This is a genomic window from Streptomyces sp. NPDC088261 (genome assembly GCF_044740805.1).
In the GTDB taxonomy this organism is placed as follows: domain Bacteria; phylum Actinomycetota; class Actinomycetes; order Streptomycetales; family Streptomycetaceae; genus Streptomyces.
Window position 1 is genome coordinate 115,344 of record NZ_JBIURL010000016.1, and the last position, 81,163, is coordinate 196,506.

Here is an 81,163-nt window from a genome sequence, read left to right on the forward strand (position 1 = left end):
GAACAGCGCTTCCGTGAGATCGATCTCCACATTTCCGAAGAGCGCGAACGCGCGCGTGCTCCGGCCGATGCGCCAGCGCCCCTTCCGGGTCGAGCTGCTGAACACCGCGACGAGGCTGTCGGCGGGCGCTGTCGGGTCGTCGGGACCGTAGCCGTACGCCCGCCCGCCGGCGACCGCCGAGCCGGCGGCGTCCCCCGTGCCGGCCCCCGCCACCGGCAAGTCCCGTACCAGCGGTTGCAGTTCCCCCAGGGTCTTCGCGCGGTAGACGGCGTCGATCCGGTCGGAATGTTCCTCTGCGTCCAGCCGGCCCTCAGCCAGCGCCTCCCGGAGGATGTCCGCGATCCGGTCTCGGTCGGCGTCGGAGGCCCGGATACCCGCGGGCTCCACCGGTGCGTCCGGCTTCTGGGAGTGCTTTTCGAGGTCCACACCCTCAGGGTAGCGAAACGCGATAGATCGCGACCAGAGGCAGTCCGCGGGACGGACCACGAGTCGGTCAGGGAGCCGCACCGCGCGCCGACCCGTGAGCCGCACCGCGAGACGCCCGGGACCCGCACCCGTGGGACGCACCCGTGAGGCGCACCTCACCGGCACAGCGCCCGCCCCGCCGCCTACGCTGGGGAACGCGCGGCCAATGGAGGCCGCGCCGCCGCCTGTCGAGTGAGGAATGGCCGTAATGCCAGAGTTTGTGTACTCCGATCTGCTCCCCCTGGGAGAGGACACCACGCCGTACCGCCTGGTGACCGCCGAAGGTGTCTCCACCTTCGAGGCCGACGGGCGTACGTTCCTCACGGTCGAGCCGGAGGCGCTGCGTACGCTCGCCGCCGAGGCCATGCACGACATCTCGCACTACCTGCGCCCGGCCCATCTCGCCCAACTGCGCCGGATCGTGGACGACCCCGAGGCCTCCTCGAACGACAAGTTCGTGGCGCTCGACCTCCTCAAGAACGCGAACATCGCGGCCGCCGGCGTCCTCCCCATGTGCCAGGACACCGGCACGGCGATCGTGATGGGCAAGCGCGGCCAGCACGTCCTCACCCGGGGCGGTGACGAGGAGGCGCTGTCGCACGGCATCTACGACGCGTACACCAAGCTCAACCTCCGCTACTCGCAGATGGCTCCGCTCACCATGTGGGAGGAGAAGAACACCGGCTCGAACCTCCCCGCGCAGATCGAGCTGTACGCGACCGACGGCGGCGCGTACAAGTTCCTCTTCATGGCGAAGGGCGGCGGCTCCGCCAACAAGTCGTTCCTCTACCAGGAGACGAAGGCGGTCCTCAACGAGACCGCCATGATGAAGTTCCTTGAGGAGAAGATCCGTTCGCTGGGGACGGCCGCGTGCCCGCCGTACCACCTGGCGATCGTCGTCGGCGGTACGTCGGCGGAGTTCGCGCTCAAGACCGCCAAGTACGCCTCCGCGCACTACCTGGACGAGCTGCCGGCCGAGGGGTCGCCCACGGGCCACGGCTTCCGGGACAAGGACCTGGAGCAGAAGGTCTTCGAGCTGACGCAGCGGATCGGGATCGGCGCGCAGTTCGGCGGGAAGTACTTCTGCCACGACGTCCGGGTGGTACGGCTCCCCCGCCACGGCGCCTCCCTGCCGGTCGCGATCGCCGTCTCCTGCTCCGCGGACCGCCAGGCCCTCGCGAAGATCACCGCCGAGGGCGTGTTCCTGGAGCAGCTGGAGACCGACCCGGCGCGCTTCCTCCCCGACACGACCGACGAGCACCTGGACGAGGCGGGGGACGTCGTACGGATCGACCTCAACCGGCCGATGGACGACATCCTCGCCGAGCTGACCAAGTACCCGGTCAAGACGCGGCTCTCGCTCACCGGACCGCTGGTCGTGGCGCGGGACATCGCGCACGCGAAGATCAAGGAGCGGCTGGACGCGGGCGAGGAGATGCCGCAGTACCTCAAGGACCACCCCGTCTACTACGCGGGCCCGGCGAAGACCCCCGAGGGGTACGCGTCCGGTTCCTTCGGCCCGACGACGGCCGGGCGGATGGACAGTTACGTGGAGCGGTTCCAGGCGGCCGGCGGCTCGAAGGTCATGCTCGCGAAGGGCAACCGCTCGAAGCAGGTCACGGACGCGTGCGGCGCGCACGGCGGCTTCTACCTCGGCTCGATCGGCGGCCCGGCGGCGCGCCTCGCGCAGGACTGCATCAAGAAGGTCGAGGTGGTCGAGTACGAGGAGCTGGGCATGGAGGCCGTCTGGCGGATCGAGGTGGAGGACTTCCCGGCGTTCATCGTCGTGGACGACAAGGGGAACGACTTCTTCACCGAACCGGCCCCCGCGCCGACCTTCACCAACATCCCGGTCCGCGGCCCCGGCCTGGCCTGAGCCGTACGCCTGACCCGTACACCCGAACCAGCCGTACGGGTCCAACCCCACCGGCGGCGCGCGGACGCGGCGCCGGTGGGAATACACCTGTCGGGCAGCCGCTTCGCCCTGACAGGAGGTCGTCACACATGAACGCACAGAACGCGCAGGACACCCCCGGCGCCGGGGCCGCACAGGAGTACCGCGTCGAGCACGACTCGATGGGTGAGGTACGGGTCCCCGCCCACGCCAAATGGCGGGCCCAGACGCAGCGCGCCGTGGAGAACTTCCCCATCTCGGGCCAGCGCCTGGAGCCCGCCCACATCGCCGCCCTGGCCCGAATCAAGGCCGCCGCCGCCAAGGTGAACGCCGACCTCGGCGTGATCGGTGAGGACGTGGCGGAGGCCATCCAGGACGCGGCGGCCGAGGTGGTCGCGGGCCGCTGGGACGAGCACTTCCCGGTGGACGTCTTCCAGACCGGCTCCGGCACCTCCTCGAACATGAACGTCAACGAAGTGCTCGCCACGCTCGCCACCGAGCGCCTGGGCCGGCCCGTGCACCCCAACGACCACGTCAACGCCTCGCAGTCGTCCAACGACGTCTTCCCCTCCAGCATCCACATCGCCGCGACCGCCGCCGTCACCGGCGAGCTGATCCCGGCCCTGGAGCACCTCGCCGCGTCCCTGGAACGCAAGTCCGCCGAGTTCGCGACGGTCGTGAAGTCCGGCCGTACGCACCTGATGGACGCCACCCCCGTCACCCTCGGCCAGGAGTTCGGCGGCTACGCGGCCCAGATCCGCTACGCCGTGGAGCGCCTGGCCGCCTCCCTGCCGCGCCTGGCCGAGCTGCCGCTGGGCGGTACGGCGGTGGGCACCGGCATCAACACCCCGCCCGGCTTCTCCGCCGCCGTCATCGCCGAGGTCGCCCGCGCGACCGGGCTGCCGCTCACCGAGGCCCGCAACCACTTCGAGGCGCAGGGCGCGCGCGACGGACTGGTGGAGACCTCGGGCCAGCTCCGTACCCTCGCCGTCTCCCTCACCAAGATCGCCAACGATCTGCGCTGGATGGCCTCGGGCCCCCGTACCGGACTCGGCGAGATCTCCCTCCCCGACCTCCAGCCCGGCTCCTCGATCATGCCCGGCAAGGTCAACCCGGTGATCCCCGAGGCCGTGCTGATGGTCGCGGCCCAGGTGACCGGGAACGACGCGACGGTCGCCGCGGCCGGCGCCGCCGGGAACTTCGAGCTGAACGTGATGCTCCCGGTCATCGGCAAGAACCTCCTGGAGTCCGTACGGCTGCTCGCCCACGTCTCCGTCCTCCTGGCGGACCGTACGGTCGACGGCATCACGGCCCACGTCGAGCGGGCCCGCGCGTACGCCGAGTCGTCCCCGTCCGTCGTCACCCCGCTGAACAAGTACATCGGGTACGAGGAGGCCGCGAAGGTCGTCAAGCGCTCCCTGGCCGAGCGCCGGACGATCCGTGAGGTCGTCCTGGACGGGGGGTACGTGGAGCGCGGGGACCTCACCCTGGAACAGCTGGACGAGGCCCTGGACGTCCTGCGAATGACCCGGCCGTGATCCGACCAGTACCCGGGCGCCCTGGGCGCGCTCCCACTAAGATCTGCGCATGACAGACACGGCAGCGGCCGGGCCCTGGGCGCCCGGCACCCAGATCCTGTGGCGGTACCGGCAGAACGCCGGGGACCACGTCCACATCTGCCGCCCTGTCACGGTCGTCCAGGACACCGACGACCTGCTCGCCGCCTGGCTCGCGCCCGGTACGCCGTGCGTGAAGCCGGTCCTCGCGGACGGCACCCCCCTGCACCACGAGCCGCTGCCCACCCGCTACACCAAGCCGCGCACGGTGGTGCGCGACCAGTGGTACGGCATGGGCGTGCTCAAGCTGGCCCGCCCCGGGGACCCGTGGTCGGTGTGGCTGTGGTGGGAGCGGGGCTGGCGGTTCCAGAGCTGGTACGTGAACCTGGAGGAACCCCACACCCGCTGGGCCGGCGGCGTCGACTCCCAGGACCACTTTCTGGACATCGACGTCTATCCGGACCGTACGTGGCGCTGGCGCGACGAGGACGAGTTCGCCCAGGCGCAGCAGGACGGCCTGATGGACGCCCGCCAGGCGCTCCGGGTCCAGGAGGCCGGGCGGGCGGCGCTGGAGGTGATCGGCGCGTGGGGCGCGCCGTTCAAGGACGGCTGGGAGAACTGGCGGCCCGATCCGGCGTGGCAGGTTCCCGAACTGCCCGCGGACTGGGACCGGGCGCCCTCGGGAACGCGACGGGTCAACTCCAGGACCACGGCGTGACCCTCGTGAGCACGGAATCCACGACCACGGCGTACGTCCCGTGAGGGCGAATTCCGGCCCGATTCCGGTACTGGATCCCGCTCTTCCGGATCCGGGCTCATGAGACTCTTGCTACGACCACAGGCTTCAAACGTAGGATCGTCCTCCGCAAGGCCGCACCCGCTCAACGGTTCCGCGGAGCGCGCGACCTGACCGCACATCATCACGACCGCACATCACTGACGAGCACGACCGCACATCACTACGAGGGGGTGGAGCCATGTGTGTCGGGCATCGCTCCGTCCGGTCGTACGCGCACGAACCGCCAGCCGATCCACGAAGATCGACCGGACAGGACCCAGTCGAAGCGATCGCATCGCACCACCGGCCCGGACGGACGGAATCCCACGCGTGACGGAGCATCCCACCTCCCACGAAGGCCGGCAGCCCCTGGTTGCCCGGCCGCAGGAACGCGCGCGGCCGCGGCAGGAGGCGGCGGGAACCGCCGCCGTGCCCGCCCCCGCGCTGCCCACCACGGCGTCGCTCGACCCCACGGGGACGGCGCGGCGCGAGGGCGACCGGCTGCGCTTCGTGGGAGCGGCCACCCGCAGGATCGCCCGCGGCATAGACCTGGACGAGATCGTCCTCGGCCTGTGCCGGGCGACGGTGCCCACGTTCTCCGACGCGATACTCGTCTATCTGCGTGATCCGCTGCCCGTCGGCGACGAGCGGCCGATCGCGCCCTTCGTCCTGCGGCTGCGCCGCACGGACCGGCTGCGGCTCACGGACGGCCGGATCGACTCCGAGGGGACGTTCCTCGGCGGGATGCCGGTCCAGATCGCCGAGGGCGACCTGCTGCCGGTCCTGGACCCGCAGTCCGACGTCATGCCGGCGGCGGAGCTGTGCGAGGTGCTCTCCGGCGGCGCGCTCTCCGAGGTGCTGCGCGGGGTGCGCCCGGTCTTCGGCGACTCCGCGGCGGCCAGGGCCGCGCTGCCCGAGCTGCTGGGCGCCGACCGCACCGTACCGACCGGGCACCGCGCGATCCTGGCGCCGCTGCGCGGGCGGCGGCGGGTCATCGGCGCCGCCGTGTTCCTGCGCAGACCGGACAGGGCGGCCTTTGAGCCGAACGATCTGCTGGTCGCCGCGCAGCTGGCCACGCACACGGCGCTGGGCATCGACAAGGCGGTGCTGTACGGGCGCGAGGCGTACATCGCGGACGAGCTCCAGCGCACGATGCTCCCGGAGAACCTGCCGCAGCCGACCGGGGTGCGGCTCGCCTCCCGTTATCTGCCGGCCGCCGAGACGGCCAGGGTCGGCGGTGACTGGTACGACGCCATCCCGCTGCCCGGCAGCCGGGTGGCGCTCGTCGTCGGTGACGTCATGGGCCACTCGATGACCTCTGCCGCGATCATGGGCCAGCTCCGCACGACGGCGCAGACCCTCGCGGGGCTCGACCTGCCGCCCCAGGAGGTGCTGCACCATCTGGACGAGCAGGCGCAGCGGCTCGGCACGGACCGGATGGCGACCTGCCTGTACGCGGTGTACGACCCCGTCTCGCACCGGATCACGATCGCCAACGCCGGCCACCCGCCGCCCATACTGCTGCACCTGGGCGGCCGGGCGGAGGTCCTGCGGGTGCCGCCGGGAGCGCCGATCGGGGTCGGCGGCGTCGACTTCGAGGCCGTCGAGCTGGACGCGCCGGCCGGGGCGACCCTCCTCCTCTACACGGACGGACTCGTGGAGTCCCGGCTGCGGGACGTCTGGACCGGTATCGAGCAGCTGCGGGAGCGGCTGGCCGCGACCGCCCAGCTCACCGGACCCGACCACGCGCCGCCGCTGGAGGCGCTCTGCGACGACGTGCTGGACGTGCTGGGCCCGGGCGACCGGGACGACGACATCGCGCTGCTCGCGGCCCGTTTCGACGGGATCGCGCCGAGCGACGTCGCGTACTGGTTCCTGGAGCCGGAGGACGCGGCCCCGGGCCGGGCGCGGCGGCTCGCCCGGCGGGCGCTGGCGCGCTGGGACCTGGAGGAGCTGAGCGACTCGGTCGAGCTGCTGATCAGCGAGGTCGTGACCAACGCGGTGCGGTACGCGGAGAGACCGGTGACGCTGCGGCTGCTCCGTACGGACGTACTGCGGTGCGAGGTCGGGGACGACTCGCCGCAGCTGCCCCGGCAGCGGCGGGCCCGGGACACCGACGAGGGCGGCCGGGGCCTGTTCCTGGTCAACCGGCTGGCCCGGCGCTGGGGCGCGACCCGGCTGTCGACCGGCAAGGTCGTGTGGTTCGAGATCGCCACGGGTCCCGGCGATTCCGGCGGGTCGTGAGGCCGGGGCGCCGTAAAGGCGATCTGTCGATAGAGGCGATCTATCCGGTGAAAGCGGAGGAAGAGAAGTCCGGCGGGCAATAGGGGACAAATGTTGCCGACGGGGTGTCGCGGAGGTTCACTGGGGCAGGCGGCCGATGTGACCGCTGCCACGTCCCAGGGAGTGTCGGCGAAGTGGGGTCGTCCGCCCGCGAGCGCGCGTGCCAGGCGTCGCGAGCCGGACACCACGTCGCGGACACTCCCTGGGTCACCCCGGCCCCCGGGGTTTCTATCGACGGGAGGACGTTCGTGTCCGAGTCATCCCCTCAGACTCCTTTCACGACCAACAACGTCGGCATCCCGGTGGAGAGCGACGAGCACTCGCTGACCATCGGCTCCGACGGCCCGATCCTGATGCAGGACCACTACCTGATCGAGAAAATGGCCCAGTTCAACCGTGAACGGGTCCCCGAGCGGGTGGTCCACGCCAAGGGTGCGGGCGCGTACGGCTTCTTCGAAGTGACGAACGACGTCAGCCAGTTCACCAAGGCGGACCTGTTCCAGCCGGGGAAGCGGACGGAGATGCTCGCCCGCTTCTCGACGGTCGCCGGTGAACTGGGTTCGCCCGACACCTGGCGCGACCCGCGCGGCTTCGCACTGAAGTTCTACACGGAGCACGGCAACTACGACATGGTCGGCAACAACACGCCGGTCTTCTTCGTCCGTGACCCCATCAAGTTCCAGGACTTCATCCACTCGCAGAAGCGCCACCCGGCCACCGGGCTGCGCAACAACGACATGCAGTGGGACTTCTGGACCCTGTCCCCCGAGTCGGCCCACATGGTGACCTGGCTGATGGGCGACCGGGGCATCCCCAAGTCGTTCCGCCACATGAACGGGTACAGCTCGCACACGTACATGTGGATCAACGGCGCGGGCGAGCGCTTCTGGGTGAAGTACCACTTCAAGACCGACCAGGGCATCGACTACCTGTCCCAGGCCGACGCGGACCAGATGGCCGGCTCGGACGCCGACCACCACCGCCGCGACCTGTACGAGTCGATCGAGTCGGGCGACGCGCCGACCTGGACCCTCAAGGTCCAGATCATGCCGTTCGACGACGCGGCGGACTACCGGTTCAACCCGTTCGACCTGACCAAGGTGTGGCCGCACGGCGACTACCCGCTGATCGACGTCGGCCGGATGACGCTCGACAGGAACCCGGACAATTTCTTCGTCCACATCGAGCAGGCCGCGTTTGAACCGTCGAACCTGGTGCCGGGCATCGGCCCGTCCCCGGACAAGATGCTGCTCGGCCGGCTCTTCTCGTACCCGGACACGCACCGGTACCGGATCGGCCCGAACTACACGCAGCTGCCGCCCAACCGGTCGCACGCGCCGGTGCACTCGTACTCCAAGGACGGCCCGATGCGGTACGAGGCGTCGGACGCGGCCATGCCGTACGCGCCGAACTCGTACGGCGGCCCCGCGGCCGACCCGGCACAGTTCGGCGGCCCGGCGGGCTGGGCTGCGGCGGGTGACATGGTGCGCGAGGCGTACAAGCTGCACAGCGAGGACGACGACTGGGGCCAGGCGGGCACCCAGGTCCGTCAGGTGCTGGACGACGCGCAGCGCGACCGGCTGGTGGCGAACGTGTCCGGGCACCTGGCGCAGGGCGTGTCCCGGCCGGTCCTGGACCGGGCGCTCCAGTACTGGCGCAACATCGACAAGAACGTGGGCGACCGGATCGCCCACCAGGTCAACGGCGGCTGACGGGTCGCGCGATTCGACGGGTGCGGGGCGGGCCTTCACGGCCCGCCCCGCACCCGTGCGTCAGGGCGTGCGGCCCTGGCCGCCGCGCGAGGTGCCCGGCGGACCGAACGGCTCGAACGGTTCGAGCGTCTCGTCCGGCGGGGTGACGGGCGCCGTGACCGGCGGGGACTGGGTGGCCGACTCCGACGGGCTCTCGCTCGGGGTGGGCGGAGCGCTCGGGGTGTCCGTCGGCGGTTCCGGCGTCTCGGTGGACCGGCTGGGCGACGGGCTGGTCGTGCTCGGGCTGGGGGTGGACCGGGTGGGTGTCGGGGTCGGCGTCGGCTTCTCCCGTACCGGCTTCCGGTAGTCCAGGTCGAACGTCGCGTCCGAGCCGCCGTTCAGCGCGGCCAGCGTGTAGTCCGCCCAGATGCGGGCGGGGAACCCACCGCCGTTGGCGCGGCCCGAGTTGGCCGTACCGGTCAGGCTGACCTGGGTGCCGCCCTTGGGCGCCTCGCCGAACAGCGCCACCGCGGTGGTGAGCTGCGGGGTGTACGCGACGAACCACGCGGACTTGTTGTTCTCCGAGGTGCCGGTCTTGCCCGCCGCCTGGTACGCGTCGGTCCTGGCCGCGCTGCCCGAGCCGTTGGCGACCACGCCCTGGAGGACGTGGGTCACGGTGTCCGCGGTCTCCCGGTCGATCACCTGCTTGCCGATCGGGTCCGGGAGGTCGACCAGCTTGTTCTTGTGCTCGGCCGACTCCAGGATCGTCGGCGTGACCTTCCTGCCGTGGTTGTCGAGGGTCGCGTACACCCCCGCCATGTCCCAGGTGGAGGCGTCCATCGTGCCCAGTGAGATGGCGGGGCGCTCGGGGAAGCTGTCCGCGACGTCCGTCATCCCGAGGTCGAGCGCGGTCTGCTTGACCTTGGCGGGGCCGACGTCCACGACCATCTGCGCGAAGACGGAGTTGATGGAGTCGCTCATCGCCTTCTGGACGTCGACGGGCCCGTAACTGTGGTCGTCCTCGTTCTCCGGGGCGAATGGCGTGTCGCTGCCCTTGACCGGGCGCTTGCTGGTGCCGTCGTACACCGTCCCGATGTCGATCTTCTTGCCGTCCTGCGTCCGCGCGCCGTTCTCCAGCGCGGAGGCGAGCACGACCGGCTTGAACGTCGAGGCCGGCTGGTAGTCCTGGCGGGTGGCGTTGGACAGCCAGTGCTCGGTGGCGCCCACCCCGCCGTAGAGCGCGAGCACCTTGCCGGTCTTCGGGTCGACGGAGGTGGCGCCCGCCTGGACGGTGGCGTCGGTCTTGTTCTTCTTGCGGTCGATCTTGTCCTCCAGCTGCTCGTCGACCGACTTGACCAGCTCCCGCTGCTTCTTCCGGTCGATGTTGAGCGTGATCGTCCAGCCGCCCGCGTCGATCTGCTCCTTGTCGACGCCCTGGCGGACCAGTTCCTCGTCGGCGGCCTTGACCAGATAACCCGTCTGGCCCTCCATGCCGGGCGCGACCTTGGGCTCGTGCGGTACGGGGAACTTCAGGCCCGCGCGCACGGAGGCGTCCAGCCAGTGCTGCTCGACCATGTTGTCGAGGACGTAGTTCCAGCGGGCCGTCACCAGCTTCTTGCCGAGGGGCGTGGCCTCGGCCCAGTCGTACTGGCTGGGGGCCTGGAGCAGCGCCGCGAGGTACGCGCCCTGTGCGACGTTCAGCTTGGCGGCGTCGACGCCGTAGTACGCCTGCGCGGCAGCCTGGATCCCGTACGCCGTACGCCCGTAGTAGCTGGTGTTGATGTAGCCGGCGAGGATCTCGTTCTTGCTCAGCTTCCGGTCCACCTTCAGGGAGATGACCAGTTCCTTGAGCTTCCGCGAGACCGTCTGGTCCTGGGTCAGGTAGTAGTTCTTGACGTACTGCTGGGTGATGGTCGAACCACCCTGTTTGCCCTTCCCCGACAGCGTGTTGAGGACGCCGCGGGCGGTGCCTTTGATGTCGACGCCCGCGTCCTGGTAGAAGGACTTGTTCTCGGCGGCGACGAAGGTCCGCTGGACGGGCTGCGGGATCTCCTCCAGGCCGACGATCTCCCGGTTGACCTCGCCGGTACGGGCCAGGACCGTGCCGTCGCTGTACTTGTAGACGTTGCTCTGCATCTTGGCCTGCGCGTTGGCGTCCGGCACGGACACGGTCAGGTACAGCACGACGAACGCGCCCATGACGAGCAGGCACAGGCCGAAGAACGTGCCGAGCATCTTCTTCCATGTGAAGAGCCGGCGTATGCCGCTCCTCCTGGGCTTGGGTGCCCGGCGGGTTCCCCGGTGCCGGGCCCGTCTCTCGTCAGCACGGCCCATCGCTGTGTCGCTCCGCTCCCAGATCCGTCGTCGACCTTGTTGTTGTTCTTGTCGTTGATCTTGTCGTTTCACCGGCTTTTACCGGAATCAGCTCAGAAAGCTAACATCCGACCCTGTGACAAAGGACGGGTGATCCGTTCTTTTGGGACGTGAGAATCAGCACCCGTCCCACTGAAACCGACTCATGAGGGTTACGGAAGGTTGTGGAGCGTTTCCGTCCTTGTGTCCGCTGTGCCACCATCAGTGACGCGTCGCGACCCCGCCGAATGCGCCGCAAGCCCCCGAAAGGGGACTTCCACCCCCCACAAGGAGTGCGTGTGCTCACTGTTGGTGACACGTTCCCGTCGTTCGAACTGACCGCCTGTGTCTCCCTGGAGAAGGGCGCGGAGTTCGAGGAGATCAACCACAAGACGTACGAGGGCAAGTGGAAGATCTTCTTCGCCTGGCCCAAGGACTTCACCTTCGTGTGCCCGACCGAGATCGCCGCCTTCGGCCGGCTGGCCGGCGAGTTCGCCGACCGGGACGCGCGGGTGCTCGGCTTCTCGGGCGACTCCGAGTACGTCCACCACGCCTGGCGCAAGGACCACCCGGACCTGCGGGACCTGCCGTTCCCCATGCTGGCCGACTCCCGGCACGAGCTGATGCGCGACCTGGGCATCGAGGACGAGGACGGCTTCGCGCGGCGCGCGGTGTTCGTCGTGGACCCGTCCGACGAGATCCAGTTCAGCATGGTGACGGCCGGCTCCGTGGGCCGTAACCCCAAGGAGGTGCTGCGGGTGCTCGACGCCCTCCAGACCGACGAACTGTGCCCGTGCAACTGGAACAAGGGCGACCGGACCCTCGACGCCACCGCGCTCCTCTCGGGAGAGTGATCCACCGTGTCACTCGACGAACTGAAGTCCGCCCTGCCGGACTACGCCAGGGACCTGCGGCTGAACCTCGGTTCGGTCATCGGCAACAGCGAGCTGCCCGAACAGCGGCTCTGGGGCACGGTACTGGCCTGCGCCATCGCCTCCCGCTCGCCCCGCGTCCTGCGCGCGCTGGCGCCCGAGGCGAGGGCCAGGCTCTCCCCGGAGGCGTACACCGCCGCGAAGTCGGCCGCCGCGATCATGTCGATGAACAACGTCTTCTACCGGACCCGGCACCTGATGTCGGACCCCGGGTACGGCGTGCTCCGGGCCGGCCTGCGGATGAACGTCCTCGGCAACCACGGCGTGGACGGCGCCGACTACGAGTTCTGGTCGCTGGCGGTCTCCGCCGTCAACGGCTGCGGCCAGTGCCTCGACTCGCACGAGGAGGCGCTCCGCAAGGCGGGCGTGGACCGCGAGACGGTCCAGGAGGCGTTCCGGATCGCCTCGGTGCTCCAGGCGGTGGGCACGACGCTGGACGCGGAGGCGGTGCTGACCGAGGGGGAGTGACGCGTAGCGCGGAGGAGCCCGACGCGTGGATCCGCGTCGGGCTCCTCCGCGCCCGGAGGGACCGGCGGCCCGTCGAGAGCCGCATCTCCCTTCAATCTTCAATCGTGATCTAACTCACTGTCGACCAACCGAATACACCACGTGACGCATCCGGCTGGGAAAGATGTGCCTTTGGCCGTTAATGTCGCACACCCCCGCCGACCGCCCCGTCACCCTCAGCTTCGTCGGTGTATCCAGTTTCACTAATTCGCTTTAGGCGTCCCGAAAACCGGGTGACGGTTACGCGGAGACCCCCTAGGGTCACTCTTCGTCAGAGACTGGAACAACTGATGGAGGCCCAATGATCGCATCCGGTGCAACCTTTACGAGTTCGGCGTTCGCGACCGCGGCGGCAATTGCGGGAATCCTGGGATTAGCTTCGCCCCAGGCCGTCGCGGTGGAAAGAACACCGGCGGCCGTGACCTTCGCGGCCGGCGCGAGCGCCGAAACACGCGCCATCGTGGCAGTGAATCCCAAGGAAGCGGCTGCTGCCGCGGTCGAGTGCGGAGCGGGCTACGAGTTGAACTTCGCGGAAAGGCTTCCCGACGCCAGCCGCTCGGGAACTCTCTTCAGTTACACCAAGCTGACCGGTAGCAGGTGGGACGCCTGTGCCGTCTTCGAGAACAACACCACCAGCGCGAAATACATGAAGCTCAAGATATGTCCCAGCACCATTGGGGGCACCTGCGCCCAGGACGAGGGAACCTTCAGCAGCTACGCGGGCCCGGTGCACCTCACGAACGCCATGTGCGGCAACATCACGGCTCTGATGAAGAGCAGTTCCTCGTCCTCCTCCTACATCATCAACGCGGTGCGCGGCGCGACTCCGTGTAACTGACGCGGGACGGCTGTCCGGCTCCGCCCGGCCAGTGGCGGAGCCGGACCGCCCTCCGGGCGGGCGCCGCCCCGGTGCCGGCCGGTTCGGAGGTCACTCCGGGTGGGCCGACGCCTCGGGCTCGGCGGGGAGCGACGCCTCGGACGACGGCCCCGGCAGGACCTTCGGCTCTCCGGGCCCGGACGTGGGACGAGGCATCGGCTCCTGCTCCGACTCGGCCGCGGCGGCCTGCCGCAGCGCCTGCTCCTGGCTGTACGAGCGGAGGTAGCCGACCACCGTGTTGGTCACCGCCACCAGCGGCACCGCCACCACCGCTCCCCCGATCCCCGCGACCAGCCCGCCCGCGGCGACCGACAGGACCACGGCGAGCGGGTGCACCCGTACCGCCCGGCCCAGGATGAAGGGCTGGAGGATGTGCCCCTCGATCTGCTGCACGGCGAGGACCACGACCAGGACCATCAGCGCCGTGAACACCCCGTCGGTGACCAGCGCGACCACCACGGCCAGGGCGCCCGAGATCACCGCGCCGACCAGCGGGATGAACGCGCCGAGGAAGATGAAGACCGCCAGCGGCACGGCCAGCGGGACGTCGAGGAAGTAGAGGCCGAGTCCGATGAAGCCCGCGTCGATCAGGGCCACCAGGACCGTGCCGCGCACATAGGCGGTCAGGGTGTGCCAGGCGCGCGGCCCGGCCCCCGCGACACCTTCGCGCGCCTGCGCCGGGACCAGCTTCAGCGTCCAGCGCCAGATGCGCTTGCCGTCGTACAGCAGGAAGAGGGTCGAGAACATGGCGAGCAGCGCGCCGGTCAGGAACTCGACCATCACGGTCACGCCCTGGAGGCCGGCGGAGGTGATCTCCTCGGTGTTCGTGCCGACGGCGTCGCTCAGGTTGTTCGCTATGTCGTTGATCTGCTTCTCGGTGACATGGAACGGGCTGTTGAGCAGCCAGCGCTTGAGCTCGTCGATGCCGTCCGTGACCCGGTTGGAGAGGTCGTCGAGGTTCTCCAGGACCTGCCACACCACGAACCAGCCGATGAGTCCCATCAGGACGAACCCGGCGATCGCGGTGAGGGCGGTCGCGACGCCGCGCGGTACGCCGAAGCGCTTGAGCCAGGCGACCGTCGGCTGGAGCAGGGCCGTGATCAGCAGGGCGGCGGCGAAGGCCAGGACCACCAGCTGGACGGCGCTGATGACCCGCATGAGCACCCAGAGGGTCCCCGCCAGCACCAGCAGCCGCCAGGCGGCCTCACCGGCGACGCGGATCCCCCACGGTATGGCGGCGACGGGGTCGGGCCTGGCGGCCACGGCGGGGGCGTACGCGGGCGGCGGCGGGACGCTCTCCCGCGCGGGCGCGGGCAGCGGCGCGGACGCGGGCAGGTCGGCGGTGAGGTCGTCCTCCGCCTCCGCCCGCACCTCGGCCTTGCGCCGGTCCAGGCGCTCCCCCATCTGGGTCAGCCCCGCACCTACCCGCCCCAGCCACCCCGGCACTCTTGACATGATCTGTCCTCTTCCCCCGTCCCGCCCGCCCACGCGTTCCCTTCCGGGGCCGACTCGTTCCGACCGTACACGCTGGGGGTCGGACTCAGAGGTGCCGGTGGGGTGGCGGGTTCCCATGACAACGCCTCACAGCGCTTCGAGGACACGGAGGCCGGAGCGGACGCGGACCTTTGGAATTGTCTTCGCGGTGGAGGGTCCCGCGAATGCGGTTCAGGGATTCGTGGCCCTGCCGGACATTCACACTTCTGCCACTTCGGAGATTGTCGCCCCTGCCTTGATCGACCCCCGGGGATGAATCCGGGACAAGACCGGAAATTCCCCTCGTTGCACCATGTCCTAATCGCTGCCTCAATCGCGGGCCCCGGATCAAAAAGATCTGGCTCGCTGTCCGCGGAGCGCCTACCGTCCTGAAAGCCCGCGCACGGCCGCCATGAATAAATCGGGCACCTTCCAGCAGGCGGCACGGATCGACACGTAACCCGGAAAATCGCCGCAAGATGCGGAACCTACTTCCTCAGGGACACAGGTGCGTCAACAGAAATCTCCATTCCGTCGAATTCTCAGACCCCGGGCGTCATGGGCGGCCCTGACCGCCGCCGTGATGCTGGGCGGGGTCCTCTCCTCAACCGTCCCGTCCGCGGGCGCCGCCCCCGCCGGTACGCCGGCCCCCAAGCCGTCCGCCCACCCTTCGTCCATCCCGCCGGGTGAGCGCGCCGACCTGCTGGGTGAAAACTGGGCGTCCTCGCCGGACGTCGCCTGGACGACCAGCGGGGACGCCGACGGCTTCCACCTGCTGACCGCGACCGGCGCGTCCGGCTACGCGTGGAAGGCCGTCGCCACACTCGCCGAGCCCGGTTTCGACGCCGACTCCTGGATCGGCAACGCCTGTACGACCGGCACCGGCCGGTACGCCGTCGTCGTGTACGCCCCGCGCACCTTCACCAACAAGCCCGAGCTGATGGCCCGCGGCGGCTTCACCGCGGTGGTGAACCTGGCCTCCGGCGCGGTACGCAAACTGCCCGTGCTGACCTCGCTCTCCTACTACAACCCCGGCTGCGGCAGCGACGACACCGCCGTGCTCACCCAGTCCGGCACCGACGAGCGGCCGGGCACCCGGCTCCTGCGTCTGGACGCCCGAACCGGTCGCACCGACACACCCGTCACCGTGAAGGGGCAGGTCACCTCGGCGGTGCCCGGCCCGGACGGCACCACGCTGGCCGCCCGCGGTGCTCAGGTCGTACGCCTCGACGCCAAGGGCCGCGCCAAGACGGTCACCCGTACCGACGGAGTGCCCTTCCGGCTCACGCCGGACGCACGCGGCGGCCTGCTCTATCTCGACCACCGCGGCGCCACCGCCACCGCCAGACACCTCACCACCCCCGCCCTGACCCGCCCTGACGCGGCGAAGGCCTCGCCGGTGGCCGTTGCGTCCGGCCCGCTCACCACCCTCGGCGTGACCCGCAGCCTCTCCACCGTGTACGTCACCGGCCCGGCCCGCACGGCCCGCACCGCGACACCGGCCGGCGTCGGGTTGCTGCCCGAGGCCGGCAAGGAGAGCCGGGTGTCCACGCACGGCACCGCGCTGGTTTCCCGACAGCGATGGGCCGACGGCAAGGGCACCTTGTTGCAGCCCGCCGAAAGCGAGACCGCACGCCCCGTCGACCTCGACGTGACTCTGCGCCGCTCCGGCACCACCCGCACGCTGCGCGCCGTCACGGCGAAGGTCTCCTCGCGCCACTCCGCCGACGGACGCGCCCTCTCTCCGGGCCTGCGCGCCGGCGGCGCGATGAAGACCACGGGAGCAAAGAAGACCACGGGCGCGAAGAAGACCGCCGCGGTCTCGACGTTCGCCAGTTCGCCGAACGACCCGGTCGAGGACGAGCGGACCTGCTCGGTGCCGCGCAACGACCCCGCCAACCAGGCGATGCAGCCCAAGCCCCGCCAGGTGGAGTGGGCCGTCGACCAGGCGATCCAGGGCTACCTCAACACCCACGTATCCCGGCCCGCCAACTGGAAGAACCTCGGCATGCCGGCCTACTCGCCGCAGAGCCTCTTCCTCAACCCCGTCGTGTCCGGCGGCGGCCGGGCCATGGCCCAGGTCATGCTCGGCGTCACCACCCAGGAGTCGAACATGTGGCAGGCCGGCCGCGAGGCCGTGCCCGGCGTCACCGCCAACCCGCTGATCGGCAACTACTACGGCATCGACCTCTACGACGGCGAGAGCGCGAACGACTGGGACGTCGACTTCGCGGAGGCCGACTGCGGTTACGGCATCACCCAGGTCACCGACCACATGCGGATGGCCGGCCGGGAGGACGGCCACGGTGGAGCCGCCTGGGACTACCAGAAGCAGCGCGCCGCCGCCCTCGACTACACCGCGAACATCGCCGCGGGCCTGGAGATCCTCATCTCCAAGTGGAACGAGACCCGCGACGCCGGCATGATCGCCAACCACGGCACCAGCGGTCGCCCGGAGAACTGGTACTTCGCCCTGTGGGCGTACAACTCGGGCTTCCACCCCGACGAGGGCAACGGCGCCCCCTGGGGTCTGGGCTGGGCCAACAACCCCGCCAACCCCGAATGGGACGCCGGGCGCCTGCCGTTCATGGAGAACGCCGCCGGCGGCGAGGACGCCAGCGCCGCCGCCCACCCCCAGAACTGGCCCTACCAGGAGAAGGTGCTCGGCTTCGCGGCCCACCCACCGTCCTTCCTGGAGTCTCCCGGTGTCATGGTCCCCGCGTTCCGGCCCGCCACCTGGAACGGCACCAACGCGTCCGTCTCGACCAAGGGCAGCGCTCTCTACAACCGTGCCCAGCTCAAGGCACCCGAGGACGCGTTCTGCGAACCGACGTCCAACGACTGCTTCCCCGGCCGCATCTCCGATGCCGCCTCCAACGACAACGGCTCCACGGGCCCCTGCGGGCGCGAGGACTTCATGTGCTGGTGGCACAAGCCCGTCACCTGGAAGACCGACTGCGTCGACACCTGTGGCTACGAATTCCTGCGCTTCTCCACCAGCATGGGTGAGGAACCCGACGGCACCGCCTACCCGCCGCGGTGCACCACGGCCGGCCTGCCCTCGGGCGCGCTCATAGTCGACGACGTGCCCCAGGGCACGGCGGTCCACCGACCAGGCTGCGACAACAGCGGCTGGACCAACAACGGCGCCTTCACCTTCGACTTCGGCAACAACGGCACCGAGAGCGTCTATCCCTCCAAGGTCGACCTCCACCAGCTCGGTGCCGGCTTCGGCGGCCACTTCTGGTTCGGCCACACCCGTACCGACGACGCCAAGGGCAACCGCCTCAAGATCACCGGCACCTGGAAACTCAACAGGTCCCTCGACAAGGACGCCCGTGTCTGGGTTCATCTCCCCGACCACGGCGCCCAGACCACCAAGGCCGAGTACCGGATCAAGACCCGTAACGGCTGGTCGACCAAGACCGTGTCCCAGCCCGGCGACAGCAATCGATGGGTGAACATCGGGGCCTACCGCACCAAGGGCATCACCCCCGAGGTCCAGCTCACCACCACGACGACGGACGGCACCGGCGACCAGGACGTCGCCTTCGACGCCGTCGCCTTTGAACCGGGCAACTGGAGCACCATGCCCCAGTTCGTGATCCCGGAGGCGGACGAGAACGCCCCCGACCCGGAGTGGGAGGACACGGACCGCCAGAAGCAGCCTTCCCCGGACGGCGTCACACCCACGTCGGCCCTGAGGGCCCTGCCGGACGAGACCTGCCGGGACACCGACCGGCCCGGCACCCGCCAGTGCATCACCCTGGACCCGGACATCGACCAGTACGCGAGCCAGGAACAACAACGCTCGCTCGACCGCGCGGCAGCCGCCGACACACCGCTGGTCCCCTGGTGCGACGACCCCGACGTCTCGGGATACACCATCACGCGACGGCAGGGCTGCCACAAACTGGCCGTGCTGATCCGTTGGACCCACGACGGCAAGACCGTCGGCACCGCCGTGTTCATGGTCCGGGAGGAGATCCTGCTGGAGAACAAGGCGTCCTTCCGCGAGAAGCTCTCGGTCAGCGCGCTCTCGATCGACGCCGACCTCGGGCCGGTCACCCTGGACTACTGGGATGCCACCTGCACGCCCAACTGTGACAACACCTACGGAACGTGGTCCGGTTCGCAGGTGTGGGAGCCGGTGATCGACTCGCATTGGAGTTCGACGACCCGCACCTTCACCTGGAATGCCTCGACTCCGGGGACCACCGAGGAGTTCGACCACGGTTCGTTCCTCGGATTCACCGCGGCGGGGCCGGCCGCGGCCGGAGCGGTGAAGACCAAGGAACCCAGCTGGGTCTTCTTCGATCAGGTGCGGTGCGACAACGGGGTCAACGTGGCCAACTCCACCGGCTGCGTGTTCCCCAAGCACATCCCCGTATGGCAGACGAACACCAAGCGCTACCCGGCGGCGGCCACCTACTACTGGCTCATGCGGGAGGAACTGGCGTCCCACCCGGGAAGCGAGAGCCGGCAGACGCCCATGCACCGCCTGGCCAGCAAGGCGGCACAGGACCACAACCGGGACACCATCTGCCGCAGGACCGGGGTGGGAGGGTTCGTGCCACATCCCGAGGCGACCGGCGACGCGGGCGGAGTCCAATGCGACGAATTCCCGTTCGCCGCCACCCGCGAGAGCGGCGGCCAGTGGCTCCCCGCCACGAACGGCGGTGTCTGCGCGCAGCTCTACGCCAAGCAGCAGCCGGACAAGAGCTGGCGGCTGTTCGACGACGACCAGTACGACCCACCGACCTGGGGTGAGCCGTGCGGGCGGGCGACCATGGTCTCCAAGCAGAACGGTGACGCCGGGCGCGGGCCCGGGCTCGCCGGCTTCTACACGAAGGCGCGGGTCGCCGACAACGACGGCTTCTACATGGAGGTCCCGGACGTCGAGGGCTGCACCCTGACCGACGTCTGCACCATCCGTACGTCCTAGGCGACGCACCGGCATACGCCGGGGTCCGGCCGCCCCCGCGCCTAGGGGGTGTCCGGACCCCGGTAGCGGGGCTCCCAGCGCACGTGCGGAAGACCTTCGTTCGGCTCCTCGATGAGCGGTACCGCCGACACCCCGCTGCCGGACGTGACCGGCGAACCGTCCCGGAGCGCGGCCAGGACGGAGGTGAACATCTGCCGCGGGCTGTCCCAGCGCCGTACCGCGTTCACCCCGACCGACGGGTCCACCTCCAGGACAGCCCCGTACCCCTCCCCCGGCCGGTGGTCGACCACCAGGAGACCGCCCGTATGGTTCCTCGCCACCGGCAGCCAGTGGGTGTGCGCCTCCACCCCGACGACGAACTCCTCGTCCCCGTCCTCCACGGCCTGCTCCACGGCCTCCGCCATGTCCGCCAGGCCCAGAGTCATGCCGACCGCGCCGAGGAGCGGGAAGTCCCTGGGGATGAACGCGCCCGCCGCCAGGCGCGGATCGCGCTGCGAACCGTCGTGCCGGGACAACCACGCCAGTACGTCGTCGTGCGCGCGAACCCGCCCCGCGGCCAGTTCGGCGATCGCGTCCGGATCCGCCGGCGGCAACAGCTGGCCGTAGTCGCCCGGCGCGTGCTCCCGCAACCACCGGTCGAGTTCGTCCAAGGTGTGCGAGACCTCATCGGGACGTTCCACGGACGGTCCTTCCTGGAGGGGGAGGGCGCCACATCCGATGAGGCCTCTCCCTTCCGCGGCACCCGGAAGACGGAAGACGGCTGTGGGCCGTGCCGCCGATCCGGTGGCACGGCCCACGGCCGAACGAGATTCCCTTGGTCAGGGACTCAGTAGTAGTTGTTCGCCTGCCAGAACGACCAAGCGCCGCAGGGGCTCTGGTAGCGCTCGTTCATGTATCCCAGACCCCACTTGATCTGGGTGGCGGGGTTGGTCTGCCAGTCGGCGCCGGCCGAGGCCATCTTGGAGGCCGGCAGGGCCTGGACGAGGCCGTAGGCACCCGAGGAGGGGTTCTGGGCCCGGTAGTTCCAGGTCGACTCGTGGTTCACGATGTTGCTGAAGCACTGGTACTGGTCGGCCGGCACGATCTGCCGGGCGATCGCCTGGACCTCGGCGACGGTGTACGAGCTCTGCACGGCGGCGGAGAACGACCCGATGGAGCCGGCGGACTCCTTGGCCGCCTTCTCCTGCTTGGCCTTCTCCTCAGCGGCTTCCTTGGCCTTCTTGGCCTCGGCGATCTTGTCCTCGGCGGCCTGCTTCTTGGCCTTCGCGTCCTTGGCGGCCTGGAGACGGGCGCTTTCCTCGGCGGACTTCTGCGCGGCCGTGTCGGCGGCGGAGGCCTGTGCCTCCGCCTGCTGGGTCAGCGACGCGGTCTGGACCTGCGCCTGCTGGCCCGCGGGGATGTCTGCGAGGAGCGTCGTGTCGGCTGCGGTGGCCTCGAAGTTGTCGTCCGAAACCTGCGCGGTGGCGCCCGAGGCGACCCCCACGACTGCGCCGACGGTGGTGACCGCGGTGGCAGAAGCCACGGCGAACCCCCGGACCGAGATCCGGCTCACACGGTGTCCTTCCAGCATCGCCCGCATAGGTGACCTCGCGGACGCGATCGTGCCCCTGGCACTGGACTCCGCACTACTGGGTCACGGGAGACTCGGGCCCGACGGGCGATCCCCGCTCGGGGATCACCACTTGGTGCTCGGGCGGCATGCGGCGGCAAGTGTGGAGTTGTGTGGAACTGCACCTCTGGAGGTGCGGGTGTGCCGCATGCGGGGGCCTGACGGAAGCAAGACTCTGCCGGAAGCCGACGCCGCGAGGCAATTAATCGTTGCGTGGGATAGCTCACACCCCGTTTGCCGCAGGAGTTTCGAGGAGAAGGGCGCGCGGCACGACGCCGCCCGGCTAAGCTCTTCGGCTTCGCCGGGCGGCGCCCACGGGGATGATACGTACTCAGATCTGGCCGTCCTCCAGCATTTCGGTCACGAGCGCGGCGATCTCCGAACGCTCGGAGCGGGTGAGGGTGACGTGCGCGAAGAGCGGATGGCCCTTGAGCTTCTCGACGACCGCCACGATGCCGTCGTACCGCCCCACCCTCAGGTTGTCGCGCTGCGCGACGTCGTGCGTGAGCACCACCCGCGAGTTGGCCCCGATCCGGGAGAGGACCGTCAGCAGGACGTTCCGCTCCAGGGACTGGGCCTCGTCGACGATGACGAACGCGTCGTGCAGGGACCGGCCGCGGATGTGCGTGAGCGGCAGCACTTCGAGCATGCCGCGCCCCAGCACCTCCTCGATCACGTCACGGCCGGCGACCGCGGAGAGCGTGTCGAAGACCGCCTGTGCCCAGGGGCTCATCTTCTCGGCCTCGGAGCCCGGCAGATAGCCCAGCTCCTGGCCGCCGACCGCGTACAGCGGCCGGAAGACCATCACCTTCTGGTGCTGCCTGCGCTCCAGGACCGCCTCCAGGCCCGCGCAGAGGGCCAGCGCCGACTTGCCGGTGCCGGCCCGGCCGCCCATCGACACGATGCCGATGTCCGGGTCGAGGAGGAGGTCGAGGGCGATGCGCTGCTCGGCGCTGCGGCCGTGGATCCCGAAGGCCTCCCGGTCGCCGCGGACGAGCCGTACGTTCCCCTCCGGGGTGACCCGCCCGAGCGCCTTGCCGCGGTCGGACTGGAGGACCAGCCCGGTGTGCACCGGCAGGTCGCCCGCCTCGGGCACGAAGACCGACTCCTCCGAATAGAGGAGATCGATCTGGTCGGCGGCGAGGGTCAGCTCGCTCATCCCCGTCCAGCCCGAATCGGTGATGGCGAGCTCGGCGCGGTACTCCTCGGCGAGGAGTCCGACCGACGACGCCTTGATGCGCAACGGCAGGTCCTTGGAGACGACCGTGACGTCGTACCCCTCGGCCTGGAGATTTCGCGCGACCGCGAGAATCCGTGAGTCGTTGTCCCCCAATCGGAAGCCGGCGGGCAGAATGCCGGGATCAGAGTGGTTGAGCTCGACACGGAGGCTGCCGCCCAGATCGCCCAGCGGGATGGGGGCGTCGAGGCGGCCGAACCGGATGCGGAAGTCGTCCAGCAGGCGCAGGGCCTGCCGGGCGAAATACCCCAGCTCCGGATGGTGCCTCTTGGCCTCCAACTCCGTGATCACCACGATCGGCAGCACAACCTCGTGCTCGTCGAAGCGGGACATGGCGTTCGGATCGGCCAGCAGGACGCTGGTGTCGAGAACGTAGGTGCGCCGGTCAGGCATGCGGCGCTTCGAGCTTGTCACCACGGAAGGACGTACCCCCTCGGATGAGGTCGGGGTGCGACGGCGTCGCGGGCGGGTGGACCGGGCTGCGGACCCCGTGCGCGGGCCGAGCTCCGGCCCTCCACGTCGCCCGTACGTCTGACCGTACGGTCGTCCTGGTGCAAAGGGCCTCCCGGGCGGACGGCCCCATGCCGTCCGCTGAGATGCGACATCCGCCCGGCAGCTGCTCCCGGAAGGCTTTTCGGACGTCGACCTGGAAGCTGTATTCCCTGGAACGCGCTCAGCCATGCCATGGCATATGACGGACGGCGGGTGAACCTCGGGTGACGTGGGCACGGACCGAGGGGGGTACGGGCCCGGCCCGGCGGCGCTGTCAGGGCGCGGAGGCCTTGGGAAACAAGGGCTCGGTCAGGTTCCGGTCAGGTTCCGTAGCGGCGGTGACGGGCCGCGTAGTCGCGCAGGGCGCGGAGAAAGTCGACTTTGCGGAAGGCCGGCCAGAAGACTTCGCAGAAGTAGTACTCCGAATGGGCACTCTGCCAGAGCATGAAGCCGGAAAGCCGCTGTTCCCCGCTGGTGCGGATGACCAGATCCGGGTCGGGCTGGCCGCGGGTGTAGAGGTGCGAGGAGATGAGGTCGGTGTCGACGATCTCGGCGAGCTCCTCGAAGGAGGTGCCCTTGCTCGCGTGGTCGAGGAGGAGGGAGCGGACCGCGTCCGCGATCTCCTGGCGGCCGCCGTAGCCCACGGCGACGTTGACGAGTATCCCCTTGTTGCCGAGCGTGGCCTGCTCGGCCTCCTTGAGAATGGTCTGGGTGCGGGCGGGCAGCAGGTCGAGCGTGCCCACGTGGTGCACCTGCCACCGGCCGTCGGCGGCCAGCTGGCGGACGGTGTTCTCGATGATGCCGAGGAGGGGGCCCAGCTCGTTCTCGGGGCGGTCGAAGTTGTCCGTGGAGAGCATCCAGAGGGTGACGACCTGGACGTCGGTCTCGGAGCACCAGCCGAGCAGTTCGAGGATCTTGCTGGCGCCCGCCTGGTGTCCTTGCTCGGCCGTACCGCCGGACGCCTTGGCCCAGCGACGGTTGCCGTCCAGGATGACGCCGATGTGCTTGGGCACCTGGTCGTGGTCGAGACGGCCTTCCACCCGGCGTGCGTAGAGCCTGTACACCAGGTCGCGCAGGTTCACTGAGTCCACCTCTCGATTCCGTGGGGACCGGCGCGTCCACTAAGTCCTCTGACGGGATCCTGGGGCCGGCCCAGGGACCCCGAAGCCGTCACAGTACTGCGCGGGCACCACGGGCACCCAACCCGCTCTGTCACAAGTCCGTGATAAGGAAGTATGTGTGACTGATTTTCCTTCTTACCCCGCAGCCGACGACCGGTACGACTCCATGGAGTACCGGCGCAGCGGTCGCAGCGGCCTCAAACTGCCCGCGATCTCGCTCGGCCTCTGGCACAACTTCGGTGACGACTACGCGATCGAGTCGCAGCGCGCCATCCTGCGCCGCGCCTTCGACCTGGGCGTCACGCACTTCGACCTGGCGAACAACTACGGTCCGCCGCCCGGGTCCGCCGAGCTGAACTTCGGCAAGATCTTCGGGCAGGACTTCAGGGCCTACCGGGACGAGCTGGTCCTCTCGACCAAGGCCGGCTATCTGATGCACCCGGGTCCTTACGGCGAGTGGGGTTCCCGTAAGTACCTGCTGTCGTCGCTCGACGCGTCCCTGTCGCGGATGGGCGTCGACTACGTCGACATCTTCTACTCGCACCGCCCGGACAAGAACACTCCTCTCGAGGAGACGATGGGCGCGCTGGCGTCGGCCGTGCAGCAGGGCAAGGCGCTGTATGTGGGCGTCTCGTCGTACACGGCGGCGGACACCGCCGAGGCGGCCCGCATCCTCAAGGAGATGGGGGTTCCGGCGCTCATCCACCAGCCGTCGTACTCGATGATAAATCGCTGGATCGAGGACGACGGGCTCCTCGACACCCTGGAGCAGGCGGGGATGGGCTGCATCGCGTACGTCCCGCTGGCCCAGGGCCTGCTGACGAACAAGTACCTCAAGGGGATCCCGGAGGGGTCGCGGGCGACCCAGGGCAAGTCGCTCGACCCGCACCTGCTGTCGGACGAGGTCGTCCGGCGCCTGAACGGGCTGAACGACATCGCGGGGCGGCGCGGTCAGTCGCTGGCGCAGCTGGCGCTGAACTGGGTGCTGCGGGACCCCCGGATGACGTCGGCGCTGATCGGCGCGTCCAGCGTGAAGCAGCTGGACGAGAACGTGGCCGCGCTGTCGGCCGCGCCGCTGTCCGAGGACGAGCTGGCGGAGATCGACACCTTCGCGGTGGACACCGAGGGCACGAACATCTGGGCCGGGCGGAACTGACGGTCCTGGCTGAGGGCCCTGACCGACGGTCCCGACGGATGATCCTGAGGGTCCTGAGGGTCGGGACATGAAAAAACGGGCCGGTCCGTGGGGGGGATACGGACCGGCCCGAGGGGGGGAGTTCCACCATAACCCTTCGTAAGGGTTGGTGCGCCCCCTGATACGCCCCCAGGGGTCCGGATTGGCGGGCGGGCAGCGGTTCGACCCCGTGCGGGGCCCGGGATTCCGGGGTTTTTCGCGGTACGGCCCCGGGGAAATGGCGAGAAGTCGCCACGCTTCCCCGTCACTCTCAGGAGCGAAGGGGTGACGGCACGGACTTGACGCGGGCCGGGGCAGGACGGGGGCGGGGCGCGCCTACGCGGGCTTGACGGCCTCGATGAGGAAGCGGGTGGTCGTCGCCACGAAGGGGCCGTCGGCGGCGATACGGCGGTGCAGCTCCAGGAGCCGGTCCCGGTACCGCCCGACCGTGAAGCCGGGGACCATCCAGATCACCTTGCGCAGGAAGTAGACGACGGCGCCGATGTCGCGGAACTCGGTGCGCAGGGCGGCCGTACGCAGATCCACGACGTCGAGTCCGGCGGCCTCGGCCTCCTTCGCCGCGCGTTCGGGGTCGCGGCCGGAGCGGATCTCGGGCGGCATCGGGCCGAGGAAGTACTCGACGAGTTCGAAGACGCTGGCCGGGCCGACCTCCTGGGAGAGGTACGTGCCGCCGGGCCGCAGCACCCGGGCGATCTCGTCCCACCAGGCCCGCACGGGGTGGCGGCTGACCACCAGGTCGAAGGCGCCGTCGGCGAACGGCAGCGGGGGCTCGTCCGGGTCGGCGACCAGGGCGACGCCGAGGGGGTGGAGCAGGGCGGTGGCGCGGGCGACGTTGGGGGGCCAGGACTCGGTGGCGACGGTGAGCGAGGGCCTGGCGCGGCCGGCCGCGAGCGCCTCGGCCAGGACCTCGCCGCCGCCGGTCTGGAGGTCGAGGGCGGCGGTGGCGCCGGACAGCCGGTCGGCCAGCAGGCGGGCGTAGCCCCAGTCGGGGCGTTCCTCGGTGGCCCGGCCGTCGAGCCAGGAGAAGTCCCAGCCGTCCACGGACGCGGCTTCGGCCTCCGCGATCAGTTCTTCGAAGGTACGGGCACCGGTGTCAGACATGAGGAGATCGTGGCACCGGGGCGGCGAGTTGGCGACTGTTTTCGCGGGCCGTCCGGGCTTTCACGGAATTTCACCGGCCCGTGGGCCGCTAGCGGGTCGTCAGCCCGGCGGCGAGCAGGCCGAGGAGCGTTCCGGCGATCATGAACGGGCCGAAGGGGAGCGTGATGCCCCGGGTCGTCCGGCGGCGGAGCATCAGGGCGGAGCCGTACAGCGAGAAGATCAGGAAGCCGGCGAACGCGCCGGCGAAGAGCACGCCCCAGCCGTACCAGCCCAGGGCGGCCCCGAGGGCGAGGGCGAGTTTGACGTCGCCGAAGCCGAGGCCGTTCGGGTTGATCAGGAAGAGGGCGAAGTAGCAGGCGCCGAGGGCGAGTCCGCCGAGGACGGCGGTCGTCCACGAGCCGCCGCCCGGGCCGTCCGCGCCGGGGAGCAGCGCGACGATCCCGAGCAGCGCGGCGGTTGCGGCGGCCAGCGGGAGGGTCAGGACGTCGGGGAGGCGGCGGACGGCACCGTCCACGCGGGCGAGGAGCGCGGCGAAGGGCGCGAGCAGGAGCCAGACGGCGAGCGCGGGGCGGGGGCCGGTGGCGGCGGCGAGGGCGGCGCAGGAGAGGGCGGTGAGGGCGGGGAGGAGGAGGGAGGGGGCGTAGGGGGCGCTGCCGGTCGCGTGGCAGCGGGCGCATCGGGGTGCGCCGAGCCAGCCCCCGGCCGGACCGGTGATCGGGTGCCCGGCCGGGCAGTCGGCCCGCCAGGCGTCCTCCGGCCCGACCGAGAGCCGGTACGCGGCACGCGGCACGAGCAGCCCGGTGGCGGCGCCCCAGAGGGCGGCGGCGGCGATCAGCGTGGCGTACACGTCCCTGACTGTAGGACGCGGCCCGGGTCTACGGTCGGGGGATGGGGAACTGGCGTGATGGCAGAGGGACGTTGACGGTCGGGGCCGGGGCGGAGATCGGGGCGGAGGCCGGGGTCGAGGTCGGGGTCGAGGTCGGTCTGGAGATCGCCGCGTCGTACGGGGCGAGGCGGCGCGGGCTGCTGGGGCGGGACGGGATCGACGGCGCGCTGCTGATCACGCCGTGCGGCAGCGTGCACACCTTCCGGATGCGCTTCGCGATCGATGTGGCGTACCTGGACCGGGAGTTGACGGTCCTCGACGTCCACACGCTGAGGCCGGGCCGCCTGCCGCCGCCCCGGTGGCGGGCCCGCCACGTGCTGGAGGCGGAGGCGGGGGCGATGGCGGGGTGGGGGCTGCGGGTGGGGACGCGGGTGGGGGTGCGGACGGCGGAATAGCGGAACCCCGCCCGGGCTGGCGGCCCGGGCGGGGTTCGGTGCGGGTGCAGGTGCGGATGTCGACGCCGGTACGGCTGCCGGGACCGGCGTCGGCACCGGTCAGTCGTTGCGCGGGAAGGACACCTCCACGCGGCGGTTCTTCTTGCGGCCTTCTTCCGTGCCGTTGTCCGCGATGGGGTAGTCCTCGCCGTAGCCGCGGATCTCGTACGTGATCCCGGCGGAGGCCAACTCCGTGTCCAGGACGCCGTGTACCGCCTCGGCGCGCTGCTTGGAGAGCACGTCGCCGTGTGCGGACGAACCGAGGTTGTCCGTGAAGCCGAAGACGCGGACCTTGGTGGAGCCCTGCTGCTTGATCTCGTCGGCGATGGCGGCGATACGGGAGGTGGCGGCGGGGGACAGCCTGGCGCTGTCCTTGCCGAAGAGGACTTCCGCCTGGAGGGCGAACTTGACGTTCTCGTTGGTGTCCTCGCGGCGTTCCTCGCCGCCCTCGGTCTCGACGATGGAGATGATGTCGAGGACCTTGGCGGGCGCGAGGGTGGCCCCGTCGCGCAACCTGAGCCCGTCGGCGCCGGCGTCCACCTCGGGCGGCGGCGAGGTCGACCCGGTCCCCGGCGGAACACTCGGCCCGTCATCGGCGCGCGCACCGGCGGCGAGGGTGAACTGCATGCCGGCGAGGAGGACGACGGCGGCGAGGGTGGCGGTCAGGGGGCGGGGGGTGCGTGCGTACGGCGTGGGAGCGTGCCCGCTGCGTGCGCGGGGCAGGGGGGCACGCATCAGGAGATCGCAATCGTCGCGGTGGGCATCATCGGGAGCTGGAGGTCCATCTGCGACGTCGAATCCGGCGGGGCGGGGAACTGGGCGAAGAACGCGACCCCGTCGCCGGGCTCGACCGCCACGATCCCGGTGGTGGTCAGCGGGAATCCGTCGGTGTCACGCAGCACGTAGTAACGCTTCTTCTCCGCCTTGTCCACGAGCGTCATCCCTGCCAGGGAGCGGCCCGTCCGCTGGACCTGCGGCTCCTGGCCGTTCCACTCGACCGGGGCGACCTCGCTCTTGCCACTGCTGGTCCTGATCGTGCCGGTGACGGTCAGGAATCCGCCTTCGTCACGGTCCGCGGTATGAATCACGATCTGAAAGCCATTGGTGCCATTGATAGTGGTCAACGTCTTGCTGGTGTCGGGCACGGTCGGGCCGCTGCTCTCCGGCGTGGGCGTCTCCTCGGCGGGCGCCGAGGTCGCCGCCTTGCTCTCGGACCCCTTCTCGCCGTCGTCGCCGCTTCCGCTCCCGCTGCCACACGCCGCGAGGGACACCATCAGGGCGAGGGCCGACAGGGTTGTCCCCGCGACCCTGCTCGCCTTCGCTCCATGCCACATTCTCATGAGTGCTCGTTCCTAACGTCGCTCGCGGTCAGTCCTGGGCCAGTCGGACGGTAAACAGGTCGGCCATGTCCGGTAGGAGGTCAGGCTCCGGATCGACGTGCAGAATGGCGCCTTCGCAGTGAAGGTCACCCGGCGACGCCGGCGGGTCGTCGGCGGGGTCGTCCTCCCCGGCCTCTCCCGGCTCCCCGGGCTCTCCCGATTCTCCGGGCTCTCCCGGTTCCCCAGGCGGATTCTCCTGCTCCCCGGCGGCCTCGAAGCTGCACCGGGGCTCGACGACCGCGGTGGCCCGCGCCTCGCCGTGCTTGTTCTCGGTGCCGGGCAGGATGGTGTTTCCCACCGGCTCCTGGGTGACGACGTCGACGGTGAATCCCCATCTCCCGTCGGTGAGCGCCGCACAGCCGCTGACATCCGACCCGTTCTGGCCGGCGAAGTAACCGGCGGCCGCGCAGCCTTCGGCCGATCCAATGGGATTTCCGTTGAACACGTCGTCCAGAAAGCCCGGTGTCAGAAGATCCTTGACGAGGTCGTCCTTGAACAGATCCCTGGATTCCTGCGCCGCCGCCAATGCCGCGGCGTCGGCACCCGACTGGGCGCCGTTGCGCGTGGCACCGGCCTGCCCGACCGCGAAGAACGCGAGCGCGAGAAAGAGCAGGCTCGCCACCATCATGATGTAAAGGGGCGCCGCCTGCCCTGCCTCACGGGAACTCCGCGATATCACCCGCCGAGGATGTTGTTCACCTGCTTGGCGAGGCCGTTGGCGATGGTCCCGGCCACGCCCGACCCCACCAGCGCCGCGATGATCAGCGCCACCAGCACGATCACCCCGACGTACTCCACCGCTCCCTGGCCTTTGTCGCCGCGCCGCTTCATCGCGGTGATCGCCGTGTTCGTCCAGGTGCCGACGTAGTTTTTTGTCGCGGTGGCGGCCTTCAGCGGGATGTTCGACATGGCGTTCCCCTCCGGTGTCGGCCGGCCGAGTGCCGGCCGGCTCGTGCGCTTCGTGTGGGTCGCGCGCGCTACCGGCTTCCTCCCGGCCGGTCTCACGCGTGACATGAGAAACGTACGCCGGGGCAGCCCCTCTCGCCATGGGTCCTTGGGCCCAACGCCGGGCCCAGCAAGGGGTGACGGGGGCCTTCGTTCCGATCGGGACGCCGCCGGTCATGACTCCCCGGCCTCTCCGGGTCCTCCCGGCACGACCCCGTGCCACCGGTCGATCGCCTCACCGCGGTTGCGCGCGTCCAGCTTGGCGAAGATGCGGTTGATGTGATTCTTCACCGTCTTCTGGCTGATGAAGCACGCCGCGGCGATTTGCTGATTGGTCATTCCCGACGCGATCAACTCCATGATCTCCCCCTCCCGCCGGCTCAACTCCGCGCACAGAACAGCGGGTGACACCTGGCGTCCCCCAGAAGAATGTCCCACATTCGATTGCGTATGCAAAGAGTGTGGCGCGAATCGCCGAACATTCGCCAGCAGCGCACCCGCCGCCGAGTGGCTGAAATGTGCCCGTCCCGCCGTGATGTCCCCCACCGCCCGCACCAGTTGGTCCGCCGTGAACTCACCGTGCACGAGATACCCGCCCGCGCCGCGCCTGAGCGCCTCGTACACGATCTCGTTCTCTCGGCTGTACGTCAGCATCAGGACGGGGGCCAGCGGCACCAGGCGGGGCAGGGCGGCGAGGCCGTCCACGCCCGGCATCCGTACGTCCAGCAGGATGACGTCGGGGCGGTGGCGTACGGCCTGGTCGTAGGCCTCCCGGCCGTCCGAGGCCTCCGCGACCACCTCTATGTCGTCGCGTCCCGACAGCAGGACCGCCAGGCCCGCCCGTACCACCGGGTTGTCGTCCGCGACCACGATTCGCAGGGGGCGGGACGGCTCCGGCTCCCCCGCCGGGCCGGTCGTTCGCTGGTGCTCCGCCGGCATCCCTAGTCCCCCCTCACGGGCGGTGCGGTGTCCGTCGTCCCCAGGGCGGCGGACGGGAGTTCCAGCCGTACCTCCGTGCCGTTGGCCGCCGCGCCCCGGCCGATGCGGATACGGGCCCCGATCGACGCGGCCCGCTCCACCATGCCCACCATGCCGAAGTGGCCCGTACGGGCGAGGGAGTTGAGGGAGAGGTCCGGCGGGAGGCCCCGGCCGTCGTCGTACACGCTGATCCGCAGGACGTCACCCGTCAGCCCGGCCGAGACCGAGATCTCCGCGGGGTTCGCGTGGCGGTGGGCGTTGTCCATCGCCTCCGACGCGATCGTCAGCGCGTGCCGCGCGGCCGCCGGCGGGAGCAACGGCACGGTCGCGTCCCCCAGCCGGTGGAAGGTCGTCCGTACGCCGTGCCGTCTCGCGAAACGCGTTGTCTGTAAGCGCAGTTCGGCCAGGATGTCGACGGCCGCCGCCGGTTGGCGCGACGGCCCGGGGTCCGTTCTCAGGTCCGCCAGCAGCTCCCGTGACTCCGCCGCAGCGCGCCGGGCCGCGCGGGCGACCAGTTCGGCCTGCCGGCGGACCGTGAGCGGGTCCGTACGGTCCACCGTGCTCGCGAGGCCCTCCGCCGCCATCGCCAGACCGTGCAGGGTCTTGGCCACCGAGTCGTGCATCTCCCGGGCCAGGCGGGCGCGTTCCCCCTCGACGGCGTCGTGCGCGGCGAGCCGCGCGCGGGCCTCGGTGAGGGCCTGGCTCGCCATGCCGAAGCCCAGGACCAGGTTGCGCAGCGTGCTGCCCACCGCGCCCGCGATGACACAAAGGCCCGGCAGGAACAGGGCGTTGAAGCCCGCCTCCACCTCACCGTTGACGGCGTACGCGGCGGCGATGATCAGCGATTGCAGGACGGCGAACAGGGCCGCGCCGCGCCAGCCGTACACCAGTCCGGCGAGGAGCGGGGTGCAGATGGTGACGTACGCGAGCGTCGAGTCGGGCGACGCCGTCGCGAGGAGGAGCGCGCCGAAGAACATGTCGGCGGCGAGGAGCGCCGGGTGGCGCAGGAGGACGGGTCCGAAGCGCTCCCAGTCGCGGAGCAGGACGTACGACACCATGAAGGTGACCAGCACCGCGGAGCCGACCAGCCAGGTTCCCGGCGTGCTCAGCTCGCGGTCGAGGGCGAAGGGCGCGGCCAGCGCGATCATCGCGAGCCGGAAGCCGAAGGTCTGGCGGCACAGCGCTTGCAGGGCGTTGACCTGGATCGGGAGCGGCGGGACGTGCGGTGCCGTGGTCGCCGTCACGGGTCACCTCCCTTCGGGTTCGTGGTGGTCGCTCGTCCTGCCTGTCAACGCCGCGTCAGCCCGAGAGGACACTTCCGAAGTCGACTCCCGAGCCGTAGTAGAAGCTCAGGACGATCAGGATCATGGTGGCGGGAAGCATCACCATCGTGACGACGAGGGTGGTCTTCGGCACCGCCTGGGCGGCGCTGCGGCGCGCGTTCTGCGCGTCCGTACGGCGCATGTCGTTGGCGATCTGTATGAGCGTGTCCACGATGGGCGCGCCCAGCTCCTCGCCCTGCTGGAGGGCGGTGACGAACATCGACACCTGCTCGGAGGCGTTGCGCCGGCGCAGCTGCTCGAAGGCCTCGCGGCGGCTGACGCCCATGTCCATCTGCCGCAGGGTGATGCGCAGTTCGTCCGACCAGGGTCCGGTGTACCTGTCGGCGACCCGCTCCAGCGCCTGCCGGAAGCCGAGGCCCGCCGAGACGACGACCGCGAGGACGTCGAGGAAGTCGGGGAGGGTCCTTTCGATGTCCGCCTTCCGCCTGCGGACGTGCGCGCGGATGATGACGTCGGGCCAGACGAGGCCGAAGGTGAGGGCGACCACCGCGATGACGGTCTGGCCGCGCGCGACCATCCCGAGGGCGGCGAACGCGCCGAGGATCCCGTACACCGCCCGGCGGGCGGCGAAGCGGTCGACGGTGATGCCGCCGGGGTTGCCCGCCATGTCGAGCCGGTGGCGCAGGGCTTCGACCCGCTTGGGGCCCATCAGGCCGAGCACGGTGGGGGCCCAGCGCATGCCGAGGCGGTCGATGCCGGAGCCCACGGCCGTCGTGCGGGTGGCGCCGATCTCCAGGGCCACCGCCAGATCGCCGGGGAGCTTGGCGTCCGCGCGGTAGAGGCGGACGCCGTGGAACACGCCGTACACCGCCACGCCCATCGCGACGGCGAGCAGGAGCCCCAGTCCCGTTCCTGATCCCATGAGTTGTCCTTTCTCTCCGCTCCGGGCCGGGGTCAGACCTGGATGCGGGACATGCGGCGGATCAGGAGGTAGCCGGCGGCGTACATCGCGAAGGCGACGATCGTGCCGATCTGGCCGATCACCGAGCCGGTCATCTTGTCCAGGGCGCCCGGCGCCATGGCGTTGATCATCAGCAGGAAGCCGAGGCCGAGCAGGGGCACGGCGAGGGCGGTGACCTTGACCTGGGCGAGCATGGTCGTGACCTCCCTGCGGGTCTCCTTGCGCTCCTCCAGCGTCTCGGTGAGGTTGCGCAGGGAGCTGACGATCTGGCCGCCCGCGCGGCTGGACAGCACCACCGTGGTGACGAGGACGACCAGTTCGCGGGAGGGCAGCCGGTCGGCCAGTTCGCCCAGCGCGTCGTCGAGGGAGTGGCCGATGTTGAGCTGGTCGGCGACCCTGCGCAGTTCCTCGCCCGCGGGGTTGTCGAGTTCCTCGGCGGCCATCGCCAGCGCCGTGCGCATCGCCAGGCCGGCGTGGGTCGCGTTGGCCAGGACCCGCGTCAGCTCCGGGAGTTGGCCGATGAACGCCTCCGTACGTTTCACCCGCTGCCAGTTGAGGAACGCGTTGCCTCCCCACAGGCCGACCAGCGCCGCCAGGAAGCCGAAGAACGGGGCGAAGACCGCGCCGACGACGAAGTAGAGGGCGAGCAGGCCGGCCGCCACGTAGACGGTGTACTCGCCGGGGGTCAGGTCGAGGCCGGTGGCGGCGATCTTCCGTTCGATGCGCTTGCCCAGGGTCGTCCCGCGCAGCCGCCGGTCGACTCCGGTGAACCGCCGGCGGCGGCCGGTGTCCGCCGCGAGCTGGCCCGTCTGGGTCATGCGGTCGACGAGCGCCCGGTGTTGGGCCCTGCCCGACGCGTAGACGTGCACGCCGGCGACGGCGAGCACACCCGTGGACAGGGTGAGGCCGACCGTCAGGAGCGGGAGGTTGACCATGGCGTACGGACCTTCTCGGTGGACGGGACGGGGGCTTGGGCGGGACGCGGACCTGGACGGGACGGGGAGTGGGGCGGAGGGGGCCTGCCGGACGCGCGTCAGGCCGGTGAGCTCCGTATCGCCAACTGCGCTTCCGTACGGGCGACTCCGAAGGCCGGCGGCACCGGTTCGCTCTTGAGGTAGAGGCGCTCGGCGACCCGGCGCGGCAGCGGGTAGTACGCGAACTTCCCGTAGATCCGGCCGTCGGGTGCCATGGGCTGGGCGAGGAACTTGCACACGGAGACGATCCGGTACTCCTCCCTGCCCTGCGAGTCGACGATGGCGATCTCGGTGACGCGGCGGGAGCCGTCGGCGTGCCGGGTCAGCTGGACGATGACGTCGACGGCGCTGTTGATCTGGTCCTTGATCGCCACGAACGGGATCCCGGTCTCCGACATGGAGGCCAGGGTCTGGAGCCGCATCAGCGCGTCCTCCGCGTTGTTGGCGTGGACGGTGGCGAGCGAGCCGTCGTGACCGGTGGACATCGCCTGGAGCATGTCGAGCGTCTCGCCGCCTCGTACCTCACCGACGATGATCCGGTCGGGCCGCATGCGCAAGGAGTTGCGGACGAGGTCGCGGATGCTGACCTGGCCCTTGCCCTCCACGTTGGACGGGCGGCTCTCCAGCGTGATGACGTGGGACTGCTGGAGCTGGAGCTCGGCGGAGTCCTCGATGGTGACGATGCGCTCGCCCTCGGGGATCAGTCCGGAGAGGGAGTTGAGGAGGGTCGTCTTGCCGGTGCCGGTGGCCCCGGAGACGATGACGTTGAACTTGGCGCGTACGAGTCCGCCGAGGAGCAGCATCATCTGCTGGTCCAGCGAGCCGAGGCCGATCATCTCCTGGAGGGTGAAGGCCCGGGGGAAGCGGCGGATGGTGAGGATCGGACCGGTCAGGGACAGCGGCGGAATGATGACGTTGACGCGCTCGCCCGACGGGAGCCGGGCGTCGACCATCGGATTGGCCTCGTCCACGCGGCGGTTGACGGTCGACACGATGCGTTCGATGGTCTGCATCAGCTGCTCGTTCGACGCGAAGCGCAGGGGCAGCATCTCCAGCCGGCCCCCGCGCTCGACGAAGACCTGGTCGGCGCCGTTGACCATGATCTCGCTGATGGACGCGTCCTCCAGCAGCGGCTCCAGGATGCCGAGGCCCAGGGCCTCGTCCACGACGCGGCGGATGAGCTGGGAGCGCTCGACGGTGGAGAGGACCGGGCCCTCCCGGCTGATGATGTGGCCGAGGACGCGCTCCAGGCGGGCCCGGCGTTCCGCCGCGGCCAGCGCGGACATCTCCGCGAGGTCGATCTCTTCGAGGAGTTTCGCGCGGTAGACCCCGACGAGCAAGCTCTCCTCGCCGTGCCCGTTGGACGGCTCGGGGCTGTTGATGCGTGCCCGCAGGCTCATGTCCTCAACTCCCACGTTTCGCTCATGTGTTGCCGATGTGCCGGATGGCGCTCATTGCAGGTCGTGGCCGGGGTACGGGCACGGCGGTCAGTCCTTGGGCATCGTCGCGCTCCTGACCGCGGGGCCGAACTGGAAGAGCGGCAGGACGGACGGTACGGGGACGGTGGCGGTGGCCGTCACCGCTTCCCCGCCGTCCGCCACGCTGATGCCGGGGTCGAGCCAGCCGCTGACGGCCGCCTCCCCCGCCGCCTTGGGGTCCACGTCCGCCTGCCGGTACGAGGCCGTACGGGCCGCCGCCCGCGCCGCCGTCCCCGCCTGCTGTACGGCGTAGGCCGCCAGGCCCAGTTGGACGGCGGAGAGCCCGACGATGAGCAGCAGCGTGATCACGCCGGCGAATTCGAGGGCCGCCTGGCCCTTCTCCCGGTCCTTCCGCGCGCTCATGGCGTGGTCTCCCTCAGGGCGGACCCGTGGGCCGTGATGTTGACCGGGATGTTGAAGCCGGGGAAGAGCACGGGTGTGTTGAGGCCGATGTCGACGGTCACCAGATCGCCGTCGCCCCCGCCGCAGTCGACCGCGCCCATGCTCCAGGCGCCGGGCAGATCCTCCGCCGCGGCGGCGCCGCACGGCTCGCCCACCGCCGCCGCCCGCGCGGCCTTGTCGGCCGCGTTGCCGGCGAGCGAGAAGGTGTAGCCGATCAGTGCCGCCTGCCAGAGCAGCACCAGGGTGCCGAGGATGATCGGGATCATGCCGGTGAACTCGAAGGCCGCCTGGCCCCGGTCCTCGCGCAGCCGCGCGCCGACCCTCTCCGCGTACGACGAGCCGCCGGACGGCCGGTCTCCGTCACACGTGCGTCCGTCACACGTGTCACAGGAGCACGTGTCACCGGACCACGTGTCACCGCGCCGCGCTTCTCCGTACCGCGCTTCTCCGTACCGCGTACGTATCCCCGTAGGTGTCCCAGGACGGTTCATGGCTCGATCTGCCCTCTCACCCGTCTCGCTCCGATCGCGCTCGGTCCGGGATTCCCGACCCGGTCCCGCTCTGCCCTGTTCCTGGTCCTCGTCCTGCCCGGTTTGCCGTGCTTCCGCTCGCCCTCCTGGGCCTTCACCAGGCCCAGTTCGCCCGCCAGGCCCCAGATCGCCTGTTTCACGGTGGACTTGGCCTCCAGATCCTGCAACCGGCCCGCGTCCACGACCGCCTGGAGTTCCTTGAAGTTCGCGGGGATCGCCGACCGGGAGACCCGGGTGCCGGTGATCCGCTCGATCAGCTGCGGCTGGATCTCGGTGTTCTTCGAGTGGCGGTTGACGACCGTCACGGTCTCCTCCGCCTTGCGGATCTGGAGCCGGTCCCACAGCCGCACCATGCGCTTGGTCGCCCGCACGGACACCACGTCCGGGGTGGTCAGCAGCAGGGTGGTGTCGGCCATCTCGATCGCCGCCGCGTTCGCGCTGTTCATCTGCGTGCCGCAGTCGATGACCACGACGTCGTAGCGGTGGCGCAGCGCGCTGACGATCTGCCGTACGGACCGCTCGTTGACCTCCTCGCCCCGCTCTCCCTCCCCCGGCGCCAGCAGCAGGCCGATGCCCGTGTGGTGGATGAAGACGGCGTCCTGGAGGACCCGGGGCGATATGTCCTGGATGGTGGCGAGGTCCACGATCGAGCGGCGGAACTGCACATCGAGGTACGAGGCCACGTCGCCGGCCTGGAGGTCCAGGTCGGCGAGGGCCGTGGTCATGCCCGACGCCCGTGCCGCCAGGGCGAGTTGTACGGCGGTGAGGGTCGTCCCGACGCCGCCCTTCGCCCCGCTGACCGTGACCACGATCCCGCCGGGGCCGCTGAACACCTCGGCGCCCTGGCCGAGATGGCGCCGTACCCCCACGGACCACCCGGCGGCGGCCTGGACACGCTGCGCCAACTCCTCGTACGACAGCGGCAGTCCGACCAGGCCCCGGGCGCCGGAGTCCATGGCGGCCGAGAAGAGCATGGGGCTGGCGTCGGAAGTAACCAGGACGACGCCGACGGCCGGGAAGCGCAGGGCCACTTCCCGGATGAGTTCGAGCGCGGGCACCGGTCCGATCCGCTCGTGGACCAGGACCACTTCCGGCAGCTCGTCGATCGACTCGGCGGCCAGCCGGGCCAGGGTGTCGATCAGCGACGTCGAGTCGCCGACCGGCGCGGCCGGTTCCGCGTCGGGGAGCTGGCTGAGCAGGGTGGTGATGGACCGGGCGGCGTCGGCGTCACCGACGACCGGAAGGATTCGGGTGGTCATGCGTCCCTCACTTGTCCCCTTCGAGCGTGTAGGTGCTCTCCCCGGGGCGCAGCGTTGTCGGATTGCCGTCGGGGAGGAGGGCGAGTCGCACGTGGTCCGCGAAGGACTCGGCGTACGCGACCCGTTGGGCGTCCTTGGTCTTCAGCGCGAACGTGATGGGGACGGCCTGCTGGAGTCCGGTGCGGGTCCGGTCGCTCTCCTTGGCCTCGAGGGCGGTGAGCTTTCCGACGTCGAGGACCCTGGCGTTGGGGACGATGATCCGGGACTGCGCCGTGGCGCCGTCGTTGTCGCCGGGGAAGGTCGCGAAGATGTTGACCAGATCGCCCGGCCTGATCTTGCCCGCGACACCGGTCTCCGCGTCGATCATGATGGCGATCTCCTGCTCGTCCCCCGCGAGTTCGGGGCGTTTGACGATCATGTCGTCCTGGAGCAGGGATCCCTTTTTCAGGGTGGTGACGGCGATCTTTCCGTTGAGTACGGAGAGGTCGGTCACCGCGTTCTCGGACAGCCAGCGTTCCGGCATCTCGATCTTCTCGAACTGCCCGCTCTGGAGCGGCGTATAGGGCGCCACATCCGCTTTCAGCCGGTACGCGGCGACCTCGGGGCCGACCTTCGAATTCACGTCCCGTATCACCGAGAGCACCCCGGCAAAGGCCGCGACGGCGCAGAGGACCGAGAGGAGAAGGAGTATGACGCCGCGGCGTTGCCGTGCATTCATGGGAGGGGCAACCTCGTTCGAAGACGTGGGTCAGGGAAGCGTGACAGATCGGAGCGGGTACGGGGAGGTCGCCGGGGTCCGGCGGGCGGGCTACGCCCCTTGGCGCGTGGGGCTTCCCCTGGTCAGGACACCGCTGGCGCGGCCGCGGGTCTCGGGCGGACCGAGGCGCGCGGAGCAGAACCCGCAGCGGTCCCCTATGAGTTCGGAGCCGCACCAGCCGCACACCTCGCGGCGGACCGAGGCGACCAGTTGGTAGAGCACGGAGATGTCCGGCAGGAACGCGGCGAATTCGATCATCTTCGCCGTTCCCCACCAGGCCGGGGATTGCGCCGGCAGCGCGCACTCCTGGATGCCCTGGACGCGCCAGGCGGGTGCCAGGGTCTCCGTCACCCAGTCGGACTGCAAGGACCCCGGCGCGACCACGAGGTGGGTGGCGAAATCCGGTCCGTCCAATTCACCGGACCCGATCTTGACCAGCTGGGGCGCGGGGTTGGCGAGCACGCCGAACTGCGCCCCGGGAACCCAGGACTTGGCGTGCGTCTTGAGGCTCACCGGGACCCGGTCGAGCCGGGCGACCGAATTCAGCAGGGCGCCCGCGTGGATGTAGTGGGAGAGCAGCCGGGCGGCGGAGGCGATGATCCCCGGGTGGAAGTCGCAGAGGGACAACTGCCGCAGCTGGCGCACCAGGACGGCCACCGCGAGCGGCGGCAGGTCCACCTTGAGGAGCGCGATCCGGTCGCTCTCCAGGAGGTTGCGGACGGTGTGCAGCCGCCGTTCGTGCGGGGTGGGAATGGTCGCGGGATAGACGGCGACGACATACCCGTACTGCTCGACGAGCACCTGCATGTCGGCCAGCGCGTCGCCCAACGGCTGGGCGTCGGGCGGCTGGAGCAGGGTCGCGGTGGGCGTCTGCTGGTCGGTCGGCGGCAGCACCAGATCGGGGCTGGTGACAGCGATCGCGGTCGGCACGTTGGTTCCCCGTTCAGCCCGGGACGCCGGAGCCCCGGCGACCGCAGATCTCTCCTGCTCCGTTCTCCTGCCCCAGCACTTTATCCACGTCTTACGGTGCAGAGAACACCTTTCGGATACCCGGGCAGTGGCCGTCACATGACGGGCAGCTACAAAATCGGGCGAAGCAGCCCCGCGGGCGTCATCCGGGCCGGTCGGGAGCGCTCCCGTATACGACCTTCTGCCAGAGGTCTTGACAACTTGATTGGTCTGGACCAGTTTCTACGTCCAACGGTGGCCACCGTTCCTCTCACTCTTTACGTACCTCCATCCCCGATCCCCCAGCGGAGGCAGCAAGTGGAACGTGCACCAGGCTCCAGAGGACGCGTCAGAACATGGATCGGCGGGGCGGTGGCCGTCGCGGCCGCCGGAGCGCTGAGTGTCACCGGGCTCGCCGGGACCGCGCAGGCCGCCGACATCAACGTGGCGAAGAACGCGGGATTCGAGTCCGGGCTCGGGAGTTGGACCTGTTCCGCCGGCAGCGGCTCCACGGTCGGCTCGCCCGTCCACGGCGGTGCGGCGGCCCTGAAGGGCACGCCCGGCGGCCAGGACAACGCCAAGTGCTCGCAGGTCGTCGCCGTACAGCCCAACTCGACCTACACGCTGAGCGCCTGGGTGCAGGGCGGGCTCGCCTACCTGGGGGCCGAGGGGACCGGCACGACCGACGTGTCGACCTGGACGCCGGACAGCACCTCGTGGAAGCAGCTCACCACCAGCTTCAGGACGGGCGCCTCGACCAGGTCCGTGACCGTCTACACCCACGGCTGGTACGGCACCCCCGCCTACTTCGCCGACGACGTCTCCGTCTTCGGCCCCGACGGCGGCGGTGGCAGCGACCCCGGCCCGACGATCCCCGGCTCGCCCGCGGGCCTCTCGGCCGGCTCGGTGACCTCGTCGTCCGTGACCCTGAACTGGGGCGGGGTGTCCAACGCCACCGGCTACAACATCTACCGCAACGGTACGAAGGTCCAGTCGTCGACCTCCCCGTCCGCGACCGTGACGGGCCTGGCGGCCAGCACCTCGTACGCGTTCCAGGTGTCCGCGACCAACGCGGCCGGCGAGGGCCCCAAGTCGGCCGCGGTCAACGCGACCACCTCGGCGACCGGCGGCGGCGGGGGCGGCGGCGGCACCAACCCGACCGTGCCCAAGCACGCCCTGACCGGCTACTGGCAGAACTTCAACAACGGCGCGGCCGTCCAGAAGCTCCGTGACGTCCAGTCGCAGTACGACATCATCGCCGTGTCGTTCGCCGACGCGACCGCCACCCCCGGCCAGATCACCTTCAACCTGGACCCGGCCGTCGGCTACGGCTCGGCCGCCGAGTTCAAGTCGGACATCGCCGCGAAGAAGGCCGCCGGCAAGTCGGTCATCCTCTCGATCGGCGGCGAGAAGGGCACCATCTCCATCAACAACGCCGCCTCCGCGACGGCGTTCGCCAACAGCGCCTACGCGCTGATGCAGGAGTACGGCTTCAACGGGGTCGACATCGACCTGGAGAACGGCCTCAACTCCACGTACATGAGCAGCGCCCTGCACCAGCTGGCCGCGAAGGCCGGTCCGAACATGGTCCTCACCATGGCGCCGCAGACGATCGACATGCAGAGCACGGGCGGCGAGTACTTCAAGACCGCGCTGGCCGTGAAGGACATCCTCACCGTCGTCAACATGCAGTACTACAACAGCGGTTCGATGCTCGGCTGCGACGGCAAGGTCTACTCGCAGGGCTCGGTGGACTTCCTCACCGCGCTCGCCTGCATCCAGCTCGAAGGCGGCCTCGCCCCGGCCCAGGTCGGCATCGGCGTCCCCGCCTCCACGCGGGGCGCGGGCAGCGGTTACGTCTCCCCGACGATCGTGAACAACGCGCTGGACTGCCTCACCCGGGGCACCAACTGCGGTTCGTTCAAGCCGTCGAAGACCTACCCGGGCCTGCGTGGCGCGATGACGTGGTCCACCAACTGGGACGCGACGGCGGGCAACGCCTGGTCGAACGCCGTCGGCCCGAAGGTCCACTCCCTCCCGTAGCGGACCCGTACGACCGAAGACCCCCCACAGGGCCGGCAGCGCCGTCGAACCCCACCCGACGGCGCTGTCGCGCGTCCGGTCCCGGCCCCCCGTCCGGCCCCGGCCCCCCCGGCCCCGGCCCCCACGGCCCCGGACTCACCAGAGCAGGTCCTTCACCTGCTTCGCGCACAGCACGACGAACAGCAGCCCCGCGACCGCGAGCATCACATTGCTCAGCACCCCGTTGCGCCACTGGGCGGGCGTACGGGAGGAGTTGAGCAGCCAGATCAGGGTCAGCGCCAGGAACGGCATGAAGAACGCGCCGAGGACGCCGTACACCACGACCAGCCCGAAGGGCTCGTCCAGGAAGAGCAGCCCGATCGGCGGGAAGGTCAGCCACAGCAGGTACGCGCGGAACATGAAGGACCGCTCCCGCTGTCCGGAGGCGACCATGTCCACCATGTCCTCCGTGTCGACCCCGAAGCGCTCCCTGACGAAGCGGTCCACGAAGTCCGCGAACATCAGGCTCACCCCGTGCCACACCCCGATCAGCGCGCCGAACGACGTGGCGAAGAAGCCCACCAGGAAGAGCTTCGCGGTGACGGCCCCGAAGCGGTCCTCCAGGATCGTGCCGAGGTCGATCAGCCCGCGGTCCCCCGAGGTCAGGGCGATCTGCGAGGAGTGCAGCAGCTCGGCGCCGATGATGAGCATGGCGACGACGAAGAACCCTGTCGTGATGTACGCGACCCGGTTGTCCAGCCGCATCACCCGCATCCAGCGCGCGTCGGTCCACCCCTTGGCGTTGACCCAGTAGCCGTACGCGGCCATCGTGATCGTGCCGCCGACCCCGCCGATCAGCCCCAGCGTGTAGAGCAGCGAGCCGTCCGGCAGCACCGGTACGAGCCCCGCGAACGCGTCGCCGAGGCGGGGGGCGACCCGGATCGCTACGTACATGACAATCAGGAACTTCATGCCGATCAGCACCGTCATGACCTTCTCGAAGACGGCGTACCGGTTGAACCACACGAAGACCAGGCCCACCAGGCCGGTGATGACCGCCCAGGTCTTGAGGCCGGGGCCCTCGGGGAAGAGCGCGACGAGCGGCAGGGCGCTGGAGGACATGGCGGTCGCGCCGTACACGAAGCCCCAGACCACCACGTAGACGGCGAAGTAGACCGTCGTCCAGTGGCCGAGGCTGCGCCAGCCCTCGAAGAGGGTGGTGCCGGTGGCGAGATGCCAGCGCCCGGCGGCCTCGGCGAGCGAGATCTTGACGACGCAGCCGATGATCGCGGCCCACAGCAGGGTGTACCCGAACTGGCTGCCCGCGATCAGCGTCGCGACCAGGTCCCCCGCGCCGACGCCGGTCGCGGCGACGACGATCCCGGGGCCGATGTACCGCCAACTGGACCTGCGGGGGCCGGAGGTGGGGGCGCCCGACCGTGCTGTCCCCGGCCGGGCGGGGACGGTCCCGTCCGTACCGCTGTACTCGCCCGTGCCGCTGTCCGTGGTGCCTGCCATGCGTCTCGCGCCTCCGCTCTCGTCCCCGTACGTGACCCACGTCACGAAAGCGGGGCGGGCGGTGATCGCGCAAGAGGGCGTGCGGCGCCACGGGCAGCGGTTCGAGCGGTACGGATTCGTCTCGCACGGACTCTTCTAGATCACCAGGCTCAGCAGCGCCGCCACCACGAAGCCCGCCACCGACAGGACCGTCTCCAGGACCGTCCACGACTTCAGGGTGTCGCGCTCCGAGATGCCGAAGTACTTCGCCACCATCCAGAACCCGCCGTCGTTGACGTGCGAGGCGAAGATCGAGCCCGCGGAGATGGCCATGATGATCAGGGCGAGGTGCGCCTGCGAGAAGTCCTGGCCCTCGACCAGCGGGACCACGATGCCCGCGGTGGTGACGATCGCGACGGTCGCGGACCCCTGCGCGACACGCAGCACGACCGAGATCAGCCAGGCCAGCAGGATGACCGGCAGGCCCACGTCGTGGAAGGTGTCGGCGAGGGCGTCCGCGATGCCGCTGCCCTTGAGGACCGCGCCGAAGACCCCGCCGGCGCCGACGACGAGCAGGATGTTGCCGACCGGCTTGAGGGACGCGGTGGAGACCCGCTCCAGCGACTGGCGCGACCAGCCGCGCCGCAGGCCCAGCAGGTAGTACGCGAGCAGCAGCGCGATCGTCAGCGCCACGAACGGGTGGCCGAAGAACTCGATGACCGAGCGGCCGGTCGACGGGTCCAGCGCGATGGACGAGAACGTCGCCAGCAGGATCAGGACCAGCGGCGTGCCGATGATCGCCAGGACCGTGCCCAGGCCGACCGGCGCCTCCTGCGGGGCGACCCCGGCGGCGCGCTGTTCCTCGGCGACGGCGGCCTTGGCCTCCTCGGCGGCCTCCAGCATGTCCTGCGGGACCTCGACGAAGAGGCGCTTGCCGATCCAGGCCGCGTACACCCAGGCGGCGAGGACGGCGGGGATCCCGACGAGCGCGCCCATCAGGATCATCCAGCCCAGGTCCACGTGGAAGAGTCCGGCGGCGGCGACGGGGCCCGGGTGCGGGGGCAGGAACGCGTGGGTCATGGAGAGACCGGCGAGCAGCGGCATCGCGTACAGGACGATCGACTTGCCGGAGCGCTTGGTGGCCGCGTACACGATCGGCGCGAGGACGAAGATGCCGACGTCGAAGAAGACCGGGATGCCGAAGATGACACCGGTGACGCCCATGGCGAGCGGTGCGCGCTTCTCACCGAAGAGGTTGAGCAGCCGGGCGCTCAACACCTCGGCGCCGCCGGACACTTCGAGGATCGCGCCGAGCATCGTACCGAGGCCGATGATGATCGCGACGTGGCCGAGGATGCCGCCCATGCCCGACTCGATCATCGAGACGGAGGTGGACCGCTGGACCGTGCCGAAGAGTTCGGTGACGGAGAGCCCGGCGGCGAGGCCGACGGCTATGGAGACGCCGAGCAGGGCGACGAAGGGCTGGATCCTGACCTTGATGATCAGGAAGAGGAGGAGTGCGATACCGAGGGCGGCGACGGTGAGCAGCCCGCCGGTACCGCCGAGTATGAGGAGGAAACCCCCGGTGTGGGGCGGGGTTTCAGGGGGTGCGTCGGCAGCGAGCAGCATGGGGGACCTCGTGTTCTGGGCATTTTGGGCAGGGGGGATCGCGGTGCGGCGCCTCCTCGGACGGAGGTGAGGGCGCCGTACCGGACAGGGGAAGGTAAGGCGGAAGGGCTCAACCGAGGACGGCCAGCGCGTCGATCTCGATCAACAGCCCCTTGGGCAGGCCGACATAGACCGTCGTACGGGCGGCGGCGGCCTCCTTGAGGCCCTGCTCCTCGAAGTACTGGTTGTAGATCGCGTTCATCTCGGCGAAGTGGTCGACGTCGGTGAGGTAGACGCGCACCATCATGACGTCGTCCCAGCTCGCCCCGCCCTCCTCCAGGATCGCCTTGACGTTGGCGAAGGTCTGGATCGTCTGCTCGCGCAGGGTCGGGCCCGCCGGGACCGGCGGCTTGCCGTCCACCGCCGGGAGGAAGCCGACCTGGCCGGCGACCTGGAGGATGTTGCCCTTGCGGACGCCGTGCGAGAACTTCGCCGGCGGCGCGGTGTGTGTGGCGGGGGTCAGCGCGGTCTTCGGGAGCTGGGGCGTGTTCTCGCTCATGTGCGTGCTTCCTTGGAGTGGGTGGTGCCGGAGTACTCCCGGCTGATCGCGTCGGCGGTGCGGCGCAACAGCGGGAGCAGGGTGAGGAGTTCCTCGGCCGTGACGACGACGTTCGGCGCGGAGACCGACATGGCGGCGACCGCCCTGCCGTCCGTACCCCGGATCGGGGCGCCGATGCAGTTGATGGACTCCTCGTGGCCGCCGAGGTCGGTGGCCCAGCCCTGTTCGCGTACGGTGGCCAACTCCCGCAGGAACGCGGTGGCGTTGGGGATCGAACGGGGCGTGTACAGGGGGAAGTCGAGCCGCTCGGCGAGGGCGCGGCGCTCGGCCTCGGGGAGGTCGGCGAGGAGCAGCTTGGCGACGGCGGCGACCGTGATGGCGACCGGTTTGCCGATCCTGGAGTACATCCGGACCGGGTAGCGGCTCTCCACCTTGTCGATGTAGAGGACCTCGTTCTCCTCGTGCACCGCCAAGTGGACGGTGTGGCCGACCTGTTCGTTGAGCTGGACGAGGTGGGGGTGGGCGATCTCCCGTACGTCCAGGTTCTCCACGGCCTCCTGGGCGAGCGCGAAGAGGCGGGCGCCGAGGCGGTAGCGGTTGTCCTGCTGGCGGTAGACGAGCCCGTGCTCGTGGAGGGTACGGAGCAGCCGCAGCGCGGTGGACTTGTGCACGTCGAGGCGCTCGGCGACCTGTCCGAGGTCGGCGGGCCCCTGGGCGAGCAGGGGAAGGATGCTCAGCGCGCGGTCGACGGTCTGGCTCATCGGGTACGTACCTCCTGCTCGATGGCCGCCGTCCAGCCGGGGCCGAGACGAAGTCTCTCCCAGGCGCGTGCGTCGAGGCCCGCGAGGCGGTCGGCGTCGGCCCGGGCGGGCGGGGTGCCGAGGTCGCCGGGGACGGTGAGGGTGGCGGCGGCCATGAGGTGGCCGTGGCGGAGGCGGGTGGCGGCGGGCAGGCCGCGGAGGGTCGCGGAGAGGAAGCCGGCGGCGAAGGCGTCCCCGGCGCCGACGGGCGCGACGACGTCGACGTGGAGGGCGGGCATGTCGGTGACGGTGTCGGGGGTGGTGGGTGTGGCACGTCCCGGGTCCGGCGCGGTGCCGTCCCCCGCGTCACGTCCGGTGCCGTACCCGCCGTCCCGCGCCCCCTCCTCCCCCTCCCGCGTCAGCACCGTCGCCCCCGCGCTCCCCCGCTTGACCACCAGCGTCCGCGGCTCGGGCAGCGCCGCGCGGATCGCGTCCGCGCCCCGCAGCCCCCACGCCTCCGCCGCCTCGTCCTCGCCGACGAAGACCAGGTCGGCGCCGCGCGCCAGCTCCAGCAGGGTCTCCGCGCCCGAGCCGTCGCGCCACAGCCCCGGCCGGTGGTTGACGTCGAAGGAGACGAGCGGGCGGCCCGGCCCGCGGCGGGTCAGCTCGCGCATCAGCGCCAGGCAGCCGGCGGAGAGCGCAGCGGTGATCCCTGACAGGTGCAGGACCCGCCCCGCCCACAGCTCGCGGTACGGCACGGTCGCCGGCGACATCGCGGAGGCGGCGGATCCCGCCCGGTAGTACGCGACCTCGTGCGCGTCGGTCGCACGGTCCGTCGCCGTACGGAAGTAGATGCCGGTGGGACGCTCCGGGTCGCGCCGGACCCCCGACGTGTCGACGCCGTACGCGCCAACGGCGCCCACCAGATGGTCGCCGAAGCCGTCCGCCCCGACCCGGCTGACCCACTTCACCGCGTGCCCGGCGGCGGCCAGCGCGCACGCGACGTTCGACTCGGCGCCGCCGATGGCCCGGTCGAAGGACGGCACGTCGGCGAGGCGTCCCGGGCGGGAGGGCAGGAACGTGACCATGGACTCACCGAGACAGACGACCTCCACGCGCGCGGGCACGGGCACAGGTCCGGTCACTCCGGTCACTCTGGGGCTCCTCGCCGCTCGGCCGATGCGTGGAGGGGCCACCATTGACCCGACATCGGCTCGGATGTTAGACAGCGACAAGCGATATGCGCAATGGGTGTTGCAAATGTTGCAACGATAGCGAGCAAAACGATCCCACTTCGACTCCGGAGGCCCGCATGGCGACCGACCGACCCGCCCCGCTCGGCGACGAGCACGTGGACCGCCTCGGCAACGGACGTGTCGACCACCTCCGCGACGAGCGCGTGGACCACCGCTTCAAGGGGCTCCCGCCGGACGCTGAGGGCCTGACGGTCGGCGCGCTCGCCGCCGAGCGCCGCGACCTGTTCACCGGCGGCTTCACCACCCCCGTGCTCGCCCTGTCCGCCGAGTCGCTCGCGCACAACCTCGCCCTGCTGGAGACGTACGCCGAACGCCACGGCCTGGCCTTCGCCCCGCACGGCAAGACCTCCATGTCCCCCCAGCTCTTCGAGCGCCAACTCGCCCACGGCGCCTGGGGCATCACCGCCGCCCTGCCCCACCAGGCGCGCGTCTACCGGGCGTTCGGCATCCGGCGGATCTTCCTCGCCAACGAGGTGGTCGACGCGGCGGCGCTGCGCTGGCTGTCCGGCGAACTGGACCGCGACCCGGACTTCCGGTTCCTCTGTTACGTGGACTCCGTGCGCGGCGTCGCGTTGATGGACGAGGCCCTGCGCGCGGCCGGCGCCACCCGCCCGGTGGAGGTCGTGGTCGAACTGGGCGCGGGCGAGGGGGCCCGTACGGGAGCGCGTACGGAGGCGGAGTGCGCGGCGGTCGCCGACGCGGTGGCAGCCGTCACCACCCTCCGCCTGGCGGGAGTCGCCGGGTACGAGGGCGAGGTGCCGGACGCCGACGGTGACCGGGTACGGGCCTGGCTGCGTCGACTGGTCGCACTGGCTGCGGAGTTCGACAAGGCGGGGCGCTTCTCCGGACCGGACGGCCCGGACGAGATCGTGATCAGCGCGGGCGGCAGCGCCTGGTTCGACGCCGTCGCCGACGTCTTCGCCGAGATCCCGGAACTCTCCCTCCCCGTCCTCAAGTTGCTGCGCTCCGGCGCGTACGTCTCGCACGACGACGGCCACTACCGCCGCCTCACGCCCTTCAACCGGGTTCCCGGGGAAGGCGCGTTGGAGCCCGCGTTCCGGCTGTGGGCGCAGGTCGTCTCGCGCCCGTCCGCCGGGCAGGCGTTCCTGAACGCGGGCAAGCGGGACGCGGCGTACGACCTGGACCTCCCGGAGCCCCAGGTGGTCCGGGACGGCCGTACCGGCGAGGTCAGGCCGGCCACCGGGCTCACCGTCACCGGCCTGTCCGACCAGCACACGTGGGTGTCCACGGCCGAGGGCGCGGAACTGGAGGTCGGCGACTGGGTCGGGCTGGGGCTGTCCCACCCGTGCACGTCGTTCGACAAGTGGCAGCTGATCCCGCTGGTGGAGGCGGACGGCGCGGTCACGGACCTGATCCGTACGTTTTTTTGAGAAGCCGTCAGGACCCCCGGACCCAGTAGCCCCAGGAGCGCAGGCCATGGATCTCGTCATCCAGGACGTACAGGTCGTCGACGGCACCGGCGGCCCCTCCTACCGCGCGGACGTCGGCCTATCCGACGGCCGTATCGCCGCGATACGGCGGGAGGGCGGCGGCCCCCGCCTGAGCGCCGCGCGCTCCCTCGACGCCGCCGGGCTCGCCCTCTCCCCCGGCTTCATCGACATGCACGCGCACAGCGACCTCGCCCTCCTGCGCGACCCCGACCACTCCGCGAAAGTTGCGCAGGGGGTGACGCTGGAGGTGATCGGGCAGGACGGCCTGTCGTACGCGCCCGTGGACGACGCGACCCTCGCGCAGGTCAGGCAGTCCATCACCGGCTGGAACGGCGACGGTTCGGACATCGACTTCGACTGGCGGACGGTCGGCGAGTACCTGGACCGGCTCGACCGCGGCTTCGACGGCGCGGGCATCGCCGTCAACGCCGCGTACCTGATCCCGCAGGGCACGGTCCGTATGTACGCGGTCGGTTGGGACGACCGCCCGGCGACCGCCGCCGAACTGGCCCGTATGGAACGGCTGGTGGCCGAGGGCCTGGAACAGGGCGCGGTCGGCCTGTCCTCGGGGCTGACGTACACACCGGGCATGTACGCCGACGACGCCGAACTGACCGCGCTCTGCCGGGTGGTGGCGCGGTACGGCGGCTACTACTGCCCGCACCACCGGTCGTACGGCGCCGGCGCGCTCCGGGCGTACGAGGAGATGGTCACGCTCACCCGCCGGGCGGGCTGCGCGCTCCATCTGGCCCACGCCACCATGAACTTCGGCGTCAACGAGGGCAAGGCCCCCGACCTGCTGGCCCTGTTGGACGCCGCGCTGGACGCGGGCGCCGACATCACCCTGGACACCTATCCGTACACCCCCGGCTGCACCACCCTCGTGGCGATGCTGCCCAGTTGGGCGAGCGAGGGCGGCCCGGACAGCATCCTGGCGCGGCTGCGCGACGACACCACCGCCGAGAGAATCCGCCACCACATGGAGGTCGTCGGCGCGGACGGCTGCCACGGGGTGCCCATCGAGTGGGACACGATCGAGATCTCGGGGGTCTCGGCGCCGGGCCTGGCCCCGTACGTGGGGAAGACGGTCGCCGCGTCGGCGGCCGAGCGCGCGGAGGCCCCCTGGGTCACGGCCCGCAGGCTGCTGATCGAGGACGGTCTCGGCTCGACGATCCTCCAGCACGTGGGCCACGAGGAGAACGTCCGGGAGATCATGCGCCACCGCGTGCACACGGGCGGCAGCGACGGCATCCTCCAGGGCGCCAAGCCGCATCCGCGGGCGTACGGCACGTTCCCGCGGTATCTCGGCCGGTACGCGCGGGAGTTGGGCGTCCTGAGCCTGGAGGAGTGCGTGGCGCACCTGACCTCGCGCCCGGCCGGGCGCCTCCGCCTGCCCGATCGCGGTCTGGTACGGGAGGGCTACCGCGCGGACCTGGTCCTCTTCGACCCGGCCACGGTGGCGGCCGGGTCGACGTTCGACGTCCCCCGCACGCTGCCGGTGGGCATCCCGCACGTGCTGATCGACGGCCGCTTCGTGATCGAGGACGGCCGGCGCACGGACACGCTGGCGGGGCGGTCGGTGCGGCGGACGGCGTGACGCTTCCGGTGAGCGTGCACAGGGCTCAGGCCGAGGCGAGCCGCAGCACGAACGCGGCGACGGCCAGCACCACGAACACCCCGGCCGGGGCGATCTCGTGGTCCTTGGCGCGCAGGTGCGTGACGACGGCCCCGACGAAGTAGAGGAAGACCCCGACCGCCGCCGCCTCCCCTATGAGCGGCACCCACAGCCCCACGACGAGCCCCACCGCGCCGAGCGCCTTCAGCGTGGCCAGCCTCGGCAGCCAGGAGTCCGGCACGCCGAGTCCGAGCATCGACGCGATGACCTTCTCGTTGCGGGTGAACGTACCGACGGCGGACAGGGTCAGTCCGGCGGCGAGCAGCAGGCCGACGACGGCATAGGCGATGAACACAGGTGCCCCTCTGGAGACGGTGGAAGCGGAGGTGAGGGGGCCCGGTCCCGGGCCCGGCCTTCCGCACAACCTGTCCTGGCCGCGAGCGGCGAGGAAGCCCCGGCCGAGGCGGGTACTGGCAGGGCTACGATCCGGGCGCGGATCCGGCGTAAATTGCCGGGGTGAGCCACAACGAGCTGGGCCTTTTCCTGCGCGCCCGCCGCGAGGCCGTGACACCCGCCCAGGTGGGCCTCCCCGGCGGCAGCCGCCGCCGTACACCCGGTCTGCGCCGGTCCGAGCTGGCGATGCTGGCGGGCATCAGCGTCGAGTACCTGGCCCGCCTCGAACAGGGCCGGGGCCGCCACCCATCGGCCCAGGTGCTCGGCGCGCTCGCCGAGGCGCTGCGGCTGACGGCCGACGAGCGGTTCGCGCTGATGCGCGCCGAGAAGATCACCACCGGCGACCTGGGACTCTGCCCGGGCGCGGGCACCCCGCCGGCCCGGACCGTACGGCCCACGGTGCGGGCCCTGCTCGACCGGCTGGAGCCCACCCCGGCGGTCCTGGTCAACCGGCTGACCGAGGTGCTGGCGTACACGGAGGGGTACGAGCGGCTCGCCGCCCCGCTGGGCCTGCTGGACGCCCCCGCCCCGAACCTCGCCCGCTACGTGTTCACGGACGGGCGGGCCCGTACCGTCCTGGTGGACTGGGAGCGGGAGGCGGACGTACTGGTCTCGCGCCTCAAGACCGACTCCGTACCGGAGGACCGCTTCCTGGCGTCGTTCGTGGAGGAACTGTCCGCGGCGGCCGGGGCTCCTTTCACGGACCGCTGGGCGCGCGCCGCCCTGACGCCCGAGAGCCCGCTGTCACAGCGAGTGGCGCATCCGGCGGCGGGCGCGCTCAGTCTGGCGACCGAGACGCTGGACCTGCCGGGCCTGGACGGCCTGCACCTGGTGGTACACCTGCCGGCGGACGACGCCACGTCGGCGGCGCTGGACAACCTGACGGGGCGCAGGCCAGGGGCGCTGCACGCGGTGGCGGGGTGACCGTCCCGCACGCGCCGTACGGCCCGGAAAGGCACTGGTGAGCGAGCGGGTCCCACGAACTCATGACCATCCGGTGATGACCGGATCCTCCCGCCCCTTCCGCTCGTCTCTCTCCGAGGACGACGCGAGGCGACAGCGGGAGTGGTGGGGACGATGGCACGTACGGGCATTCGACCGGCTCGAACAGCTCGAACGGCGGGGGTACGGGGGGCACGGGCCGCGTTGCTCGCTCTGATCGCCGCGGCCCTGGTCACGGGGCTCACGGGATGCGGCGGCGAGCTGGCGGACGGGTCCCGGGGCGCCGGCGGCTCCGACGACAAGGGCGCGACGGTGCGGTCGGGGGCGACCGGGGAGACCCGTACCCCGGGCACCTCCGCAACCCCACCCACTCCCGCCACTCCCTCCCCTCCCGCCACTCCCCCCACCCCGCCCGGCCAGACCTCGTCCCCCGACCCGAGGCTCCCCCCGCCCCGCGTGAACATGGACATCGCCCACGCGGTCGAGGGCGGCAGCCGCCGGGCCGTCAACATCACCATCGACGACGGCCCCGACCCCACCTGGACCCCGAGGATCCTCAAGATCCTCCAGGACAACGGGGTCAGGGCGACCTTCTGCATGATCGGCCCGCAGGCCGCCGCCCACCCCGGCCTGGTCAGGCGGGTGGTCGCCGACGGCCACCGGCTGTGCGACCACACCGTCACGCACAACACCGCGATGGACCACCGCTCGCGGCGCTACCAGAAGCGCCAGATCCTGGCGGCGGCCGCGCAGATCACCCGGGCGTCCGGGGGTGTCGAACCGCTGTACTACCGGGCGCCGGGCGGCGCGTTCACCCCGTACAGCAGGCAGATCGCCGCGGCGGCGGGCATGCGCCCGCTGGGCTGGAACGTGGACTCGAAGGACTACGAGGAGCGCGGCGTCCGCGCGATCCTGCACGTGGTGCGGCACGAGCTGGACAACGGCCCGACCATCCTCTTCCACGACGGCGGCGGCGACCGTTCCCAGTCGGCGGCGGCGCTCAGGAAGCTGCTGCCGTGGCTGCGGCACCACGGGTACGGCTTCGGCTTCCCGGTCCGCTGACCGCGCCGGCGCGGCGACCGCGCGACCGAGCCCGCGTCATCAGTCCCCCGTCATCAGTCCCCGTCATCAGTACGGAGCAACGTGGGCAAAAACACGACGCGGCCCTCGTCACCCGGCCGTAAGGTGGCGGACATGCAGGTGATCCAGTCGACGAAGCTCGCCAACGTCTGTTACGAGATCCGGGGCCCGGTCCTGGAGGAGGCGACGCGGCTGGAGGCGGCGGGCCACCGCATCCTCAAGCTCAACACGGGGAATCCGGCGGCGTTCGGCTTCGAGTGCCCGCCCGAGATCCTGGAGGACATGCTCCGCAACCTCGGCGACGCGCACGGCTACGGCGACGCGAAGGGCCTGCTGTCCGCGCGGCGCGCGGTGATGCAGCACTACCAGACCAAGGGCATCGAGCTGGACGTCGAGGACATCTACCTCGGCAACGGCGTGTCCGAGCTGATCCAGATGTCGATGCAGGCGCTGCTGGACGACGGCGACGAGGTGCTCGTACCGGCCCCGGACTATCCGCTGTGGACGGCGAGCGTGTCGCTCGCCGGGGGCACGGCCGTGCACTACCGGTGCGACGAGCAGGCCGAATGGATGCCGGACCTCACCGACATCGAGCGCAAGATCACCGACCGCACGAAGGCGATCGTGATCATCAACCCGAACAACCCGACGGGTGCGGTGTACGGGGACGAGATGCTGGCGTCGCTGACCGAGATCGCCCGCCGGCACAACCTGATCGTGTGCTCGGACGAGATCTACGACCGGATCCTGTACGACGGCGCCACGCACACCCCGACGGCGGCGATCGCGCCCGACCTGCTCACCCTCACCTTCAACGGGCTGTCCAAGAACTACCGCGTGGCCGGTTTCCGCTCCGGCTGGATGGCGGTGTGCGGCCCCAAGGCGCACGCCACGTCGTACATCGAGGGCCTGACGATCCTGGCCAACATGCGGCTCTGCGCCAACATGCCGTCGCAGCACGCGGTCGCGACGGCGCTCGGCGGCCGCCAGTCGATCCAGGACCTGGTGCTGCCGGGCGGCCGGATCCTGGAACAGCGGGACACGGCGTACGACCTGCTGACCCAGATCCCGGGGGTGACGTGCGTGAAGCCGAAGGGCGCGCTGTACCTCTTCCCGCGGCTGGACCCGAAGGTCTACAAGATCAAGGACGACCGGGAGATGGTCCTGGACCTCCTCCGCGCCGAAAAGATCATGGTGGTCCACGGCACAGGCTTCAACTGGCCGGAACCGGACCACTTCCGCATCGTGACCCTCCCGACCACCCAAGACCTGACAGACGCGGTAACCCGAATCGGAACCTTCCTGGACGGCTACTCGCAGCCGTAGGCGTCGTCGAGGACGTGGGGCGGGCCGGTACCTGAGATAACTGCTCCTTCGCCTCAGGTACGGGACGTGCGACGGCCGCGACAAGCCGGCCAAGATCTCCCGGGGCGGGATGGAGGTCATCGTCCCGGAGCCGTCCCCCGAGGATCACCGACCGCTGGTTAGAGGCCGTGCCCGAGCACGCCGCCCGCATGATCCGCACCGCCTGGGCCCTCGGCAACCGCGAAGACCTCAAGCACCTGAACCTGCGCCAGTGGGCCCACCTGCTCGGCTTCCGCGGCCACTTCTCCACCAAGACCCGCGCCTGCTCCACCCCCCCTCGGCGCCCTCCGCGCTGCCCGAGCCGCCTGGCACCGCCGCCACACCCCGCCGCCTTCCCGACCACCCTCGTCATCGCCCACTGGGCCTACGACGGCACCGGCCTCACCCCCGACCTCGAACGCCTCGCCACCCTCATCGGCGGCGGCCCGACACGAGCAGAGGCGGTGACAGCCGATGCGTGACGACGAACTCCTCACCGTCCCCGAGGCCATGGCCCGCCTGAAGATCGGCCGCTGCGCCCTCTACGACCTCCTGCGCACCGGCCGCCTGGCCTCCCTGACCATCGGCCGCGCCCGCCGCCACCGCAGACAGCACTATCGGCGACTACCTCACCCACTCGCTGGGCAGCGTCGCTGTCCATCGGCTTCGGGAGAACACCCACACCCGCTACGCGGCCTGTGTCCGCCTCCACCTCGTCCCCGGCCTCGGCACCAAGAAGGTCGCCCGCCTCCGCACCACCTGCCAGTCCTGCACCCAGGGACTCGACGCCGTGCGGAAGGTACTGCGCAGTCGGCGGGTGCTGCCAGAAGCGGCGGTCCGCTTTGACCGTGACCGACGTGCACTCGGTCCTCAAGTCGGCGCTGGAACACGAGGTCCGCGAAGTCGAGCTGCCCCGCAACGTCGCCCGGAATGTCAAAGCCACGGCGCATCGGCCCAGACACTTCCAGCCCCTCACAGCGCCGGAGGCTCACCAGTTCCTCAACGCGGCCCGCACCGACCGACTGCACACGCTGTACAAACTCGCCCCGCGTACCGGACTCCGCAAGGGTGAACTCCTCCGCCTCCAACGCGACGCCATCGACCTCCTCGGCCGCACTCTCCACAACCCTTCCGAGGCTGCCAACCAACCTGACGCTGGCGACGCCCTGCCGCCCTGCGTACAGCCCTGTCCGCTGACGTTGCCGTCAACTACTGCCGTCAAAGACCACTTGGGCCCCTTTCGAATTCTCACGGAGGGGCCCAAACCTGTCCCACGTGCACTCTCATAGGGAATTGACCCGCACAGCCATTGTCCTGCTATTCGAACGCTGCCCCTATGGCGGGCCTGAACGAAATGCTCATACATGTTCCAGCGGGTCGTGAGTTCGTCGAGATTAACGAACCTTAGGCCACGCCGGAGGCGGCAGTGTTAGCGGTCAATTTCGTTATCCAGGAGCGCGAGTTGCGCCGCCTCAAGAAGGCTACGATTCATCGTCCACATAGTCGCCGATTGCCACATCAAAGATAATTGAACGCCAAAACCCTGGATCTTCCCGTAGGGCCGGCGGATCAATCTCCCCAAGCGACCTTCCCAGCAGATCGGCAAGTTCTTCCAGCATTTCTGGATCGTCTCCACCTGCGGATCGAGCGATTTCAAGCTCGAATACACTCAAACATTCAGACAACTTCTGCGGTGATGAGTTCACGGAAAATAGAGACGGATCACCGCTGCCACGGTAGAACACCTCGCCGGTTTTACAGTCGACGCAGTACGCATCATCACCATCCCCGCCAGATCCCAATTTTAGAAGGTCGCGATCTTCGACGTTCTCGACACGGCCACCACCAGCAGCTTCCGAAGCCGAAAAAAGGACATGCTCGACAGGCAGTCCAACTGAAGAAAGGTAATCACGCGCGGCGGAGTTCCTCACGCATGCGACATATTCGATTGAATAGCGGTGGTTAGCCATCGGCGCCCGTCTCAATTCTCACAGCCACGGTTGGCCCGCCACCCGGATGGGTGGCGGGCCAACCGCAATATTAGAGCCACCTTACCAGTTACCCGATACGGCATCCCTGAACATCGAAGTCACCGCTTTACCCTTGGCGGACCTTGCGGCAGCACCCTCGGCCGAAGTGGTCCAGCCCCAAGTCCAAGTCGTTGGTATGCCAGCCTCGGCTAGCCTACTCCGACACTTATTCGTCCCAGTGCACGGCTGGAATTCTGAATAGGCTTCACTGATCGAGTCCCCGTACTCTCTGAGCAGTTTACGCTCTGCGTGGTTGCCCAGACCCTTAGAGGAGGATGCGACCGCAATCTGCGAAACCCCATCTGCATCGGTATACCTCACCGCCGCAAAATTATTGGACTTGTTTCCCGTCTTCAGTCGTTCCTGTATGACGGCCTGGCTGAGTTCATTGCCGCCATATTCGACCTGGCCGCCACAATTATGGACCAGGACCGGCGTGGCCCCCGCCAGCACATAGTACGTGTGCAGGTCGTTGACCGTGAGGTTGTGGACCGTGGCCTTGGGGGTGGTCCAGCGGTCGATCGCGGTGATCTGGACGTGGGTGCCGGCGCTGGTGCGGAGCCATTGGCCGGGTTTGAGGTCGGTTGCGTCGAGCCACTTGCCTACCGCTTCCACCCAGAAGGGGTGGTTGTTGGTGGCGGTGAGGGTGTCGGTCTTGTGGCCCTTGTCGCCGTCGGTGTCGATGGTGATCTTGACGAGGTGTTTTGTGCCCTTGCCGGTGATCTCGGCGGTGACGGTTTCGGGGGTTGTCTCGCCGGTTTCGGGGTCGGTGGCGAGGACCTTGTCGCCGTTCTTGACCTTTTCGATCGGTTTGGTCGATCCGTTGGCCATGGCGACGAGGGTGCCGGGAACGAAGCTGTTGGGTGTGTCGCAGCTTTCTCCACCGCCGGGCGAGGATTCGTCTACGCCGTCCTTGCCGTTTTCCTTCTTCGGCTTCCTGGTGACCCTCTGTGCGGCGCTCTTGACCTTTTCGTTGGCCTTGGCTGCCGCTCGTTTGGTCTTCTGTGCGGCGTTTCCGGTCTTCTCGGCTGCTTTTTTGGCTGCTCGGGTGGCTGCTTGCTGTGCTTTCTTCTTCGCTGCTTGTGCGGCTCTCTTGGCAGCTGCCTTGGCTGCGGCCTTGGCCGCTCTGGCGGCTTCGCGGGCTGCCTTGGCGGCTGCGATGATCTTGCGGGCCTTCTCCTGGGCCTTGCGCCAGGCGCTGATCGCGCTGAAGGTCTTCTCGACGGCGCGCCAGATCTTCTTGCCCTTGCTGAAGACCGAGGTCCACGGGATGGCGTCGATGATCAGGGAACCGCAGGCCCACATGTCGCCGCGGGAGAAGCAGCTGACGACATCGTTCCAGCCGATGAACTCCTTGAAGACGGCCCAGCCGACGTTGAGGATGATCTGGGACATCGACGTGTTGAGCTGCTGATTGGCCCATGCCTCCTCGGCAGTCTCGGCGCCTCCGCTCACACTGCCGCCGGGACCGCCGCCGTCCATCATCATTCCGCTGGGGTCGGCGAAGGTGACGGGGTTGTTCTCGCAGTAGACGTAGCCGTTCGTCTGCACCGGATCGGCCAGGTCGAGCAGCGGGTCGGCCGAGATGAAACGGCCCGTCTCAGGGTCGTACTCACGGGCCCCGAGGTGGATCAGGCCGGTGGACGAGTCGTCCTCGCCGCCGATGTAGCCCTTGTGGGAGAGCCAGGTATTGGCTTTCTTACGCGTGACACCGAACGGGTCGGTCTTGTCGAACTTCACCGCGTTGCCGGCGGCGAGCCTGACGTTGATGTAGGCCGTGCCGTTCTGGTCGGTGACCTGCATCGACAGCTGGTCCGCGCCGCCGGCCTGCTTGACCCGCATCACGACAGGGCCGCCGGGCTGCTGGTAGTAGCGCTCCGAGGAGTTCGGCGTCCCGTCCACGTTCAGCGTGACCGTGGCGTCCCCGAGATAGAGGGTCCGGGTGCTCGCGGTGAGCGCCATCAGGCGTTCGCCCGACGGGCCGTAGACGTACTTCGTCTCGTTGGCCGGGGCCCACGACTGAGCGGCCCCCGCGCTGTCGCAGGTGCCGAGCGTGAGATCCGTACCGGCGGCCGGGTTGGCGCCGGGGACGACCAGGCACTTCCCGGAGGCGACGTGCTTGAGCTTGTGACCGGCCTCGACGGCTGTCCACTGCTGCGCCACCGCACCCGTACAGCCGGCGATCACCACCGCCGTGCCGTCGGCGGTGGCACCGTCCTTCGGCACCGCACACTGACCCAGGACCTTCAGTGCCCCCTTGGACGAGTCGGTGGGGGTGGCGCCGCTGATCCTGAACTGCTGGGCACGGCTGCCGTTGCACGGGAAGAGCTGGAGCGCGGTACCCGCGACCGTCGAGGCCGAGGCCAGGTCCAGGCATTTGCCGGACAGCCCCGTCCAGGCCCCCGCGCCGCTCTCGCCGAAGCCGGTGACCGAGGCGAGCTTCCCGTCCCACGTCCAGGTCAGGCCCTGCTCGTCTCCGCCGTCCGTCCGGGTCTGGGTGTTGCCGGCCTTGTCGTAGGTGCGCGTGGACGCCTTGGTGATCTTGGCGCCCGCGTCCGACAGGTAGGTCGACGACATCCCGGTCAGCGTGTGCGGCTGGGTGCCGTCCGCCTTGCCGTACGTGTAGGACGTCGACGCGTCCTTCGCGGGGTCCAGGACCGTGGTGGTGCCCGGCGCCCCGAGGTAGTGGTCGACCTCGGTCTTGCGGTTGCCCATCGCGTCGTACGTGTACGTCTTGTGGTACCCGTCACCCGCACCGATCGTCGGGGCGCTCGGCGTCCCGTCGGCCTTCACCGCGCACGCCGTGTCCGACGCCGTCCAGGCCTGCGTCATCTGACCGATGGCGTCGTAGCTGAAGCACTGCCGGTCGGTCGACGCGTCGACGGCGTCCTCGATCTTGGTGACGTTGCCGGCGGGGTCGTACGCGTAGGAGCGGCGGTTGACCCGGCTGCCGAGCACCGTCGAGGTGTCGCTGGTGGACTCACGGTCGGTGTACGCGGCGGTCAGTTCACCGGTGCCCTCGTCGTAGAGATTGCTGGTCCAGACCCGGTTCGGGTTCTCACCCGTGACCGAGCGCAGGACCTGGCCGTAGACGCTGTAGTCGGTGTCCGCGTTGTACCAGTCGATACCGGACGTGGAGACCGGCAGACCGTCCTCGTTGTACCGGGTGACGATCTTCTCCGCGGAGAGACCGCCCGCGGCCGGCAGTGAAGCGGTCCGGAGCTGACCGGACTTGCTGTACTCGTACGAGTAGGCGTACGTCTCCTGCAACCCGTACTGGGCCGCGATCGTGGCCGGCAGGGTGAGTGTGGTCCCGGTCGGCTGGTAGTCGGGCGTGTACCCGGTGACGGTGCTCGTGTAGGGCAGGCCGTCCGTGTAGCGGGTGGTGGAGTGCGGCAGCCCGAGTGCGCCGGCCGCGTCGTAGCTCGCGGACGTCAGCAGCTCGCCCGAGGACGAGTTCTTCCGCTCCTCGACCGTGCGGCCGAGTTCGTCGTACTTCGTCCAGACCTTGTTCTCGTTGCCGTCCGTGGTCGTCTCGGGTCGGTTGAGCAGGTCGTACGTCGTGCGGCTCGTCCCGGTGTCCGGGTCGGTCGCCGTGACCTGCCGGCCGAGCGCGTCGTACGTGTAGGACCAGACGTTCTTGGCGGAGTCCTCGGCCTTGACCTGGTCGCCGCGTACGTCGTACGAGTACGTCATCGACCGGAACGCCGTACGTGTCGCGTCCGTGTACGTGTCGATCCGTACGTCCCTGCCCAGGGCGTCGCTCCAGCTGCGCTGGGCGGCGGCGCCGGTGGGCGGGATGACCGTGGACCAGTCGTAGCCGTACTCGTAGCGAGTGGCCTTCTCTTCCACCGTGGCGCCCGCCAGGTACGGCGTCTCGGCGAGGACGCGGCCCTGGCCGTCGTACTTGTACAGGGTCGCGTTGGGGATCTTGAAGTCGGAGTCGACCTCGAACATCACGGGCTGCGGCAGGCCGTCGGCGTAGTAGCCGTTGTTGGTGCGCTCGACGGTGCCGTTGGCGCTGTAGATGGTGTCGGTGATCAGGCGGCCGTCGCCGACCGCCGGTTCCTGGCGCTGGCGTTCGCGGCCGAGGCCGTCGTAGAAGACGATGGAGTCGTCGTAGTCGGTGCCGTTGTCCTTGAGCGTGGAGCTGACGACGGAGACCGGCTCACTGGGCGCGGTGTTGTACGAGAACGTCACCGACGGCTTCTCGTCGGCGCTCTGCGAGGTGGCCCAGCCCTTGGTGGTACGGCCGAGCGCGTCGTACTCGTAGAGAGTCGTGCGCCCGTTGGCGTCCACGTCCTTCAGCGTGGTGCCGCGCGCGGGCTCCAGGTAGGTGGTGGAGGTCTGCTTCTTCGCGTTCTCCTCGACGATCGAGTAGACCTGGCCCGTGGTCGGCAGGTACGTGGTCTTCTCGGTCTCCTTGTTGGCGTTGGTCGTCGTCAGGACGCGCCCGTACGAGTCGTAGGTGAGCTCGGCCGTCTGCTGCCAGGCGGAGCCCGTACCGTCCAGCGACCAGGTGGTGGTCGCCGAGCCCGAGGTCGGGGTGGTGCCGAAGGCCAGGTCGTCGTAGGCGACCCGGGAGCCGGCGATGCGGGCGGAGACAGGGGCGTCGGGCGCCGCGGCGCAGGTGCCCGCGGTGGTCAGCGTCTCCTTGTCCAGGCCGATCAGGTTCTTCGCCGTGTTGTGGACGTAGCTGAGGACCGCGCACGACTCGTCACCGGTCCTCTCCGTGTCACCGAGCGATTCGACGGTGAGCGGCAGCCCGTAGGTGGTGTCGTACGTGGTGTTCGTGCGCAGCGAGCGCCACAGCCGTTTCTCGTCCACGCCGTACGTGCCCGAGGAACGGGTGGTGGTGATGGTGTGGTCGTCCAGCACCCGGTACGCCTTGAGCGGCGGGATGCCGTCGGCCCGGTCGCGGCTGGCGAGTTCCACGACCTTGGGGTAGTCGACGGACCGGGAGACCAGGGTTCCGTCGAGCCCGGTGTAGTCGAGTTCCTCGGCGACCCGGCCCTGGAGGGCGAGGTCGTCCGGGGCTATCTTCACCCCGTCGGTGTCGTTGACGGTCACCGCGCGCTTGGAGCCGTCCGGGAGCGGGTCTCCGTTCATGCCCCGGAAGTAGCGCACCTCCGACATGGACTTCGCGCTGCCCTGGTAGGCGTCCGACGAGTCGGCGCCGCTGACGGTGCGCACGCGGGAGAAGCCGCGCCACTGGTCGTAGGTGCGGGTCTTCTTCTGGGAGAACTCGGCCTGGTTCAGGGCCCAGGCGCCCTTGACGTCACCGTTGTCGCCGTAGACGTACGAGGTGGTGACGTTCTCGACGCCCTTGACTCCGGGCAGTTCCTTCACCCTGTCGACGACGTACTTGTTGAACCATTCGATCGACTCGTCGACCTTGTCCGGGTCCGGATGCCAGTACGCGGGGTAGCACAGTTCGGTGTTCGCCTCGACGTCGGGGAAACCGGAGCCGGTCCTGCACGCGCCGGTGGGCTCGCGGTAGTCGACGAAGGTCTCGCCGCCGTACTCGCTGATGATCCGCTCGATGCGCAGCCGGTCGAACGTCGGATTCGGGTCCTTCTCGCCGCGGCGCACGCGGTTCGGCATCGGCTGCGTGTTCGGGACGAACGTCACCGGCCGCAGGGCCTGGGCCTCGCCGTCGGTGCCGTACCCGGTGCGGGTGACGGAGTTCAGCCACAGTGCCGTGCCCTCGTCGGTACGCTCGGCCGGCAGCGACTGCTCCAGCGTCCAGGAGTCGACCTTGGACAGGGTGGTGGAGCCCTGGGTGCGCTGGGCCGAGGTGGTGATCTGCGCCAGACGCTTGCGGGTCCAGAACGTCGGCACCGGGACGTAGCAGTCCTTGCCGGACTTGCACAGGAGGTCGGCGGGGGTGTCGTACCAGATGTGGTTCTTCGCGAAGTCGCCGGAGGTGAAGTTCTCCTCGGAGCAGGCGATGCCGTCCTCGACGAAGCACCGCTCGTCGACCGCGAAGTCGACCCGGGCCAGCGGCGCGGCACTGAACAGGGTGCTCGCGCGCTGGCCGTAGTCGATGCGCTTGAGGTAGCCGCCTCGGTCGTAGGAGACCGCGGCGTTGAACTTCATGTTCTTGGCGTAGAGGGACTTCTCCTTGTTCCACCACAGGGACATGGCGCTGCCGGAGGTGTCGACGACGTAGTCGAGGTTCCAGCGCCAGCCGCGGTCGCAGAACGACTTGGCGAAGTCGGCGTCGTAGCAGTCCTCGCCGGACTGGTTGCCGGAGACGGGCACGGTCAGGACCGAGTTGGTCACCGGGTCGTCCGCGGCGGAGCCGTTGTCGCTCCAGCCGGGGAGCTTGTGCTTCCCGAAGTAGTAGATCGTGCCGTCGCGGGTGGTGACCTCCCAGTACTCGCCGAGGGAGTCGCCGTTGTCCAGCGAGGTGTCCTTCAGCAGCCGTACACGCGAGCCGTCACCGTTGGCGGTGATCCACTCGTTGCCCGTCTCGTCGTCGTCCTTGACCAGCTCGGTGGTGGTTCCGCCGAGGGTCAGGGTCGCGTTGTCGGAGCCGTAACAGAGGTCGCTCGTCTTGCGCTTGGTGTTGTTGCCGCCGGACGTGTCGTCCCGGCAGGTGCGGTACGTGCGGGTGATCGAACCGGGGTTGTAGTCCCAGCCGTCACCGATCCACGACGCCTGGTTGTTGGTGGCGGAGGTACGGCCGTCCACGCCCTGCGAGTTGTACCCGAAGGACAGGCTCGGTGCCGGGCCGCCGGGAACCGACGGCGGCTGGAGCTGGTACGTGTAGGAGAAGCCGCCCGAGCTGCTGCCCGCGGTCCACGAACCGGCGCTGGCCAGCGGCGTCGCGGAGAAGTCTCCCTTGGCGCCGCTGCCCGCCGACGTCGCCATGAAGACGGAGGAGCCGGAGTTGGCCGCCGCGCTCAGGGCCGCTGCCCGTGTCAGCGGGGGTGAGCCCTCGGCGGGCTCGCGGTACAGCGCGGGGGACATCTTCGCGCCGGACGGTACGGAGGCGGTTCCCGTGCCGGCATCCGTGTCCGTCAGGTCGGCGACGTCCAGGGTGGTCTCGATACGGCGCTCGCCGTCCAGGACACCGTCACCCACGGCGTCGTCGTCCTTCGGTGCCACGACGTTGGTGGTGTCCACCGGCGTCGGCTCCGCGCACCCTTCGGTGTCGGGTGTGGTCAGGAAGCACTCGGGGAATTTGACGATCTGGAGCCGGTCCGCCCAGTTCGCGCCGTACAGCTCGGCGAACTCGGTGTAGTCCACGGCGACCACGGCGTCGCCGGTGGCACCGGCCGGCGGCGTGACGGTGAACACCAGGCCCTCGACGTCGGCCGCCGAGGTCTCCGCCTGGCTGGCCAGGGCGACCTTCCAGTCACCCTCCAGCGCCTGCGTCTCCTCGGTGGTCGCCGTGGCGGGGGCGCCGATCGAGATCGGCAGGCCGCCGATCGGCTGGGTCGTCCCGGGTGTGAGCGCGTCGACCGTGCCGGTCGCCGGCGTCGTGATGCCGGTGCCCACCGGGGCGACCATTTTCGTCGGCTCGTAGTCCTCGGCGGCCCGCACCTCGGCGGTTGTCATGTCCGCCAGCTCGCCCCCGTCCTCGCCGTCTGCCCGTACCGGCTTCGGCAGGTCGACCAGGGCGACCCCGGAACGGTTGCTGGACGGTGGCAAGGCGTAGGCGCCGGGCAAGAGGCCCACCGTGACGGCGGTCGCCGCCACGACGATCACACCGATGCGCGCCCGCCGCCGACGACGGCGCTGCGCCTCGGTACCGGGAAGCCTCCCCCGGCCACTCCATGAAAGTGATCCCCACACGACGGCCGCGGCCCCCCACAGTCGATCCCGACCACCGGCCGAACCGTGCGGAAGCACAGGGCGCCGAAGGCTATCTGATTCGCCGAATGTTCAGCCACGAATTCACAACTCGTCAAATGCATTTGCCGCACAGTGATCTCAATCACATGACAATTCACCTTGAGAAATCCTTTACTGTGTTTATTTGGCCATCGAAGAGTAAAGGGATTTAAATGCATCAAGATCATTTGAGTTGTTGTCATATACACCCAGGGCGCCCAAACGCTGAGGATTCCAAGGGGTGATCTGTCGGGTATTGCGAGGTTTCACGGTCTTCGCGGCCGACGCACTGGAGGGAGCTGGTAGCTCTGCGCTGTCACGGAAGGAGGGGCGGGCGAGGGCCCGCAGGCATACACACACCCTTCACACCTGTGGATTCGACGTGTTTCATCCGGCATGCTTCTCTCTCGCCCCACCTCTGCCGGGAAGACCCTCCGACGTTTCGAAGGGACACCTGGGAGAGGCTTGGGCTCACTGAAAACGTGACGGCGTGCGCCTTTCCGGAGCGCCTTGGCGTAAACGGGTACTCCGACGCCTGGGCGCACCTTCCGGAAATGGCTCACGCCGTTTTGGGGGAGGGAATCCAGCACCGTGGAACGTCGTCGTCCCAGCCGGGCCACCGTCCGGCGCACCGCGGCGGGAGTGGCGGCGGTCGTCGCCGCCGGTCTCGGATTCGCCCTGTTGGGCCCCGCACCGGCGGAGCCGGTCACACAGTCGGCCACCCCGGTCGCGCCGGCCACCGCCCCGCTCGACGAGAGCGGGGCGCGGAAACAGGCCGTCCGCACCGGCAAGCGCGTCGAGGTGGCCGCCCTGCGCGACGCCACCTCGACGACGTTCGCGCTGCCCGACGGCACGTTCGAACTCACCGCGTACGCCGCACCGGTACGCGCGAAGGTCGACGGCGTCTGGAAGCCGCTGGACACCGACTTGGCCCGTACGGAACGGGGTTGGGAGCCGAAGGCCGCCGCCGACCCGGTGGTCTTCTCCGCCGGCAACGGCGCGCGCACGACGAAGGAGCGGAAGGGCAAGGCCGCCGCGGAGCACGCATCGTTCACGGCCGGGACCCGTACGGCCGTACCGGCACCGTTCACGGTGTCGCGAGCCTCGGCGCCCCGTACCGTCACCGCCGCCGAGGACTCCTCCGCGTACCAGGACCTGGTCACGCTCAGCACCGGCGGGCACGAGATCACCATGAGCTGGCCGGGAACGCTTCCGGAGCCGCGGATCGAGGGAGGCACCGCTCTCTATCCCGATGTGCTCGACGGAGTCGACCTGCTGCTGACCGCCCGGGACAGCGGCTTCACCCACGTGCTGATCGTGCATGACGCCCGGGCGGCGGCCGCACTTGAGGCGGCGTCCCTCTCCTACGGGCTGCGCTCTCCCGACCTCACCTTCCACCTGGACCCGGTGACGCACGCCATCACCGCGCGGAACCATGAGGGAGAGGAGATCGCGGTTTCGCCGACGCCGTTCCTGTGGGACTCGGCAGGCAGGCCGGCCGTCACGGAGGGCGCCGACCCCGAGGCGGTCGAGCCCGGTCCTGACCCTTCGCCGTCCTACTCGGAGGAGCCGGGCACCGCGCCGACCGAGGCTCCCGTGGACCCGGACGCGCCCGAGAGCGACGACTCGGCCGCGCCGGAGAACGAGTCCACCCCGGCTCCGGCCCCCTCCACGCCGGCCGGCCCGCGGGACGACCCGTCGGAGGGTGTGGTGCGCTCGGCCTACCGCACAGGGGTGTCCTCCGCCGACGCCCCCGCCGCTGCCGCTGCCGCTGCCGTCACTTCCGCCACCGACGTCACCGCCGTCACCGTCTCACCGGCGGCTTTCCGCTCCGCCGGTGACGACGTCCTGGACCTGCCGGGACTGGCCAGCCCCCAGATCGGCGCGCACACCGCCGTGGGCACGGCCACGCTCACCGGCGAAGGCAGCACCGGAGCCACGCTGGCCATCACGCCGGACAAGGAACTGCTGACCAGCCCCAAGACGCAATGGCCGGTCTTCATCGACCCCTCACTCACCGGCAAGACCAAGAACTGGACCACCACGTACAAGAAGTACCCGACGTCCAGTTTCTACGACGGAGCGAACTACAACTCCGGTACGACGGAGGCCCGCGTCGGCTACGAGTCCACCACCGGCGGCCTGTCCCGGTCCTTCTTCCGCCTCGCCTGGAAGTCCAGCATCAAGGGCGCCACCGTCACCAAGGCGGACATCCGGTTGTACGAGACGTACGCGTGGTCGTGTTCGAGCCGCGAGATGCAGGTCTGGCGCACCGACGGCATCTCCTCGTCGACCACCTGGAACAAGCAGCCGTCCTGGAAGGAGGAGATCGGCAGGAAGTCCTTCGCCAACGGCTGGAGTTCCGCCTGCCCGGACGCTTACGTCGTGTACGACGGCAAGTCCGTCGCACAGGACGCGGCGAACGGCGGCTGGACCGACTTCACCATCGGCCTCCAGGCCAGCACCGAGGACTCCTCCTACTCCTGGAAGAAGTTCAAGTCCGAGGGCGAGTCCGCGCCGAAGATCGTCATCACCTACAACCGCAAGCCCGCCGAGCCCACCTCGCTCGACATCTCGCCCGGTACCGGTTGTGACACCACCAAGCCCTACGCCTCGGTGGGACTGAGCGACCTGACGTTCTCCGCGAAGTCCAGTGACCCGGACGGGGACCTCAAGTATCTGGACTTCGAGGTGTGGCAGGAGGGCAGCGGCACCAGGCTCTACGACGGGAACAGGACGGTCGACTCCTCCGGCGCCGCCAGCGTGACGCTCGACGGCGCCGACGGTACGGCGAGCCAGTTCGTCAACGGCAAGACCTACCTCTGGGCGGTCCGTGCCCTCGACTCCTCGGGAGCCGCATCCACGTACGCTCCGCCCTCCACGGCCAACTGCGGCTTCGTGTACGACTCCTCCGCGCCGAACTCACCGAAGATCACCTCGACCGACTACCCGGAGGACGACGGCAACGGCACCAACTGGAGCACGGTGAAGTTCGGTGCCACCGCGGGCAAGTTCACCTTCAGCCCGGCAGGTTCGACCGACACCGTGAAGTACCTGTACGCGGTCAACTCGACGAACCTCAGCAAGACGACGCCGACCGTCGCCGCGGGCGGGTCCGTCACGGTGACGATCCCGCCGCTGGCCGCGGGGCCGAACGTCCTGTACGCCAAGGGCGCCGACGCGTCCGGCAACACCTCGGCGTCGGCGACCAAGTACCTCTTCTACGTCACGCCCAACGACACCAGTGACGCGGCGGGCGACGTCACCGGGGACGGGATCCCCGACCTCTACGTCCTGGACGCCACCGGCGACCTGAGGCTGTACCCGGCGACCGCCTCCGGCGACATCCACGTCTCGCTCCAGGGGGCGCACCGCGACGGGGTCAGTCTGGAGGCCGACCTCGACGAGGACGGTGTCGCCGACGGTGGCGACTACTGGCTGGACTCGGCGGGGAAGCCGTCCCTGATCACGCACAACGGTGATTTCCTGCCCGGCGACGGCATCCAGGACATCGTCGCCAGGATGAGCGACGGCAAGCTCTACATCTACCGGGGCGACGGCTACGGCAGCGTCGATGTCGAGCAGCGCACCGAGGTGTGGCTCCCCGCCGGCGCTCCCGACCCGTCGACGTTCACCCAGATCCTCGCGACCGGTGACCTCACCGCGGACAGGAGGCCGGAACTCTTCGTCACGTCCGGCGACGCCCTCTGGGTCTTCTCCGGCTACTCCGGCGGCACCTTCCGGACGGCGACCCAACTGTCCGCGACGGCCTGGGCCGACCGTGACCTGGTCAACGTCGGCGACTACAACGCCGACGGTTCCGCCGACCTCGTCTACCGGACCTTCGTGTCGGACCGACTCCTGCTGCGTCACGGCAAGCCCGACCCGGCAGGCGGCACCAGCCTGACGTCGCTCGCCAGCGCGGCGAATTCCGCGACCGGCGTCGACGCCGAGTTCGGCACCGGGTGGAGCAAGGCGAGCATCCCGCTGATGATCGGCACCCCGGACGTCACCAAGGACGGCATCCCGGACATCTGGGCGCTGGTGTCCGACGGCACGCTGCGCCTCTACAAGGCCACTGCCACGTGGGGCGGCACCCCCGTCACGGTCATCAGCGGCGGCTGGGAGAACAAGAAGGCGCTCGGCTGACGTACGGGCCGCTGGCTGGCCCTCGTCCGGGTGGCGCTCGTCCGGACACGGCCCACGACGGCCGCCCAGGGCCACCCGGCAGGCTCCGACGCCACAAGCGCCCGTACCAGACCGCACGTTCGAGGGACACCACACGATGAAGCAGCACGAGAGCGTCAGGGCCGGCGGCACGGGATCCCGCCCTGCCGCCGCCCGCAGGGGTACCGCCGGTGCGCTGGCGGCGGCGGTGGTCCTGGTCCTGGTGACGTCGTGCACGGGGGCGGACGACGGGGGGCCGGACGGATCTCGCACCGGTGTCCCGCGAGACGTGGCCGTCAGCCCTGCCGACAGTCCGTCCGCGACCGGCCCCGCGGGTCTTGCCGCGAAGGCGCTGAAGGACGGCAGTGTCCCGCGTACCAAGATCACCGTGCCGTCCGACGCGGAAGCCCCGAAGGCCGGCGACGTCACGAGCGACGACCGATGTGGCCCGCTGGCCCGTGCGGCGGCCGGAGCGGCCCTCGGCTCCCCGGAGGACACCGTCGTCCGCCGGATCACCGGCAATGGCCTGGTGACAACCGTGACGCTGGCGTCCTACGGGAACGAGCGGAAGGCCGTCGACTCCCTCACCGGACTCTCCGCAGCCGCGGACGACTGCACCGGGGGCTTCACCTTTCGGGCTGTCGGCAAGGAGCACCAGGTGACGTCGGCGGTGCGGGAGTTGGCCCCTCAGGGGGCGGACCAGGCCATGGGAATCGGCCTGACCGAGCGCGCCGGCACCGGCAAGAAGGCCCGCAAGGTGGTCGTCATGCGCCGGGGCGCCACGGTCGCCGTATTCACCACGACTGCCACCGGCAAGGCCACCCCACCCGGTGGCCTGGCGGTGCCTCCTGAGGTCGTCGGTCGCCAGGTCGTCGCCCTCTCCTGAGAAGCCTCGGGCGCGGTCGGCTCGGAAGTCGCGATTGAGGTTCGCGGATCGATCACCAGCTGCTGCCGCGCAAGCCTCCTCGATCCCGACGGGGCTCAACTTTAGACCGGTTCCAATGTAGGATGGTTTCCTGACGCTGCCAGGAGGCCATCTCATGTACGAACCGATCCGCGCCAAGTCGGTCCACACGAGGGCCGACGCCGACTTTCCCCACCGCAGCCGGGAGGAAGAGCTGGACATCCAGCTGGCCGGCCACCTCGCGGCGCTGCTCGCCGTGACCGACGAGCTGGGGCTGGACGAGGCGGGTGGGAGCATCGCGCGGCAGATAGAGCGGCTGCGGGGTGCGGCGCCCGTACGGCCGGCCCCCGCCGCGACCCGTACGGCGGACGACGCGGGCGTCGACCCGACCCCGGATCTCGCGGACGCCGACCGCGCCGAGCTGCACGCCCGCGCGCTCGCCCTCGCGGGGCGTGCGCTGGTGGTCGCGGCCTCGCGCGCCGATACCGCCGCCGCGATCCTGTCCGCCGAGCGGATGGACGCGCATACCGCCGCCCTCGCCGAGGCACCGCCCGCCCCCGGCACCCCCCGCCGGCTCGTCGGCGCCCACTGACGGCCCCGGTCCACGGGCCGCGGAGGCGCGCGGACCGGGTGCCACGCATCACGCATCACGCCTCGCATCGGCAGCCTCGTTAACTAAAGTTGTCGAGACGGGTGGCGGTAACTATAGTTGTCGCATGGCTTCGACAGAGATCACCCCTGAAGAGTCCGCCGAACTGGCGAGAGCCCTCACCGATGCCCTCAACCCGCTCGCGGCCGCCATTCGCTCGCGCGAGTCGGGGGTTCCCGAAGCGCGCATGTGGGAGGCGGATCCGGTTGAGGTGACCCTGTCCGTCCTCGCCGCCTGGAAGGTGGTGGATACGGAGGTCAAGCGACTGACCGCGATCGCGGCGGGAACGGCCGGCTCCTACGGCGCGAGTTACGAGCAGATGGGTGCGGTCTGGGGCATCACCCGGCAGGGCGCGCGCAAAAAATGGCCCGACGCGGTCCCCCGCCTCACGGCCACGGCGGCACAGGCGGGCTCGGTGCTCGCACTCTTCGGCGGCACCGCCGAACTGGTGCGCGACTCGCGGTCCGGCGGCTGGGCCTGGACGGCCGAAGGCGCGGACCAGACACGCGGCGCCGCCGAGGACCACACCTGGTACGCGACGAAAGAGGAGGCCGCCGCCCATGCCGGAGCCTTCTTGCGGGAGCATGCCGCCGATCCGTCGTAGCACCACAGCCGTAGCACCACAGTGAGGCGGACACGGAAACAGGTGACATCACCCCGAAGGCCGCGTTCCGGTTCCTTACCGGGATGGGTACTTCACCCCCCGTACATCCAACTCCGCCCGGAACGTGGGTTTCCGCGAGCACGCTCGTCCTGTGAAACGCATCCTGGGAATCGTCCTGGCGGTGCTGCTGATCGGCGGCGTGGCAGCAGCCGTCGTGGCAGGCCGAGAGAGCCAAGGAACCAGCACGGCAACGAAGACCGTGCGTGGAGTGATCGGGTCGGAGAAGGCGGAGTTCTTCGCCGATCCCAAGGTGGTGAAAGCGCTGGCTGCCCGGGGCTTCACCGTGAGGACGGAGACCTCCGGCTCCTGGGCCATGGAGGAACTGCCCCTGGACGGGTACGACTTCGCCTTCCCCTCGTCGAAGGCCCCGGCCGACGGGCTGGTGAAGAAGTACGCGGTGCAGGGCGGACCCCTGCGTCCCTTCTACTCGCCGCTCGTGGTCGTCGCCCACCGCTCGGCCGCTCGCGTCCTCGCCGACAACGGCCTCGCCACCCTGAACAAGGGCACCTCCCGCGGCACCCTGCGGATGAAGCCGTACCTCGCGGCGGCCGGTGACGGGCGGACCTGGCAGCAGCTCAAGGGGGCAGGAGCACATGCCGAGTTGAGCGGCACGGTGTTCATCACCACCACCGATCCGGAGAGTTCCAGCTCCGGCGCGCTCTACCTCGCCGCCGCCTCCTACGTCGCCGACGGCGGACGCGTGGCCACCGACAAGGCCGCCGTCACCCGGACGGCCCCGCTGCTCAAGAAGCTGATCTCGGTGCAGGGCGCCCAACAGACCAGTTCCGACGCACCGTTCAGGGACTTCATCAGCGGCGTCGGCAATCCGCTGGTGCTGGTGTACGAGTCCCAGGTGGCCTCGCTGCTGCTCCAGAAGCAGGACCCCGGCGATCTGGTGGTCCTCTACCCGGACACCACCGTCAGCAGCGACCACACCCTCGTCCCGCTCACCGAGAACGGCCGGGCGCTGGGCGAATTGCTCTCCACCGACCAGGCGTTGCGCACGCTCGCGGTACGGCACGGCTTCCGCCCGCAGGGCGACGCGGCCGGCTTCACCGCGGCGACCGCGGGCAGCGCCGCCTATCTGAACCAGACACTTTCCGGGGTCCGCCAGGCGCCCGTGCCCACCACCGAGGTGCTGCACGACATGGCCCTGCGCGCCCGGTCCTAGCTTCACGTCCCAGGGGGAGACACACCATGAGCAACGAACTGATCCTCACCCCGCCCGAGCCGGTCGCCCCGGTGCGCACCGAGCAGGCCGCGGGGCTCGTACCGGTGGACGACTCCGTACACGACGAGATGACGCGGCGCGCCGCCGAGTACGTCGGGTCGCTGTCCGGGCTCGACGCCCGCTCGCCCGAATTCACCGCGCGGGTCGGGGAGATCGCGAATCTCGGTTCCGGTGAGATCCGGGGCGCCGCCCAGCAGTCCAACCGGATGCTGGACCGTACGGTACGGACCCTCGCGTCGGGCGGCGAGGACGCGCAGTCGCGCGTCTCGTCGTCCCTGGTCGAACTACGCCGTACGGTCGAGGACTTGGACCCGCGCGACACACCGGGCAAGGGCGCGCGGCGCTTCCTCTCCAAGCTGCCCGGTGGCAACAAACTGCGGGACCACGCCGCCAAGTACGCCTCCTCGCAGTCCACCCTCAACAAGATCGTCGGCTCGCTCCGGGGCGGCCAGGACGAACTGCGGCGCGACAACGCCGCGTTGCACACCGAGCGCACCCGCCTGTGGGACACCATGGGCAAGCTCCAGGAGTACGCGGTCCTCACCGGCGCCCTCGACGCGGCGGTGAGCGAGCGCATCGCCGAGGCCGAACTCGTGGACCCCGCAAAGGCGGACGCGCTGCGGGCCGACGTCCTCTTCCCCGTCCGGCAGAAGCACCAGGACCTGCTGACCCAACTCGCCGTCTGTGCCCAGGGATACCTGGCGATGGACCTGGTGCGGCGCAACAACGACGAGCTGATCAAGGGCGTCGACCGGGCGGCCACCACCACCGTCTCCGCCCTGCGGATCGCGGTGATGCTGGCCTCGGCGCTGGAGAACCAGCGCAAGGTGACCGAGCAGGTGACCGTCCTGCGGGCGACCACGGAGGACCTGATCCGGGGCAACGCGGAGATGCTCGCCACCCAGAGCGGCGAGATCCAGCGCCTCGCGGCGGAGCCCGCGGTGGGCGCGGAGACGCTGCGCGCGGCGTTCCAGCAGATCTACACCACGCTCGACGCGATCGACACGTACAAGATCCAGGCGACGGAGTCGATGGCGGCGACGGTGGAGTCACTGACGACGGAGTTGCAGAACGCGAGCGCGCACCTGGAGCGGACCCGTTCGGCGGGCGTCCTGGAAGGCGGCTCGCGATGAGACGACTCACGGTGGGACAAAGGCTGTTGAGACGACGGCTCCTCCGCGCCACAGCCACGATCGCCGCGCTCCTGGCGACGCTCACCGCCTGCTCCTCCGACCCCACCCCCGCCCGCCCGAGCACCACGAACCAGCCGGGCGGCACAAACGGAAGCGCCGCGGACACCACGTACCAGAAGGGCACGCTCCGCGTGCTCGCCTCCAGCGAACTGTCCGACATGCAGGGCGTGTTGGATCTGGCGGAGAAGCAGACGGGCGTGAAGGTACGGCCCACCTGGACCGGCACCCTGGACGCGGCGGACCTCATCGCGTCCGGCGGCGCCGACGGGAAGTACGACGCGGTGTGGCTGTCGTCCAACGACTACCTGCGGCTGAGCCCGGGGGTCTCCCGGCGCCTCACCAACGAGACCCCGATCATGTCCTCGCCGGTCGCCCTGGGCGTCAAGGCGGCGACGGTGAAGCGGCTCGGCTGGCGTCCGGACCGGGTCACCTGGTCCCAGGTGTACGACGCGGTCGCGGCCGGCAGGCTCACGTACGGCATGACGGATCCCGTACGTTCCAACTCCGGCTTCTCCGGGCTGATTTCGGTCGCCTCCGGGCTCTCCGGCGCGCAGGCGGCGCTCACCGACGCCGATGTGCGCGCGGCGACGCCGAAGTTGGCGGAGTTCTTCGCGGGCCAGAAGCTCACGTCCGGTTCGTCGGGGTGGCTGGCCACCGCGTACACCCGCCACGACACCGTCGACGCGCTCGTCAACTACGAGTCGGTCCTGCTGTCCATGAACCGCGACAGCCACACCGGCCTCACCGTGATCCGCCCCAGGGACGGGGTGGTGACCGCCGACTATCCGTTCACCCTGCTGACGTCGGCGCCCCGCGAGGCCAAGGAGGCCGGGCAGGCCCTCACCACGTACCTGCGCGGCCCGGAAGCCCAACGGGCCCTGACGGACGAGACGTTCCGCCGCCCGGTCGTCCCCTCGGTGAAGCCCGCCGCCGGTCTGGCCACCGAGAAGCGGCGCGAACTCCCCTTCCCCGGCACACGATCGGTCGCGGACGGGCTGCTGAACGCGTACGAGAACAAGCTGCGCAGGCCCTCGCGCACGGTGTACGTCCTGGACACCTCCGGCTCGATGGAGGGCGGGCGCCTGGACCGCCTGAAGGCCGCGCTGACCACCCTGACGGGTACGGGCGACTCACCGACCGGTGACCGCTTCCGTGATCGGGAGGAGGTCACCTTCATGCCGTTCGGCGCGGAGGTGAAGGAGGTCACGACCCATACCGTCGCCCCGGGCGACCCGTCGGCGGCGCTGGACGCGATCCGCGCGGACGCCGCGTCCCTGACGGCGTCCGGCGAGACGGCGATCTACAGCAGCCTGGAAGAGGCGTACTCCCGCCTGGGGCAGGGCAGTTCGGACACCTTCACCTCGATCGTGCTGATGACGGACGGCGAGAACACCACGGGCACGAGCGCCGGGGACTTCGACGCCTTCTACGCCGGGCTCCCGGCCGAGCGGCGTACGACACCGGTCTTCCCCATCGTCTTCGGCGACTCGGACCGGGGGGAGCTGGCCCACATCGCGGAACTCACCGGCGGCCGGCTCTTCGACGCGACGCGGGGTTCCCTGGACGGAGCATTCGAGGAGATCCGTGGCTACCAGTAGAGCGCTCGCGTTCCTCGAATCCCGCAAGAACCTCACCGGCAGCGCGTCCGCGCTGGTCGGCCTGGTGGCCACCTTCACCGGAGTGGCGGGCACGTACTGGCCGTTGGTGGTGGCGGGCCTGTACGGCGCGGGCGCCCTGATAGCGCCACCGGAACGCCCACCGACACCGGCCTTCGACACGACCGAACAACTCACCACTCTCCGGGCCGACTTCACCGCCCTGACGACCTACCTCACGGAGGTGGACCTCCCCCCGGCGGCAGCCGGCCGCCTGACGGAACTGACCGAGGTCCTGGCCGCCCTCCTGGAACCCGGCTGGGTCGCGGACGCGCTGACCCAGGACCCGGAGGCGGTGCACACGCTGTCGCGGGCGATCCGCCAGGACATCCCGGAGTCGGTGGACACGTACGTACGCACCCGCTGGTGGACCCGCCTCCAACCCACCACGGACCCCCCGGAACGCCACCTGGAACGCCAACTGACCGTGCTGTACGACGAGTCCCGCACCCTGGCGACGGCGCTGCGCGAGGCGGAGTCCCGCCGCCAGGAGACCCACACGCGCTACTTGGAGGACCGCAACAAGTCCTCGTGACGCGCGGGTCGTTCACTCCTCGTCCAGCGGAACGCTCCCGCCCAACCCCAGCAACACCCGCTCCAGCAGCCGCCGATAGCCCGACTCCGGCGGATCCGCCGTGAGCGTGAAGACCAACCCCTTCCCCGTCATCGTCGTGACGACGGCCCACCCCGGCGCGAGGAGGTCCAGTAACTCCAGCCCGCGACCGTGGCTGTCCAACGCGCCGTGCGGGCGCCGCTTGGGCTCGGCCTGGCTCCGGTCGTGCACCTCGATCTGGACCGAACCCCGCACCGGGGAGTGGCAGATGAGGTCGAACCCGCCGCCGCCCGCGTGCAGCACGGCGTTGGTGGCCGTCTCGCTCACCAGCAGCTTGACCGTGTCGCGATCCACCCACGGGTACGGCGCGTAGACGCGCCCCGCGAGGGCCCGCGCCTCCCCGACCGCGAGGGCGGTACAGGGGTACCGCTCGACCGCGAGCACGTAACGACGCTGGTCCACCACTCGTACCTCCGGCAGTAGAGGTCATGACGGCCGTCGGGCACGCATGACAGAGGGATCCGCATCCCGGGCGTGTGGCACCGGTGCGCGCCACCCAGCATGAGTCGCGCGACTCGTCGCGCGCAAGTTGTACGCGGGAAGTCGCCCGGAAGAGTCATCCGCGCGAGCCCGCGCGCTACGCTGCTGCCATCGGACGTCATGCCACCCGGAGGGACACCGGTGCCCGTCAGCGTCAACACCAACGCGATCTTCGCCATGCGGAAGGTCGGCGGTGAGCTCGCACGACTGCGCGAGCACGCGCACCTCCGGCAGGACGACATCGCGGTGCGTCTGGAGTGCTCACGGCACAACATCAGCAAGATCGAGCGGGGCAAGGCGTTCCCGAACCCCGAGCAGCTCGAAGAGATGCTGGAGGCGTACGGAGCGAGCGTCGACGAACGCGCCGCGCTGAGGGCCGCGATCGACCAGGGCCGGTCGTTCGGCCGCGCGTGGTACGAACGCCCCGAGATCCAGGCCGTGTTCACGGCGGACTCGTACCGCTACCTCTACCTTGAGGACGCGGCCGAGAAGATCTTCTGCCACAGCGGCACGTATGTCCCGGGCCTTCTCCAGACCAGGGAGTACGTGGCCGCCCTGGTCGAGTTCGGGCAGCAACACGAGGCCACGGAGCACCGTGAGATCTTCATCGACGTACGGCACAGGCGTCAGGGCGTGCTCACCCGTGAACACCCTCCCGCCCTGGACGCGTTGTGCCTGGAGTCGGCCCTGAGGGCGGTGGTCGGCGGACAGGACGCCATGCGAGCCCAGCTGGACCACCTGCTGACCTCGGCCGGACGACAGCACGTCAACCTGCGTGTGATCCCGTTCGAGGCGGGCGCGGCCAGCGTCTCCAGCACTCCGTTCACCATCCTCGACTTCCCCGGCGTCGAACACCGCAGTGTGGTCTCGTCCGAAATGCAACGGGGGGACTCCGTCACCGATGAAGCGGCGACAGTCCGGCATTCGCGACGGAGGTACGCCGACCTGGCGGCCTTCGCCCTGAGCCCCGCACGCACCGTTCAGCTCATCGAAGAGATCAAGAAAGAACTGTCGTGACAGCCGAATCGAAGTCAGACCTGTACGAGCAGCCCCTCCACGGCGAGTGGGAGAAGTCCGCGTTCAGCAGCGGTTCGAGCGAGAATTGCGTGCTCGTCATGGCGATCGACGGCGGCGTCGCCCTCGGTGACTCCAAGGACCGCGGCCGCGACGGCGCACTCCGCTTCACGGACGAGGAAATGCTCGCCCACATACTCGCGGTCAAGGCGGGCCAGTACGACCACCTCATCCCGCGCGGGACCGAGCTCTAGGCCGACCGGCGTGAACACAGAAACCCGCGACCCAGCCGAGTTCGCCGCCCTCCGCGAAATACTCGGGTCCCGACCCGAGGCCGTGGCGCCGGCCGGTTGGGAGGCGGTGCGGTCCTTCGAGGCGGAGCACGGCATCGTACTCCCGGAGCCGTACCGCACGTTCGTGGCGGAGATCTGCGACGGACTGCGCGCGGGACCGCCCCACTACGGTCTGCTGCCCTTCGCGCACACGCCCCCGGACTGGGGCTCGTACCGCCCCGAGCGCCTGCTCGCCGAGCCCTTTCCGCTCACGGCGGCGTGGTCGTGGGAGGAGGACGAGGAGACGCTGTCGGACGAGGAGTTCAACGCCCGTACGGCCCCCGTGTTCGACCACGGCTCGCTGCTGCTGGGGACCGACGGCTGCGGCATGTATTGGCACTTGATCGTCACCGGCCCGCAGCGCGGCCACGTCTGGCTGATCGACGAGTACGGCGCGATGCCCTTCGGCACCCGGCCGGACACCTCGGTGATGCCGGGGACGCCCGGTTTCGCGGGGTGGGTGACCCGCTGGGCCGAGGGCCGCTCCTGGTTCGCGAGCACCTGACGCGGAGCGGGCCCCCGGCCGACGCGACCTGTCAGTCCTGACGGACGACATTCTTTCCGGCGCCGCCGGAGAGCGTGTCCTTGCCGGCGCCGCCGTACAGCTTGTCGTCGCCGGTGTTCCCGTACAACACGTCCGCACCGCTATTCCCGTACAGGATGTCGTTGCCCTTGCCGCCGTACAGCGAGTCGTTGCCGTTCCCCCCGTACAACGAGTCATTGCCGTCGTCGCCGGAGAGGGACTGCGCGCCCGCGGCACCGCGGATCACGTCGTTGCCTTTCCCGCCCTGCACGATGTTGTCGCCGCCCCTGGCGGAGAGCGTGTCGGAGCCGTCACCGCCCAGGATGGTCCCGTACTTGCCGACCGTGATGGTGTCGTTGCCGGCCTGTCCCGAGACGTGATTGCCGTCGATCCCGCTGTTGCCGGTCAGCTTGTCGTTTCCGGCGCCCAGGTCGATGCTGTTGAAGAGGAAGATCTGGCCGGTGGTGTTGTTGATGCTGACGGTGTCGTTGCCGTCACCGAGGCGCATTTCCATTGCGGCGTACGGGTCCTGGCTGTCCACACCGCTGACCGTGCAGACGACCTTGGTGCGGTCCGAACTGACGGGGTGGACGCAGCCGTTCCCCGCACTGATCGGGACGACGTCATCGATCACATAGGTGACCTCCGTACTGCCCTTGACCAGCGATTCCTTGACGGTGGGCCTGTTCGTCTGTCCGGCGGCGGCCGTATAGGTGAGCTGCCAGCCGTACGGGTTGACCTCGGCGGTGGCGGAGGGCGCCGCGGCGACGGCGGCGGGGGCCAGGGCGGCCGGAACGGCGAGTCCCGCGCCGAGAAACAGAGTCAGAGCCGAGGCGGCACGCAGGTATCGGCGACTGATGAGATACGAGTCCATATCGCGTTCTCCGTAAGGCAGTTGTGGTCTCTTGCTCTTGCACACCACACACTTGACTTCCGGCGCGAGTAATTGGTTGCCCTCAATGGCGACTCCCCAAGGGAACCAATGAGACAATCAACAAAGAACGGAGAATGAACAGCCTCACGCACCGGCCGCCAAATACCCTGGGAAAACCAGAGCATTTGGCGGCCGAGAGGCGCTAACGAACCTTCGTTCAGTTGACGTTGAGCGCGGTGTCGTCCACCACGAACGACGTCTGGAGCTTGGAGCCCTCCGTGCTGGTGAACTTCAGCGTCACCGACTGGCCGGCGTAGGCGCTGAGGTCGAGGGTGCGCTGGGTGTAGCCGGTCGCCGCGTTGACGTTGGAGTACGTCGCCGGGGTGCCGAGGACGGTGCCCGAGGAGTTCAGGACCTGCACCTTGAGCGTGTCGTACGCCGTGGTGCCGGTCTCGGCGGTGTCGATGTGGAGCCAGAAGCTCAGCGAGGCCGAGCAGTTGGCCGGGATCGTCACCGACTGGGAGAGCGTCTTCGTACCCGCCGTACCCGCGCCACCGAGCCACGCCTTGTACGAACCGGAGTGGGACGCCTTCGCGGTGCTGGAGGTGATCACGCCGGACGTGGCGCTCCACCCCGAAGTGCCCGACTCGAAGCCGGGGTTGGCGAGCAGCTGGCCCGACGTGGTGCAGGTGCCGCCGCCACCGCCACCGCCGCCACCACCGGTGCTGCCCGTACCGGACAGCCACGCCGTGGCGTTCAGGGCGAGCGCGGCGTTGGTGGCCGACGAGTCGTTCCAGCCGTCGTAGAGGGTGTCGCCCGAGGCGCCCGTACCGTCGTCGATCGGCGAGCTGTCACCCCAGATCGCCACCCGGCCGCTGCCGAAGGTACTGGTGACGAAGAAGGCTCCGGTGGTGCCGGTGGTGCTGGAGCCGGAGCGCCAGAGCAGGCCCTTGACGGCCGGGTTGTCGGCCGGCTTGAGGGTGAAGGTGGCGCCGTTGGCGATCAGGCTGCCGGTGACCTTGCCGAAGGAACCGTTCAGCACCGGGTTCGAACTGTCGCTGATCGCCTTCGGGTTGCCGGAGGCGATGTTGAGCTTGTCGACCGAGAAGCCGAACGGGTTGGTGTTGTCGACGCCGTTGCTGGTCATCAGGTCGTTGATGATCATCGGCGAGTCGTAGCCGTCGTTGTTGCGGTCACTGACGTCGTGGTCGGAGATCAGGAAGAGCCCGCCACCCGCCTGCACGAACTTCATGACCGCGGTCTTCTCGGCCGTGCTGAGCCGGATGTTGGGCTCGGGCAGGACGAAGGTGTCGAAGTTCTTGAGGTCGAGGGCGCCGGAGCCGCCGTAGGTGATGGTGTTGCCGGCCGGCAGTGTCTTGAGCGAGTAGTCGCCCGTTCTCTGGAGCGCGACACCCCACGCGGAGAGGCCACCGGTCCAGTCGGTCTCCTTGGTGGGGGTGGAGTCCTGGCCGAGCGGGTCGGGCTGGCTGGAGCCGATGACCCAGTCGGCGTTGCCGGCCTGCTCGGCCTTCGAGTTGTCGAACAGGACGCGGTGCGTGGCGGCAGCGGCGGCGGGAGCCGGGGCGGCGGCGGAGGCGGCCGGGGCGGCCGCCTGCGCGGAGTAGCCGGCGCCCGCGGTGACCAGACCGAGGGACGCCGTGGCGGCGATGAGCAAGCGGCGGGACTTCACGGATCCAAGCATCCGTCAACCTCCGTGTGGGGGTGGAGTGATGGGACAGAGGCGGTGCGAGGAACCACTCTGCGCGCGTAGACCCCGCCCCGGAAGACCTTTTTGCCAAAGCTCGATGAACGTTGTACGTCCCTCAGGCACCAGACCGTACGGAGAAGGCCGTACCGGACAATCCACCCCGCCCCTTGGCCTCGCTACGATCTCGGGGCGATCCCCACGACGCCGCCCAACGCTCAACTCACGCACCTAAGAAGGCCAATATCACCTTGCACGCGCTACTGAACTTGATTGGGTGATGTCGGTGCCGTTCGCCTGACAGTTGGGTGTCGGCACCGGTGGCCCTGGGGTGTGAGGTACGCGCAGCGCGGCGGACTGACCGACGCCGAAAGAACTACGCGCGAGCGGTTGCGGCTCCAGGCGTGGAGTGTTTCGAGAGCGGGCAGAAGAACGCGGAGGTTGCCGCTGCCCTGCGGATCAGTGTGCGGTCGGTTGAGCGGTGGCGTCGGGCCTGGCGTGAGGGCGGTGAGGCCGGGGTTCTGTCGAAGGGGTCGCCGGGAAGCCCTAGGTGTTCTGTCCCGGGAGGTTGTGGACGAGTGACGCAGGTCTCGGCTGAGGGATCTTGAATGGGTGAGGGCCTTCCGGGTTCGGTGTGGATTGCGACGTCTACACACGAACGACAGAAGGCCCTCATGCCTCACCGTAATGCACCCCTGACCGAGACCGGACGCCTTCGCCTGGCCCGTTGCGTGGTCGAGGACGGCTGGCCCCTGCGACGGGCGGCCGAACGCTTCCAGATCTCCCCGACGACCGCCCAGCGATGGGCGGCCCGCTACCGGACACTCGGCGACGCCGGCATGCGGGACCGGTCTTCCCGCCCGCACAACAGCCCGCGTCGGACCCCGACCCGGACCGAACGCTGGATCATCAAGGTCCGCGTCCTGCGCCGGTGGGGACCCGCCCGCATCGCCCACCTGCTCGGCCTCGTGCCCTCAACCGTGCACCGGGTGCTGACC

Annotated in this window: 67 protein-coding genes and 2 pseudogenes (1 of these 69 running past the window's edge); 35 read left to right on the forward strand and 34 right to left on the reverse strand. The window is 69.9% G+C overall.

Features of this window, described 5'->3' with window-relative positions:
- Window positions 1-426: the 5' portion of a DUF1707 domain-containing protein gene (locus ACIODU_RS26825; protein ID WP_356430722.1), read on the reverse strand. It extends 261 nt beyond the left edge of the window; only the first 426 of its 687 coding nucleotides appear in the window; the start codon lies at window positions 424-426; its stop codon lies beyond the left edge, outside the window.
- A gap of 247 nt (window positions 427-673) precedes the next feature.
- Here ACIODU_RS26825 and ACIODU_RS26830 point away from each other — a divergent pair, with 247 nt between their 5' ends.
- The 5 genes from ACIODU_RS26830 to ACIODU_RS26850 all read left to right on the forward strand — a co-directional run bounded on the left by ACIODU_RS26830 (window position 674) and on the right by ACIODU_RS26850 (window position 8,688).
- Window positions 674-2,341 carry a fumarate hydratase gene (locus tag ACIODU_RS26830; protein WP_401770425.1) on the forward strand — a complete coding sequence of 556 codons (1,668 nt, stop codon included), beginning with the start codon at window positions 674-676 and terminating at the stop codon, window positions 2,339-2,341.
- 128 nt (window positions 2,342-2,469) lie between these two features.
- Entirely contained in the window at window positions 2,470-3,897 is a 1,428-nt protein-coding gene (locus ACIODU_RS26835) for a class II fumarate hydratase (protein WP_401770428.1), read from the forward strand.
- A gap of 49 nt (window positions 3,898-3,946) precedes the next feature.
- Window positions 3,947-4,633 (forward strand): DUF402 domain-containing protein, encoded by a 687-nt coding sequence (locus ACIODU_RS26840; protein ID WP_401770431.1) that lies wholly within the window; start codon window positions 3,947-3,949, stop codon window positions 4,631-4,633.
- A gap of 390 nt (window positions 4,634-5,023) precedes the next feature.
- On the forward strand, window positions 5,024-6,937 hold the full coding sequence (locus tag ACIODU_RS26845; protein ID WP_356430729.1) for an ATP-binding SpoIIE family protein phosphatase: 1,914 nt from the start codon (window positions 5,024-5,026) through the stop codon (window positions 6,935-6,937).
- Window positions 6,938-7,224: 287 nt separating this feature from the next.
- Entirely contained in the window at window positions 7,225-8,688 is a 1,464-nt protein-coding gene (locus tag ACIODU_RS26850) for a catalase (RefSeq protein WP_401770432.1), read from the forward strand.
- A 60-nt stretch (window positions 8,689-8,748) separates the two neighbouring features.
- On the opposite strand, the gene ACIODU_RS26855 is transcribed toward ACIODU_RS26850, so the two are convergent.
- Window positions 8,749-11,001 (reverse strand): transglycosylase domain-containing protein, encoded by a 2,253-nt coding sequence (locus ACIODU_RS26855; RefSeq protein ID WP_401770435.1) that lies wholly within the window; start codon window positions 10,999-11,001, stop codon window positions 8,749-8,751.
- A 317-nt stretch (window positions 11,002-11,318) separates the two neighbouring features.
- Here ACIODU_RS26855 and ACIODU_RS26860 point away from each other — a divergent pair, with 317 nt between their 5' ends.
- From ACIODU_RS26860 to ACIODU_RS26870, 3 genes are all read left to right on the forward strand, one after another.
- Entirely contained in the window at window positions 11,319-11,873 is a 555-nt protein-coding gene (locus ACIODU_RS26860) for a peroxiredoxin (protein ID WP_401770438.1), read from the forward strand.
- A gap of 6 nt (window positions 11,874-11,879) precedes the next feature.
- The gene (locus ACIODU_RS26865; RefSeq protein WP_401770440.1) at window positions 11,880-12,419 is read left to right on the forward strand and encodes an alkyl hydroperoxide reductase; all 540 of its coding nucleotides are present in this window, start codon (window positions 11,880-11,882) and stop codon (window positions 12,417-12,419) included.
- Between the two features lie 340 nt (window positions 12,420-12,759).
- Complete coding sequence (locus ACIODU_RS26870; RefSeq protein ID WP_401770443.1) at window positions 12,760-13,296, forward strand: hypothetical protein; 537 nt, start codon at window positions 12,760-12,762, stop codon at window positions 13,294-13,296.
- 90 nt (window positions 13,297-13,386) lie between these two features.
- On the opposite strand, the gene ACIODU_RS26875 is transcribed toward ACIODU_RS26870, so the two are convergent.
- A complete protein-coding gene (locus tag ACIODU_RS26875; RefSeq protein ID WP_401770446.1) occupies window positions 13,387-14,790 on the reverse strand; it encodes an AI-2E family transporter in 1,404 nt (467 codons plus the stop codon).
- 601 nt (window positions 14,791-15,391) lie between these two features.
- On the opposite strand from ACIODU_RS26875, the gene ACIODU_RS26880 reads away from it, so the two are divergent.
- On the forward strand, window positions 15,392-19,753 hold the full coding sequence (locus ACIODU_RS26880) for a hypothetical protein (protein WP_401770449.1): 4,362 nt from the start codon (window positions 15,392-15,394) through the stop codon (window positions 19,751-19,753).
- A gap of 41 nt (window positions 19,754-19,794) precedes the next feature.
- Here the strand turns inward: ACIODU_RS26880 and ACIODU_RS26885 are convergent, their stop codons facing one another.
- The 4 genes from ACIODU_RS26885 to ACIODU_RS26900 form a co-directional block, all read right to left on the reverse strand.
- On the reverse strand, window positions 19,795-20,433 hold the full coding sequence (locus ACIODU_RS26885; RefSeq protein ID WP_401770452.1) for a hypothetical protein: 639 nt from the start codon (window positions 20,431-20,433) through the stop codon (window positions 19,795-19,797).
- A gap of 146 nt (window positions 20,434-20,579) precedes the next feature.
- Entirely contained in the window at window positions 20,580-21,323 is a 744-nt protein-coding gene (locus ACIODU_RS26890) for a lytic transglycosylase domain-containing protein (protein ID WP_401770455.1), read from the reverse strand.
- A 370-nt stretch (window positions 21,324-21,693) separates the two neighbouring features.
- Entirely contained in the window at window positions 21,694-23,016 is a 1,323-nt protein-coding gene (locus tag ACIODU_RS26895) for a PhoH family protein (RefSeq protein ID WP_161306634.1), read from the reverse strand.
- Window positions 23,017-23,411: 395 nt separating this feature from the next.
- Window positions 23,412-24,173 carry an isoprenyl transferase gene (locus ACIODU_RS26900; RefSeq protein WP_401770559.1) on the reverse strand — a complete coding sequence of 254 codons (762 nt, stop codon included), beginning with the start codon at window positions 24,171-24,173 and terminating at the stop codon, window positions 23,412-23,414.
- A 157-nt stretch (window positions 24,174-24,330) separates the two neighbouring features.
- Between ACIODU_RS26900 and mgrA the strand changes: the two genes are divergently transcribed.
- On the forward strand, window positions 24,331-25,368 hold the full coding sequence (gene mgrA / locus ACIODU_RS26905) for an L-glyceraldehyde 3-phosphate reductase (RefSeq protein WP_356427958.1): 1,038 nt from the start codon (window positions 24,331-24,333) through the stop codon (window positions 25,366-25,368).
- Window positions 25,369-25,722: 354 nt separating this feature from the next.
- On the opposite strand, the gene ACIODU_RS26910 is transcribed toward mgrA, so the two are convergent.
- Window positions 25,723-26,508, reverse strand: coding sequence for a class I SAM-dependent methyltransferase (locus ACIODU_RS26910; protein ID WP_401770459.1), 786 nt, complete (start codon window positions 26,506-26,508; stop codon window positions 25,723-25,725).
- A gap of 88 nt (window positions 26,509-26,596) precedes the next feature.
- The gene (locus tag ACIODU_RS26915) at window positions 26,597-27,355 is read right to left on the reverse strand and encodes a prepilin peptidase (RefSeq protein ID WP_401770462.1); all 759 of its coding nucleotides are present in this window, start codon (window positions 27,353-27,355) and stop codon (window positions 26,597-26,599) included.
- A 41-nt stretch (window positions 27,356-27,396) separates the two neighbouring features.
- Between ACIODU_RS26915 and ACIODU_RS26920 the strand changes: the two genes are divergently transcribed.
- Window positions 27,397-27,789 carry a DUF192 domain-containing protein gene (locus ACIODU_RS26920; protein ID WP_401770464.1) on the forward strand — a complete coding sequence of 131 codons (393 nt, stop codon included), beginning with the start codon at window positions 27,397-27,399 and terminating at the stop codon, window positions 27,787-27,789.
- A 99-nt stretch (window positions 27,790-27,888) separates the two neighbouring features.
- Here the strand turns inward: ACIODU_RS26920 and ACIODU_RS26925 are convergent, their stop codons facing one another.
- The 14 genes from ACIODU_RS26925 to ACIODU_RS26990 form a co-directional block, all read right to left on the reverse strand.
- Window positions 27,889-28,563: an OmpA family protein gene (locus ACIODU_RS26925; protein ID WP_401770466.1), complete on the reverse strand. Its 675-nt coding sequence runs from the start codon at window positions 28,561-28,563 to the stop codon at window positions 27,889-27,891.
- Window positions 28,563-29,168, reverse strand: a complete 606-nt coding sequence (locus tag ACIODU_RS26930; RefSeq protein ID WP_356427967.1) for a hypothetical protein — start codon at window positions 29,166-29,168, stop codon at window positions 28,563-28,565. Before ACIODU_RS26930 ends, ACIODU_RS26925 begins: the two co-directional genes overlap by 1 nt.
- 28 nt (window positions 29,169-29,196) lie before the next feature.
- Window positions 29,197-29,886, reverse strand: a complete 690-nt coding sequence (locus ACIODU_RS26935; RefSeq protein ID WP_401770470.1) for a pilus assembly protein TadG-related protein — start codon at window positions 29,884-29,886, stop codon at window positions 29,197-29,199.
- The gene (locus ACIODU_RS26940; protein WP_356427973.1) at window positions 29,883-30,116 is read right to left on the reverse strand and encodes a hypothetical protein; all 234 of its coding nucleotides are present in this window, start codon (window positions 30,114-30,116) and stop codon (window positions 29,883-29,885) included. Before ACIODU_RS26940 ends, ACIODU_RS26935 begins: the two co-directional genes overlap by 4 nt.
- Before the next feature lie 210 nt (window positions 30,117-30,326).
- On the reverse strand, window positions 30,327-31,091 hold the full coding sequence (locus ACIODU_RS26945; protein WP_401770473.1) for a response regulator: 765 nt from the start codon (window positions 31,089-31,091) through the stop codon (window positions 30,327-30,329).
- Window positions 31,092-31,093: 2 nt separating this feature from the next.
- The gene (locus tag ACIODU_RS26950) at window positions 31,094-32,374 is read right to left on the reverse strand and encodes a sensor histidine kinase (protein ID WP_401770475.1); all 1,281 of its coding nucleotides are present in this window, start codon (window positions 32,372-32,374) and stop codon (window positions 31,094-31,096) included.
- Between the two features lie 55 nt (window positions 32,375-32,429).
- Window positions 32,430-33,317, reverse strand: a complete 888-nt coding sequence (locus ACIODU_RS26955) for a DUF5936 domain-containing protein (RefSeq protein WP_356428180.1) — start codon at window positions 33,315-33,317, stop codon at window positions 32,430-32,432.
- Between the two features lie 50 nt (window positions 33,318-33,367).
- Window positions 33,368-34,309, reverse strand: a complete 942-nt coding sequence (locus ACIODU_RS26960) for a type II secretion system F family protein (protein ID WP_356427981.1) — start codon at window positions 34,307-34,309, stop codon at window positions 33,368-33,370.
- A 98-nt stretch (window positions 34,310-34,407) separates the two neighbouring features.
- The gene (locus ACIODU_RS26965; protein WP_356427984.1) at window positions 34,408-35,748 is read right to left on the reverse strand and encodes a CpaF family protein; all 1,341 of its coding nucleotides are present in this window, start codon (window positions 35,746-35,748) and stop codon (window positions 34,408-34,410) included.
- Window positions 35,749-35,835: 87 nt separating this feature from the next.
- Window positions 35,836-36,189: a TadE family protein gene (locus ACIODU_RS26970; protein WP_356427986.1), complete on the reverse strand. Its 354-nt coding sequence runs from the start codon at window positions 36,187-36,189 to the stop codon at window positions 35,836-35,838.
- Window positions 36,186-36,494 (reverse strand): pilus assembly protein, encoded by a 309-nt coding sequence (locus ACIODU_RS26975; RefSeq protein ID WP_401770479.1) that lies wholly within the window; start codon window positions 36,492-36,494, stop codon window positions 36,186-36,188. Before ACIODU_RS26975 ends, ACIODU_RS26970 begins: the two co-directional genes overlap by 4 nt.
- A 221-nt stretch (window positions 36,495-36,715) precedes the next feature.
- Window positions 36,716-38,017: an AAA family ATPase gene (locus ACIODU_RS26980; RefSeq protein ID WP_356427992.1), complete on the reverse strand. Its 1,302-nt coding sequence runs from the start codon at window positions 38,015-38,017 to the stop codon at window positions 36,716-36,718.
- 7 nt (window positions 38,018-38,024) lie between these two features.
- Entirely contained in the window at window positions 38,025-38,735 is a 711-nt protein-coding gene (gene cpaB / locus ACIODU_RS26985) for a Flp pilus assembly protein CpaB (protein WP_356427995.1), read from the reverse strand.
- Window positions 38,736-38,825: 90 nt separating this feature from the next.
- Window positions 38,826-39,704 (reverse strand): hypothetical protein, encoded by an 879-nt coding sequence (locus tag ACIODU_RS26990; RefSeq protein ID WP_401770483.1) that lies wholly within the window; start codon window positions 39,702-39,704, stop codon window positions 38,826-38,828.
- 336 nt (window positions 39,705-40,040) lie between these two features.
- On the opposite strand from ACIODU_RS26990, the gene ACIODU_RS26995 reads away from it, so the two are divergent.
- Window positions 40,041-41,765, forward strand: coding sequence for a chitinase (locus ACIODU_RS26995; protein WP_401770487.1), 1,725 nt, complete (start codon window positions 40,041-40,043; stop codon window positions 41,763-41,765).
- Between the two features lie 135 nt (window positions 41,766-41,900).
- Here ACIODU_RS26995 and ACIODU_RS27000 read toward each other — a convergent pair whose 3' ends face one another.
- Complete coding sequence (locus tag ACIODU_RS27000; RefSeq protein ID WP_401770490.1) at window positions 41,901-43,262, reverse strand: Nramp family divalent metal transporter; 1,362 nt, start codon at window positions 43,260-43,262, stop codon at window positions 41,901-41,903.
- Between ACIODU_RS27000 and ACIODU_RS27005 the strand changes: the two genes are divergently transcribed.
- Entirely contained in the window at window positions 43,261-43,401 is a 141-nt protein-coding gene (locus ACIODU_RS27005; protein ID WP_356428006.1) for a hypothetical protein, read from the forward strand. The two genes, ACIODU_RS27000 and ACIODU_RS27005, sit on opposite strands and share 2 nt — an antisense overlap.
- Here the strand turns inward: ACIODU_RS27005 and ACIODU_RS27010 are convergent.
- The 4 genes from ACIODU_RS27010 to ACIODU_RS27025 all read right to left on the reverse strand — a co-directional run bounded on the left by ACIODU_RS27010 (window position 43,398) and on the right by ACIODU_RS27025 (window position 47,236).
- Entirely contained in the window at window positions 43,398-44,870 is a 1,473-nt protein-coding gene (locus tag ACIODU_RS27010; protein WP_401770493.1) for a GntP family permease, read from the reverse strand. The two genes, ACIODU_RS27005 and ACIODU_RS27010, sit on opposite strands and share 4 nt — an antisense overlap.
- Before the next feature lie 109 nt (window positions 44,871-44,979).
- Window positions 44,980-45,408 carry a RidA family protein gene (locus tag ACIODU_RS27015; RefSeq protein ID WP_401770496.1) on the reverse strand — a complete coding sequence of 143 codons (429 nt, stop codon included), beginning with the start codon at window positions 45,406-45,408 and terminating at the stop codon, window positions 44,980-44,982.
- On the reverse strand, window positions 45,405-46,169 hold the full coding sequence (locus tag ACIODU_RS27020) for an IclR family transcriptional regulator (RefSeq protein ID WP_401770499.1): 765 nt from the start codon (window positions 46,167-46,169) through the stop codon (window positions 45,405-45,407). The genes ACIODU_RS27015 and ACIODU_RS27020 overlap by 4 nt, the downstream gene beginning before the upstream one ends.
- Complete coding sequence (locus tag ACIODU_RS27025) at window positions 46,166-47,236, reverse strand: sugar kinase (protein WP_401770563.1); 1,071 nt, start codon at window positions 47,234-47,236, stop codon at window positions 46,166-46,168. Before ACIODU_RS27025 ends, ACIODU_RS27020 begins: the two co-directional genes overlap by 4 nt.
- Window positions 47,237-47,460: 224 nt before the next feature.
- Between ACIODU_RS27025 and ACIODU_RS27030 the strand changes: the two genes are divergently transcribed.
- Window positions 47,461-48,795, forward strand: a complete 1,335-nt coding sequence (locus ACIODU_RS27030) for an amino acid deaminase (protein WP_401770501.1) — start codon at window positions 47,461-47,463, stop codon at window positions 48,793-48,795.
- A 46-nt stretch (window positions 48,796-48,841) separates the two neighbouring features.
- Window positions 48,842-50,452, forward strand: a complete 1,611-nt coding sequence (locus ACIODU_RS27035) for an amidohydrolase family protein (protein WP_401770504.1) — start codon at window positions 48,842-48,844, stop codon at window positions 50,450-50,452.
- A 25-nt stretch (window positions 50,453-50,477) separates the two neighbouring features.
- Here ACIODU_RS27035 and ACIODU_RS27040 read toward each other — a convergent pair whose 3' ends face one another.
- Entirely contained in the window at window positions 50,478-50,825 is a 348-nt protein-coding gene (locus ACIODU_RS27040) for a DoxX family protein (RefSeq protein WP_356428018.1), read from the reverse strand.
- Between the two features lie 161 nt (window positions 50,826-50,986).
- Between ACIODU_RS27040 and ACIODU_RS27045 the strand changes: the two genes are divergently transcribed.
- The 7 genes and pseudogenes from ACIODU_RS27045 to ACIODU_RS27075 all read left to right on the forward strand — a co-directional run.
- Window positions 50,987-51,847: a helix-turn-helix domain-containing protein gene (locus tag ACIODU_RS27045; RefSeq protein ID WP_401770507.1), complete on the forward strand. Its 861-nt coding sequence runs from the start codon at window positions 50,987-50,989 to the stop codon at window positions 51,845-51,847.
- A 76-nt stretch (window positions 51,848-51,923) separates the two neighbouring features.
- A complete protein-coding gene (locus ACIODU_RS27050) occupies window positions 51,924-52,082 on the forward strand; it encodes a hypothetical protein (protein WP_401770509.1) in 159 nt (52 codons plus the stop codon).
- Window positions 52,079-52,927: a polysaccharide deacetylase family protein gene (locus ACIODU_RS27055; RefSeq protein WP_401770566.1), complete on the forward strand. Its 849-nt coding sequence runs from the start codon at window positions 52,079-52,081 to the stop codon at window positions 52,925-52,927. Before ACIODU_RS27050 ends, ACIODU_RS27055 begins: the two co-directional genes overlap by 4 nt.
- A 132-nt stretch (window positions 52,928-53,059) precedes the next feature.
- Window positions 53,060-54,271 carry a pyridoxal phosphate-dependent aminotransferase gene (locus ACIODU_RS27060; protein WP_356428025.1) on the forward strand — a complete coding sequence of 404 codons (1,212 nt, stop codon included), beginning with the start codon at window positions 53,060-53,062 and terminating at the stop codon, window positions 54,269-54,271.
- A 167-nt stretch (window positions 54,272-54,438) separates the two neighbouring features.
- Window positions 54,439-54,771, forward strand: coding sequence for a replication initiator (locus tag ACIODU_RS27065; RefSeq protein WP_401770512.1), 333 nt, complete (start codon window positions 54,439-54,441; stop codon window positions 54,769-54,771).
- Window positions 54,764-54,889: pseudogene (locus ACIODU_RS27070) on the forward strand (excisionase); the annotation flags it as partial. The gene ACIODU_RS27065 and the pseudogene ACIODU_RS27070, both read left to right, overlap by 8 nt.
- Window positions 54,882-55,395 (forward strand): annotated as a pseudogene (locus tag ACIODU_RS27075) (site-specific integrase); the annotation flags it as partial. The pseudogenes ACIODU_RS27070 and ACIODU_RS27075, both read left to right, overlap by 8 nt.
- A gap of 375 nt (window positions 55,396-55,770) precedes the next feature.
- Here ACIODU_RS27075 and ACIODU_RS27080 read toward each other — a convergent pair.
- Window positions 55,771-56,259, reverse strand: a complete 489-nt coding sequence (locus tag ACIODU_RS27080; protein WP_401770514.1) for an SUKH-4 family immunity protein — start codon at window positions 56,257-56,259, stop codon at window positions 55,771-55,773.
- Between the two features lie 81 nt (window positions 56,260-56,340).
- On the reverse strand, window positions 56,341-64,005 hold the full coding sequence (locus ACIODU_RS27085) for a polymorphic toxin-type HINT domain-containing protein (protein WP_401770569.1): 7,665 nt from the start codon (window positions 64,003-64,005) through the stop codon (window positions 56,341-56,343).
- 747 nt (window positions 64,006-64,752) lie between these two features.
- Between ACIODU_RS27085 and ACIODU_RS27090 the strand changes: the two genes are divergently transcribed.
- The 8 genes from ACIODU_RS27090 (at window position 64,753) to ACIODU_RS27125 (ending at window position 75,159) form a co-directional block, all read left to right on the forward strand.
- Window positions 64,753-68,310 carry an FG-GAP-like repeat-containing protein gene (locus ACIODU_RS27090; RefSeq protein ID WP_401770517.1) on the forward strand — a complete coding sequence of 1,186 codons (3,558 nt, stop codon included), beginning with the start codon at window positions 64,753-64,755 and terminating at the stop codon, window positions 68,308-68,310.
- 136 nt (window positions 68,311-68,446) lie between these two features.
- Window positions 68,447-69,214: a hypothetical protein gene (locus ACIODU_RS27095; RefSeq protein ID WP_401770519.1), complete on the forward strand. Its 768-nt coding sequence runs from the start codon at window positions 68,447-68,449 to the stop codon at window positions 69,212-69,214.
- A gap of 154 nt (window positions 69,215-69,368) precedes the next feature.
- A complete protein-coding gene (locus tag ACIODU_RS27100; protein ID WP_401770521.1) occupies window positions 69,369-69,824 on the forward strand; it encodes a hypothetical protein in 456 nt (151 codons plus the stop codon).
- A gap of 124 nt (window positions 69,825-69,948) precedes the next feature.
- Entirely contained in the window at window positions 69,949-70,485 is a 537-nt protein-coding gene (locus ACIODU_RS27105; RefSeq protein WP_401770524.1) for a hypothetical protein, read from the forward strand.
- Window positions 70,486-70,609: 124 nt separating this feature from the next.
- On the forward strand, window positions 70,610-71,716 hold the full coding sequence (locus tag ACIODU_RS27110; protein ID WP_401770527.1) for a substrate-binding domain-containing protein: 1,107 nt from the start codon (window positions 70,610-70,612) through the stop codon (window positions 71,714-71,716).
- Window positions 71,717-71,742: 26 nt separating this feature from the next.
- Window positions 71,743-72,909, forward strand: a complete 1,167-nt coding sequence (locus ACIODU_RS27115) for a toxic anion resistance protein (protein ID WP_401770530.1) — start codon at window positions 71,743-71,745, stop codon at window positions 72,907-72,909.
- Window positions 72,906-74,567 (forward strand): substrate-binding domain-containing protein, encoded by a 1,662-nt coding sequence (locus ACIODU_RS27120; RefSeq protein WP_401770532.1) that lies wholly within the window; start codon window positions 72,906-72,908, stop codon window positions 74,565-74,567. Before ACIODU_RS27115 ends, ACIODU_RS27120 begins: the two co-directional genes overlap by 4 nt.
- The gene (locus ACIODU_RS27125) at window positions 74,554-75,159 is read left to right on the forward strand and encodes a hypothetical protein (RefSeq protein WP_401770534.1); all 606 of its coding nucleotides are present in this window, start codon (window positions 74,554-74,556) and stop codon (window positions 75,157-75,159) included. The genes ACIODU_RS27120 and ACIODU_RS27125 overlap by 14 nt, the downstream gene beginning before the upstream one ends.
- Before the next feature lie 12 nt (window positions 75,160-75,171).
- Here the strand turns inward: ACIODU_RS27125 and ACIODU_RS27130 are convergent, their stop codons facing one another.
- Window positions 75,172-75,639 (reverse strand): ATP-binding protein, encoded by a 468-nt coding sequence (locus ACIODU_RS27130; protein WP_401770537.1) that lies wholly within the window; start codon window positions 75,637-75,639, stop codon window positions 75,172-75,174.
- Window positions 75,640-75,858: 219 nt separating this feature from the next.
- Between ACIODU_RS27130 and ACIODU_RS27135 the strand changes: the two genes are divergently transcribed.
- The 3 genes from ACIODU_RS27135 to ACIODU_RS27145 are packed head-to-tail and all read left to right on the forward strand — an operon-like array spanning window position 75,859 to window position 77,568.
- Window positions 75,859-76,734 carry a helix-turn-helix domain-containing protein gene (locus ACIODU_RS27135; RefSeq protein ID WP_401770540.1) on the forward strand — a complete coding sequence of 292 codons (876 nt, stop codon included), beginning with the start codon at window positions 75,859-75,861 and terminating at the stop codon, window positions 76,732-76,734.
- On the forward strand, window positions 76,731-76,985 hold the full coding sequence (locus ACIODU_RS27140) for a DUF397 domain-containing protein (protein WP_401770542.1): 255 nt from the start codon (window positions 76,731-76,733) through the stop codon (window positions 76,983-76,985). Before ACIODU_RS27135 ends, ACIODU_RS27140 begins: the two co-directional genes overlap by 4 nt.
- Window positions 76,986-76,995: 10 nt before the next feature.
- Window positions 76,996-77,568 (forward strand): SMI1/KNR4 family protein, encoded by a 573-nt coding sequence (locus ACIODU_RS27145; protein ID WP_401770545.1) that lies wholly within the window; start codon window positions 76,996-76,998, stop codon window positions 77,566-77,568.
- A 31-nt stretch (window positions 77,569-77,599) separates the two neighbouring features.
- Here ACIODU_RS27145 and ACIODU_RS27150 read toward each other — a convergent pair whose 3' ends face one another.
- Entirely contained in the window at window positions 77,600-78,460 is an 861-nt protein-coding gene (locus tag ACIODU_RS27150; RefSeq protein WP_401770547.1) for a calcium-binding protein, read from the reverse strand.
- A 217-nt stretch (window positions 78,461-78,677) separates the two neighbouring features.
- Complete coding sequence (locus ACIODU_RS27155) at window positions 78,678-80,162, reverse strand: hydrolase (protein ID WP_401770550.1); 1,485 nt, start codon at window positions 80,160-80,162, stop codon at window positions 78,678-78,680.
- A gap of 407 nt (window positions 80,163-80,569) precedes the next feature.
- Here ACIODU_RS27155 and ACIODU_RS27160 point away from each other — a divergent pair, with 407 nt between their 5' ends.
- Together ACIODU_RS27160 and ACIODU_RS27165 are read left to right on the forward strand one after the other, a co-directional pair.
- Window positions 80,570-80,773, forward strand: coding sequence for a helix-turn-helix domain-containing protein (locus ACIODU_RS27160; protein ID WP_401770553.1), 204 nt, complete (start codon window positions 80,570-80,572; stop codon window positions 80,771-80,773).
- A 66-nt stretch (window positions 80,774-80,839) separates the two neighbouring features.
- Window positions 80,840-81,163: leucine zipper domain-containing protein (locus tag ACIODU_RS27165; RefSeq protein ID WP_401770556.1), on the forward strand; the 324-nt coding region annotated here is incomplete at its 3' end.

Coding starts and splice junctions, on each gene's coding strand:
- ACIODU_RS27020 (WP_401770499.1), bottom strand. CDS start 46,169: ATGAGCCAGACCGTCGACCGCGCGCTGAGCATCCTTCCCCTGCTCGCC.
- ACIODU_RS27095 (WP_401770519.1), top strand. CDS start 68,447: ATGAAGCAGCACGAGAGCGTCAGGGCCGGCGGCACGGGATCCCGCCCT.
- ACIODU_RS27050 (WP_401770509.1), top strand. CDS start 51,924: ATGACCGGATCCTCCCGCCCCTTCCGCTCGTCTCTCTCCGAGGACGAC.
- ACIODU_RS27000 (WP_401770490.1), bottom strand. CDS start 43,262: ATGGCAGGCACCACGGACAGCGGCACGGGCGAGTACAGCGGTACGGAC.
- ACIODU_RS27015 (WP_401770496.1), bottom strand. CDS start 45,408: ATGAGCGAGAACACGCCCCAGCTCCCGAAGACCGCGCTGACCCCCGCC.
- ACIODU_RS26965 (WP_356427984.1), bottom strand. CDS start 35,748: ATGAGCCTGCGGGCACGCATCAACAGCCCCGAGCCGTCCAACGGGCAC.
- ACIODU_RS27150 (WP_401770547.1), bottom strand. CDS start 78,460: ATGGACTCGTATCTCATCAGTCGCCGATACCTGCGTGCCGCCTCGGCT.
- ACIODU_RS27105 (WP_401770524.1), top strand. CDS start 69,949: ATGGCTTCGACAGAGATCACCCCTGAAGAGTCCGCCGAACTGGCGAGA.
- ACIODU_RS27030 (WP_401770501.1), top strand. CDS start 47,461: ATGGCGACCGACCGACCCGCCCCGCTCGGCGACGAGCACGTGGACCGC.
- ACIODU_RS26870 (WP_401770443.1), top strand. CDS start 12,760: ATGATCGCATCCGGTGCAACCTTTACGAGTTCGGCGTTCGCGACCGCG.
- ACIODU_RS26830 (WP_401770425.1), top strand. CDS start 674: ATGCCAGAGTTTGTGTACTCCGATCTGCTCCCCCTGGGAGAGGACACC.
- ACIODU_RS26940 (WP_356427973.1), bottom strand. CDS start 30,116: ATGTCGAACATCCCGCTGAAGGCCGCCACCGCGACAAAAAACTACGTC.
- ACIODU_RS27025 (WP_401770563.1), bottom strand. CDS start 47,236: ATGGTCACGTTCCTGCCCTCCCGCCCGGGACGCCTCGCCGACGTGCCG.
- ACIODU_RS26890 (WP_401770455.1), bottom strand. CDS start 21,323: ATGCTGGAAGGACACCGTGTGAGCCGGATCTCGGTCCGGGGGTTCGCC.
- ACIODU_RS27115 (WP_401770530.1), top strand. CDS start 71,743: ATGAGCAACGAACTGATCCTCACCCCGCCCGAGCCGGTCGCCCCGGTG.
- ACIODU_RS26920 (WP_401770464.1), top strand. CDS start 27,397: ATGGGGAACTGGCGTGATGGCAGAGGGACGTTGACGGTCGGGGCCGGG.
- ACIODU_RS26910 (WP_401770459.1), bottom strand. CDS start 26,508: ATGTCTGACACCGGTGCCCGTACCTTCGAAGAACTGATCGCGGAGGCC.
- ACIODU_RS26960 (WP_356427981.1), bottom strand. CDS start 34,309: ATGGTCAACCTCCCGCTCCTGACGGTCGGCCTCACCCTGTCCACGGGT.
- ACIODU_RS26930 (WP_356427967.1), bottom strand. CDS start 29,168: ATGAGAATGTGGCATGGAGCGAAGGCGAGCAGGGTCGCGGGGACAACC.
- ACIODU_RS26970 (WP_356427986.1), bottom strand. CDS start 36,189: ATGAGCGCGCGGAAGGACCGGGAGAAGGGCCAGGCGGCCCTCGAATTC.
- ACIODU_RS27120 (WP_401770532.1), top strand. CDS start 72,906: ATGAGACGACTCACGGTGGGACAAAGGCTGTTGAGACGACGGCTCCTC.
- ACIODU_RS26945 (WP_401770473.1), bottom strand. CDS start 31,091: ATGCCGGCGGAGCACCAGCGAACGACCGGCCCGGCGGGGGAGCCGGAG.
- ACIODU_RS27155 (WP_401770550.1), bottom strand. CDS start 80,162: ATGCTTGGATCCGTGAAGTCCCGCCGCTTGCTCATCGCCGCCACGGCG.
- cpaB (WP_356427995.1), bottom strand. CDS start 38,735: ATGAATGCACGGCAACGCCGCGGCGTCATACTCCTTCTCCTCTCGGTC.
- ACIODU_RS26840 (WP_401770431.1), top strand. CDS start 3,947: ATGACAGACACGGCAGCGGCCGGGCCCTGGGCGCCCGGCACCCAGATC.
- ACIODU_RS27035 (WP_401770504.1), top strand. CDS start 48,842: ATGGATCTCGTCATCCAGGACGTACAGGTCGTCGACGGCACCGGCGGC.
- ACIODU_RS26880 (WP_401770449.1), top strand. CDS start 15,392: ATGCTGGGCGGGGTCCTCTCCTCAACCGTCCCGTCCGCGGGCGCCGCC.
- ACIODU_RS26875 (WP_401770446.1), bottom strand. CDS start 14,790: ATGTCAAGAGTGCCGGGGTGGCTGGGGCGGGTAGGTGCGGGGCTGACC.
- ACIODU_RS27010 (WP_401770493.1), bottom strand. CDS start 44,870: ATGCTGCTCGCTGCCGACGCACCCCCTGAAACCCCGCCCCACACCGGG.
- ACIODU_RS26925 (WP_401770466.1), bottom strand. CDS start 28,563: ATGCGTGCCCCCCTGCCCCGCGCACGCAGCGGGCACGCTCCCACGCCG.
- ACIODU_RS27060 (WP_356428025.1), top strand. CDS start 53,060: ATGCAGGTGATCCAGTCGACGAAGCTCGCCAACGTCTGTTACGAGATC.
- ACIODU_RS27005 (WP_356428006.1), top strand. CDS start 43,261: ATGCGTCTCGCGCCTCCGCTCTCGTCCCCGTACGTGACCCACGTCACG.
- ACIODU_RS26835 (WP_401770428.1), top strand. CDS start 2,470: ATGAACGCACAGAACGCGCAGGACACCCCCGGCGCCGGGGCCGCACAG.
- ACIODU_RS26980 (WP_356427992.1), bottom strand. CDS start 38,017: ATGACCACCCGAATCCTTCCGGTCGTCGGTGACGCCGACGCCGCCCGG.
- ACIODU_RS27100 (WP_401770521.1), top strand. CDS start 69,369: ATGTACGAACCGATCCGCGCCAAGTCGGTCCACACGAGGGCCGACGCC.
- ACIODU_RS26855 (WP_401770435.1), bottom strand. CDS start 11,001: ATGGGCCGTGCTGACGAGAGACGGGCCCGGCACCGGGGAACCCGCCGG.
- ACIODU_RS27080 (WP_401770514.1), bottom strand. CDS start 56,259: ATGGCTAACCACCGCTATTCAATCGAATATGTCGCATGCGTGAGGAAC.
- ACIODU_RS26975 (WP_401770479.1), bottom strand. CDS start 36,494: ATGATCCCGATCATCCTCGGCACCCTGGTGCTGCTCTGGCAGGCGGCA.